Source organism: Ornithinimicrobium ciconiae, assembly GCF_007197575.1.
GTDB lineage: Bacteria > Actinomycetota > Actinomycetes > Actinomycetales > Dermatophilaceae > Ornithinicoccus > Ornithinicoccus ciconiae.
The window spans coordinates 340834-456176 of record NZ_CP041616.1 but is presented as its reverse complement, the minus strand read 5'-3'; the positions used below and the strand labels follow the sequence as shown (position 1 = coordinate 456176).

At 70.1% G+C, this 115343-nt stretch carries 94 protein-coding genes and 1 tRNA gene (2 of these 95 only partly in view); 38 read left to right on the top strand and 57 right to left on the bottom strand.

The features are described 5' to 3' along the window. Positions 1 to 840, bottom strand: the 5' portion of a protein-coding gene (locus FNH13_RS02035; protein WP_143781917.1) for an ABC transporter ATP-binding protein. Its footprint begins 45 nt before the window's first position; 840 of the gene's 885 nt are visible here — the first part of the coding sequence; its start codon is at positions 838 to 840; its stop codon lies beyond the left edge, outside the window. Positions 841 to 1087: 247 nt separating this feature from the next. Here FNH13_RS02035 and FNH13_RS02030 point away from each other — a divergent pair, with 247 nt between their 5' ends. Further along, on the top strand, positions 1088 to 1492 hold the full coding sequence (locus FNH13_RS02030) for a pyridoxamine 5'-phosphate oxidase family protein (RefSeq protein WP_143781916.1): 405 nt from the start codon (positions 1088 to 1090) through the stop codon (positions 1490 to 1492). Positions 1493 to 1566: 74 nt separating this feature from the next. Here FNH13_RS02030 and FNH13_RS02025 read toward each other — a convergent pair whose 3' ends face one another. From FNH13_RS02025 to serS, 3 genes are all read right to left on the bottom strand, one after another. After that, positions 1567 to 2205 (bottom strand): response regulator, encoded by a 639-nt coding sequence (locus FNH13_RS02025; RefSeq protein ID WP_143784893.1) that lies wholly within the window; start codon positions 2203 to 2205, stop codon positions 1567 to 1569. Positions 2206 to 2246: 41 nt separating this feature from the next. Next, positions 2247 to 3629: a sensor histidine kinase gene (locus FNH13_RS02020; protein WP_143781915.1), complete on the bottom strand. Its 1383-nt coding sequence runs from the start codon at positions 3627 to 3629 to the stop codon at positions 2247 to 2249. A 178-nt stretch (positions 3630 to 3807) separates the two neighbouring features. Continuing rightward, positions 3808 to 5076 (bottom strand): serine--tRNA ligase, encoded by a 1269-nt coding sequence (serS, locus tag FNH13_RS02015; protein ID WP_143781914.1) that lies wholly within the window; start codon positions 5074 to 5076, stop codon positions 3808 to 3810. A 53-nt stretch (positions 5077 to 5129) separates the two neighbouring features. On the opposite strand from serS, the gene FNH13_RS02010 reads away from it, so the two are divergent. Next, on the top strand, positions 5130 to 6377 hold the full coding sequence (locus FNH13_RS02010) for a diacylglycerol/lipid kinase family protein (protein WP_228266534.1): 1248 nt from the start codon (positions 5130 to 5132) through the stop codon (positions 6375 to 6377). 70 nt (positions 6378 to 6447) lie between these two features. Here FNH13_RS02010 and FNH13_RS02005 read toward each other — a convergent pair whose 3' ends face one another. Both FNH13_RS02005 and FNH13_RS02000 read right to left on the bottom strand, forming a co-directional pair. Continuing rightward, complete coding sequence (locus FNH13_RS02005; protein ID WP_143781913.1) at positions 6448 to 6954, bottom strand: DUF4446 family protein; 507 nt, start codon at positions 6952 to 6954, stop codon at positions 6448 to 6450. A gap of 433 nt (positions 6955 to 7387) precedes the next feature. After that, the gene (locus tag FNH13_RS02000; RefSeq protein WP_143781912.1) at positions 7388 to 7663 is read right to left on the bottom strand and encodes a metal-sensitive transcriptional regulator; all 276 of its coding nucleotides are present in this window, start codon (positions 7661 to 7663) and stop codon (positions 7388 to 7390) included. Between the two features lie 108 nt (positions 7664 to 7771). On the opposite strand from FNH13_RS02000, the gene FNH13_RS01995 reads away from it, so the two are divergent. After that, positions 7772 to 7954 (top strand): hypothetical protein, encoded by a 183-nt coding sequence (locus FNH13_RS01995; protein ID WP_143781911.1) that lies wholly within the window; start codon positions 7772 to 7774, stop codon positions 7952 to 7954. 22 nt (positions 7955 to 7976) lie between these two features. Beyond that, the gene (locus FNH13_RS01990) at positions 7977 to 9425 is read left to right on the top strand and encodes an MBL fold metallo-hydrolase (RefSeq protein ID WP_143781910.1); all 1449 of its coding nucleotides are present in this window, start codon (positions 7977 to 7979) and stop codon (positions 9423 to 9425) included. 185 nt (positions 9426 to 9610) lie between these two features. On the opposite strand, the gene FNH13_RS01985 is transcribed toward FNH13_RS01990, so the two are convergent. Further along, positions 9611 to 11083, bottom strand: a complete 1473-nt coding sequence (locus FNH13_RS01985) for an HNH endonuclease signature motif containing protein (RefSeq protein WP_143781909.1) — start codon at positions 11081 to 11083, stop codon at positions 9611 to 9613. A gap of 172 nt (positions 11084 to 11255) precedes the next feature. Between FNH13_RS01985 and FNH13_RS01980 the strand changes: the two genes are divergently transcribed. Continuing rightward, the gene (locus FNH13_RS01980) at positions 11256 to 13412 is read left to right on the top strand and encodes a hypothetical protein (protein WP_143781908.1); all 2157 of its coding nucleotides are present in this window, start codon (positions 11256 to 11258) and stop codon (positions 13410 to 13412) included. Here FNH13_RS01980 and FNH13_RS01975 read toward each other — a convergent pair. Continuing rightward, entirely contained in the window at positions 13409 to 14179 is a 771-nt protein-coding gene (locus FNH13_RS01975; RefSeq protein ID WP_143781907.1) for a glycosyltransferase, read from the bottom strand. The genes FNH13_RS01980 and FNH13_RS01975 overlap by 4 nt on opposite strands. Positions 14180 to 14181: 2 nt before the next feature. Further along, complete coding sequence (locus tag FNH13_RS01970; protein ID WP_143781906.1) at positions 14182 to 15051, bottom strand: DUF5926 family protein; 870 nt, start codon at positions 15049 to 15051, stop codon at positions 14182 to 14184. A gap of 32 nt (positions 15052 to 15083) precedes the next feature. Between FNH13_RS01970 and FNH13_RS01965 the strand changes: the two genes are divergently transcribed. Further along, entirely contained in the window at positions 15084 to 16175 is a 1092-nt protein-coding gene (locus FNH13_RS01965) for an enoyl-CoA hydratase/isomerase family protein (RefSeq protein WP_143781905.1), read from the top strand. A gap of 85 nt (positions 16176 to 16260) precedes the next feature. Further along, positions 16261 to 16425 carry a hypothetical protein gene (locus FNH13_RS18915; protein WP_165699977.1) on the top strand — a complete coding sequence of 55 codons (165 nt, stop codon included), beginning with the start codon at positions 16261 to 16263 and terminating at the stop codon, positions 16423 to 16425. 62 nt (positions 16426 to 16487) lie between these two features. On the opposite strand, the gene FNH13_RS01960 is transcribed toward FNH13_RS18915, so the two are convergent. Next, a complete protein-coding gene (locus tag FNH13_RS01960; protein ID WP_143781904.1) occupies positions 16488 to 17987 on the bottom strand; it encodes a UDP-N-acetylmuramoyl-L-alanyl-D-glutamate--2,6-diaminopimelate ligase in 1500 nt (499 codons plus the stop codon). A gap of 182 nt (positions 17988 to 18169) precedes the next feature. Between FNH13_RS01960 and FNH13_RS01955 the strand changes: the two genes are divergently transcribed. From FNH13_RS01955 to FNH13_RS01945, 3 genes are all read left to right on the top strand, one after another. Beyond that, entirely contained in the window at positions 18170 to 18406 is a 237-nt protein-coding gene (locus FNH13_RS01955; protein WP_407669937.1) for a heavy-metal-associated domain-containing protein, read from the top strand. Between the two features lie 102 nt (positions 18407 to 18508). After that, complete coding sequence (locus FNH13_RS01950; RefSeq protein WP_143781902.1) at positions 18509 to 20461, top strand: heavy metal translocating P-type ATPase; 1953 nt, start codon at positions 18509 to 18511, stop codon at positions 20459 to 20461. Positions 20462 to 20681: 220 nt separating this feature from the next. Next, on the top strand, positions 20682 to 21254 hold the full coding sequence (locus tag FNH13_RS01945; RefSeq protein ID WP_143781901.1) for a DUF4262 domain-containing protein: 573 nt from the start codon (positions 20682 to 20684) through the stop codon (positions 21252 to 21254). 3 nt (positions 21255 to 21257) lie between these two features. On the opposite strand, the gene FNH13_RS01940 is transcribed toward FNH13_RS01945, so the two are convergent. The 5 genes from FNH13_RS01940 to FNH13_RS01920 all read right to left on the bottom strand — a co-directional run bounded on the left by FNH13_RS01940 (position 21258) and on the right by FNH13_RS01920 (position 24484). Then, positions 21258 to 22016, bottom strand: a complete 759-nt coding sequence (locus FNH13_RS01940) for an HAAS signaling domain-containing protein (protein ID WP_143781900.1) — start codon at positions 22014 to 22016, stop codon at positions 21258 to 21260. Next, on the bottom strand, positions 22013 to 22291 hold the full coding sequence (locus FNH13_RS01935) for a PadR family transcriptional regulator (protein ID WP_321169240.1): 279 nt from the start codon (positions 22289 to 22291) through the stop codon (positions 22013 to 22015). The genes FNH13_RS01940 and FNH13_RS01935 overlap by 4 nt, the downstream gene beginning before the upstream one ends. Before the next feature lie 140 nt (positions 22292 to 22431). Further along, positions 22432 to 22815 (bottom strand): VOC family protein, encoded by a 384-nt coding sequence (locus FNH13_RS01930; RefSeq protein ID WP_143781898.1) that lies wholly within the window; start codon positions 22813 to 22815, stop codon positions 22432 to 22434. Positions 22816 to 22950: 135 nt separating this feature from the next. Continuing rightward, positions 22951 to 24144 carry a hypothetical protein gene (locus FNH13_RS01925; protein ID WP_143781897.1) on the bottom strand — a complete coding sequence of 398 codons (1194 nt, stop codon included), beginning with the start codon at positions 24142 to 24144 and terminating at the stop codon, positions 22951 to 22953. Positions 24145 to 24301: 157 nt separating this feature from the next. Further along, positions 24302 to 24484, bottom strand: a complete 183-nt coding sequence (locus tag FNH13_RS01920; RefSeq protein ID WP_143781896.1) for a hypothetical protein — start codon at positions 24482 to 24484, stop codon at positions 24302 to 24304. A gap of 147 nt (positions 24485 to 24631) precedes the next feature. Here FNH13_RS01920 and FNH13_RS01915 point away from each other — a divergent pair, with 147 nt between their 5' ends. Beyond that, positions 24632 to 25255, top strand: coding sequence for a hypothetical protein (locus FNH13_RS01915; RefSeq protein ID WP_143781895.1), 624 nt, complete (start codon positions 24632 to 24634; stop codon positions 25253 to 25255). Positions 25256 to 25508: 253 nt separating this feature from the next. Here the strand turns inward: FNH13_RS01915 and FNH13_RS01910 are convergent, their stop codons facing one another. The 3 genes from FNH13_RS01910 to FNH13_RS01900 all read right to left on the bottom strand — a co-directional run bounded on the left by FNH13_RS01910 (position 25509) and on the right by FNH13_RS01900 (position 31485). Further along, positions 25509 to 27209, bottom strand: a complete 1701-nt coding sequence (locus FNH13_RS01910; RefSeq protein ID WP_143781894.1) for an outer membrane protein assembly factor BamB family protein — start codon at positions 27207 to 27209, stop codon at positions 25509 to 25511. A 108-nt stretch (positions 27210 to 27317) separates the two neighbouring features. Beyond that, complete coding sequence (locus FNH13_RS01905; protein WP_143781893.1) at positions 27318 to 27674, bottom strand: hypothetical protein; 357 nt, start codon at positions 27672 to 27674, stop codon at positions 27318 to 27320. A 37-nt stretch (positions 27675 to 27711) separates the two neighbouring features. Continuing rightward, positions 27712 to 31485 carry an nSTAND1 domain-containing NTPase gene (locus tag FNH13_RS01900; protein WP_165699976.1) on the bottom strand — a complete coding sequence of 1258 codons (3774 nt, stop codon included), beginning with the start codon at positions 31483 to 31485 and terminating at the stop codon, positions 27712 to 27714. A gap of 146 nt (positions 31486 to 31631) precedes the next feature. Here FNH13_RS01900 and FNH13_RS01895 point away from each other — a divergent pair, with 146 nt between their 5' ends. Then, positions 31632 to 32063, top strand: coding sequence for a hypothetical protein (locus FNH13_RS01895; RefSeq protein WP_143781891.1), 432 nt, complete (start codon positions 31632 to 31634; stop codon positions 32061 to 32063). Positions 32064 to 32067: 4 nt separating this feature from the next. Here the strand turns inward: FNH13_RS01895 and FNH13_RS01890 are convergent, their stop codons facing one another. Then, on the bottom strand, positions 32068 to 32619 hold the full coding sequence (locus FNH13_RS01890; RefSeq protein ID WP_143781890.1) for a hypothetical protein: 552 nt from the start codon (positions 32617 to 32619) through the stop codon (positions 32068 to 32070). A gap of 110 nt (positions 32620 to 32729) precedes the next feature. Here FNH13_RS01890 and FNH13_RS01885 point away from each other — a divergent pair, with 110 nt between their 5' ends. After that, positions 32730 to 33524, top strand: coding sequence for an enoyl-CoA hydratase (locus FNH13_RS01885; RefSeq protein WP_143781889.1), 795 nt, complete (start codon positions 32730 to 32732; stop codon positions 33522 to 33524). 95 nt (positions 33525 to 33619) lie between these two features. Here FNH13_RS01885 and FNH13_RS01880 read toward each other — a convergent pair whose 3' ends face one another. The 4 genes from FNH13_RS01880 to FNH13_RS01865 all read right to left on the bottom strand — a co-directional run bounded on the left by FNH13_RS01880 (position 33620) and on the right by FNH13_RS01865 (position 36032). Next, positions 33620 to 34075, bottom strand: coding sequence for a MarR family winged helix-turn-helix transcriptional regulator (locus FNH13_RS01880; RefSeq protein WP_143781888.1), 456 nt, complete (start codon positions 34073 to 34075; stop codon positions 33620 to 33622). A 170-nt stretch (positions 34076 to 34245) separates the two neighbouring features. Beyond that, entirely contained in the window at positions 34246 to 34659 is a 414-nt protein-coding gene (locus FNH13_RS01875; RefSeq protein ID WP_143781887.1) for a YccF domain-containing protein, read from the bottom strand. A gap of 45 nt (positions 34660 to 34704) precedes the next feature. Beyond that, entirely contained in the window at positions 34705 to 35277 is a 573-nt protein-coding gene (locus FNH13_RS01870; protein WP_143781886.1) for a cob(I)yrinic acid a,c-diamide adenosyltransferase, read from the bottom strand. A gap of 2 nt (positions 35278 to 35279) precedes the next feature. After that, complete coding sequence (locus tag FNH13_RS01865; protein WP_143781885.1) at positions 35280 to 36032, bottom strand: FAD-binding oxidoreductase; 753 nt, start codon at positions 36030 to 36032, stop codon at positions 35280 to 35282. A 148-nt stretch (positions 36033 to 36180) separates the two neighbouring features. Between FNH13_RS01865 and FNH13_RS01860 the strand changes: the two genes are divergently transcribed. Further along, positions 36181 to 36465 carry a hypothetical protein gene (locus tag FNH13_RS01860; protein WP_143781884.1) on the top strand — a complete coding sequence of 95 codons (285 nt, stop codon included), beginning with the start codon at positions 36181 to 36183 and terminating at the stop codon, positions 36463 to 36465. Positions 36466 to 36508: 43 nt separating this feature from the next. Here the strand turns inward: FNH13_RS01860 and FNH13_RS01855 are convergent, their stop codons facing one another. Further along, entirely contained in the window at positions 36509 to 37297 is a 789-nt protein-coding gene (locus FNH13_RS01855) for a DinB family protein (RefSeq protein ID WP_143781883.1), read from the bottom strand. A gap of 167 nt (positions 37298 to 37464) precedes the next feature. Here FNH13_RS01855 and FNH13_RS01850 point away from each other — a divergent pair, with 167 nt between their 5' ends. The 4 genes from FNH13_RS01850 (at position 37465) to FNH13_RS19910 (ending at position 40368) form a co-directional block, all read left to right on the top strand. Beyond that, positions 37465 to 38058, top strand: a complete 594-nt coding sequence (locus tag FNH13_RS01850) for a UDP-N-acetylmuramate dehydrogenase (RefSeq protein ID WP_143781882.1) — start codon at positions 37465 to 37467, stop codon at positions 38056 to 38058. 261 nt (positions 38059 to 38319) lie between these two features. Continuing rightward, positions 38320 to 39606 carry a cell wall-binding repeat-containing protein gene (locus FNH13_RS01845; RefSeq protein ID WP_143781881.1) on the top strand — a complete coding sequence of 429 codons (1287 nt, stop codon included), beginning with the start codon at positions 38320 to 38322 and terminating at the stop codon, positions 39604 to 39606. 117 nt (positions 39607 to 39723) lie between these two features. Next, on the top strand, positions 39724 to 40182 hold the full coding sequence (locus tag FNH13_RS01840) for a GNAT family N-acetyltransferase (RefSeq protein WP_143781880.1): 459 nt from the start codon (positions 39724 to 39726) through the stop codon (positions 40180 to 40182). Further along, the gene (locus FNH13_RS19910) at positions 40183 to 40368 is read left to right on the top strand and encodes an ArsR/SmtB family transcription factor (protein ID WP_143781879.1); all 186 of its coding nucleotides are present in this window, start codon (positions 40183 to 40185) and stop codon (positions 40366 to 40368) included. It abuts the gene before it with no gap. 204 nt (positions 40369 to 40572) lie between these two features. Here the strand turns inward: FNH13_RS19910 and FNH13_RS01830 are convergent, their stop codons facing one another. The 6 genes from FNH13_RS01830 to FNH13_RS01805 form a co-directional block, all read right to left on the bottom strand. Beyond that, complete coding sequence (locus FNH13_RS01830; RefSeq protein ID WP_143781878.1) at positions 40573 to 41784, bottom strand: ATP-binding protein; 1212 nt, start codon at positions 41782 to 41784, stop codon at positions 40573 to 40575. Positions 41785 to 41909: 125 nt separating this feature from the next. Further along, positions 41910 to 42410, bottom strand: a complete 501-nt coding sequence (locus tag FNH13_RS01825) for an alpha/beta hydrolase-fold protein (RefSeq protein ID WP_143781877.1) — start codon at positions 42408 to 42410, stop codon at positions 41910 to 41912. Positions 42411 to 42437: 27 nt separating this feature from the next. Then, entirely contained in the window at positions 42438 to 42686 is a 249-nt protein-coding gene (locus tag FNH13_RS01820) for a putative acetyltransferase (RefSeq protein ID WP_143781876.1), read from the bottom strand. Between the two features lie 51 nt (positions 42687 to 42737). Continuing rightward, positions 42738 to 43067 carry a rhodanese-like domain-containing protein gene (locus FNH13_RS01815; protein WP_143781875.1) on the bottom strand — a complete coding sequence of 110 codons (330 nt, stop codon included), beginning with the start codon at positions 43065 to 43067 and terminating at the stop codon, positions 42738 to 42740. Between the two features lie 27 nt (positions 43068 to 43094). Further along, positions 43095 to 43955, bottom strand: a complete 861-nt coding sequence (locus tag FNH13_RS01810) for an Fpg/Nei family DNA glycosylase (RefSeq protein ID WP_143781874.1) — start codon at positions 43953 to 43955, stop codon at positions 43095 to 43097. Further along, a complete protein-coding gene (locus FNH13_RS01805; RefSeq protein WP_143781873.1) occupies positions 43948 to 45069 on the bottom strand; it encodes an App1 family protein in 1122 nt (373 codons plus the stop codon). The genes FNH13_RS01810 and FNH13_RS01805 overlap by 8 nt, the downstream gene beginning before the upstream one ends. An 86-nt stretch (positions 45070 to 45155) precedes the next feature. On the opposite strand from FNH13_RS01805, the gene FNH13_RS01800 reads away from it, so the two are divergent. After that, a complete protein-coding gene (locus FNH13_RS01800) occupies positions 45156 to 46250 on the top strand; it encodes an FAD-dependent oxidoreductase (RefSeq protein WP_143781872.1) in 1095 nt (364 codons plus the stop codon). Between the two features lie 123 nt (positions 46251 to 46373). Here the strand turns inward: FNH13_RS01800 and FNH13_RS01795 are convergent, their stop codons facing one another. The 8 genes from FNH13_RS01795 to FNH13_RS01760 form a co-directional block, all read right to left on the bottom strand. Then, a complete protein-coding gene (locus tag FNH13_RS01795) occupies positions 46374 to 47216 on the bottom strand; it encodes a dimethylarginine dimethylaminohydrolase family protein (RefSeq protein ID WP_143781871.1) in 843 nt (280 codons plus the stop codon). 3 nt (positions 47217 to 47219) lie between these two features. Next, on the bottom strand, positions 47220 to 49013 hold the full coding sequence (locus tag FNH13_RS01790; RefSeq protein ID WP_143781870.1) for a peptidoglycan-binding domain-containing protein: 1794 nt from the start codon (positions 49011 to 49013) through the stop codon (positions 47220 to 47222). A gap of 275 nt (positions 49014 to 49288) precedes the next feature. Further along, positions 49289 to 49945 carry a hypothetical protein gene (locus FNH13_RS01785; RefSeq protein ID WP_143781869.1) on the bottom strand — a complete coding sequence of 219 codons (657 nt, stop codon included), beginning with the start codon at positions 49943 to 49945 and terminating at the stop codon, positions 49289 to 49291. A 146-nt stretch (positions 49946 to 50091) separates the two neighbouring features. Beyond that, positions 50092 to 51483 carry a sugar nucleotide-binding protein gene (locus tag FNH13_RS01780; protein ID WP_143781868.1) on the bottom strand — a complete coding sequence of 464 codons (1392 nt, stop codon included), beginning with the start codon at positions 51481 to 51483 and terminating at the stop codon, positions 50092 to 50094. Next, complete coding sequence (rfbB, locus tag FNH13_RS01775; RefSeq protein ID WP_143781867.1) at positions 51480 to 52490, bottom strand: dTDP-glucose 4,6-dehydratase; 1011 nt, start codon at positions 52488 to 52490, stop codon at positions 51480 to 51482. The genes FNH13_RS01780 and rfbB overlap by 4 nt, the downstream gene beginning before the upstream one ends. Positions 52491 to 52591: 101 nt before the next feature. Continuing rightward, positions 52592 to 54862, bottom strand: coding sequence for an ATP-binding cassette domain-containing protein (locus FNH13_RS01770; RefSeq protein ID WP_165699975.1), 2271 nt, complete (start codon positions 54860 to 54862; stop codon positions 52592 to 52594). 91 nt (positions 54863 to 54953) lie between these two features. After that, positions 54954 to 56780, bottom strand: coding sequence for a serine/threonine-protein kinase (locus FNH13_RS01765; RefSeq protein ID WP_143781865.1), 1827 nt, complete (start codon positions 56778 to 56780; stop codon positions 54954 to 54956). A gap of 52 nt (positions 56781 to 56832) precedes the next feature. Further along, positions 56833 to 57294 carry a hypothetical protein gene (locus FNH13_RS01760; protein ID WP_143781864.1) on the bottom strand — a complete coding sequence of 154 codons (462 nt, stop codon included), beginning with the start codon at positions 57292 to 57294 and terminating at the stop codon, positions 56833 to 56835. Positions 57295 to 57531: 237 nt separating this feature from the next. Here FNH13_RS01760 and rfbA point away from each other — a divergent pair, with 237 nt between their 5' ends. Together rfbA and FNH13_RS01750 are read left to right on the top strand one after the other, a co-directional pair. Further along, positions 57532 to 58395 carry a glucose-1-phosphate thymidylyltransferase RfbA gene (gene rfbA / locus FNH13_RS01755; RefSeq protein ID WP_143781863.1) on the top strand — a complete coding sequence of 288 codons (864 nt, stop codon included), beginning with the start codon at positions 57532 to 57534 and terminating at the stop codon, positions 58393 to 58395. A 90-nt stretch (positions 58396 to 58485) separates the two neighbouring features. Then, positions 58486 to 59907, top strand: coding sequence for a polysaccharide biosynthesis tyrosine autokinase (locus tag FNH13_RS01750; protein WP_143781862.1), 1422 nt, complete (start codon positions 58486 to 58488; stop codon positions 59905 to 59907). 78 nt (positions 59908 to 59985) lie between these two features. Here FNH13_RS01750 and FNH13_RS01745 read toward each other — a convergent pair whose 3' ends face one another. Both FNH13_RS01745 and FNH13_RS01740 read right to left on the bottom strand, forming a co-directional pair. Beyond that, positions 59986 to 60348 carry a hypothetical protein gene (locus FNH13_RS01745; RefSeq protein WP_143781861.1) on the bottom strand — a complete coding sequence of 121 codons (363 nt, stop codon included), beginning with the start codon at positions 60346 to 60348 and terminating at the stop codon, positions 59986 to 59988. After that, positions 60345 to 61214 (bottom strand): nucleotidyltransferase family protein, encoded by an 870-nt coding sequence (locus FNH13_RS01740; protein WP_143781860.1) that lies wholly within the window; start codon positions 61212 to 61214, stop codon positions 60345 to 60347. The genes FNH13_RS01745 and FNH13_RS01740 overlap by 4 nt, the downstream gene beginning before the upstream one ends. A 117-nt stretch (positions 61215 to 61331) precedes the next feature. Between FNH13_RS01740 and FNH13_RS01735 the strand changes: the two genes are divergently transcribed. Genes FNH13_RS01735 through FNH13_RS01720 form a run of 4 tightly spaced genes read left to right on the top strand, consistent with a single transcriptional unit; the run spans position 61332 to position 65566 of the window. Then, positions 61332 to 62429, top strand: a complete 1098-nt coding sequence (locus FNH13_RS01735) for a sensor histidine kinase (protein ID WP_228266532.1) — start codon at positions 61332 to 61334, stop codon at positions 62427 to 62429. Next, positions 62422 to 63039, top strand: coding sequence for a response regulator transcription factor (locus FNH13_RS01730; protein ID WP_143781858.1), 618 nt, complete (start codon positions 62422 to 62424; stop codon positions 63037 to 63039). The genes FNH13_RS01735 and FNH13_RS01730 overlap by 8 nt, the downstream gene beginning before the upstream one ends. Before the next feature lie 43 nt (positions 63040 to 63082). Beyond that, the gene (gene nadE, locus FNH13_RS01725; RefSeq protein WP_143781857.1) at positions 63083 to 63904 is read left to right on the top strand and encodes an ammonia-dependent NAD(+) synthetase; all 822 of its coding nucleotides are present in this window, start codon (positions 63083 to 63085) and stop codon (positions 63902 to 63904) included. Between the two features lie 3 nt (positions 63905 to 63907). Continuing rightward, positions 63908 to 65566, top strand: a complete 1659-nt coding sequence (locus FNH13_RS01720) for a hypothetical protein (protein WP_143781856.1) — start codon at positions 63908 to 63910, stop codon at positions 65564 to 65566. Positions 65567 to 65740: 174 nt separating this feature from the next. Here the strand turns inward: FNH13_RS01720 and FNH13_RS01715 are convergent, their stop codons facing one another. Continuing rightward, positions 65741 to 65926 carry a hypothetical protein gene (locus FNH13_RS01715; protein ID WP_143781855.1) on the bottom strand — a complete coding sequence of 62 codons (186 nt, stop codon included), beginning with the start codon at positions 65924 to 65926 and terminating at the stop codon, positions 65741 to 65743. Then, a complete protein-coding gene (locus FNH13_RS01710) occupies positions 65923 to 67110 on the bottom strand; it encodes a glycosyltransferase family 4 protein (RefSeq protein ID WP_143781854.1) in 1188 nt (395 codons plus the stop codon). Before FNH13_RS01710 ends, FNH13_RS01715 begins: the two co-directional genes overlap by 4 nt. Positions 67111 to 67192: 82 nt before the next feature. Here FNH13_RS01710 and FNH13_RS01705 point away from each other — a divergent pair, with 82 nt between their 5' ends. After that, positions 67193 to 67942, top strand: coding sequence for a class I SAM-dependent methyltransferase (locus tag FNH13_RS01705; RefSeq protein ID WP_202878844.1), 750 nt, complete (start codon positions 67193 to 67195; stop codon positions 67940 to 67942). Then, positions 67939 to 72258, top strand: a complete 4320-nt coding sequence (locus FNH13_RS01700) for an alpha-(1->3)-arabinofuranosyltransferase domain-containing protein (RefSeq protein WP_143781853.1) — start codon at positions 67939 to 67941, stop codon at positions 72256 to 72258. Before FNH13_RS01705 ends, FNH13_RS01700 begins: the two co-directional genes overlap by 4 nt. Here FNH13_RS01700 and FNH13_RS01695 read toward each other — a convergent pair. Then, on the bottom strand, positions 72221 to 73429 hold the full coding sequence (locus FNH13_RS01695; RefSeq protein WP_143781852.1) for an acyltransferase family protein: 1209 nt from the start codon (positions 73427 to 73429) through the stop codon (positions 72221 to 72223). The two genes, FNH13_RS01700 and FNH13_RS01695, sit on opposite strands and share 38 nt — an antisense overlap. Before the next feature lie 93 nt (positions 73430 to 73522). On the opposite strand from FNH13_RS01695, the gene FNH13_RS01690 reads away from it, so the two are divergent. Next, on the top strand, positions 73523 to 74635 hold the full coding sequence (locus FNH13_RS01690) for a DUF3068 domain-containing protein (RefSeq protein WP_143781851.1): 1113 nt from the start codon (positions 73523 to 73525) through the stop codon (positions 74633 to 74635). On the opposite strand, the gene FNH13_RS01685 is transcribed toward FNH13_RS01690, so the two are convergent. Continuing rightward, a complete protein-coding gene (locus FNH13_RS01685; RefSeq protein ID WP_143781850.1) occupies positions 74598 to 76196 on the bottom strand; it encodes an ATP-dependent DNA ligase in 1599 nt (532 codons plus the stop codon). The genes FNH13_RS01690 and FNH13_RS01685 overlap by 38 nt on opposite strands. Before the next feature lie 32 nt (positions 76197 to 76228). Next, positions 76229 to 78034, bottom strand: coding sequence for a cell wall-binding repeat-containing protein (locus FNH13_RS01680; protein WP_165699974.1), 1806 nt, complete (start codon positions 78032 to 78034; stop codon positions 76229 to 76231). 267 nt (positions 78035 to 78301) lie between these two features. On the opposite strand from FNH13_RS01680, the gene FNH13_RS01675 reads away from it, so the two are divergent. Further along, positions 78302 to 79468, top strand: coding sequence for a dipeptidase (locus FNH13_RS01675; RefSeq protein ID WP_228266531.1), 1167 nt, complete (start codon positions 78302 to 78304; stop codon positions 79466 to 79468). Positions 79469 to 79565: 97 nt separating this feature from the next. Here the strand turns inward: FNH13_RS01675 and FNH13_RS01670 are convergent, their stop codons facing one another. The 4 genes from FNH13_RS01670 to FNH13_RS01655 form a co-directional block, all read right to left on the bottom strand. Continuing rightward, positions 79566 to 82313: a cell wall-binding repeat-containing protein gene (locus FNH13_RS01670; protein ID WP_143781847.1), complete on the bottom strand. Its 2748-nt coding sequence runs from the start codon at positions 82311 to 82313 to the stop codon at positions 79566 to 79568. A 256-nt stretch (positions 82314 to 82569) separates the two neighbouring features. Next, complete coding sequence (locus tag FNH13_RS01665) at positions 82570 to 84144, bottom strand: DEAD/DEAH box helicase (protein ID WP_143781846.1); 1575 nt, start codon at positions 84142 to 84144, stop codon at positions 82570 to 82572. Between the two features lie 275 nt (positions 84145 to 84419). Then, positions 84420 to 89510 carry a cell wall-binding repeat-containing protein gene (locus tag FNH13_RS01660; protein WP_165699973.1) on the bottom strand — a complete coding sequence of 1697 codons (5091 nt, stop codon included), beginning with the start codon at positions 89508 to 89510 and terminating at the stop codon, positions 84420 to 84422. Between the two features lie 564 nt (positions 89511 to 90074). Continuing rightward, complete coding sequence (locus FNH13_RS01655) at positions 90075 to 91028, bottom strand: phosphotransferase (protein WP_202878843.1); 954 nt, start codon at positions 91026 to 91028, stop codon at positions 90075 to 90077. Between the two features lie 196 nt (positions 91029 to 91224). On the opposite strand from FNH13_RS01655, the gene FNH13_RS01650 reads away from it, so the two are divergent. Continuing rightward, the gene (locus tag FNH13_RS01650; RefSeq protein WP_143781844.1) at positions 91225 to 93285 is read left to right on the top strand and encodes a M3 family metallopeptidase; all 2061 of its coding nucleotides are present in this window, start codon (positions 91225 to 91227) and stop codon (positions 93283 to 93285) included. A gap of 26 nt (positions 93286 to 93311) precedes the next feature. Next, positions 93312 to 94136: a serine hydrolase gene (locus tag FNH13_RS01645; protein WP_143781843.1), complete on the top strand. Its 825-nt coding sequence runs from the start codon at positions 93312 to 93314 to the stop codon at positions 94134 to 94136. A 5-nt stretch (positions 94137 to 94141) separates the two neighbouring features. Here FNH13_RS01645 and FNH13_RS01640 read toward each other — a convergent pair whose 3' ends face one another. From FNH13_RS01640 to FNH13_RS01615, 6 genes are all read right to left on the bottom strand, one after another. Continuing rightward, positions 94142 to 95869, bottom strand: a complete 1728-nt coding sequence (locus FNH13_RS01640; protein WP_143781842.1) for a BCCT family transporter — start codon at positions 95867 to 95869, stop codon at positions 94142 to 94144. A gap of 131 nt (positions 95870 to 96000) precedes the next feature. Beyond that, positions 96001 to 100740, bottom strand: a complete 4740-nt coding sequence (locus FNH13_RS01635) for a hypothetical protein (protein ID WP_143781841.1) — start codon at positions 100738 to 100740, stop codon at positions 96001 to 96003. Between the two features lie 16 nt (positions 100741 to 100756). Further along, the gene (locus FNH13_RS18910; RefSeq protein WP_165699972.1) at positions 100757 to 104413 is read right to left on the bottom strand and encodes an apolipoprotein A1/A4/E family protein; all 3657 of its coding nucleotides are present in this window, start codon (positions 104411 to 104413) and stop codon (positions 100757 to 100759) included. Positions 104414 to 104962: 549 nt separating this feature from the next. Further along, positions 104963 to 105469 (bottom strand): low molecular weight protein-tyrosine-phosphatase, encoded by a 507-nt coding sequence (locus FNH13_RS01625; protein WP_143781839.1) that lies wholly within the window; start codon positions 105467 to 105469, stop codon positions 104963 to 104965. A gap of 37 nt (positions 105470 to 105506) precedes the next feature. After that, positions 105507 to 105803, bottom strand: coding sequence for a hypothetical protein (locus FNH13_RS01620; protein WP_143781838.1), 297 nt, complete (start codon positions 105801 to 105803; stop codon positions 105507 to 105509). A gap of 801 nt (positions 105804 to 106604) precedes the next feature. Then, the gene (locus FNH13_RS01615) at positions 106605 to 107060 is read right to left on the bottom strand and encodes a hypothetical protein (protein WP_143781837.1); all 456 of its coding nucleotides are present in this window, start codon (positions 107058 to 107060) and stop codon (positions 106605 to 106607) included. Between the two features lie 114 nt (positions 107061 to 107174). Here FNH13_RS01615 and FNH13_RS01610 point away from each other — a divergent pair, with 114 nt between their 5' ends. Beyond that, positions 107175 to 108092, top strand: coding sequence for an exodeoxyribonuclease III (locus tag FNH13_RS01610; RefSeq protein ID WP_143781836.1), 918 nt, complete (start codon positions 107175 to 107177; stop codon positions 108090 to 108092). Between the two features lie 21 nt (positions 108093 to 108113). On the opposite strand, the gene FNH13_RS01605 is transcribed toward FNH13_RS01610, so the two are convergent. Together FNH13_RS01605 and FNH13_RS01600 are read right to left on the bottom strand one after the other, a co-directional pair. Beyond that, positions 108114 to 108623: a MaoC family dehydratase gene (locus tag FNH13_RS01605; RefSeq protein ID WP_143781835.1), complete on the bottom strand. Its 510-nt coding sequence runs from the start codon at positions 108621 to 108623 to the stop codon at positions 108114 to 108116. An 86-nt stretch (positions 108624 to 108709) separates the two neighbouring features. Then, positions 108710 to 108793: transfer RNA gene (locus tag FNH13_RS01600), tRNA-Leu, on the bottom strand. A 414-nt stretch (positions 108794 to 109207) separates the two neighbouring features. Between FNH13_RS01600 and FNH13_RS01595 the strand changes: the two genes are divergently transcribed. The 6 genes in view from FNH13_RS01595 to pknB are tightly spaced (at most 5 nt apart) and all read left to right on the top strand, a layout consistent with a single transcriptional unit that may run on beyond the window. After that, positions 109208 to 110287 carry an FhaA domain-containing protein gene (locus FNH13_RS01595; RefSeq protein WP_143781834.1) on the top strand — a complete coding sequence of 360 codons (1080 nt, stop codon included), beginning with the start codon at positions 109208 to 109210 and terminating at the stop codon, positions 110285 to 110287. After that, positions 110284 to 110754 carry an FHA domain-containing protein FhaB/FipA gene (locus FNH13_RS01590; protein ID WP_143781833.1) on the top strand — a complete coding sequence of 157 codons (471 nt, stop codon included), beginning with the start codon at positions 110284 to 110286 and terminating at the stop codon, positions 110752 to 110754. The genes FNH13_RS01595 and FNH13_RS01590 overlap by 4 nt, the downstream gene beginning before the upstream one ends. Positions 110755 to 110759: 5 nt before the next feature. Further along, positions 110760 to 112322, top strand: coding sequence for a protein phosphatase 2C domain-containing protein (locus FNH13_RS01585; protein ID WP_143781832.1), 1563 nt, complete (start codon positions 110760 to 110762; stop codon positions 112320 to 112322). Beyond that, positions 112319 to 113704 carry an FtsW/RodA/SpoVE family cell cycle protein gene (locus FNH13_RS01580; RefSeq protein WP_143781831.1) on the top strand — a complete coding sequence of 462 codons (1386 nt, stop codon included), beginning with the start codon at positions 112319 to 112321 and terminating at the stop codon, positions 113702 to 113704. Before FNH13_RS01585 ends, FNH13_RS01580 begins: the two co-directional genes overlap by 4 nt. After that, positions 113701 to 115158, top strand: a complete 1458-nt coding sequence (locus tag FNH13_RS01575) for a peptidoglycan D,D-transpeptidase FtsI family protein (protein WP_143781830.1) — start codon at positions 113701 to 113703, stop codon at positions 115156 to 115158. Before FNH13_RS01580 ends, FNH13_RS01575 begins: the two co-directional genes overlap by 4 nt. Further along, positions 115155 to 115343, top strand: the 5' end (the start) of a protein-coding gene (gene pknB, locus FNH13_RS01570; RefSeq protein WP_143781829.1) for a Stk1 family PASTA domain-containing Ser/Thr kinase. It continues 1866 nt past the right edge of the window; the window shows 189 of its 2055 coding nt (coding positions 1-189); its start codon is at positions 115155 to 115157; the stop codon falls past the right edge of the window. Before FNH13_RS01575 ends, pknB begins: the two co-directional genes overlap by 4 nt.

Below are 115343 nucleotides of genomic sequence, written 5' to 3'. Positions count from 1 at the left end.
AATCTTGCTGAACTCGCGGACGCCACCACGAGAGACGGCCTCGGCGAGCAGGCGCTGGGCGACCTCCTCCGACTCGGGCTCCAGGGCGACGGTGCCACCCTCGACGTCCAGGACCGTGATGCCGGTGACGCCGCGCACCCAGCCTGCGTCACCGGTCAGGCTCAGGACATAGCGCAGCGGCGCACCGCCTCGCAGCTCCTCGGAGGTGCCGCTGGCCACGACCTTGCCCTTGTGAAGCACGACGATGCCGTCGCACAGCCGGTCGACGAGGTCGAGCTGGTGGCTGCTAAACAGCACCGGGACGCCGTTGGAGGTGTGCTCACGCAGCAGGTCGGCCATCTGCTCCACGGCAGCAGGGTCAAGGCCGGAGAACGGCTCGTCCAGGATCAGCGCGGTCGGGTCACCCAGGACGGCAGCGATGATCTGGGCGCGCTGCTGGTTGCCCAGCGAGAGCTTCTCGACCTTCTCCTTCAACCGGTCCCCCAACCCGAAACGTTCGAGCAAGTGCTGCGCACGTCCGCGGGCATCGTTCTGGCTCATCCCGTGCAGCCGCCCCAGATAGGCGAGCTGGTCCAGCACGCCCTGCTTGGGATAGAGGCCACGCTCCTCGGGCATATAGCCGAACCGGGTGCGGTCTGCGCGCGTGGCCGGGCGACCGTCCCAGGTCACCTCGCCGGCGGTCGGCGCCAGCACCCCCATGATCATCCGCATGGTCGTGGTCTTGCCGGCGCCGTTGCCCCCCACAAAACCGATCATCTTGCCGGCCGGCACCTCAAAGGTGACGTCGTCGACCGCGCGAACCTCGGCATACTGCCTGGTCAGTCCGTGCACTCCAAGCATCGGAACTCCCCTCGTCACGGACCCCGCAGAGCCCTGTCGTTGTTGTCCCTCAATCTGTCATCCGCGAGGGGCTCGGCACATCGGCGGTGTGGGGGATCTTCGCTCTCCGCCGCACGGGGGAGGCCGTGGCACGGGCGGTCACCGGATGTCACCCGTCCGGGTGGCCCCACCGTGAGTTTGAGCACGAATTCTGGAGTCCACAGGCTGCATTTACTACAATGGGTAGTAACTGGAAGGGGTGTTCGTCATGATCGACAACTCATGGCTGGACGAGACACAGTGCTGGGAGCTCCTGCGCAGCAAGGATCTCGGCCGACTGGGCTACCACCTCGTGGACGAGGTGCACATCGTGCCGGTGAACTATGTGGTGGACCGTCAGCGCGTGGTCTTTCGCACCACCCCCGGCAGCAAGCTGCTCGGTGTGGTGATGGACGACGACGTCGCCTTCGAGGTCGACGCGGCAGAGGCCGAGGACGGGGCCTGGTCGGTGCTCGCGCGCGGACGAGCCCGGATCCTGGAGGGCGACGAGCGGCGCGAAGCCGAGCAGTTGCCGCTGCAGCCGTGGAGCAGCGGCGAGAAGCTCACCATCGTCGCGATCGACGTGCAGACGCTGACGGGTCGGCGGATCGACCGGCGGGCCGCGACCGCCTAACCGGGAGGGCGCCTGACCGAGAGGGCGCCTGACCGAGAGGGCGCCTGACCAAGAAGGCGCCTGATCCCCGCCGCTTACGGCGTGGGGCTGACCACGCCCGCCTCATAGGCGAAGACCACGGCCTGGACCCGGTCCCGCAGGTGCAGTTTGGCCAGCACATTGGACACGTGCGTCTTGACCGTGGCGTCGCCGACGAACATCTCCGCGGCGATCTCGGCGTTGGACAGACCGCGGGCGACCTGCTGCAGGACCTCTTTCTCGCGGGCGGTGAGGCGATCCAGCGCGGCGGCGTGCCGAGTCGGGCCTGCGCTGCCGCCCTCGGTCATCCGGGAGATCACCCGGCTGGTGACCTCCGGAGCCAGCAGCGCGTGCCCGTGGGCGACCGCGCGCACGGCATCCACCAGGTCGTCGGGGTCGGCATTCTTGAGCAGGAACCCGCTGGCCCCGGCCGCGAGGGCGTCAAACAGATAGTCGTCCCGGTCGAAGGTGGTCAGGATGATGACCTTGGTCTGGTCTGACACGAGCCGGGTGGCCTCGATGCCGTCGAGGACCGGCATCTGCACATCCATCAGGACCACGTCCGGCGCCAGCGCGGGCATCGCGTCGACCGCCTCGCGTCCGTTGCGGGCCTGCCCCACCACCTCGATGTCGTCCTCGGTGGACAGAATCATCGCGAACCCCGAGACCAGCAGCGGCTGGTCGTCCACGAGCATCACGCGGATCGGTCGACCCTCCTGCGGCTCGGTCGCCCCGCTCACCGGGTGGCTCCGTTCGGCCCGGCCACCAGGGCCCCGGAGCGCTCCGGTGGGGTCAGCGGCAGGGTGACGCGAACGCGATATCCGCTGCCGTGGCGACGCCCCATCTCCACCTCTCCCTTGAGCAGCTCGGCCCGCTCCCGGATCCCCTGCTGCCCCAGCCCGGTGCCGGAGGTGCCGTGGATCGCCGTGCCATTGTCGACGACCTCGACCTCGAGCTGCGTCCCGACCCGCACGACGACCGAGGCGTTGGTCGCGGTGGAGTGCCGGCGCACGTTGGCCAGCGACTCCTGCGCAATCCGGTATGCCGTCAGCTGCAGGGCCGCGGGCACCTCCTGTGCGGCGCCGGGCCGGTCCTCGACCAGCGTGTAGGTCACCGTGCAGGTCAGCGTGGTGGCCTCTGCGGCGAGGTCCTCCAGGTCGGACAAGTCCGGTTGCGGCGCACGGTCCGGTGCCTCGCCCGCCTCCTCCAGGGCGCCGTCCGCGGCGAGCTCACCGCTGCGGAGGGTGCCGAGCAGGTCGCGCATCTGGCCGACCGCGTCGCGCGACGAACCCTCGATGGCGCCGAGCGCCTCGCGGGCGGCGTCGGGGTTCTTCTCCAGGACCCGCCGGGCCGCGGCGGCCTGCACCCCCATCACCGAGACGTGGTGGGCGACGACGTCGTGCAGCTCGCGCGCGATCCGCAGCCGCTCGGCGACCACGGCCTGGTCGCGCAGGCGAGCGGCCTGGGTGCGGATGGTCTCGGCATACTGCAGCTCACGCTGGGTGTGCAGGGCACCGCGCCAGGAGACCTGACCGATGAGGACCGCCCCACCAAAGAAGATCAGGTTGTTGAGCGTGACATAGCCGACCGCAGCGACCGGGCGATCGAAGATCCCCTCACTGTCCCCGGTGATGCCGAGACTGCGATAGATGTCGTCCAGTCCCGAGCTGACCGCAAAGATCCAGGCCAGCCACAGCGCCAGGGCCACCATGCAGGCGAGCAGGACGTAGCCCAGCGCTCGGCGGTCCCGCGCCCAGGAGACCCCGGAGAAGATGGCGAAGAAGTAGAGGATCTGCAGCACCAGGCTGCCAGCCACCATCGCCTCGAACGAGCCGCTGACATAGAGGTGGGCAGTCGCCAAGGACGCCACGAGCAGCGGATGGGAGCGGCGCCACACCAGGAGCAGGGCCGCCGAGGCGGCGACGCCGTGCTGGGTCAGGATCTCGGTGAGCGCGCTCCCGCCCTCAAACGCACCGAGGCTGCGCATCAGCTCCAGCGACAGCGCGGCCAGGAGATAGAAGCCGACGGCCAGCACGACATCGCGCCGGCGCTGCTCGAGCGTGAGGGCAGGGCGCGACCAGTGCTCGTCGGCACCCAGCAGGTGAGCGATGCGGTCCATCTCCCCAGGGTAGGGCGGCAGAGCCGAACGGCGCCTCAGTCCCGTGGACGAGCCGTGGCCTCCCCCTCACGGGGGAGACGCCGGGTCCCGCGGTCGGCGGCCGGCGGTCGGGTCCTGCGGCCGGCGGTCGGGTCCCGCAGTCGGCGGCCGGCCCCCGCCAGCGCCGCCGACGTGAGCCTCAGGCGCGCGGCGTGATCGTGTCGAAGCCGGTGTAGGGCCGCAGCACCTCGGGCACGGTGACCGACCCGTCGGCCTGCTGGTGGGTCTCCAGGATCGCCACCAGGAACCGGGTCGTGGCCAGGGTGCCGTTGAGGGTCGCCACCGTGCGCGTGCCGGACTCGCCACGCTCACGGGTGTTGAGCCGCCGCGCCTGATAGGTCGTGCAGTTGGAGGTCGACGTCAACTCCCGATAGCGCCCCTGGGTGGGCACCCAGGCCTCGCAGTCGAACTTGCGTGCTGCGGGTCCGCCCAGATCACCGGCCGCCACGTCGATGACGCGGTAGGCCAGGCCGAGGTCGTCGAGCATGCCGCGCTCCCAGGCCAGCAGGGCCTCGTGCTCGGCCTCCGCGTCCTCGGGACGGGCATAGATGAACATCTCGACCTTCTGGAACTGGTGCACCCGGATGATGCCCTGGGTGTCCTTGCCATAGCTGCCGGCCTCGCGGCGATAGCAGGTGCTCATGGCGGTGTAACGGCGCGGTCCGGCAGTGAGGTCGATGATCTCGTCGGCGTGGAATCCGGCGAGCGCGACCTCGGAGGTGCCGGTCAGATAGAGGTCGTCAGCCTCGAGCCGGTAGACCTCGTCGGCGTGCGCGTCGAGGAAGCCGGCGCCGCCCATCGTCTGCGGGGTCACCAGGGTAGGCACCTGCAGCTGGACGAAGCCGGCGTCGCGGGCCCGGTCCAGCGCCAGGTTCATCAGAGCCATCTCGAGCCGGGCTCCGGGGCCGGTCAGATAGTAGAACCGGGAACCGGAGACCTTGGCGCCGCGGGCCATGTCGATGGCGCCGAGGCTCTCGCCCAGCTCCAGGTGGTCCTTGGGCTCGAAGCCCTCTGCGGCGAAGTCACGCGGCTTGCCCACGGTCTCGAGCAGGGCGAAGTCGTCCTCGCCGCCACTCGGGACACCGTCGATGATGACGTTGCCGATGCTGCGCAGCAGTCGTTCGCGCTCCTCGGCCGCAACGTCCTTGGCGGCCTCGAGCTGCTTGACACGGGCGGAGGTCTCGCGGACCTCGGCCAGCAGGGCCTGCTTCTCCTCGCCCTGGGCCGCGGCGACCTTCTTGCCGAACGACTTCTGGGCAGCGCGCAGGGACTCGAACTCAGACAGGCTGGCCCGGTGCTGCCGGTCCGCGTCCAGGACGGCATCCACGATGCCGTCGTCCTCACCGCGGGCGCGCTGCGATGCCCGCACCCGCTCGGGGTCCTCACGAAGTTGCCGGATGTCAATCACGGTCCCAGGGTACGTGTCCCGGCGCAGCGCTACCGGCGGGTACCGTGGGGGGGGTGGACAACTGGTGGCTCTGGGCGCTGATCGCGCTCGGCATACTTGTCGTGGTCGCGGGGCTGTTGTGGATGGTGGCCCGAGCGCGCCGCCGGCGCGGAGCACGTGCGAGCAGCACCCCTGACTGCTCGACCCGACCCCGCCGTCCACACTCCGGTGTCCGCCCTACCAGCCGGACCACCTCCGCGGCGAGCGTTGGCTCCGCGGGTGGCGAGGACGCAGAGCCCGATGCCACCGACGGTCCAACGAGCCGGCCCGACACCCGGCCCCGGGCGGCCATCGTCGTCAACCCCACCAAGTTCGACAGTGTGTCCCGCGTGCGAGCCGACCTCGACGACGTCTGCCGCACCTACGGCTGGGGGGACCTGCTCTGGCTGGAGACCACCGAGGAGGACCCGGGATACGGGCAGACCATGGAGGCGCTCGCCGCGGGTGTCGACCTCGTGTGTGCCCTCGGCGGCGACGGGACGGTGCGCGTCGTCGGCTCGGCGATGGTGGGCAGCGACGTGCCAATGGGGCTGCTGAGCGGAGGCACCGGCAACCTCCTGGCCCGCAACCTGTCACTGCCGAGCAGCGCGAGCCAGGGCATGGTCGTCGCACTCACCGGGCGGGATGACCGGATCGACACAGCCACGCTCCGGCTGCGCCGACCTCCCGGCGAGGAGAACCAGGACGCCCCTCCACCAGTCGACGCCGACCAGGTCGAGGACCTGCCGCCCGCTCCCCCTGGCGAGGGCGCCGTCGAGGACCACGTCTTCCTGGTCATGGCCGGTCTGGGTTTCGACGCTGAGGTGATGGCCAACGCCCCCGAGGACCTCAAGAACAAGATGGGCTGGGTCGCCTATCTCGTCGCGGGTCTGCAGCGCCTGCGCGGCTCGCAGTTCAAGGTGCACGTCACCACCAGCGACGACGTCCGTCTGCACCGGCGGGTGCGCAGCGTCATGGTCGGCAATGTGGGCAAGTTGACCGGCGGGGTCAACCTCGTCCCCCAGGCCAAGGTCAACGACGGCATCCTCGACCTGGTGCTGCTCTCCCCCGAGGGTCTCGTCGGGTGGGCCGCGGTCGTCTCGCGCGTGCTCACCCGCAGCACCAGGGGTCACCAGCGGGTGGAGTACTTCGAGGTCCGCAGCGTGGAGGTCACTGCGGACGAGCCCATCGAGATCCAGCTCGATGGCGACACTCTCGGCAAGGCCATCTCAATGTCGGTCGCCGTCAATCCGGGAAGCCTCGTTCTGCGTCGTCCGGCCTGAGTCCACCGCCGGCGCCCATGGTGCGCAGCACGGGCAGCAGGACCGCCACGACCCCGCCGCCCGCAGGAGCTCAGGTGCTGGCGGGACGGGCGCTCGTGCCCGAGTCATCGCGTGCCGCCGCCAGGGCCTGCTGCTCCTCGGGGGTCAGCGTGGTGTCACTGCCGCCACCCACGATGCCCTTGGCATAGGTCCGTGACTCGCCCCGGGCGTGGATCGAGCTGATCACCATGCCGTCCCCGTTGTCGTCGATCACCGCTGCCGAGAAGGACATCCGGCCACCCATGTCACCAAAGGCGTCATAGCGCACCACGGCCACGTGCTGCAGGGTCTGCGCCAGGCTCCCGCGCAGCTGCGCGACGGACCTCTCCAGGGCGTCGACCCTAGTCCGTTCGGATCCCAGACGACGCGCCTGCGCGGCCAGCACACCAGCCACGTCCGCCTCACCGTCGCCCCACAGCACCTCAAAACGTCGCTGGATGAGTTGGTGCCGTCGGTGTGCGACCCACCCGAGAGCCACGGCCACCAGAGCGACCAGGAGGGCCGCCACGGCAATGACGGTCAAGACGGTGGTGTCCACCCCCCGAGCGTATGCCGACAAGCACCCCCACGCGTGCCTCGCCCCACCCTTCTCCCGGACCGCTGCGCTCTTCCCGGGTCGCGCTTCCCGGGTGGCTCTTCCCGGGTGGCTCTTCCCGGGTGGCTCTTCCCGGGTCGCTCTTCCCGGGTCGCCCTTCCCGGGTCGCCCTTCCCGGCGCACTTCCTCGTCGCGCGACCCGGTGGCCGGCCAGGTTGGTCAGCCCGGCGGCTCCGGGGAACGACGCCACGTGTCGGAACAGAGAACTGTGGGGTGCAGGGTCGGTCACCGGTGACCGCTCCGGCACCCCACATGGCGCGTCCCGCATGCCAGAACCTGGCGCGGCCTGCACTCCACCACCTGGCGCTTCCTGCACCCCAGAACCTGGCGCGGCCCTGCGCGTCACGGGCACGCAGGGACCCGTGTCGCGCCGGGGCTACGCCAGCGAGAGGAAAAGCTTCTCCAGCTCGTCCACGTCCGACTGACCGTCGGGAGCGGTCATGCACTCCTTCAGAGCGGAGGAAATCATCAGGAACCCGGCCCGGTCCAACGCCTTGGACACCGCGGCGAGCTGGTGCACCGAGTCCCGGCAGTGCGCGTCACTCTCGACTGCGTCGATGACGGCGGCCAACTGCCCCTGGGCACGGCGCAGCCGGTTGACGATCTTGCGCTTGGCCTCGGGGTCGTGGGCGATCTCAGCGGGCTGGCTCATCTGCGTGGTCCTTCCGGTCAACTTGACATCCATCATACCCCTGGGGGTATATTGCTTGCCAATCTCATACCCCCAGGGGTATCGTTCTCACACGAAGGAGCCCCATCCATGTGCCGAGCAGTGACCTGCAAGACCTGTGGCAAGACAACCTGGTCGGGCTGCGGCCAACACGTCGCGAGCGTGCGCCAGGGCGTGGCGGCCAGCCAGTGGTGCGACGGCCAGCACACTCAGGCCGAGTTGGCCGGAACCCGGTCCGGCAGCAGTTTCCTCGCCCGGCTGTTCGGCCGCTGACACGGACCCTGAAGGAGCCCCCATGCTGTTGGAACGCATCTATGACGAGGACCTCGCGCAGGCGAGCTACTTCATCGGCTGCCAGGCTGCGAACGAGGCGATCGTGGTCGACCCGAGACGGGATCTGCAGCCCTATCTGGATCTCGCCGCCAGGCACGGGATGCGCATCGTGGGTGTCACCGAGACGCACATCCACGCCGACTACCTGTCCGGCACCCGTGAGCTAGCAGCGGCGACCGGCGGGCAGATCTATGTCTCCGATGAGGGCGGTCCGGACTGGACCTATGGAGCAGACTTCGATGGGGCGGTCCGGATGAAGCACGGACACCGGATCACCCTGGGCAACATCATCCTCGAGGCGGTCCACACTCCGGGACACACCCCTGAGCACCTGGCCTTCCTCGTCACCGATGGCGCCCAGGCGAGTGAGCCCGGGTTCATGCTCACCGGTGACTTCGTCTTTGTCGGCGACCTCGGCCGCCCGGACCTGCTGGACGAGGCGGCGGGTTTCGTGGACACCCGCTTCGTCGGGGCCAAGGACCTGTTTGCCAGCCTCCGCGATCACTTCCTGACGCTGCCGGACTATGTGCAGGTGCTGCCTGCTCATGGGTCCGGGTCGGCCTGCGGCAAGGCACTGGGAGCGATCGCGGCGACCACGGTCGGCTATGAGCGCGCCTTCTCCTGGTGGGGGCCCTATCTGGCACGTGATGACGAGCAGGGCTTCATCGACGAGTTGCTCAGCGGGCAGCCTGATGCGCACGCCTACTTCGCCCGGATGAAGCAGCAGAACAAGCTCGGTCCCACGGTGCTGGGCGAGCTGCCGGAGCTGATCGAGCACACCTCGGACGAGGTCTCGGTCATGCTCGCCAACGACAGCGCGATCCTGGTCGACACCCGGCACCACGATCTGGTGCACGCCGGCACCGTCGAGGGGTCGCTCAATATCCCCGGGGTCGACAAGGCAGCCAGTTATGGCGCGTGGGTCTATGACCCGCTGACCGAGCACCGACCCCTCATCCTGCTCGCTAACTCACGGAAGACCGCTGAGCAGCTCCGCGACCACCTGGTGCGCGTGGGCATCGACACGGTCCGCGGATTCGTCACCTCACTGTCGGGCCTCGACCTGTCCACCCCGAGTGTGGTCCGGGTGGAGGACCTTGATGACCTGGACACCGCACTGCTGCTGGACGTCCGCAACCGCACCGAGTATGCCGAGGGGCACCTGCCCGGCGCCGTGCAACTCTCCGGCGGCCGCGTGATGTGGCACCTGGACCAGCTGCCCAGCGACGGGGGCACGATCGTGACCTACTGCCGCAGCGGTGTGCGGAACTCCGTCGCCGCCAGCGCGCTGCGCCGGGCCGGCTATGACGTGGCAGAGCTCGAGGGCAGCTATCTCGCCTGGGCCGAGGTGCCCGGCAACACGCCCGTGACCGGCGAGAGCGAACTGCTGGCCGTCGCCAGGGCGGGCTAGCAGCCAGGACGGGGCGAGCCCCACCACGAGCCCTGGCAGGGAACCCCCGACGAGCAGAGCCACGTGTCGGGCCCGGGTCAGCGTCGAGGCCGGCGTGGCCCAGGGCTGGCGCGAGTTGGTCTAGAAGTACTACCTCGGACATGCCTGTGTGCCCGGCCGTTGCGGCCGGGCACGGGGCAGGGTGGTCACACGTGCCAGGTCACGATGGATCCGGCGACGGTGGCCATCAGGTCCTTGTCATGCACGAGCGTGTGGTGTCGCGGACACAACAGCACCAGGAACACGATGTCGGTGCCACCCCCGCGACACCACCAGATGAGGTGATGCGCATCGCACCACGTGCCAGGCACGTCACAGCCGGGGAAGGTGCACTGACCGTCACGAACCATCAAGGCCTTGAACTGTCCCGGGGTCGCTAACCGCACCGTGCGCCCCAGATTCAACGGTTCACCGTGCTCGCCGAGCACGATCGGGGTCACATCTCCCAGACAGGCGAACTTGCCCACCTGCCCCGCGTCCAGGATCTGACCGGTGTTGACCACCCCGGCACCGAACGGCTTGCCGGTGGTCGGGTCAGCCTTGACCGTGACCATCACCGACGCCCGGGCCGACGACGGCGGGGCACCAGGATTGGACAAGCCACGGTTGAGCACCATCAACAGCGCGTCATACTTGCGCTGTCCTGGACTGCGCAGATCCGCGTTGCCCTCGGCGTCCGGGGCCGGTGCCGCCAACGGCCCGGTCAGCACCGCATCAAACAGCGGCGCGTCCGTGTCCGGGGCGTCCACCGTGAACCGGGTCATCCCACGGCCCAACGGGGACCGCTTCACGCACCGCAACCCCTGCGCGGTCTCCTTGGCCTCATCCGACGGCTTGTCATCCAGCAGGTCGATCACCAATTTTTTGCACACGATCTCCAGCTCAGGATCACTGATCCCCAGGTCAACCGCCGCCGCCGTGGCGATGCCGCCGTAGTCCAACGCCTGCTCCACCGTCAGCACCGGCACCAACCGGCGCATCGTGCGCGCCACCAACGCTGCACGGTGCAACCCCGTCGCCCCGTCGATCACGACCTGGGCGATGTCCTTGCCCCAGAACGTCTCCGCGGCCCGCGCCACGTCCTGGACGTGTCCGGCCTCGGGCCGGGACAGCCACGGGCACCGCTGCCGCAACCACGTCAGCAAGGTCAACCCCACCGCCGTGTGCAAACCCCGTGTCTGCGCCTGCACCGCCAAGGCCACGCACACCCCCGTCAGCTGGGACCGCACCCGCCCGACCGCCTCCAGCCCCTCCACGACCCCGGCATCAAAGACCCGCACCAGTTCGTCCGCGTCCAGCGACGCCCGGCCCAACCCCGCACCCGCGGTGTCCAAACCGGCTGCCAGCTCCACCGCCGGGTCCATCCAGGCCCCCGGGCCCTGCGCAGCCTCGGCCTCATCCTCAGCCTCAGCCACCTGCGCCACCAACGCCCAGAACTCACCCGAGTCCGGATCCGACGCGGCTCCCACGTCACTGCGCACCGCGGCCTGCCAGGCCCCGAGCGTCGACAACTGCTCGACCGACAGCTCCCTTGACTCCCCCACCCCCGTCAGCCCAGCCGACGCGTCAGCTCGGCAGGCGGTCTCCCTGACCCCTGCACCGGTGCTTGTCGTCGTCATACATATGATCTAATCACCCGCCACTGACAGTCACCTGACCAGGCATAACGCCGCGCGGACGGTTGTCGCGCCGGACGCGCACCGGCAGGGCCACGACCTTCCGGTGCCCACGGCGAGCCCTGATCCGCCCGTCGTGACGGCACCAGACACCCCGCCCCATTAGTGTCGGGCCATGACCGACTCAGCTGACCGCCGCTTCGCCTGGGCGGTGTTCGGCGTGGTCGTGGCGCTGCTGGTCGCAGCGATCATGGCGAGCACCCTCGGCGCCCGCGTCTCGGGCTCTGGTGGCGAAACCCTGGAGCAGGTCGGCCCCGAGGTCGTCGTGGTCGGCGCTCCGGGTCTCAGCTGGACCGACATCACGGAGCAGAGCACGCCAACCCTGTGGTCGCTGGTCGGCGAGGGCGCCTCGGCGGGCCTGATCGTCCGCGGAGCACACGAGCTCACCTGTCCGTCCGACGGATGGCTCACGCTGGGCGCGGGACAGCGGGCAGCCGCCAATGACGACGGTGTGCAGGACTGCGCGGCGGTCCCCGAGGTCGTGCCCGGGGACGCCAGTACACCCGCCCAGGTCGGGGACGTGACGGCGACGATCCCGGCGTGGGACGGCTGGGTGGAGGCTGCCGAGCGACGTCCGTTAGATGCCGAGCTCGGCACCCTGGGTGCGGCCCTCGAGGCAGACGGCCGCTGCGTGCGAGCAGGTGGCCCCCTCGCAGCCCTCGGCGCTGCCGGGCCCCAGGGGCAGGTGGGACAGTTCACCCAGGATGAGCTCACGGCATACGCCCCCGGTGTCTGCAACGTGACCCTGCTGGACGCCGGCGTGATCGCCGACCAGACCGATGCCGGCATCCTTGACGCGCGACTGGCGGTGCTGCTCGAGAGGTTGCCCGACGACGCGACCCTGGTGGTGGCGGGCCTGGCCGACCGGGACGACCGGGCCGGCGTGCGCGCCGTGACCGTGTGGCGGGACGAGATGGACTCCGGTGTGCTGCACTCAGCGACGACGCGCCAGGGCGGCCTGGTCCAGACCACCGACCTGACCGCGACGGTGCTGGCGCTGGCCGGGGTGGAGCCACCAGACGCGGTCAGCGGGCTCCCGGTGAGCGTGCAGCCAGACGATCGCACACCGGCTGAACGGGTCGGGGCGGGTCAGGACCTGGCCGGAGCCATCGACGGGGCCAAGGCGCTCGCCATCCCGGTGCTGGGTGTCGGATGCCTCCTCGCGCTGGCCTTGCTGACCGTCCTCACTCTGACCGGGCGTCGGGCAGGCGTGCGGATACTGGGGCTGGCCGCGATGGCCTTCCCGTCGTCGGCCTTCCTCGCCGGGCTCGTGCCCTGGTGGCGCGGACCGGCGCCCTGGCTCACGCTGAGCCTGGCGCTCCTGGTGCTGATGGCCGCCCACGTTGCCCTGGCGATGGCCGGCGGGTGGCGCCGGCACCCGGTCGGCCCTGCCGCTGTGGTTGCCGCCAGCACGGTCGTCGTGATCGGCGCCGACGTCATCCTCGGCGGACGGCTGGGACTCACCTCGATCCTAGGGGTGCAACCGATCACGGCGGGGCGGTTCTATGGCATGGGCAACGTCGGCTACGGCATCTTCGCGGTGTCCGGCCTGCTGCTTGCCGGCCTCCTGGCGGGGCTGCTGCGCTCAGGCACGGAAGCCCCCGGCGGGTCCCCCCACCCAGCCCGCGCCGGCTCTCGCCTCGGGCCGAACCATCTGTCGGGCGTGCTGGTCGTCGGAGTGCTCGGCGTGCTGCTCGTCCTCATCGACGGCTCGCCGTCCTGGGGGGCGGACTTCGGCGGGGTGCCGGCCCTCGTGGTCGCCCTCGGACTCCTCGGCCTCGCCGCCGCCGACATCCGGCTGACGCCGGTGCGTGCTGTGCTGATCGCGGCGGGCGCCCTCGTGGTGGCCGCTGTCCTGATGTATGCCGATTGGCTCCGCCCCGCGGACACCCGCACCCACCTGGGCAACTTTGCCCAGTCGGTGATCGACGGTGGTGCGCTCGACATCGTGCTCCGCAAGCTCGACCAGAGCCTGGGCATCCTGGTGCGCTATCCCGTCTCGTGGGTGGCGGTGGTCATCCTGGTGGTGATCATCTCGGCGGTGCTGGCGCCGACCTCCTGGCCTGGGCGACAACTCGAGCCCCTGTGGCGCATCCCGTTGCTGCGCTCCACCGTCCTGGCTGTGCTGACCTGCCTGGTGATCGGCTGGGCCCTGAATGACTCCGGCATCGCCGTCGTCGGCATCGGCCTCGCGGTGCTCATCGCGGCAGCCATCGCCATCGCGGCCGGGAACTGGGCCGGGACGCATCGGGCCGAGACCCGGTCTGGTTAACTCCGCTCGCGGACCTTGAGGGCACGCGCGACGTCGCGATACTGCCGCATCCGGTGCAGCTGAGCCTTCGGCCCACGTCCGGTGACCCGGTGGTGTAGCTCGACGGGGACCTCGACGACCCTGCCCCGATTGCGCAGCACGTCGACGGTGAGACCGACCTCCACTCCCCAGCCGGTGGCCAGGGGCAGCGCTGCGTCGAAGGCCTCGCGGGTGATGCAGCGCATGCCGCTGAGCGGCTGGTTCATCGTGCGGCCGGCGAGCTGGGTGATGCCCTCGCGGGCCATGCTGACCACGAACCCGAAGCCACCACCGGCGGTCCTCTGTGGGGGCAGCGTGGCGATCGCCATGTCGGCCTCGCCAGTGACGACCGGGACACAGAGGAGGTCGAGGTTGACGGCGCTCTCCTCGAGGTCGGCATCAACAAAGAGCAGGGCCCGCGGGGTGTCACTCTGAAAGGCACCACCCACCTCGGCCTCCAGGAGCGAGACGGCCGTTGCACCACTGGTCATTGCCTGGGCCTTGCCCATGTTGACCTGGTGCTTGACGGTCTGCACGCCCGCGAGGTTGGCGACGCGCAGGGTCCCGTCCGTGCTGCCGTCATCGACCACCACGACCAGGTCCACGACGCTGATCCTGGCCAGGGCCGCCAGCGTCGCGCCGAGGCGCTCCTCCTCGTCCTTGGCCGAGACGATGGCCGCCACACGCTCAGGCCCCCGACCGGACCCGCCAGGGTCCGGAGCCGTCGCGTCGTCGGTGCCTGACGGCATACTCACCGCAGGGTGACCTGTCGGCTCACCAGGCCGTCCCGCGCCCGGCGCTCCTCGGGGGTGAGGGACTCGTCCTTGGCCAGCGCTGCCGCATAGCGGTCGGCGAGCGCCTGGAGCGGCTCGGTGAGGTCGGCAGGGTCCGTCGCGGGGTCGACCTCGAGCACCGGGACCAGCAGTCCGGCGGCACGGAAGGCCCCCAGCAGGGACGTGCCCTCGCCCAGGGTGTGCTCACCGGCGGCCTGCAGGCGGGCCAGCGCCGTCGTAGCGGCGTCCTCGTCCTCGCCCAGGACCCAGCGGACATAGGTGCGGTCGCTCATCTTGCACCAGTAGGTCGACGGACGATCGGGGACCGGCACGGTCGGCACTGCGGCCTCGTTGGTCTGCTCGAGGGTGGCCAGCACCTCGGGCGTCGTGTCCTCCTCGGCGATCCAGAAGTTGAAGTCGTCCTGCACCTGCACGGCCAGCTCGGTGCCCTCGGCCAGCACGTCCTGCAGTCGGGGGGTCTCAGCGGTGGCGTTGGGGATCGCGGGCACCGGCTGACCTGCCTCGGTCGCCAGCGCGGTCTGTGCGGCCAGCACGATGTCGCGGCTCGCGTCACCGCTGTGGGTGCGCGACTGCATGGCGACGAGCACCTCACCATTGGCCCGGTGGATCGCCGGCATCGCACCCGGGAGGACGGAGACGAGCGTCACCTCCTGGGGGGTGCCGTCGAGCTCCATGGTGATCTGCGCCGTGGCCGCCGGGATGATCTCGCGCATCGCGACCCAGTCGGTCTCGTTGCCCAGCCCCTCGAACGGTCGGTTGACGAATGGTGCGCGGGCCGGGGCCTTGGTGCCCTCTGCCTGGCGCTTGCGTCGTGATGCCTTACCCATGGGCCGAAGTCTACGTGCGTAAGGTGCTGGCCATGACCGCCCCGACACCTGCCGAGCCAGCGTTCGCCCCTGCCCCCGGCCAGACTCCCGAGGTGGAGTATGCCGTGGCGCACCGGATCGGCCGGGTGCGGCTGAACCGTCCGCGGGCCATCAACGCCCTGACCACCGCCATGTGCACCTCGTTGTGGGCGCAGCTGCGGGCCTGGACCGAGGACGACGCGGTGGCGGCGGTCTTCATCGAGGGTGCGGGTGACAAGGGACTGTGCGCCGGTGGGGACGTGCGCGAGATGCGCGAGCTGATCCAGGCCGGCAAGCACGAGGAGGTGCTGGGCTTTTGGCACCAGGAGTATGTCGTCAACGGCCTGATCGCCGACTATCCCAAGCCGTATGTCGCGTGGATGGACGGGGTGGTGATGGGCGGTGGCGTGGGCATCTCCGCGCACGGCTCCAGGCGGCTGGTCACCGAGCGGTCGAAGATCGCGATGCCGGAGACGGTGATCGGGTTCTTCCCGGACATCGGGGGGCTCTACTACCTGGCGAAGGCGCCCGGTGAGCTCGGCACGCACGTGGCCCTGACCGGGCTGCCGGTCTCCGGTGCCGACGCGGTCGTCCTGGGGCTGGCCGATGAGGTGGTCTCCTCAGGCGCCAAGGAGCGGGTGCTCGCCGACCTCGCGGCAGAGTTCGGCGGAGCAGGGCCACGGCCCGCCACGTCCGAGGCCGACGCGGCGACCCCCTCCGGGGCCGCGGACACCGCACGGGTGTCAGATCTGGAGCAGCAGCGCGGGTGGATCGATGAGTGCTACGCCGGTGACGACGCGGCGATGATCTTGCAACGCCTGCAGTCCCACGGCGACCCCGCTGCCCGAGAGGCAGGCGAGGTGCTCGCGAGCCGTTCACCGCACTCGGTCGTGGTCACTCTCGAGGCGATCCGCCGCGCCCGCGAACTGTCCGTCCACCAGGTCCTGGACCAGGACGGGCGACTTGGTGGGCACTTCGTCTCCCACCCGGACTTCGCCGAGGGGGTGCGCGCCCTGCTGGTCGACAAGGACAACAATCCGCAGTGGGCGGACGCGTCCCTCGCCGCCGTCGACCGGGCTCGGGTGCTCGCTGCGTTCGAGAGCTGAGCCACGGGCGCCAGGAGTGCGTCCGAGGATCTCACCCTCACGGCTGCTGCCAGGGCACTAGTGGCAGCGCCCTGAATGGAGGAGCATGGGTGCCATGGTTGCGGCACTGATGCTGCTCCTCAGCGTTCTTGTCGTTGCGGAGATCATCGAACGGTTGGTCGCGCTGGTCACCAGCGACGGCCACGGCCGTCGCGCATCCTCAGGGCTCCCGCGGAGTCACCGGGGCGAGGTCCGCAACCCGCTGCGCTGAGCGCCCCCGTGAGGGGGATGCGCTCATCACCAGCCGGCCACGTTCACGAGTCTGTGGATCGATCAGGGAGATCCTGCAGGGTCGGCCGCCAGCGCCTCACGCCGCACCTGCAGCGCCCGGCGCGCCTCGGACATCTCGTCCCAGGGGATCGTCTCGGTGTCGCGCTCCAGCGTCTCCTCCGGGCCCTTGCCCGCCAGCAGCACCGTGTCAGCAGGTCCGGCGGCGCTCACGGCATACTCGATCGCCTCGCGCCGGTCACCGATCGAGACGAAGTTGTCCCGTCCCGCCTCTCGAGCACCGCGCTCCATCTCATCCAGGATGGCCTGCAGCGGGGTGTCCCGGTGGTCCTCCTCGGTGAAGATCACGACGTCGGCGCACTCAGTCGCGGTCTCCCCCAGCGGTGCCCGTTTGGACGGGTCACGCGGGCCACCGGCGGAGCCGAGCACCACCCACAGACGTCCCTGGGTCGTGACGCGCACGGTCGCGAGGGCCTTCTCCAAGCTGGGGGCGGTGTGCGCGAAGTCAACGATCACCCGCGGCTCACCCTCCCCGTGCTCGACCATCTCCATGCGGCCCGGCACGCCACCAAAGGTCGCCAGACCGTCGACCAGCGTGGGCACGTCGACACCCAGCGCGTGCACCCCGGCCAGGGCCGCGAGCGCGTTGGCGACGTTGAACCGGCCGATCATCGGCAGCACCGCCGTCCGACTCCCCTCCGGTGAGTGCAGGGTGAAGCGCAGGTCATCGGGACCCTCGACCACGTCGGTCGCCCTCCAGTCCGCGTCCGCCCCCTCGGCGGAGTATGTCGTGTGGCTGGCGGCCATCGGCAGCAGCTGCTCGGTCCACGGGTCGTCGGCGTTGAGCACGGCAAAAGGTGCACGCTGGACCAGCTTGGCCTTGTCGGCGAAGTAGCCCTCCATGGACCCGTGGAAGTCCAGGTGCTCGCCGGTCAGGTTGGTCCACGCCGCGACGTCGAAGTCCACCGCGCGGACCCGGTCCAGGGCGAGGGCGTGGCTGGAGGCCTCCACCACCACGGTCTCGGCCCCCGCGGCCACCTCGCCGGCCAGGATCTGCTGCACCTGGGGCGCCTCAGGGGTGGTGAAGTGCGTCGGCGGCTGGCGCAGCACGCCGTCCGGCAGCTCGTAGCCGACGGTGGAGAGCAGTCCCGTGCTCCGACCAGCCTCCCGCAGCAGGTGCCGGGCCAGGCACGAGGTGGTGGTCTTGCCGTCGGTGCCCGTCACCCCGAGGATCTGCAGCCCCCGGCTCGGGTGACCCGCCAACTCGGCCGCCGCGTCGGCCAGTGCGGCCCGGGCGGCCGGCACCACGACATAGGGCACCGGACAGTCGATGCCTTCAGGCAGTCCTTCACCCAGCACCGCGACGGCACCGCGCTCAACGGCCTGGCCGATGAAGGAGTGCCCGTCCACGCGCGCCCCCCGGATCGCGACGAACGCATCCCCGGGCCGGGCCCAGTCAGCCTGGTGGGTGACTCCGGTGACTTCTACCGAGGGGTCCGATGCGACAGGGAGGTCCAGTGCGGCCGCGAGGTCACCGAGTCTCATGAGCCACAGACTAAGCGGGGAGCTGGACGATCCGGCTCCCCCGCGCTGGATCGGCCACGGGAGAAGAACCTGTGACCTCATCGGCCGCTTGACCCAGGTCAAGGAGAGTCGTTGGCAAAACCCATACCTTGAGGTCATAGCCCCCGGGAAGGGGCTCCCACCACGACGCGAAAGGACCCATCGTGAGCACCACGACCAACACCATCAAGACCATCCTGCGGGCCGAGGGCTTCTCCTGCCCCTCCTGTGTCAACAAGATCGAGAAGCAGGTCGGCAAGCTCAAGGGCGTCGAGTCCGTGAAGGTGCACTTCGCCTCCGCCCGTGTCGAGGTCGTCCACGACCCGACACTGGCCACCACCGACGACCTGGTGGCGGCAGTCGCCAAGGCGGGCTACACCGCCAAGCCGGCCGCCTTCTGACCGTCCGCCCCCGGCCCGGGCCTCCCTTGGTGGGAGGACCCGGGCAGCCGAGCGATCGGCATACGACATCCCGCTGTGCACATGTGAGAGGAAGAGAACGAGATGAACAGGGTTCAGAACTGGCTCAGCGGCCGCTGGACTGTGCCGATCGTCTCGGGGCTGCTGATCCTGGCATCACTGGCCTCGAGCCAGTTGCTGGAGGCCCGCACCTGGGCCGACATCCTGATGGTCGCCGCCGCGGTCGTCGCCGGCACGCCCGTGGTCATCAAGGCCTGGAATGCGCTGACCGCCAAGGTGATCGGCATCGACCTGCTGGTCTCGATCGCCGCCATCGGTGCGGTGATCATCGGTGAGTACTGGGAGGCCGCTGCGGTGACCTTCCTGTTCGCCATCGGTCACGCCCTCGAGACCGCGACGCTCAACCGGACCCGCTCGGCCCTGGCCGAGCTCATCGCCGTGGCTCCCGACGTCGCCATCGTCCTGCGCGACGGCGAGCAGCTCGAGGTACCCGCACACGAGGTTGCTATGGGCGAGACCGTCCTGGTCAAGAACGGCTCGAAGGTGCCGGTCGATGGCATCGTCTCCGGTGGCACCGGAGCACTCGACGAGGCCTCGATCACCGGTGAGTCCATCCCGGTGGAGAAGACCGAGGGCGACCAGGTCTTCGCCGGCACCATCGCCACCGGCGGGTTCCTGCAGGTCACCGCGACGGGTGTGGGCGCTGACACGACCCTGGCCCGCATCATCCACCGCGTGGAGGAGGCCCAGGACGCCAAGGCGCGGACCGCGGCCTTCATGGACCGGTTCTCGGCCTGGTACACCCCCGCCATCATCGTGATGGCCATCGCCTTCGGCCTGATCACCCAGGACGTCGTCCTGGCTCTCACCCTGCTGGTCATCGGCTGCCCCGGCGCACTGGTCATCTCCATCCCCGTCTCGATCGTGGCCGGCATCGGTCGCGGCGCCAAGGACGGCATGCTGATCAAGGGTGGTGAGTTCCTCGAGACCTCCGCCAAGATCAACGCGGTCGCGCTCGACAAGACCGGCACCCTGACCGAGGGTCGCCCCACCCTGACCGACGTCGTCCCGCTGCAGCCGGACGTCGACAAGGACGACCTGCTCCTGCTGGCGGCACGCGCCGAGGCCGGCTCCGAGCACCCCCTCGCCAAGCCGATCATCGACGCAGCCACCGCGGCAGGTATGCCGGTCACCGGACTGCCCGAGCACACCGAACCAGTCCCCGGCAAGGGCATCGTGGCCACACTTGACGGCCACCAGATCGCGGTCGGCAACCAGGCCCTGATCCAGGCCCAGCCCGGTCACGACCCGGCCGACGCCGCTCGCGCGGCGGAGGTCGTCCAGGAGCTGGCGGCCGCCGGCCGCACCCCGATGGTGGTGGCCCGCGACGGTCGCGTCCTGGGTGTGGTCGCGGTTGCTGACCAGATCCGTGAGGATGCCCCAGAGATGATCCGGCGCCTGCACGACGCGGGTGTCACCAAGGTCGTCATGCTCACCGGCGACATCGAGCCGGTCGCGAAGGCTGTCGCTACCCAGGTGGGTGTCGACGAGGTCCGGGCCGGCCTGCTGCCGGAGGACAAGCTCGACGCGGTCGCCGAGCTGCAGCGCCAGGGTTACACCGTGGCGATGGTGGGAGACGGCGTGAATGACGCGCCGGCGCTGGCCACCGCCGACATCGGTGTGGCGATGGGTGTCGCGGGCACCGGAGTGGCGATCGAGACCGCCGACATCGCCCTGATGAAGGACGACCTGCTCAAGCTGCCCGAGGCGGTGTCACTGGCCAAGCGCACGGTGGCCAACATGCGGCAGAACATCGCGATCGCCCTGTCGACCGTGGCAGTGCTGCTCGCCGGAGTCCTCTTCGGCGGCGTGACCATGGCCATCGGGATGCTGGTCCACGAGATCTCGGTCCTGGTCGTCATCGTCAACGCGATGCGCCTGCTGCGCCGCAGGGAGCAGCAGCCCTCGCGGCCCACGGACCGCACCCCCGGTCCGTCGGTGAACGCTGACCCCGCCCGCGCCACGCAGGCCGCTTGACCGACTCCACCCCCGCCGCGCGGGGCCCGGGAAACCCCCAGGCCCCGCGCGGTCTGCTGTCCCGCGCGGGGCATCTGTCCCGCGCGGGTCTGCTGTCCCGCGCGGGTCTGCTGTCCGGGGCCGTGGACACCGTGCCTGTGGACAACCCCGGCGCGATGTCGTGCCGGAGGTCTAGCGTCCTCGCGAAAGGCGCACGCCGGGTGCGCATGGGGAGGAAACTATGGACATCTCAGCCGCGATGCGTGCGTTCGAGGACCGTCAGCGGAGCATGATCACCGACCACATCCGCAGCCACGGGGTGCATCTGGTCTATGTCGCACCCGCCGGCGAGTGCGACTGCTGCCGCGAGGTCGGCGAGGCAGCTCCCGATGCTGGCGACCAGGTCGCCGACCTGCTCGGCAGAGCCCAAGAGCTGCCGCCACGGCTGGATCAGCCGTTCTGCTACACGATCGGCCTGTTCGGCATCGGCCACCCCGAGCTGGTGGTGCTGGGCCTGCCCCAGGACGCGTCGATGACAGTGCTCAACGCCGCCGCCCACCAGGTCAGCGGCCATCGCCAGGACCTGGTGCCCGGTCAGGTGGTGCCCCAGCTGGAGCCGCACCTCCTGGTGGAGGAGATCCCCAACCCCGGGATGATCGTCTTCCAGGCCAACAACTACTACAAGCGGCCACTGCAGGCATCGGTCCCCGCCTACCAGCTCACCTGGTCCGACCCAGCCGGCCGCTTCCCCTGGGATGAGGGGCGTCAGGGCGGTCCGTGGATCCAGGCACGGCCTGGGGACTACCGGGCGTGACCGCTAGGCAGCGATGGTGGCCGAGCGCCTTCTGCCCGACATTGTCAGGCGGACGAGCAGCAAGATGCTGACACCCACGACCAGGACCAGGGCCACGAGCGACGTGATGACCAACCCTCGTTCACCGGCGAGGAGCCAGCCCAGGTCGGGGCTGAGTCCGATGACGAGCGCACAGGCGGGCAGGAGCAGCAGGTGCAGCACTTTCTGGCGGGCGGACCACAACCGGGAGTTGCCCACCAGAAGAGCCATGCCGATCCACAGCGGCAGAGCCATCACGATCCCGGCCGCCAGGAGCATCACGGTCGAGCCGGCCTCGTGGTCCACGGTGCGCACAGTCCCCCCGTCACTCGAGCTGACCTCCGTCACGACGTAGGCCCCTGCCCCTCCCACAAGGAGGAGGAGCAGCAGCAGAGCAAGCACCTGCAGGATGGCCACCGCGACCGGCACCCAGCGTCGGTCGCTGATCGGAAGCCGCCCGGGCGGGGTCTGAGTCATTGTTGGTGCGCCATACGGAGCAGGCTGCCGCCCCCCGCCCGGGCCGACCTCATAGGCCTCCCGGGCGACGGCCTCCGGCGGCCCCAGCTCGGCGAGCACCGCCGAGACATTCGCGTCAGTGGCTCCACGGCGCTCCACGAGCCCCGCCTCGATGTGCTCGCGCACTCCTGCCAGGACCTCTGCGCGGTCGCCCGGTGGGAGATGGTCGAGCATGCGCGCGAGATCATCCAGATACTGGGTGACGAGCAGGTGCTGGGTGGTGTTCATGGTGCTGCCCCTTCGCTGAGTGCGGCGTCTACCGCGTCACGGAACGGTTGCCAGGTGCGGGTGAAGTCCTCGAGCGCACGCGAGCCCGAGTCGGTGAGCGCGTAGTAACGGCGGGGCGGCCCGCTCGGGGACTCCTGCCAGGTGGTGTCGACCAGCCCGGCCTTGCGCAGCCGGGACAGGAGCGGATAGAGCGTGCCCTCACTGCCCATGAGCACCCCGTCACGCGTCAGGTGACGGGCGATCTCAAAGCCGTAGGTCGGCCCACCGCGGAGCATGGCCAGCACGCAGTACTCCAACGCACCTCGTCTGAGGTGCGTCAGGATCGCACTGTCGCCAGGTACCATGCATCACAAGGTAGCCTCTCGCCGACAGCACCGCAAGGGACCCGGCCATGGCACAACGTGTGGCCGATGAGTTACTCGGGACCGCCCCCGTGAAAGACGGCCTCGACGTTATTACCGTCCGGGTCACGCACGAAGGCGCCGAAGTATCCCTCGTGGTACTCCGGCCAGAGCCGCGGCGCGTGGAGCTCCACGGCGCCGAGGGCCAGCGCTGCCTCGTGGAAGGCCCGCACCTCGTCCTCGCTCCCGGCATGGAAGGCGATGTGGGTCTCGCGGTTGGGCCCCTCGGCCGCACCGCTGCCGATCCAGAACGCCGGGAAGTCCCGCCCGTAGCCCAGGGCCACCTCATGGTCGAGCAGGCGTCGCATCCCCAGGGTCGCCAGGACCCTGTCGTAGAAGTGTGCGCTGGCCGCCAGGTCCGCGCAGTTGATACCGAAGTGGTCGATGACAGGACGCACACTGGTCTCCTCGGGTCGGCGACCGGTCAGTCAACGGGCCGACCGGCATACGGGATCGTGGTGACCAACTCAAGCACGGCGCACCGACAGTGTCGACGCAACACCCCTCATCGCGCGGTATGCCGGCAACTCGCCTCAGCCGGCCAGCTCCAGCACGTCGGCGAGGCGACCGACCTGCCGCTTCACCTGACGGGCATGGACGCCCTGCCGCTTGTGGCCGGCCAGCTCGGCCATCCTGACCGGCGCCCGCGCAAGGAAGCGGGCATGCACGAGCGCCAACTCCTCGGCAGGCGTGTAACCACCTGAGTCCTCGGAGCCGCCCCACTCCACCAGGAGCGTGCCGAGCAGCGCGTCCTTGTCCGCGGCAAAGAGGTGCAGCTTGGCGGCGTCGTGCATCAGCGGACGCTCACCGGAGTGCTCCCAGTCGATGAGGACGACACCGTCGTCGGTGCCGAGCACGTTGGAGGCGACCAGGTCGCCGTGTGACCAGGAGACCCGCAGCAGCTTGTCCGCGGCGAGGAGGCCAGCCACCCAGTCACCGACGTCGACAGGGACCAGCTCCGCCTCCCGCACGCTCTGCCACTGCTCCCGGAACCCCGCGGGCCAGATCTCACTGGCCCGGGTGGTGTGCACGCCGTAGCCCTCGTGCACGCGGTCGAGCCCCTCGAGGATGAAGGACATCTTCTCGGCCATGCGCTGGGAGTTGGCCAGCGGCACCCCGTCGACCCAGTCCTCCACCAGGTAGCGCAGACCAGGTCCGACCTCGCCATGGCCTCGCATCACCGGGACCAGGCCGGGTGCATAGCGATTGACGACCTCGTGGGCGCGGACGGCGTTCGTGATCCCACAGGTGCCATTGGGTCGCACCGGCTGCACGGCCACCGTGCGTCGCTGCGTGCCGTAGGCAGCGCGCAGCTTGACCTGCTCACCCAGGTCGAACTTCGCGCGGACGATCACGTCGGCCGCCACACGTGCGGTGACGCGCCGCAAATCAGGCTGGGTGTGATCCCACTCGCCCCGCAGCGGCGCCGGCAGCATGGTGCGCAGGTCGTCGGGCGGGCCGGGCCGACGCACCGCCCGGTCGCGGACGAGGAACTCCCGAGGCTCCCGGGCCGTGGGCAGCGCCGGCTCCCGTCGCTCGATCTGACGGAGGACCTCCAACGCGACAGCGGCCCGGTCCACCTGACTGAGGTGGACCCGGTCGGCAGGCGTATGCCGTCCCTCACCCGGGCGGACCAAGGTCCGGACCCGCCGCACCAGCGGCGCGACCCCCCGTCTGGCCGTGCCGCTGACATCCGACCACAGGGACCGAGCCCCACGTGGCAGCATCTGACTCACCTGCACCTACTCATTGAACGAGCAACTTAACAACAGGCAGATGAGAGGTCGATGAGACACGCAGCCGCGACTGCAACCGTGTGCCGCAGGTGAGACCACACGCAGTCGGGGTGAAGGGTGACGCCGGTGAGACGCCCGCGATCAGTCGTTAGGTGCCGGCGGGGTCGTTCTCGTCCCGACCGAGCATCCCCACGCTGACCCAGCTGATCGCCACGATGATCGCGCCGATGACTGCATAGGTCGTGCGAGCACCATCCCCGATAACTGCGAAGAGTCCCCCGTAGATGATCGTGACGACGAGAGCGAGATAGGCAAGCTTCTGTCTGTCCATGCCCCCACTCTGGTCATATCGCGGGCCTCGCGTCAGTGACACACGCCGCAGAGTCCAAGACGACATATGTCACACGGTGGTCGATCTCGGCGCGTGAGCGCGACACATCCACGACATGGCTGGGATAGACACCATGCTGTGTCTCGCATGCGATGGATAACAGCTGTGGTCAGCGCCGGCCTCCTTCTCGCCGGGTGCGGTGGGGGCTCCGCGGCTCCGGGAGCCGAGCCGGCCGGGGGTCGACAGGACCTCTCGGCGGGTGGTTCCCATGACCGGGCGGCCCCGAAGGGACCGGGCGACAGCAGCCAGAGCACCGGCTCGGCGCAGAGCCAGGACGGCACGGCATCGGCTACGGGCGGCGGTGTGGCGACGGAGGGCACCGCCGACCCGGCCAACCCGTGGTCGGGCACCAGCGCTCCCGACGCCGCGTTTCTGATGCCCTCCACCAACGTGGCCTGCGGCATCGGTCCCGAGTGGGTGGCCTGTCAGATCGCCGACCGCGACTACACCCCCTCACACACCTTCCCCGGCTGCCGGGCCACCGAGGCGGACACACTCCTCCTGCGTGCGGGGCAGCAGGCCCAGTGGGTCTGCTCCGAGCACAGCATGTTCGGCGTCCGGCACGAGGTGCAGGGCGCGACCCTGTCCTACGGTTCGGTGATGATGCGGCACGGCTTCACCTGCCTCAGCGACACCGACGGTGTCCAGTGCTCCGAGGACTCGACCGGTTACAGCTTCCGCCTCGCACGCTCGTCCTACGACCTGTCCTGAGCACGGCGCCAAGCCCCACCCCGGAGCGCGCCCACCATGCCCCCCCACCGCGCCCGCCGAGCCTGCCCCCCCACCGCGCCCGTACGTGCAAACCCACTGGCAGTTCGACCATAGAAACTCGTTGGATCCGACATCCCTGCAGGTCAACGGCCCGCAGGGGCGACCAGCGCCACGAACTGCCAGCGATTGTGCAGACGCTTGAGGGTGGATCTCCCGAGCACGGCGCAGCCCGGCTCACCTCAGCCGGTGCGGGTCACTGCAGCAACGAGATCTCGCGACGGGCGGTGTCCTCCACCAGGAGCGCGTCCCCGGCCCGGCGCAGTGACTCGGTGCCCGACACCCGCATCGACCACAGCGCCGTCCCGTCCTCGACGTCCCAGGCCTGCAGCCTGCCCTCGTCATGTCCGTAGGCGACCCGCGTGCCGAGGTAGTCGGCGCTGCCCCTGAGTCGCTGGCTGCGTTCACCGCTGTCCAGGTCAAGGATGACCGAGCGGTCTCCCTCGTTGAGCACCAGACCACCGGCCACCGTGCCGGTCACCCAGCTGAACGTGTCGTCATACTCCTCGTCCCACATCGGGTCCCCGGTGCTCGGATCCAGACGCATCAGGTACTCATAGGTGCCGTCCTCAGTCGCCTCGGCCTTCAGGAGCACCTCACCACCACTGCCCTCGGCGGTGAAGACCTGCTCGGCGTCACCGGCCCAGAGGGTCTTGCCCGTGCGATCCAGCCCGTCCAGGTAGTAGCCGAAGCTGCTGGACTCCTGCCGCAGCACCACGTCGCCGATGACCCGGTAGGACACCTCTGGCTCCCACCCCTCGAACCACTCCGGCTCATAGCCGGAGGCGGCGTCCAGCCACCAGGGGCCATCCTCGGTGGTGATCTGCAGATAGCCGTCGACGACGCTGGCTCCACCCTCAGGATGCACCCCGGGGATCCCGGCAGACCAGACGTAGTCACCTGCCAGGTCCCCGGTGTCCAGGCGCCGGACCCCGTCCTCGTCCAGGACGATCAGGGGCGCACCCACGTCGGCGCTGCTGATGACAGCAACGTCGCTCAGCTCGACCTCCGACACGGGGGTGCCGTCTGCGGGGTCCAGCGCCGTGACGGTCACTGACGTCAGGCCCTCGTCAAACGTGATGACCGACACGACGACGTGTCCCTCGGCTGACAGTGGCAGGATGCTCACCGACGAGCTGCCGGGCTCGAACGCCAAGGCCTCCAGGTCCGCGGTCCACAGCTCTTTCCCGGTGGACCTGTCGATCATGACGATGTGACCGAGCGTCGGCGGGGCGTCCGGCTGCTGCGCCCTGCTGGCCCCTTCGCCCCGCTCGAACTCGGCGTCCCCGAACCCGTCGAACCACCCCTGATAGGACTCAGCATCATTGACCGCCGAGGCGTAGGTCGCCCCGCCCAGACCGAAGTAGTCCTCGTAGGACGGGTAGGCGTTGCCCCAGGAGTCCTGCTGGTATGCCTCCATCGCCTCCTGGTAGCGCGTGCCGTCGGCAAAGCCCGCGGCGTAGTGCTCCGGATAGCCGGGGTACCAGGACGAGGTCCCAGCCTCGTAGTAGGTCGAGGAGTCCAGGTCGGCCTTGACCAGGAGGCGGTCGTTGCCGACGGCATAGACGGCAGCCGACGGCGCGATCCACTCCTCCTCGCCGCGGGGGGCGTACTTATAGGTCCAGGCCTCCTCCGGGGCAGCCGTCAGGTCCGCGACCGGCACGTCTGACGCGGTCGCGCCGCCCGCCGGCTTCAGGAACAGCAACCACACACCCACGGCGATCACCGACAGCACCAGCAGGGCGAGCGCCAGCCCCAGCCACCGACGGCGTCGTGGCTGCCCCTGCGGACTCACCGGTGTCGCAGGTCCGTGTCCCTGACCGGACGGATCGGTCTCTGGGTCCCATGGCAGGTCGGGCTCCAGCGGAGCCGGGGTCCACGCGGAAGTGTCGGTCATCAAACTGCCCCTCTCGTCTCCCGGGAGACTGTAGGAAGGCTCTGTCGTGGCGGTGTCGCGGTTGCGTCGCGGTGCCCGCCCAGGCCCGGTGGACCGCTGCCCGCCCCATCACCAGCTCTCGGCGTCCCAGTCCACGGCATCCAGGATCGGCTCGTCCAGGTTGCGGCTGGCCCCACTGAGGGGGACGGTCGCGGAGCCGCAGAAGTCGTCGACCGCTGTGCGTATGCCGAGTTCGTTCCCCTGCGCGTGGGGGTCGAGTCCCGCTTCCACCAGCAACTCCGCCAAGAGGGCGGTGCGCTCGGTCAGGGACAGTTCACCGAAGGCGAAGCAGGTGGTCGACCCGGCAGCAAACGGGACCCCTCCACCACACCCCGACAGCACAGCGACCGTGAGCAGGCCGAACGCCCACGCGGGTCCGGAGCGCTGACGAGGGACCGGCAGGGTTCGGAAACAGATGAGACGCACACCGCGGTTCCTACCCTATCTCTGTCGCAACGCTGTCTCAGCGAGTCTGCCGGCCGCAGGGTGGCTCATAGTCGATGCCCGGAAGATGGGTCGTCCACTCCAGCTCCGTGGCCGGGGTGCCGGTCGTGGCACAGACGAACTCTGCCGCTGCCGGCGCATCCACCAACCACATGTAGGCACGCCCCTGCTGGCCTCCGGCGAGCAGGTGGCGACCGTCAACCCAGCCCACGGCGGTCAGAGAGGCCTGGGACGAACGCAGCACGAGCTCGGAGACATAGTCCTGCCCCTCCTGGCGCCAGACCCAGACCGTGCCGTCCAGGACGGCCGCGGCCACCCGTGAGCCGTCCGGGGAGAACGCCACGGAGTAGACCGTGGCGGCCGGGCCGGTCAGGGTGGGCCCGACCTTGACCGGCGCGGCCGGGTCGCTCACGTCATAGAGCTGCAGCTGGCTGTTGGCCCCACCCACGGCGAGCAGGTTGCCGCCTGCGGCGAAGTCCAGCGCAAAGATCGACAGCTCGACGTCGATCGTGCTGATCGGACCCCCAGCCAGGTCGGTGCCGTCCCACAGCTGGACACCGCCCAGGGTCCCACCCGTCGCGATGATGCCGCTCTCGCTCCCCGCCACTGTCAGCACCGGGTCGTCGGGGGTCTCTTGGGCCACCACCCGATCTGGGTCCTCGAGCGAGAGCACCGACAGCACGCCGTCGTTGCTGGCGGCAACGATGCGCCGGTCACCGTCGAAGAAGGCGGAGTGCTCGACATACTTCTCGCCGACCTGCACGTCCACGAGCAGTTGCGGGTCGGCCGGGTCGCTGACGTCCCAGGCGACCACGTGACCGGTCGAGGTGCCACTGGCCACGATATCCCCGGTGGAGCTGATGGTCGCGGCACCATCCATCACGCCAGCACTCGCCGGCGCCAGCAGCGGGGCGAGGAGCACAGGGGTGCGCGGTTGCGTGGTGTCCCACAGATAGAGGTGCCCGTCGGCTGTGCCGGAGGAGGTGATGGACCGGGAGCCGTCCGACGATGCTGCGGTGATGAAGACGGTGTCCCCAGACAGCGGCAGCACGCCCTCGGTGCGATGCCACAGGTAGGACGAGGTGTCGGTCGTCGTGATGATCATCCGCTCCTCGTCGACCTCCTCGACCGAGGTGACCGCAGCGCTCACCGGGAGCACCGACCGCACCGCTGCGGCTGCGCCACTGTCGGGAATGTCGTAGAGGCGCAGCGTGCTGTCCGAGCTGCCCGCGACGACGCTGCGACCGTCGGGCGTGAAGGACACAGAGTTGACCCAGCTGTCAAAATCCGGCAGCTCAGCGAGCGGCTCCAGGGCACCGTCCTCGGTGATGTCAAAGAGGCGCAGCGTCTTGTCGCTGCCGACCGCAGCCAGGTGCGTGCCGTCGGGGCTGAGGTCGATGTCGAACTGCCGCGTCGAGTCCTCCCCGACATGCACCTGTGCGGTCTCGGTCAGGCCGACGTCGGACACCGCCCACAGATAGAGATTCCCCCCCGTGGTCGCCGCCGCCAGCTGTCCTCCGTCAGCGTCCAGGTCCAGGCCCCGGATCGACCCGGAGACTCCCTCCACCGGGTCTGCTTCCACCCACTGACCGTCGGCATACGTCCAGGTCAGGATCTGTGCGTCGCCCTGCGCATCCTCGTCGCCGGCGGCCAGCAGCCGGCTGCCGTCCGGGGAGAAGGCGAGGTCGAAGACGGTCCGGTCGACGGCAAGCTCGGCGCTGAGCACCGGCGAGTCCGGGTCGGTGACGTCGAACAGCCGGACGTTGGGGGCCCCGCCGCCCACCGCGAGCAGGCGACCCTCGACCCCAAAGGCCACCGTCTGCACCGTCGTGCCGTCCTCGTCCAGGGTCACGGTGGCGGCGTCCTGCATCCGGTCCCCGTCAACCCGCACGAGGTCAACAGCACCATCGTTGCCGCCGAACGCGAGCAGGTCACCGGTCTCGTTCGCGGTGGCTGTCAGCGGGGCGCCGGGGTCCACCCGCCGGGTCATGACGGGCAGCGAGGTCGCGTCGATCAGGGCGGAGCGGGACTCACGGGTGTCGGAGATCTGATAGCCACCGAGCGCCACCTGGTTGGCCAGCGGGACGTTGTTCTCCTGGAGGGTGGCCGCCACCCGCGCCATCTGGCGAGACCTGGCCTCGTCCCGCTGGGTCGCGGCCGTGCTGCGGCTCTGCAGGGCAAACGCCCCGGCGAGCGCCGCGACCAGGGCCAGGCACACCGCGGCGGCCAGCAGCTGCTGCGTCCGACGGTGCTGACGACCCCGCTCCCGGCGTCGTTGCAGTGCCTGGGCCTCGCTCGCCTCGACGTAGGCCGTCTCGGCCTCGGTGAGCTGGCTGGCGTTCGTCAGCATCCAGGTCCGCACCGCCTCCAGCAGGCTGCCCCGCAGCAGGAGTTCTGGGTCCTGTCCGTGCTCGGCCCAGGTGTGCTCCTGGCGGGCGAGCATCTCCCGCAACAACAGGTCGGAGCGGTCGGCGTCGAGCCACTGCCCCAGCCGTGGCCAGGCCGCGATGAGCGCCTCATGGCTCAACGACACCTCGGTCTGGCTGGAGGTCAGCAGGCGGTGGTCGATGAGGTGGTCGAGCACCTGGCCGGCGCGGGGGTGGCTGCGGACCAGATCGGCCGTGATCTGACTGCGCCGGCTCGGGCCGGCGTCGGGGTGGAGGGCGATCAGGCGCAGGATGATGCTGCGGGCCACCTCCTGGCCCTCCTCGTCCAGCTCGGCAAAGGCCCGTTCGGCGCTGCGCCGCACTGCCCCGGCCACCCCGTCGACCGCCTTGTAGTCCCGGATCCTCAGTTGCCGCCGGTCACTGTCCTCCCAGGCTGCCTGCAGGGTGTGTGACAGGTGCGGCAGCACATGTGTGATGTCACTGGCCCGCACGTCGGACAGGATGACGTCCACCAGCCCCCACTCGAGCTTAAGGCCGACGACCTCGGCCGGGCCCTCGACCGCGGTGCGCAGTTCCTCCTCACTCATCGGCGGCACCAGGACCTGATGGTCCCGCAGACCGGTCACCAGACCCGGCTGTGCCGCCGCCTCGCCATAACGGTCGGCGCGCAGCCCGATCACCAGCACCCGGGTCCGTTCCGGAGTCGTCTGCTCTGCCCACCCGACCAGTCGCTTCACCGTGGCTGTCTGCTCGTCGTCGTCCGAGGTGAGGGTGAACAACTCCTCGAACTGGTCGACGACCAGCACTGCCCGAGGGCTGCTCTTCAGCCGATCGAGAGCCCTCTCGACGTTCGCCGCCGGCTCAACACCGGGAGTGATCAGCTCACACTGCCAGCCGTCCCGCGCCAGGGCCGGTCGCTGCAGGGCGGGGATCAGACCTGCCCGGAGCAGGGAGGACTTGCCGGTCCCCGAGGCACCGACCACGAGGACGATGCTGCCTCGGGTGGCGGCGCTCGTGACATGGTCGAGCAGCTGACGGGTCAGGTCGGCCCGGCCGAAGAAGAGGTCCTGATCCTCCACCCCGAAGCCGGCCAGTCCGCGATAGGGAGGACGCATCACCACTGTGCTGCGCCGTCCCTGATGCAGGTCGACCAGCCGCGCGCGCCAGTCCTCGACGTCCTGTGCGGTGCCTCCGCAGGTGGTCACGATCGCCTCGAGGACCTCCGGACGGTTGGCCGGTGGCAGGTGTCGTCCGCTGAAGTATCCTCCGAGCGTCCCGGACGGGATGCCGGTCCGGCGCGAGAGCTCTCGCACGGACAGGCCAGCCTGGAGTCGCAGTGTCGTGAGCGCCTCGCCAAACGCTCCGGATGGGTTGTGGGCGCTGTGCTCGGTCCCCGTTGCTGCCATGTAGCACAGTGTGCTGGGTGTACGGATCCGCATCTGTATGGGGGTGTGTACGGGCTTGTATTGACTTGGTGCAGGCACTGGTCAAGGGCAGGTAAAAGGTTGAGACTTCAGGCACAACTAGTCGATGCCAATCCCGGGGAGCGCACGTGACCGTTGAACCCTCCACTCCTGTGACCACCGCCGACCTCCTGCGCCACCATCTGCTGACCGACACCGCGTGTCGGCGCAAGTGGCAGAGCCGGGCCGCCCGCACTCGTCGTGGCACGATCAACCAGGCCGCCATCGCACAGGTCCTGGCCGAGTGGCTCTGGGACAACGGCGAGGAGCACGAGAACGATGTCCTCCTCCCCCGCCGGCTCAAGGACCGGGTCAGCCGGGCCCTGTCGCCCGCCGAGGGACCTTCGCCGCGCAGCCTCACCCTGTTCATCCTGGCCTTTGATATCCCCGCCGTCGTCGCCGACCAGCTCTGGGCGGCGCACCTCATGGGTGACGGCGAAGACCTTCCCGTGGTGGCTGCCGGGCGCCAGCCAGTCGCCGCGCCACGTCCAGCAATGGGCCGTGTGGTCCGGATGCCGTGAGTCGCTACTCCAGCTTGTCCGCGAGCACCGTCAGGCCCTGACGAGCCAGCGCCTCAGCGTTGCGAACTCGCTCCTGCATGCGACGAGCCTCCTCCACGGCCGCGACGGCGCGCTTCTCGGCCTCCTGGCAGGCCTGCACTCCGTGCTCACGCCCCCGGCGCTCTGCGGCCTGGTCGTCGTGGAAACCCGCCACCTCGCCGGCCGCGAGCTCGACGGCCCGGTCCAGCAGGAATCGGTAGGCGGCCCGGACCTTCTTCGGGTTCGTCTTCCGGTGCAGCCCGTCGACCTCCTCGTTCATCGCCTCGCGCATGAAGACCAGGGAGTCCGAGCGATAGGGGCGCGCTGACTCCTGCTCCACCGCACGCCTGAGGTCCTCCTGCGCCTCGGCGAGTTGCCGTTCGGCCTCCCGCACCGCAGAGGCGGCGGCCTCGAGATGGTCGGCGAACCGATTCTCTAGGGCATAGACCAGTTGCTCGCGCTCCCCCGGGCCGAGGCCCTCGCCAGGGTCGGAGCCTGGGGCTCCTGCCTCGCCTGATCTCTCGTCCTGCTGTGCCACTGCTGCACCTCATCTCACACGTTCTGGACCCCACCACTCTCTCATCTCACCCGGGACCACCCGCATGCTGCGTAGGCTAGACAGAACCGCCGCCACCGAAGGGATCAGCCATGACCACGACCGTCGCAGCAACCTCAGTCCTGACGGAGATCGATGACACGGCGCGCATCGCCACCATCACCCTCAACCGCCCAGAGAAGCGCAATGCGTTGTCCCTGGCCCTGATGACCGAGCTGATCGAGGTGCTGCGCGAGATCGGTGCGCGCAAGGACGTCTCGGTGGTCATCCTCGCCGGCGCCGGTCCCGCGTTCAGTGCGGGTCACGACCTCGCGGAGATGACCGGCCGCTCGGTCGAGGACTACCGGGAGATCTTCGACCGTTGCTGTGACCTGATGGAGATGGTGCAGTCCATCCCGCAGCCGGTGATCGCCAGGGTGCAGGGCATCGCCACTGCCGCGGGCTGCCAGCTCGCGGCGACCTGCGACCTGGTCGTGGCCGAGGAGGGTGCCCGGTTCGGGACGCCCGGGGTCAAGATCGGCCTGTTCTGCTCGACGCCGATGGTGGCCATCAGTCGCGTCATCGGCCAGAAGCGGGCCATGCAGATGCTGTTGACCGGTGTGCCGATCGATGCCCCCACGGCGGCCGACTGGGGCCTGGTCAACGAGGTCGTCCCGGTCGAGGAGCTCGAGGCCCGCACCCGCGAGCTAGCCCTGCAGATCGCGTCGGCGAGCTCGGTCGTCACGGGCATCGGCAAGGAGGCCTTCTATGCCCAGATCTCCCGGGACCAGGGCGCTGCCTACGACTACGCCAAGACCGTCATGACCATGAACGCCCTGGCTGCCGACGCCCAGGAGGGCATCTGCGCCTTCCTGGAGAAGCGTCAGCCGACCTGGTCGGACCGGTAGCCCCACCATTTTTGGTGAGGTTTCGTTGGCCACTTCACCATTTTTGGTGTGGTTTCGTTGGCCGCTTCCCCCGACCCTGTCCTGTAGGTCAGCCGTCAGGCACGAGCGACCGGTGCCGCGTGCAGCGCCTCGACGATGTGCGTGCCGAGCTCCCGCAGCTGGTCCATCTGCTGGTCGTCGAGGATTCGCGTCATGGTCGCAGCCACCGACACCCCGTGACGGAGCCCGACCCGGCGCTGGATCGCACGGCCCTGCTCTGTCAACACCAAGCAGGTCGCGCGACGGTCGTGGGGATCGGGTGTGCGCTGCAGGAGGCCACGGCGCTCAAGGCGGGCAACCAGCTTGGACAGGCCGCCCTGAGTCATGAGGATGCCCCGGTTGAGCTCGGCCATCGACATCCCCGTCGGCGCTTTCGACAGGGTGTACAGCACGTCATACTCCACCTGGGTCACCTCGATCCAGACCTCGTCGCTGGCGAATACCTCATTCAGGGCGACCTGCGCCCGGAACAGCGCCTCCCACGACTCGTTGGCGAGTTGCGTCCTGTTCATCCGTCGTCCTTCGTCGCGCGCCAAGGCGCCCGTGCAGTCCTCGTGCAGCGCCGGCGGCGCTCACCAAAGACAACCGCACTCGCACTCACTACATTCCGAGTCATGCACTGTCTGCGCGTGTCACCCGACCGGGCACCTGCCGGCCCGCGCCGAGCGTCCCGAGGGGACCGTCAGCGGCTGACGGGCACCGCGAACCGGTCAGCCCGCGCCTGCGACAGTGGCACCACCTGCTGCCCCAGCGGCAGCAACGCGAGGGGCACCATCTTCCAGCAGGCGATGCCGAACGGGATGCCGATGATCGTCAGGCACAGCAGCGCCCCGGCGATCAGGTGGCCGATGGCCAGCTCCCAGCCGAGCAGCACTATCCACAGGATGTTGCCGATGATCGACCAGACGCCAGCGTCCTGACGCCACAGAGTCGTGCGCCCGAACGGCCACAGCACAAAGTTGGCCAGCCGGAAGGAAGCGATCCCGAAGGGGATCGTGATGATGAGGATGCAGGCGACGACACCGGCCATGACATAGAGCAGGGCCAGCCACCACCCGGCCAGGATCAGCCACAGAAGGTTGCCGATGGTCCGCATGCGTGCAGACTACCCGCAGCACCATCGACGGCGGCCGCCCTGATCTCAGTCATGGCTCGGCGGCTCCTGGACCTCCCCTGCCGCCCGCCTTGCGAGCACGAAGAGCAGGTCACTGAGCCGGTTGAGATAGACGAGGACCTGGTCGGAGACGTCGGCCCCGGCCCGCGCCGCGGCGATGGTATGCCGTTCGGCCCGTCGCACGACGGTGCGCGCCACATCGAGGGCGACCGACGCGCGCGTGGCGCCCGGGACGATGAACACGGGTTGCAGCGGACGCTCTGCGACGAGGTCATCGATCGTCCGCTCCAGGGCGTCGATCATCCCCGGACTGACCTGGGACTGACCCGGCGTGCCCCGGTCCCGGGCGCGGGGGTTGGTCATCAGGTCGGCGCCCACGACGAAGAGCTCACGCTGCAGCCTCAGCACGAGCTCGGCAAGCGCGGCGTCACCCTCGTCGCCCAGCGCTTGACGGGCGCCCCCGAGGACCGCCACTGCCTCATCCGTGTCTCCACACGCTTCGACCAGTGCGTCATCCTTGCCCAGTCGGCCACCGAACAGCCTCCCGGTCGTGCCGTCGTCACCGGTCTTGGTGTAGATCGCGGACGCCTCGCCAGCCATCGCTACTCTCCTGACATCTCGGTGCCCCAGGGCTGGGGCTCGGCATAGAACTCCTCGGTGTGCAGCCGGCCGGGCCGGCAGCCGAGGTCACGGGCGACGCGGACACCCGCGGCGACAAAGCCTGGGGCTCCCGCGATAAAGATCTCGTGCTCGGACAGGTCGTCCACCAGCTCGGGCAGCACGGTGCCCACCCGCCCGAGCGGTGCCGGTCCGGCCGCGCCCGTGAGAGTGCGCAGATAGCGGAACCTGGGGTGCTCCCGCCCCCAGTCCCGGAACGTCTCCTGGTCGATCAGGTCCTGCTCCGTGCGCCCTGAGAAGAAGACGGTGAACGGGTCGGGCACGCCTCGTCGCACCGCGTCCTGGGCGAGCGCCCGGACGGGGGCCAGTCCGGACCCGCCGGCCAGGCAGAGCACGGGGCGCCCGGCCTCGGTATTGGCCACGAAGGTGCCATAGGGACCAGAGACCAGCACCCGGTCACCGGTGGACACCTCGTCCGCGAGCCAGACACTGGTTGCCCCGCCCTCGACTCTCGTGACCAGCAGGGTGAGACGACCGCCGGGCTCCGGCGCGCTGGCCAGGGAGTAGGACCTGACCGGGACCCGGTAGTCCTCGTCACAGACCAGGACGTACTGGCCCGGCAGGTACTCAAGGGTCGCGCCCAACGGCTCGAGAGTCAGCTCCGTGATGACTGGGGTGACTCGTTCCCGTGCCACCACGGCGTGGAGCAGCTCCTCCGGGACTGCGGCCAGGGGCATGGCGCTCCTTCTTGGCGGGTGAGCACGTCGGAATATTTTTTCACACTTACTGGCTGATAATATAGAGAGGGTCTGCAGCCCCCGCCCCGGATCGTCGGACGCGCACCCCCTCGGGGCGCTGACCGCGCTGGCGTGGAAGGACGAGACGATGTCACGCAACTGGACCGTCGAAGACCTGGGGAGTCACACCTATCTCGTGCACGGCACGGAGCACGGTGACCGCGTGGACGTTACGGTCGGCCTGGATCCAGCCTTCCTCGAGTCTCTCGGCCTGTCTGGCGTCGCGGACGAGCAGATCGTGAACGCCACGGTGTCCTTCCTGCTGGAGCACCAGCGACTCGATGAGCTCCCGGCCGAGGTCGAGATCGAGGTCGTTGCGGCAGCCTATGACGACTTCCCCGAGCGGCTCCGCGCCCACTTCTCACGCACCTGACGCGCTGGCCAGCACCCAGCCCCCGCCCCCTGTCCACGGTCACTCAGGGGCTATCTCCGGCGGACTCGAGAGCATCCAGGTCACGCACGGCATAGCGGTGGTGCTCCCACTCCTCCTCGAGGATCGTGTGCAGGCAGGAAAGGACCGTCTCCGGATGCTCTGGTGCCCACGGGTTGGTGCGCTCCTCCGCGAGTATGCCGGGACTCACCCGAGCGATGAACTCGCGCACCATCGTGGTCCGGTCCGCACGAGCCGTGAGCACCTCTTCGTAGGACGGCGTGCCGGTGGTGAAGACCGACATGTCCAGACCGTCCTCCTCGGCACCGGCATTGGCCAGAGCCAGCGGATGGTAGGGCCGCGCTGCACGCAGCACAGCCTTGCCCAGCCAGGTGTCAGTGGCCATCACCAGGTGACGCAGCGTCTCGGCGAGCGACCACTCACCGTCCACCGAGGCGTTGACGGTCCCCGCCGGCATACGGCTCGCTCGGTCGAGCGTGGCCGCCCAGGTGCTCTCGAGCGCGGACCAGGCCGCGGCCAACCCCTCAGGGTCGGCGGCTCGGCGCAGCTTCCGGCCCGGGAAGCGGCGGTCGAGCTCTGCCTCGATGAGTGGGATGACATCGACGCCGTTGACTCGAAAGAAGTCGCCCTCCGCCAACCACGGGGAGTCGATCTCGACATTCAGCACATCGCTGCCACGGACCACCAGGCCCGTCAGGTCGCTCGCGACCACCCGGGCGCCCGTGAGCCTGGTGCGCTCGAAGCGGGCCCCGGTGAGGTCGGCGCGGACGAACTCGGCGCCCTGCAGGTCATCGTCCCGACCGAAGGTTGGCATGTCTCTCCTGTGAGTGTCCGGTGGCGCGGCGCCTCGGCACTCGGGCCCGGCGAGGACGCGAGCACCATGACGTTTACCAATGCTGCCAGCCAGCACTGACAGTTGCGCACCGAACGCGAGGATGGTTGCGTAGCAGGGACAAGACCGCGACCTGGAGGTGACGCCCGGTGAGGACGCACGATCTCCCAGACCCTCCGCGACCGGTCCGCGTCGGGTCGCCTGAGCTGCCGGGGATCACCGTCGACGACTCGGCCTGCGACCCCAACGACCTCAGTCCGTGTGGCGCTGTGGCCGTCACGGTCACGGGCGACGTGGACTGGCAAACCCTGGTGACAGCGGCCGTCACTCAGGGGTGGCCCGGCCTGGAGACGCTGGCCGGGGTCACGGGTGACGTGGCTGATGTGGTCCGGGTCAATCCGAGCGAGCACGGACAGACCCTCTCCGACGTCGTCGCTGCGGTCCGCACCTGGGATCGGCACCACGACGCCCAGCGGACGTTCGCCTGGAGCGACTGCGACTTTCGGTCGGGCGGCTCGCGGTTCGTCGAGACGCTGCCGGATGGGAGCTATCGCTATCAGGTCCTCGACGTCTCTCTGCTGTTCAAGCAGGGCGAGCTCAGTGCACCGATCGCCACCGCGCACCTGGCGACACTGCTCGGCACCACGCGGGGAGCACGCGTGCCGCTCGTTGAGGTCCGCGATGCGCTGGTGGCAGGCGCCGCCGAAGAGGCACCCCGACGTCCGCTCTGCAACGGTGTGTGACAGCGCCTTTGGTTATCCACTCAGATGCGCTTTAGCCACACCAGAGCTCCACCCTGCACGTTGCTAAGAATCCTTTTTATGGTGCCGACATAGGGGCACTTCCGTCCGGACAGCGGCCTTGCCAAATGTTGCCATTTCGTGATGGTTTTTTATTCAACTGTGACCAATTCTCTGTAGACTCCGGGGTGCCTGCGCAGCAGGTAACAATCTGACACATTCCTCTCGGGGGTGTGCTGTGACGACTCCAGAAAAGGAATCCCTGTGCGAATTGCTCACCACTTCCGAGGATGGAAGGGCGGCGCGCTGGCCGCCGCCGCCTCGGCCGTCCTCGTCATCCCGATGTTGGCCTCAGCCCAGGCCGCCGACCCTGTGCAGGTGACCCCGGCGTCCCCAGAGTGGCAACTCATCTCCCGCAACACCATCGGCAGCCCGTCCGTGACCTTTGCCAGCGGTCCCGTCGCCGACAGTGAGCTGCAGGCCTTCGGCATCGGCAGCCTCCATCTCCAGGTGGGTGGTGGCGACGAGAAGGTCGCCTACGCCATGCCGCTGAGCGAGGCATCCCCCCTGTGGGGCAAGCCGGTGTCTGAGCTCGGTGACATCAGCTATCGCGTCTACGACGGCACGGAGGGTGTCGACGCCGCCCTGCCTGGGATCCAGATTGAAGTGGCCCGCAGCGGTCTGGAGGTCGGCGACTACGCGACGTTCGGTTTCCTGCCGGGCCAGTCTGACCCCGTGGACGGCGAGCGCAACCTGAAGCACTGGGAGGAGTATGACGCCAAGGCCGGCATGTGGTTCAGCACCAACGGGAACGAGTGCCGCAACTCTGATCCCTGCACGTGGGAGGGCTTGACCGCCGCCTACCCCGACGCCGAGGTGTGGTTCTCCGCAGGCATCAGCAAGGGCCGCGACACCGCATTCAGCGGCGCGGTGGACTACGTCGTCTTCGACGGCGTCCAGTACGACTTCGAGCCGGGTGGCCAGCAGGGACCGATGGGCCCCGAGGGACCGGAAGGACCCCAGGGACCCCAGGGCGAGACCGGGCTCACCGGACCTGCCGGTCCCAAGGGTGAGCAGGGCGAGACCGGGCTCACCGGACCTGCCGGCCCCAAGGGTGACCAGGGCGGCGAAGGACCCCAGGGCGAACCTGGCGAGCAGGGCGACGCAGGCCCGGCAGGCGCGACCGGTCCGGTTGGTCCGGCTGGCCCGCAGGGCCCGGCTGGGCAGGACGCCGACCTCATGCCGTCGGCCGACGGTCCGGACCGACTCTCCGGCAAGGACCGCTACGAAACGGCGATCGCGGTCGCCAAGTTCCGCTTCCCTGACGGCAGCCCTGCCGTCTACCTGGCGCGCAATGACGAATTCGCGGACTCGCTGGCGGCGAACACCCTGCTCGGCCCGATCCTGCTGGTCAGGTCCTGCGACCTGCCCGTCGTCGTCAAGCAGTACCTCGCGGAGACCACCCCTCAGCGGGTCACCGCACTCGGCGGCACGAATGCCGTCTGTGATGACGTCCTCGACGAGGCCAAGGCAGCAGCAGGCATCAACTGACCCCAGCCTTGTCACACGATCGGCCCGTCGCGCTCTCGCGGCGGGCCGATCGTGTCCACCCGTCGACGCCTTCATAAAAGGTGGAACCGTTGCCTGCGCCCGACTACCGTTTCAGAAATGACGTCTGCGACTTTCGTTCCCCACGACTTCGACCCTCCAACTTCCTTGGTCACCGACCGCTTTGTGCTCGAGCCACTGGGCCCGCAACATAACGAAGCTGATCGCGCCGCCTGGATGTCGAGCGTTGAGCACATCCGCGCGACACCGGGCTATCCCGATGGCAAGTGGCCACCCGCTGACGGCATGACACTCGAGCGCAACCTTGCCGACCTGGAACGGCACGCCGACCACTTCGCGGCACGAAAGGGCTTCACCTTCACCGTCCTTGATCCTGCTGACGGCGATGTCATCGGCTGCGTCTATCTCTATCCCGCGTCCACGCAGGAGTATGACGTGAGCGTCCAGTCCTGGGTCCGCGCCGACCACGCAGACCTCGATGAGCCCCTGGCCGACGCCCTCGTGGAGTGGATCTCTGCCGACTGGCCGTGGGCGCGCCCGGACCGTTACGGGCGGTGAGTGGCACAAGGCGTGCAACTCCTGGCCTGGCTGGCCCGCCAGACTGATCCTGTGCCGGTGCGAGAGATCGTGGACGCCTTCTCGTTGTCTCAGTCGCCGTTGAGCCACCACCTCGCTGCTCTCGCCCGGACCTGCTTCGTCACCGCGGAGAAGCGCGGTCCCACACCGAGCCCGCGCCGACCCTGAACGGCCCACCTGCTTGGACGGCGCCACCTTTGGAGTGCCACTGCCGCCCGTTCACGGTATCTGGCCACCCAGCCGGGGGAGGCGCCGAGTGCTGCCACGCGCAGAAGCGCGAATATTCGCTGCACCCGACGACCGTGACCTCCGAAACCGCACGTGTCACAAACTCTCCAGTAAGTCGCACATCGCTTCCCCGCTGACAATCACCTAGGCCTGGGCGCGGAGATACCTCCCGAAGTGCGGCACCGTGAAGGCGATCCGGCCACGCTCCCCGGAGTAGATCAGCCCCTTCTTGAGCAACGCGTCGCGCGCGGGTGAGAGGGACTGCGGTTTGCGGTCGAGGTGCGTCGCCACGTCGGCGGTCGCGACCGACTCGATCGCGTCGACAGAGTCCGGATCCTCGGTGGCCGCGCGCACACCGAGGTCAGCCATGGCGCGCAGGTACTCCCGCTCCCCCGGGGTGGCCCGCTCGTAGCGCGACCCGAAGAAGCCGACAGCCAACTCCTCCTCCGCCTCCGGAGCAGCGACCCGCACATCCTCGTCGGTGATCGGCGTGGTCGGTGCGTGGTCCCACACGGCCTTGCCGTAGGCCTGGATGAAGTAGGGATAGCCACCGGTCGCGGCATACAACGCCTCGAGGGCCTCCGGCGAGAAGTCGGCGTCCTCGTCCTGCGCCGGCATCCGCAGCGCCTTCTCAGCGTTCTCCCGGTCCAGGCGATCGATGCGGTTGTAGCGAAACAGCCGCTCGGAGTAGGACTTGCTCGCCGAGAGCACCGCGGGCAGGTGCGGCAGTCCGGCCCCGACGATGATCACCGGCAGCGCGGTCTGGGACAGCTCATGGCACGCCGCGCAGATTGCGGAGATGTCCTCGGCCCCCAGGTCCTGCATCTCGTCGATAAAGACCGCCACGCCCTTGCCCACATCCGCGGCCAACCCGCCCACATCGGTGAGCAGCTCCACCAGGTCGATCTCGATGTCACCGGAGTCTGCCCGCCCGGCGATGGCCGGCACGTCGATGCCTGGATTCCACCGGTCCCGCAGCTTGGCGCCCGGCTGGTCCTTCTGCGCAAACGCCTTGATCACCCCGAGCACGTGGTCCAGCTCGTCCCCGCGCGGGTGCCCCAGCTCGCGGACCGCCATGTGCAGGGCCGCGGCCAGCGGCCGGCGCAGCGCCTGGTCGGGTCGCGCCTCGAACTTGCCGGTGCCCCAGCGGGCCCGCACGGCCGTGGACCGCAGCGCGTTGAGCAGCACAGTCTTGCCGACCCCCCGCAGACCCGTGAGGATCATGGACCGTTCGGGTCGACCGCGCTGGATCCGCTCGAGCACCACCTGGAAGCGGTCGAGTTGCTCATCGCGGCCGGCGAGCTCGGGCGGGCGCTGACCGGCGCCGGGTGCATAAGGGTTCCTGATCGGGTCCACGATCGCAGCGTATCCGGAGATCTATCGGAAACCTGAGATTTTGACATACATCCCCATCGTGTGTCGATCACGCAGTATGCCGGACTCTCACCCTCACGCTAGACGGCCCGATATATCCCAATCAGTCACCTGCCAACCTGCCCCCTCAAGAACTCCAGCCCACGGGGCCAGTGCGCCTCCAGGTAGGCGCGATCGTGGCCTCCCTCATCAAAGATGGTGACCGCGTGGGGCAGCTGCTCGGCCAGTGCCCGGTTGGTCTCGGCGAAGGTGTCGCGGTCACCGCAGGACAACCACAGCGGCAGTTTCCGGAGTGCGTCCAGTCGACCAAAGAGGTCATGCTGCGCGAAGTCCTCGGCACCGTCAAAGGCTCCGACCGCAGCCTCGCTCTCGGAGAAAAACACTGCCGCGCTCACTGCGGAGACGCCTAGGACTTGCTCCGGCGGCAGCCGGGTGGCGAGCAGCAGGGCGCCATAGCCACCCATGGAGAAGCCGGTGAACCCGAGACGCTCGACCGGTGCCCCCGCGGCCGCCAGCACGGGCACCAGGTCCTCCAACACCATGGTGCCGGTGTCGGTGCCGTCCGCGCGGGCGTGCCAGTAGCCGTTGCCACCATCGACCGCGGCCACCACGAGGCCGGCGGCCGGGCCGGCCGACTACAGGGTGCTCGGCGGAGCGGGCGTGCGGCGCGGTCGTGGGGCGGGCGGCGGGGGCACCGGTTTGGCGAGCAGGACATCGGCCAGGGCAATCTGCTCTGGTCCACGTCGCGTCTCCACCACGACGTGCTCGTCGTCGCGCTCGAGGAGGTAGCCGAGGGCATCCGTGGCCCGGTCGCCGTTCTCGATGAGATAGCGCACGACAACGCGCGTGCCCAGCGGCAGAGCCATGAGTCTCGATGCCGTCATATTCACCACTCTCGCATCAGCGCTAGATAAGGCTAGAAGCGGGTATCGCCGTCAGATGACGGAGGGTTCGCTGCCGTCCTCGCTGCGCATCTGCTTGCCCGCGGCGGCCCAGGCACGCATCCCCCCGTCGACGTTGACCACGTCGAAGCCCTGGTGCACCAGCCACTGGACGACACGGTGGGACCGGCCCCCGCTGCGGCAGATGACCGGCACCGGCTCGTCGGTCTCGGGGAAGGCGTCCAGGTTGTCGGGCACGGTGCCCATCGGGACGTGGATGGCGTTCGGCGCGTGCCCGGCCTGCCACTCGTCGTCCTCGCGGATGTCCACGACGACGGCGTCGTCCGGCAGGTCGGAGACGGAGATCAGGGCTGCGTTACTCATGGCTCCATCGTCACACGCTGCGCTCAGTTATTTCAGCAGTCGGCTCATCCGACGGTCCGCCAGCGGCTTGCCACCGGTCTGACAGGTCGGGCAGTACTGCAGCGAGGTGTCGGCAAAACTCACCTCGCGGACCGTGTCACCACAGACCGGACACTCCTGTCCGGTGCGGCCGTGGACCGCCATGCCCTTGCGCTTGGCGTCCTTGAGCTCGGCGGCCGGCTTGCCGGAGCTGTGCGCGACGGCACCCTGCAGGATCTCGCGGAGCACGGCATACAGCGTGTCGACCTGCTCCTCGGTGAGCTTGTCGGCGATCGCGAAGGGGGAGAGGCGGGCCGCGTGCAGGATCTCGTCCGAGTAGGCGTTGCCGACCCCCGCGATCGTGCCCTGGCTGCGCAGCAGGCCCTTGATCTGGGTGCGCTTGCCCGCCAGGATCTGCCCGAACAGCTCACGGGTGAAGTCCTCACCCAGCGGGTCAGGTCCCAGGGTGGCGATGGCCGGCACCTCCTGCGGGTCGTCCACGACGTATGCCGCCAGGCCCTTCTTGGTGCCCGCCTCGGTGAGGTCGAAGCCCGAGTCGTCGTCGAGGCGCACACGCAGGGCGATCGGTGACTTGCCCGGCCGCACGCGGGTGGTCGGCATCTTCTCGGAGAAGCGCAGCCACCCGGCGCGGGCCAGATGGAAGACCAGGTGCGTCCCGTCCACGTCGAGGTCGATGAACTTGCCGTGCCGGGCGGTCCCGTCGATCGGTCGCCCGATGAGGGAGTCCGGTGGCGGGTTGAAGGTCTTGAGCACCGCGATGGAGCCCAACTCGACATCCGTCACGACCCGACCCACGACCCGACCGTCCAGGAAGTCGACCAGGGCCTGGACCTCGGGCAGCTCAGGCATGTCCCACCGCCGCAGGGTCCAACCTGCGCAGCACCTGCCGACTCTGCACCAGGATGCGGTGCAGCAGATAGCCGTCGGGGGCCCGCAGCATCGGCACCCCGGAATAGTCCTTGCCGAGCAGCTCGTCGTTGGCGATCGGCAGACCGTGACTCAGCACCTGCTCGGCAGTGGTGAGCTGGCGGATCAGGACGGCCTCGACCGCGTCCGGGTGCTGCTTGGCGAAGTCGCCATAGATCGTCGGGTCGTGCTGCCCGTCGTCGCCGACCAGGATCCAGCGCATCCCGGGCAGGTCGCGCAGCAGGCGGTGCAGCTCGTTGATCTTGTGCTGCTGACCGCTGCGGAACCATCCGGTGTTGGTGGCCCCCCAGTCGGTGAGCAGCAACGGTCCCTGCGGATAGTTGTGGCGCCGCAGGAACCGGGCGAGCGTCGGTGCGGTGTTCCACGCCCCGGTCGAGAGGTAGAAGACCGGGGTGCCCGGCTTCTCCGCGACGATCGAGCGCAGCAGCGGGGCCATCCCGGAGACGGCCTTGCGGGCGAGCTCGTCGAGGAAGAAGGTGTTCCACGCCGCGATCATCAGGCGGGGCAGGTGCGTCACCATCACGGTGTCATCGATGTCGCAGACCAGGCCGGTCCCGACCGACGGGTCCATGATCCACACCGGCACCTCCACGGTGTCGCCATTGGCGCTGCGCACGATCCCCTCGTGCCATCCGGGCTGCAGGCCGTGGCCGCGCACCTCGAGGTCGAGATAGCCGCCCCGGTCGACGGCGGTGTCGATCTCCACCTCGCCGAGCTGGACCGTGACCGGTGCGTTGAGCGCCGGGGCGGTCAGGAAGTTGCGCCAGCCGCGCACCGCCTTGGTCAGCGCCTCGGCCGCCTGCTCCACGGCGCTCCCGCCCGGGTCCGGGCTCTCCGGCAGGTCGTCCCAGGTGGACCCGGCCTCGCGCGGCACCGCCCGCTTGAGCAGCACCCGTGCCAGCAACCGGGCATGTTCCGGGGTGCCGTAGCCGGTGTAACCGGTCACCCGTTCCTGCCAGCCGCGCCGTCTCAGCACGCCCTCCACGCGCCGGAAGATCACATCCTCGAGAACAGCAGCAATGTGGGGTCTCGCCATGGCTCAACCCTAGTGCTGCCAGGCAGTTCGGGCGTCAGCGGCAGCTCGATCGCGGTCGCTCACGCCACCTCTGGCTGGCCGGTAGCGTGCCTCCTGTGCACACCGTCGACGTCCTGGTCATCGGCGCGGGTCAGGCAGGTCTCTCAGCGGCCTACCACCTGCAGCGTCGAGGCGTGCGCCCTGCACCGATTGAGCGTGGTGCTCCGAGCGCTCCGCTGACCTATCTGGTGCTGGACGGCGAGGAGGGACCCGGTGGAGCGTGGCGTCACCGCTGGCGTTCGCTGCGGATGGCCACCGTCAACGGCATCAGCGAGTTGCCAGGCACCCCCGTCCCCGAGGTGGATCCGACCGAGCCCAGCTCGGAGTTCATCACCCGTTACTTCGCGGACTACGAGGACGAGCTGGAGCTGGCGATCCGGCGGCCGGTGCAGGTCTCTGCGGTGTCCCGTGAGGATGACGATCCGCGTGGGCGGCTGCGCGTCGAGACCTCCGCGGGCACCCTCTCGGCCCGAGCTCTGATCAATGCGACCGGCACCTGGACCAAACCCTTCTGGCCGCTCTATCCCGGTCAGTCGTCCTTCACCGGGCGCCAGCTGCACGTGGCGGACTATGTCGCGGCCGAGGAGTTCCGCGGCCAGCACGTGGCCGTCGTGGGCGGTGGGATCTCCGCGGTGCAGCTGCTCGACGAGATCTCCCTGGTGACCTCCACCAGCTGGTTCACCCGACGCGAGCCGGTCTGGCGCGACACCCCGTTCGACGCACGGGCCGGGCATGACGCCGTCGCCATGGTCGAGGAACGGGTCGCCAGGGGGCTGCCACCCCTGAGCGTGGTCTCGGTGACCGGCCTGCTGTGGACACCCGCGCTGCTGGAGGCGCAGGCACGCGGCGCTCTCGACCGTCGCCCGATGTTCACCGAGATCCTGCCTGACGGGGTGCGGCTGGCCGACGGCTCAGTGCTGGAGGTGGACGTCATCCTGTGGGCCACCGGGTTCCGTGCCGCCCTCGATCACCTGGCGCCCCTGCGGCTGCGCGGCCACGGTGGGGGCATCACGATGGAAGGCACCAGGGTCGCCGACGAACCCCGCGTGCACCTGGTGGGTTATGGCCCCTCGTCCTCGACCATCGGTGCCAACCGTGCCGGCCGAGCCGCGGTGACCGAGCTCCTGCGACTGCTGGCCTGACTCTGGCATCACCCGGCTCACCCCTGCACGCCCGGGTCGCTCGGGGCACGCGCTCAGTCGCCCCCACGGGCCCGTCCTCAGTCGCCCCACGGGCCCGTCCTCAGTCGCCCCACGGGCCGGTCCTCAGTCCCAGGGGTGCAGTCGCACGGACAGGCAGGTGACACAGCCCTCGACCTTGACGAACTCGCTCACGTCGAGGCTGACGACCTCGAGTCCGCGACTGCGGAACAGCTGGGCCGAGCGCGGCGCCGCGTCGGACATCAGCACCGTCTGCTCGCCCAGCGCGATGACGTGAGCGCCCTCCGGCTCGGGCACCTCCAGGAAGTGTGGCCACTGGCTGACGTCGTCGACCAGTGGGGCATAGCCGACCACGGTGCCGTCGGGCAGTGCCGTGACCTGGCTCTTGAGGTGCAGCGTCTTGGCGATCGGCACCGCCGTCACCGTGCGTCCGGTGCCGGCGACGGCCCGATCGAGGGCCCGGGCTCCGGCCGAGGTGGTCCGTCCGCCGACTCCGACATAGAGGGTCTGACCGACCTTGAGGACATCCCCGCCGTCAAGGTGGGCGGGCTCCGTCGAAGCTTGCCCAGCACGGGACGCCTGACCCTCCGCCGACGTCGACTGCTCAGCGAGCGCGGGCTCCTCCGTGAGTTCCACGACGGTGAGGCCCAGGTCGTGTGCCGCAAGGCGCACACCGGTGACCTCGTCTGATCGCTCCGGGGCACCGGGTGCGGTGACCACCGCGAGGTCGCCGACCACCACGAGCGCGTCCTCCACGAAGACACTGTCCGGGTGCTCGGGAGAAGGGGGAACCTCGGTCAACGCATAGCCAGCCGTGGTCAGTGCCGCGCAGTAGGCCTCCCACTGCTGCAGCGCGCGCCCCGCGTCGACGGAGTCACTGCGCTCGACGTGAGTGACCAGGCCCTCGGCAAGCCGGGGACTCGGCCGTCGCACGAACGCGCGAGGCACGGGTCAGCGCTTGACCGCAGCGGGCAGGGTCTGCGACGTCGCGACCTGCGCGTCGCCAGCCTGCGTGTCGGGAGCCTGCGTGTCCGCAGCCTGGGCCTTGTCGGCCTGCGCGCGATCCTGCGCGTTGTTGGCCTGCGTGACGCGAGCCTGCGCGTGGTCGGTGTCTGCGTTGTCCTGTGCCGACTCTTCCTCGGCCGACTCGTCTGCCGAGGCCTCCTCCTGGGCAGCGGCCGCCTCGATGGCCTGCCAGGTGGCGCCGTCGACGATGCCGGTCTGCTCGAGCTCGGCAGCAGCCTGGGCCTCCATGACGCCCTGCTGGGTGACCGGTCCGAAGATCCCGTCGTCCTCGAGCTCGAGGAGCTGCTGGATCAGGGTCACCGGCAGGCCGGTGTCCTCGATCTGCACCTCGATGTCGCGATAGGCCAGGTAGGGGTAGGCGCGCTGTTCCAGCAGGTGCCACACCAGGGTGTCGGTCGCGGTCAGGTCGTCCAGCACCAGGGGCTCCTCCTCCGCGAACGCGGTGAGTGCCTCGGCGGTCTTCGGCCCGAAGATGCCGTCGTCCTCCACGCCGAGCGCCTTCTGCAGGGCTGCGACAGCCTCGCCGCGGTCACCCTCGGTGACCACCGTGCGCTTGAACGGGCTGAACTCGGTGACGCGATAGTCCGGGAGCTCCACCGCGAGCGCCTGCTCGGGCAGCTCGGGCAGCTCCTGGCCCAGGGCGGCGGCATAGGTGAGCTGGTCGAGGACGCCGGTCTGCGGGATGCCCTGCTCCGTCTGCCACGCGATCAGTGCCTCGCGGGTCTCGGTGTCCAGGACCCCGGTCTGCTCGACCTCGAGCAGGGGCTGGACCAGCTCGACCCCGGCGCCCTGACCACCAGGGCGCACCGTGGTGTAGCCGGTGTTGGTCGGCCAGACCTCCGCCGGGACACAGACCTCCGTGCGGCGGGCCTGCGGGACGGCGGCATAGGCACCGCCGATGACGGAGCAGGGACCCTGGTCGGCCTCCTCCTCGGTCAGCGCGACACCGGTCCACCACGAGGTGCGCATGAAGGCGCCGTCCCAGGTGAACGAGAGGTGGATGTGGTCGGTGTGGTCGCTCTTGCCGGCATAGCCCTGCCAGTAGCCGGTGCTCGCGTGCCAGGAGCGCTTGTTCCAGATGATCGACTGGATGCCCAGCCGTCGGGCGATCTCGCCGTCATCGTCAGTCAGCCAGGTGACGACGGCGTCACCGGTGCGCCGCTCCTGCGGGTCGTAGGCGCTGAGCTGCCAGTCGACCGCCCGCCCGTCGTAGTGCTCGGAACGCAGATCGATGCAGTTGCGGTGCAGGGTGTAGCCCTGGTTCTCGAAGGACTGGCTGAGCAGGTTGGCCACCGCGATGACCCCGGGCTTGGTGACCGGGTCGCAGATCACATTGCGCTGGAAGACGTTGCTGGCATCGATCTCCTCCGGCAGCTCGACCCCCTCGGGCAGGAACTCGTTCTCCGGGGGCTCGGGCACGGGATAGTTCGGGTCGTCCGGGAGGGTGATCAGGGGGGCGGGGCCGGTCGCGCGACCGCCATACTTCGTGCCCCCTCCGGACTTCGAGCCACCGGTCGCCGGCGGGGTCGTGTCCGAGTCGCCCGAGCCGTTGGACCCCGAGCCGTCGGAACCGCTGCCGTCGGCCGGCTGGGTCTCGTCGGCGGGTGCCGCGGGCTCCGTGGTGCCCCCGTCGCCGGTCCCCGCGTCAGTCTCGCCGTCCGTCGCCCAGGCAGGGAGTTGCACCAGTGAGATCGCCAGCGCTGCCCCCAGCACCGCCACCGCCCCGCGCTGGATCTCGCGGTGCCGACCCTGGCCTACCCGCCGTCTTCCGCCAGCATGCCTGGCGGTGCCCCCTGAACGTGCCACTGTCGTTTAGCTCCTACCTGATCTTCACGGGACGAGGAAAGTCTGCCTGTGACTCTATTGGTCCGCAGCGTCCCTGACTACACCTGCACGGAAATCTCTTGTGTCCAAGAGCCCAAAATTTGCCAAGTTTGCGTCAACTCTGGGACTCGTGTGACTCCTGAGGCTCATGTGGTTCTCGACCGCCCGGGTCACAGGTCGGAGATCTTGGACTCCTGAGCGTCGAGGACCTCGATGACCTCGTCGTCGCTGACACCCATGCCGGTGGCGATGGCGTAGTTGCCGCCGTTCTCGCGGCCGGCGACCGCCAGCTCCATGCTCTGGCCCATGACCTCCATCGTGATCTTGGTGCCCTGGGCGTCGCCGTCGATGTCCTCGAACTTCATCGTCATGGACATGCCCTCCTCCTCGATGGTGACCTCCTCGCAGGCGGAGTTGAGTCCCTCGACGGTGTCCAACGGGTTGTCGCCGTCCTTCATGGAGGCCACGACGACGGTGACCTCCGGGGCGCCGAACGGGCTGTCGCCCTCGGAGCCGGTGAAGTCCAGCGAGGAGGAGGCCTCAAAGTCGGCGTCCAGGGAGGAGAGCGCAGACAGAGCGTCCTGGCACTCCTGGTCGAGCTCCTCGGCTCCGGGGAAGCCAGCCAGCAGGTCACCGGCGGAGTCACCGCTGTCGTCGCCACCGTCGTGCTCGGTGATCGTGCCTGCGGTGAAACCGTCCAGCGGGAACTCGGACTCCGTGAGCAGCGCGTCCCGGGTCTGCTCCTGGGTCAGCGGCTCGGACCCGCCACAGGCGGACAGGCCCAGGGCGGTGGCGGCGGTCAGGGCAATCAGTGTGGTCGTGCGCATGTGCAGCATCCTCGTTTGTCGTGGTGCACCAGGTGGTGCTTCGTTGGGTCAGTGCGACGGGCGCAGTCTCGGATCGGTTCCCCCACCTGCCCCGTGAGTCAGGTCGCCCCCGCCGGGGTCAGTATGCCGTGGTCCCGGGGCGGCCTTCAAGGCGAGGTCGCCAGATAGTCCTTCAGCGCCGCCCACTGGTCGCGCGGGACAAAGCCGGTCGCCTCGATCCGGGCGAGGTCCAGGACGCCCCGCGCCGGCCGGGGCGCGACAGCCCCGCCGGTGCTCGCGGCATACTCCTGGGTCGTCACCGGACGCACCGCCGATCCGGCCCGGCCCTCGTGCGCGAACACCGCCGTGGCCACGTCCGCCCAGGAGCCCGGCTCGCCCCCGTTGGTCAGGTGGTAGGTGCCGTGCGGGGCGTTGGTGCGCAGCAGGTGCAGGGTCGCCCGTGCGAGCTCGTCGGCAAAGGTCAGCCGGCCGATCTGGTCCGAGACCACCGTCGGCTCGGCCCCCGAGCGGGCCAGCCGCTGCATGGTCCGCACGAAGTTGCTGCCGTCGCCGACCACCCAGGCGGTGCGCAGCAGATAGTGGCGTGGGAGCACTGAGACCACGAGGTCACCGGCCGCCTTGGACTGGCCATAGACGCTCAGCGGTGCCAGCGCCTCGTCCTCGGCAGCGGCCTCTGCCGTGCCGTCAAAGACATAGTCGCTGGAGTAGTGCACGAGACGCGCCCCGGCGCGTGCGACCACGGCCGCCAGCGCGGCCACCCCGGTGGCATTGGCCGCCCACGCCTCGCGACGTCCCTGCGGCGTCTCCGCCCGGTCGACGGCCGTGAAGGCCGCCGCGTTGATCACGGTGTCGACACCGGACAGGTCCAGCGCCGCGACCTCCGCCGGGTCAGTCAGGTCGAGGTCGGCACGAGAGAGCACCTGGGCCTCGGGCAGCTCGGCGGCCAGGGCCCGGCCCAGCTGCCCGGTGCCCAGGATGAGGGTCCGCGGAGGCCGGACGGGCACGACGTCGCTCAGTCGCGGGTGGACGCGGTCCTTGTCGGAGATGCGTGCCTCCTCCAGCGGGATCGGCCACGGGATCGCGACGCTCTCGTCGGCGAGGTTGAGCATCGTGTAGCTCGCGTCAGGGCTCCAGTGCGCGTTGACCAGGTAGGAGTAGACGGTGTCGGGCAGCAGCGTCTGATAGCTGTTGCCGATGCCGCGGGGGACGAAGACCGCGGTGTGCTCGTCGAGCTCCTCGGTGTGCACCGTCCCGAAGGTCGCCCCGGCACGCAGGTCCACCCAGGCGCCGAACACCTTCCCCTGCACGATCGAGACGAACTTGTCCCACGGCTCGGCGTGGATGCCGCGGGTCACCCCGGTCGGCCCGTTGTGCGCGACGCTGTGCTGCACCGGACCGAAGTCGGGCAGACCCACCTCGGTCATCTTGGCCCGCTGCCAGTTTTCCTTGAACCAGCCGCGGGCATCACCGTGGACCGCCAGGTCGACGACGAGCAGGCCGGGGATGGCCGTATGCCGCAGCGCAGGGGCCACGGTCACTGCCCCTTGGCCGCGTAGCCGGCCTCCGTGGCTGCCTTGGCCGGGGCCCACCAGGACTCGTGCTCGCGATACCAGTCGATGGTGGCGGCCAGGCCCGCCTCGAAGTCGGTGAAGCTCGGGCTCCAGCCCAGCTCGGTGCGCAGGCGGGTGGAGTCGATCGCATAGCGCAGGTCGTGGCCCGCGCGATCCGTGACGTGGTCGAAGTCGTCGCGGTCGCGGCCCATCAGCTCCAGGATCAGCTGCACCACCGCGAGGTTGGAGCGCTCCCCGTCGGCGCCGATGAGATAGGTCTGGCCGATCTCACCCCGGTCCAGGATGGTGCGCACCGCCGACGAGTGGTCCTCGGTGTGGATCCAGTCGCGCACGTTGGCGCCCGCGCCATAGAGGCGGGGTCGGGTCCCGGAGAGGATGTTGGTGACCTGCCGGGGGATGAACTTCTCGATGTGTTGCCAGGGTCCGTAGTTGTTGGAGCAGTTGCTCAGCGTCGCCCGCACCCCGAACGAGCGGACCCAGGCCCGGACCAGGTGGTCAGCCGCGGCCTTGGACGCCGAGTAGGGACTGGACGGCTGGTAGGGCGTGGTCTCGGTGAATCGTTGCGGGTCGTCCAGCTCCAGGTCGCCATAGACCTCGTCGGTGCTGACGTGGTGCAGCCGCACGTCGTGGGCACGGACGGCCTCGAGGAGCACGAAGGTGCCCACGATATTGCTCTGCACGAAGGGGCTGGGGTCACGCAACGAGTTGTCATTGTGCGACTCGGCGGCAAAGTGCACGACCGCGTCGCCCTCGCCGGTGAGGCCGGCGACCAGCGGGTCGACGACCGCGGCGTCGGCGACGTCACCCACCACCAGCTGGAAGCGATCAGCCGGCAGGCCTTCCACGGCAGCCGGACTGGCGGCATACGTCATCTTGTCCAGCACGGTCACCCGGGTCTCGGTGTGGGCCAGCAGGTGGTGCACAAAGTTTGAGCCGATGAATCCCGCGCCCCCGGTGACCAGCACATGCCGCATCGGTGCCTCCCTCGATCCGCTGGCTGCCGGGCCGGCAGCGCTGATGGGGTGCCAGCACGCTGGCACTCCTGCCCAACCCTAACGAGGGTCCGGCAGCGTCCTCACCGCCGGCGGGAGCGATAGCGCCGCCCCAGGCGCCGGTGCGCCAACCCGGCGAACCCGGCACCGAGCAGCGTCAGCACGGCGCTCGCGCGCAGCCAGGACCAGGCAGTGTGCTGCCACAACGGATCGTCGGCGTGCGGCACGAAGGCGTTGACGTCGGCGGTCGCGGCCACCGCGGCATAGCCCCAGCGGGACGGCGAGAGCCACGCCACTTGTTCCAGTCCCACCCGGCCCTCGATCGGGAACAGCCCGCCGCTGAGCACCAGCTGGACCATCACGAGCACCACCAGCAGCGGCATCATCTGCTCGGCCCGTCCCACCGAGGCGGAGACCCACAGCCCGAGGGCGACGCTGGCCAGCGAGCACAGCCACAGGGCCACCACCAGCTCCAGCGCGGGCCACCCCAGCAGCACCGCGTCCGCCGGGCCCGTGCGGAAGCTCAGGGTCACCGCCACCAGGACGAGGCACTGCACGAGGGTGAGTCCGCCCAGCACAGCTAGCTTGGACAGCAGGTATGCCGTGGGGGACAGTCCCACGGCACGCTCGCGCACATAGATGGCCCGCTCTCCGATGAGGTCACCGATCGCGGCCGCCAGGCCGATGAAGACCGCGCCGACGACGAGCACCATCAGGATCTGGGTGGGCTGACCGGTGGGTTCGGCTCCGGCGGCGGGCGGCCCCAGCCCCTGATCACCGGGGACGGCGAGAGCGAGCGCCGCGAGCGCAAAGGGCATGAGCGCCAGGAAAGCGAGCCGGGTCGGGTCAGCGAGCAGGACCCGCAGCTGGCGTCGCACCAGGGTCGACACCTGGTGCCACTGGCTCTGCTGGCGGCCCTGCGCGGGAGGCTCGATGTTCTGGTGGCCGCGACTGCGGGTCAGCGGGGTCTCCACGTGCCGCTGATGGGCTGCGGACTGACGGAACCGCGCAGCGACTCCCTCCGGATCGTCCTTGGACCGGTCCAGCACCTCCCGATAGCTCGCGGCGTCGAAGTGCTCCAACACCCCGCTGGGCTCGCCGAAGTAGGCGACCCGTCCACCCACGGCCAGCACCAGCACCCGGTCACACAGCTCCAGCCCCTCTGCCGAGTGGGTGATGACGACCACCGTCCGCCCTCCGTCGGCCAGCCGGCGGAGCAGCTCCATCACCTCGCCCACCAGTTGCAGGTCCAACCCCGAGGTGGGTTCGTCGAGCAGGATCAGCGAGGGTCCGGTGAGCAGCTCCAGTGCGACCGAGACCCGTTTGCGCTGCCCACCGGACAGTGCCTCGACCCGGGTGTCGGCGTGCTCGCTCAGCCCCAGCTCGGCCATCACCTCCTCCACGCGGGACGAGCGGTGCGCGGGGTTGAGGTCATCGGGAAACCTGAGCTCGGCGGCATACTCCAGCGCATGCCGGGTGGAGAGCTGGGGGTGGACCACGTCGTCCTGCGGCACGACGCCGATCCGCTGCCGGAGGCTGGCGAGGTGCTGATAGAGGTCGCGTCCGTCATACAGCACCTGGCCGGAGGTGGCCGGTTGGTCGCCGGAGAGGGCGTCCAGCAGGGTGGTCTTGCCGGCCCCGGAGCCGCCGATGACGGCCATCAGGCTCGAGCCGGGCAGGGCAAAGCTGACCTCCTGCAGCAGCGCCCGCCCGTCCGGCAGGGTGAAGGACAGGGCGTCGGCTGCGAACGGGATGTCGCCGTCGTCGTCGTCGCGCCGCAGGACCCCGTGGTGCAGCCGGAATCCGTGCCGGCCGACGGTGAGCAGGCTCCCGGGGGCCAGTCGGGTGCGGACCACACGCTGGCCGTCGACAAAGGTGCCGTGGCGGCTGCCCAGGTCCTCGACGAACACCCCGGCGGACTCCCGCACGACGCGCACGTGGCGGCGTGAGACGAGCAGGTCCTCCACCACGACATCGCAGTCCGGGTCGCGCCCGACGATCAGGGCGTCACCGGGTGCCGAGAGCGAGGGTCCGGTATGCCGGGGGGCCGGGCGGTCCTCGACCGTCGCCGGGGCGCTCGCCGGGGCGACGCCCACCATGGCTCCGCCGTCGCCGCCCAGGACCAGCGTGAAGGGTGGTCGGGCGCTGCCGGCACCGCCGAGCGGAGCAGCGTCCAGGACCGTGCCGTAGCGGCTGTCGAGGTCGGTGATCAGGCAGTCGGTTCCGGTGTGCCGGAGGGTGACGTGTCGGCGCGAGACGCGCGGACTCTCGAAGCGCACGTCGGCGAGCTCGTCCCGGCCGAGCAGCAGCTGTTGGCCAGGGGACAGCACCCAGCGGTCAGTACCGGTGCTCACCACCAGGTCGCCCAGGCCACTGGCAGGGGAGCCGCTCTCTCCGGCAGTCCTGTCAGCGGAACTTCCCGCGCCGGGCGTGGGCCGCATCCGGTCAGTCGTCCTCGGGCTCGGGCACCTCGCCCGGCAGGCCCAGGAGGTGGATGTCGCCGAGCACCAAATGAGGGTCTTGATCATCAAGAGCGGTGAACTCGATGCGCAGCCGCAGGACGTCGGTCACGTCGACCTTCATCGCGACGGGGTCACCGAGGACGACGCGCTCGCTCCACAGCTTGCGCTGGTCCGCGAAGACCTCGACCTGCACCTGCTCCGTGGCGCTTGTCGCATTGTCAGACCTGCCCACGGTCGCGACCAGTTGGCGATACCCGCGACTCAGGTTCCACTCGCGGAAACCGCTGGTCCCATAGGGCCACGAGCCGCCCACCAGCGACCGCGGATAACTCTCTCCGTCGAGTTCCGCGGTCTCGGAGCGGAACTCGTCACTCTCCACAGAGGACAGGGAGTCCATGTAGACCATCACCGGCCGCCGCGCGACGGTCAGTTCGACGGTGTCCGGCCAGGCCTCGCCCGCCGCGACGCTCTGCTCGAGCACGGTGTTGTCCACTGCCTTCTCATCGAGCTGCTCCACCACCTGGACCGTGACTCCGCGCAGGTCGGCGCGGGCCCCCGAGAGCGTGCTGCCCACCACGTCGGGCATCACCGCCGGCTCCTCGGTCGTGGTGGTCGTCTCGGACGGTTCCTCGGTCGTGGGCTCCTCCGTGGTGGGGTCCTGCGTGGTGGGCTCGGCGGTGGTCTCCTCCGCCGCCGCAGGGGTCGCCGCGGGGGCATCGGTCGCCGGTGCGGCGTCACCGTCGGCCTCGCTGCCATCCTCGGCATCTGCTGCCGCGTCCTCACCTCCAAGCAGGGTCTGCGACGCGAGATAGCCGCCACCGCCGAGCACCAGCGCAGCCACCGCCAGGCCGGCCACCAGTGCTCCGCGCCGGCGCCGCGGACGCTCCGGCTCCCGCGGCGGCGTCCAGGCCTCCTGACTGGGTGGCGGCGGTGACAGCTGGGTCGTGGGGCTGGGGATCGGCAGCGGCTCGGTGAGCCGGGCCGCGGCGGGGTGTCCGGCGAGAGAGACCCCCAGGTTGGTCAGATAGGGCGCGATCTGCGCCATCGTCGGGCGCTCGGCCGGGCCCTTGGCGAGCATGTCCCGGATGGCCGCCCACAACTGGTCGGGGATCCCGTCCGGGCGTGGGGCCGTGGCATCTCCGTGTCGACGGATGACCGCGAGCTGGCTGCCACCCTCAAAGGGGGTCACCCCGGCACACAGCTCATAGAGCACGATCCCCAAGGAGTAGACATCGGCGGCGCCGGTGGCCGGACGTCCCTCAGCGATCTCGGGAGCGACGTAGTTGGGCGTGCCCAGGGCCATCGTGGACCGGGTCGCGGCAGCGGCGTCCGCCAGCCGGGCGATGCCAAAGTCGGTGACGCGCGGCACGGTGGTCGTGCCGCTGCGGTCGAGCAGCACGTTCTCGGGCTTGACGTCCCGGTGCACGAGGCCAGCGGCATGGACCGCGGAGAGCCCGTTCGCGATGCCACCGGCCAGCTGCGCCGCCTGCGCGGGCGACAGGGTCCCCTCCTGCCGCAGCAGCGCCCGCAGGTCACCGCCGTCGACGAGGTCCATGACGATCGCGAGCGTCTCCCCCTCGATGACCAGGTCGTGCATCCGCACGACGTTGGGATGCTCGACCTGGGTGAGCGCGGAACGCTCCTGGACGAAGCGCTGCACCAGGGCTGGGTCCTCGGCGAACTCCGGTCGTAGCACCTTGAAGGCGAACGGGGCGCCCGCCTTGTCGCGACCCCGATAGACGGTGCCCATGGCGCCGGCGCCGAGCCGGTCGGTCAGGGTGTAGGTGCTCCCCAGTGGCTGTTCGTTCATGGTCGTTCCCTCTCGGGCTGGAGCGGCTGGACGGCGTGGTCAGGCGGTGTGCTCAGAAGGGGCGGGATCCACAGTGCTCGCCGGCGTAGTCATTGAGCCGGGTGTAGGAGCCGGAGTTGATCAGGCCTCCCGCCAGACCACCGACCAGGGCGCCGACGGGGTCGTTGACGGCCTCCTTGGCGGACTCGAGCATCTCCCGGTTGGTGTCCCGCACCCGCTCGGCGTCGGTGCGGATGTCGTCCGGGGCGACCTCGGCCAGCTCGTCGAACATCACCTGGAGGTCACCGAGGGCCGAAACCATCTGGGCGGTGCCGCCCAGCAGCCCGGCAGCGTCACCGCGCTCCGCGAGGGTGAGCGCGTTGCCCGTGGCGTCCTCGAAGCGCTCCCGGTGCAGGTCCATCACCTCGCAGAACGCCTCCGGAGTTCGCTCCGGTCCGCCGCACGCGCTCAGCGAGCTCGAGAGAGCGAGGGCCACGAGTAGCACCCCGGCCCCGGACCGTCTGAACCGCACCATCACCACGTCCTCCTCAACGGCCGCGTCGGCACCAAGGTGGGCGGCCCGGCCTGCGGGCGACGCCCCACCCAGGGCCTCGTCCCCGCAGGCTAGGAACGGGCCGTCGCGCCGCCGTCGCGGTTATGTCGCACCGTCGCCGTCCACCCCCCGGGCGGCCGGTGCCCGCCGGCCTTCGAACCACCGCCGGGCACCCTGGCTGGTGGCCGCCGTCAGAGTGTGCCCCTACGATGCGTGACCATGCGAGGAATCCTGTTGGCCGGGGGCACCGGGTCCCGTCTGCACCCGATCACCCTCGGGGTCAGCAAGCAGCTCGTCCCCGTCTACGACAAGCCGATGGTCTACTACCCGCTGTCCACGCTGATGCTGGCCGGCATCCGGGACATCCTGGTCGTCACCACCCCGCACGACGCCGCCGGTTTCGAGCGGCTGCTCGGGGACGGCTCGCGCCTGGGCATCTCCGTCACCTACGCGCAGCAGCCCAGCCCCGACGGGATCGCGCAGGCCTTCCTGATCGGTGCCGAGCACATCGGTCAGCAGACCAGCGCCCTGGTCCTGGGGGACAACATCTTCTACGGCTCCGGCCTGGGCACGCAGCTGCGGCGGTTCGACCAGCTCACCGGCGCGGCCGTCTTCGCCTACCGCGTGGCCGACCCCACGGCATACGGCGTGGTCGAGTTTGACGAGGACGGCAGGGCCCTGTCCCTGGAGGAGAAGCCCACGCATCCCCGGAGTCCGTATGCCGTCCCGGGGCTCTACTTCTATGACGAGACCGTGGTCGAGCGGGCCCGTGACCTGCGTCCCAGCGACCGCGGCGAGCTGGAGATCACCGACCTCAACCGCAGTTATCTCCGCGAGGGCAACCTGCAGGTCGAGGTGCTGCCGCGCGGCACCGCCTGGCTGGACACCGGCACCTTCGACGCACTGAACGACGCGGGCAACTATGTCCGCACCCTGGAGGGTCGCCAGGGACTCAAGGTCGGCTGCCCGGAGGAGGTCGCCTGGCGGATGGGCTTCCTCACGGACGACGAGCTGGCCGCACGGGCCGAGCCCCTGCTCAAGTCCGGCTACGGCAGCTATCTGCTGGCGCTGCTGGACGAATAGGCTCCACGGCGTGTCACGCGCTGTCCGTAGCCGCAGCGGCCTGCGGGTACGATAAGGTTCGCGACTTTGACTTAGTGGGGAGAACCACCGGTGCAGATCAACGAACTGCTCGCCATCCTGCGGACCAGGTGGCGCATCATCGTGGCCACCATCCTGGCCGTGGTCAGCGTGGCAGCGGTGATCACCCTGCAGACCCCACCGACCTATCAGGCCCACACCCGCGTCTACCTGTCGGCCCAGGGCGACCAGGGCTCGGTCAACATGTATCAGATGCCCACGGCGGAGCTGAGCACCATCCTCGAGGTCGCCCAGTCACCCGTGGTGCTCACCCCGGTGCAGGAGCAGCTGGGCCTGGAGCCCGGGCAGATCCTCAGCGTCAACGCTGCGGCCGAGACCGGCACCCCGCTGATCGACATCAACGTCTCGGCCCGCACCCCTGAGGCCGCGGCCGAGGTCGCTACCGCAGTGGCCAACAAGCTGGCCGAGGTCTCCCCGGACTTCTCCCAGATGCTGGCCGCCTCCGGCGGCGAGGTGCAGGCCCAGACGATCGTGGCGGCCAGCCCGCCCGGCTCACCGAGCAGCCCCAATGTCGCTCGCAACCTGGCTCTGGCCCTGCTGGCCGGGCTGTTCCTGGGGATCGGCTTTGCGCTGCTGCGCCACAACCTGGACACCCGGGTGCGCACCGCCCAGGACCTGGCCGACATGTCCGGCCACCCGGTGCTCGCGACGATCCCGCTGCGCAAGGGCGGTGACGAACACCAGGTCTTCATGGAGACCGACCCCTTCGGCTCGCACGCCGAGGCGATCCGCCGGCTGCGCACCAACCTGATGTTTGTCGACGTCACGACCCGCAAGCACTCGTTCCTGGTCACCTCACCGATGCCCAGCGAGGGCAAGACCACCACCGCCGTCAACCTGGCCCTGGCGATGGCTGATGCCGGCACCAAGGTCGTCCTGGTCGACGCGGACCTGCGCCACCCCTCGGTCGCCAAGACGATGGAGCTGGAGGGCGGCGTCGGGCTGACCACCGTGCTCCTGGGACGGGCCACGCTGGACGACATGCTGATCCGCTGGGGTCGCAGCGACCTCTATATCCTGCCGGCCGGTGAGATCCCGCCCAACCCCAGCGAGCTGCTCGGCTCGGAGGCGATGCACGACCTGTTCGTCGAGCTCCGCGAGCGGTTCGACTTCGTGCTCGTCGACACCCCACCAGTCCTGCCGGTGACGGATGCCACCGTGGTGGACAAGCTCACCGGTGGCTCGCTCATGGTCGTCGCGGCCAACCGCACCCGCAAGCGGCACGTGGCCGAGGCGCTGCGCACCTTTGAGATGTCCGGCGCCACCCTCGCCGGCACCGCGCTCAATATGGCGCCGGTCGACACCGCGTCCTACTACGGCTACTACCGCCAGGAGATGGACGCCAACGGTGGAGACACCGATGCCGACGAGCAGACCCTGCTGATGGAGGCCACCCGGCCCCGCTCGGCTGCCCGTTCGCGCGCCCGCCGCTGACCTCGCTCTGCCCGGCACCCGGCGGGTCACGACAGCGTCGGCAGACGCCGTCAGGTCAGCTGGTCGGACGCCGTCAGGTCAGCTGGTCGCCCGCACGACGAGGCCGGCCTCGCGCAACTCCTGCGCGAACTCGGTGATCGTCTCGGGGTCGATGTCCTCCGGCGGCACCCCCAACCTGCGGGCCACCTCCTCGACCACGTCCCCGGAAGCAGCGGTCAGCGCGCGGTAGAGCACGGCCGACACGCCCTCCAGGACGACCACGGGACCGTCGGGCAGCGGAGCCAGATAGACCACACCACCCGGAGCCTCCTCGTCCTCCTCGGGCGCGCCCTTCACGTCCACGACCGCGACGGCATAGGCACGCCACCACCGTGCAGCGACGGTGCCCTCAGCGCCAGGGTCCATCGCGGACTCGGCCGCCCGGCCCAACCCGGAGGTCACCGGGAGCGTCCCAGCCGGCGCAGGGCCGCGTCCTTGAGCTCGCCGGCTCCGCGCACGCCGCGGTGCACGAACTCACGGGAGATCTCCGCCCCGGTCGGGGCGCGCCCGAGCCGGTGCCCGAGGGCGTCGGTGTTGACCAACGGCAGGCGTCCCACCAGGGCCACCTTCTCCCGCAGGGTCCGGGCCGCGCGCACCCGGGCCAGCCACTCGGCACTGCGGCTGCTGTCCTCGAGGGTCGCCTTCCACATCCAGTACTCGCCCTCGCCGCGATGCTCCTCCAGCCTGCCCAGCGCCGCATCGAAGGCCACCTCGGCCCCGACCCGCGGCACCAGGTCCACGACCTCCTGCCAGGCTGGCTCATTCTCACGAAGGCTCTGGACGCGAGCGTCGTTGAGGACGGAGCGCCGGTTGCGCAGGTTGTTGAGGAGCAGCACCAGCCCCTGGCCGGAGGGAGAGGGGACGGGGCACGGCATACCCGCGATCTCGGCGGTGCGCCGGTCGGCCCAGAGCACCTCAAAGGTGCGGACCGGGTCGCGGTGCATCCCCGGGAAGTAGCGGTGCAGGTCGGCATAACCCCAGTGCGGGTGCGCCATCGTGGCGGCGTGCCCGAAGGGTGAGCCGGTGACGAAGTCGCTGTAGGACTCCCAGCCCAGCGCGGTCAGCTCGGCGATGAGGTGACCGACGGCTGCCGGGTCGACCAGGATGTCGGCATCGGTGCCCCCGCCGGGCGAGCGCAGCTCCTCATCGACGGCGACGCCCTTGATGTGCAACAGCCGGATCCCGATCCGGTCGGCGGCCTGCTGCACGGCGGCGTGCGCAAAGGCGGCACGGACGCGTCGGGGCACCAGGTCGGGGAGGACGGACACATTCCGATGCTAGTCGGGGCCCTGGCGGGCGTAGGTCCGGCGGTGGTGACAGGTGTCAGGTGGGGCCGGTGACGCCCGGACGTGGCACCGTCGAGGTCGATGCGGCAGGCTCGTGCCATGGCCCAGGCAGCGACCCCCTCCTCGACGGTCGACCCCTGGGAGCGGTTCGGCTGGCTGATGGGCGCGATCTGGCTGGTCTTCCTGGCCTTCCCGATCATCGCGCTGGCCACGGGCGAGGCTCCGACCGTATGGCGGGTGCTCGGGATCGTCGGGATCCTCACCTTCGCGGCGGTCTATCTGCGGTGCTTCATCGTCATCAGCGGGGTGGACACCTGGGACCAGGTGGTGCGCACCGGTCTGCGCCACCTGGCGGTCATGGCGCTGATCGCCCTGGCGCTGACCCCGCTGCTCGGCGTGGGCTCTCTGTCCCATCTGCCCTACATCGTGGCCCTGGCGATGTTCAGCCTGCCGTTGACCTGGGCCTTCGCGACAGCGGTGGGCGCGGTCCTGCTCTGCATCATCGTCCCGCTCGCGGTGGGGTCACTCACCGAGGACTGGTACTTCATCCTCATCGTCTCCCTGGTGGCACTGTCCACCGGACTGGTCCGCATCGTCGAGCAGCGGGGCCACGTCCACCGGGCGGCGCAGGCCGAGCTGGCCCTGGCCGCCGAGCGCGACCGGGTCGCGCGGGACGTCCACGACGTCCTCGGGCACAGCCTCACCGTGGTCACCGTCAAGGCCGAGCTCGCCGAGCGGCTCATCGAGACCGACCCCGTGCGCGCCCGGGAGGAACTGGCACAGATCCAGGCGTTGAGCCGGGTCGCGCTGGCCGAGATCCGGGCGACCGTCAGTGGCCTGCGGGTCGCGAGCCTGGCGGACGAGGTGGCAGCCGCCGACGCGGCACTGACCGACGCCGGGATCGAGGCCGACCTGCCAGAGGACCTCTCGGACGTCGACCCCCGGCACCGGGTGCTGACGGCATGGGTGCTGCGCGAGGCGGTCACCAATGTGGTGCGGCACAGCGGCGCCACCCGGTGCACCGTCGAGCTGGGCCCGGGGCGGTTGGTGGTGGCCGACGACGGGCGCGGTGCCGTCGGTCGCCGGGAGGGCAACGGCCTGCGCGGCATACGAGAGCGGGTTGCCGCCGCAGGAGGCACCATCACCCTGACCCCGGGACCGACCGGAGGCACCGTCCTGGAGGTATCCCTTGACTGACTCACCGATCCGCCTCCTGCTCGCCGACGACCAGGCGCTGGTCCGTGGTGCCCTCGCCGCGCTGCTCAACCTGGAGCAGGACCTCAGCGTCGTCGCCGAGGTCGGCCGTGGTGACGAGGTGCTCGAGGCCGCCCGCACCTCACAGGCGGACGTCTGCCTGCTCGACATCGAGATGCCCGGGATGGACGGCATCGAGGCGGCCGACCAGCTGCGCCAACACCTGCCGCAGGTTCGGGTCCTCATCGTGACGACCTTCGGACGTCCTGGCTACCTGCGCCGGGCGATGGACGTCGGCGCACGTGGTTTCGTGGTCAAGGACACTCCTGCCCGCGAGCTGGCCGAGGCGGTGCGCCGGGTCCACGCCGGGCTGCGCGTCGTCGACCCGGAGCTGGCCACCGAGTCGGTGCTCGGGGGCCCCAACCCGCTCACCGACCGCGAGCGCGAGGTCCTGCGCGAGGCGATCGCGGGAGGCACCGTCTCCTCGATCGCCGGGCGGGTCCACCTGTCGCAGGGCACGGTGCGCAACTACCTGTCCTCGGCGATCGGCAAGACCGGCACCGCGACCCGGGTGGAAGCGGCCCGGGTCGCCCAGGAGCGGGGGTGGCTCTAGCAGGCATCGCGCGACCGGCCACTGCCACGGGTAGATTCGCAGCATGACCAGGCAGCAGGAGATCATCGCAGAGCTCGGGGTGCGGGCGGAGTTCGATGCGGCGCAGGAGACCGAGCGGCGCATCACCTTCCTGGCGGACTATCTGCGCACCAGCGGCACCAAGGGTTATGTGCTGGGGATCAGCGGTGGTGTGGACTCCACGGTCTGCGGGCGTCTTGCGCAGCTGGCGTGCGAGCGGGTGCGCGCCGACGGGGGCGATGCCACCTTCCTCGCGATGCGGCTGCCCTACGGCGCCCAGGCCGATGAGGCCGACGCCGCGGCCGCGGTGCAGTTCGTGGGGGCCGACGAGACCGTGACGGTCAACATCAAGGAGTCCACCGACGCGATGTTCGCCGAGGTCGACGCGGCTGGCATCGACTTCACCACCATCAACCATGCCGACTTCGTCAAGGGCAACGTCAAGGCCCGGCAGCGCATGGTTGCGCAGTACCTCGCCGCCGGCGCCCGCTCGCTGCTCGTCCTCGGGACCGACCAGGCAGCTGAGGCGGTGGTCGGCTTCTACACCAAGTATGGCGACGGGGCCTGTGATCTCACCCCTCTGGCTGGGCTGACGAAGCGTCGGGTCCGTGCCGTCGCGGCCCACCTGGGCGCGCCTGAGCACCTGGTGGTCAAGGTGCCGACCGCCGACCTTGAGGACGGTCAGCCCCTGCAGCCGGACGAGGTGGCCCTCGGCGTGACCTATGAGGCGATCGACGACTACCTCGAGGGCAAGGACGTCTCCGACACTGATCGGGAGACGATTGAGGGCTGGCACGCCCGCACCGCCCACAAGCGTGCGATGCCCGTTGCTCCGGCCGACGTCTGAGCTGTGCCACGCCCACGCTGGGCGGTCGGGGCCGGGCTCTCCGTCACCGTCCTGGCCACAGCGCTGTTCCTGGGCGGATCAGTAGGTGTCCCACCCTGGGACGGGGTCTATCTGTTCCGTGACTTCGTGACGGTGCCGGACCCGGTGCTCGGGGCCAACACCCTCGGCGGTGACGGAGCGCCTCGGGCCGTGCCTCTGGATGCGGTGGTCGCCGCGCTCAGCGTCGTGCTGCCGGCCGGCCTGGTTGCCCGGGTGCTGCTGGTCGCCCCCCTGCTGCTCGTCGGCTCCGGCATGACGGTGCTGCTGCGGCGGTATGGTCCGGTCGCCACGAGTGTGGCAGCGGGCCTGGCCATCGCCAATCCCTATGTCGCAGAGCGCCTTCTGCTGGGGCAGGCACCCTCACTCCTGGGCTATGCCATGATCCCGTGGCTGGTGGGTGCGGCCCGGTCGGCGAAGTCACTGCCGGTCCGGGCGCTCCTCGTGCTCGCGGCCGCCGCCCCAGCCGCACTCACCCCGGTCGGAGCTGTCATGGCCGCCGTGACGGTGCTGGTCACTGCCCTTGCGGTGGGCCGCACCTCCCCGAAATTGCGCGACGGATCGACCAGGGCTCCCGCACAGCTGGGGGGACGAGCGCTGGAGGCCGCGGTGCTGCTGACGCCCGTCGCCCTGCTCTCCCTGCCCTGGGTGATCGCCGGGCTGCAGGATCCCAGCGCGGGGACCAGGCCGGAGGGCGCCGACGCTTTTGCGGTGCGCTCGGACGGACCGTTGGGGGTGATCGGCTCCGTCGCCACGCTGGGTGGGGTCTGGGCCGGTGGAGCCATGCCCTCCGCGCGCGACACCCTAGCGTTCGTGCTGCTGCAGCTCCTCCTGGTGCTCGGTGCGCTGCTCGCCCGGTCCACGGCCACCGCCTGGCCATTCCCGGCGCGCACCGTCCCCGTCCCGACCCGGCGCGCGCTGGATCTGGCAGTTGCGGCCTATCTGGGCACGGTGCTCAGCGTGCTGCTCCTGGCCGGCCCGTTGATGCCGCTGTGGCGGGCCGTCCAGCAGGTGCCCGGCGTCGCGCTGTTGCGCGACACCCACCGGTGGCTTGGCTGGGCCGCCTGTGGCGTGGCGGTGCTGTTCGCGATCGGACTGGCGGTCGCGGTCGACCGGATGAGGTGGAGCCGATGGGTCGCCGCCGGGCTGTCCCTGACCGCAGTGGCCCTCGCGGTGCTGACCGTGCCGGACGTCCCCAGCCGACTGGCCCGAGACCTGCATCCTGTGGCCCTGCCGGCCGAGTGGCACCAGGTCGTCGACCTCCTCAACGACGAGGCCGAGGGGCGCGTGCTGCTCCTGCCCTGGCAGCCCTTCCGTCAGGTCGACTGGGTGGGACCCACGCAGTTCCTCGACCCCTTCCCCCGCGCCCTGGAGGCGGAGGTGGTGCACGCCCGAGACCTTCTGGTCCGCCGGGGAGATCAGGAGTGGTTGGTCGGCGGGGAGGACCCCGAGATCGCCGCGGAACTCGCAGGCCCGGATGGCGTGCTCGACACAGACCTGCTGCGAGCGCAGGACATCAGCCACGTGCTGATCTGGCTCGGTTCACCCGGTGAACTGCCCAGCGGCGGCGGTGAGCTCCACCGCGCGCACAGCGGTGACGACTGGATGGTGCTCGAGATCCCCTGACCCCTCAACCCGGCGCAGTCCAGCGGCCTGAATTCCCCAGACGGCGTGGGAGACCTACGAAACCTCTCCGAGAAGGTGTGGGAGACCTACAAAGCCTCTCGGAAAAGGCGGAAGAGACCTACGAAACCCCTCCAAAAAGGCGGGGGAGACCTACCAAACCTCTCGGAAAATGGGTTACTCCCCGTAGCCGAGGAGCTCGCCGGCGGGGACCGGCTCGACCGGTCCGCTGTCCTTGGCGGTGCCGTCGTCGGGGCTGAAGCTGTTGACCACGGCAGCGGTGGCGGCGCCGGCGGCGCCCAGACCCACGACGAGAGCGAGGACCACGGGCACGACGCGGGCGGCGCTGGTGGACTGGCTCATGAGGACCTCCGGGTTGCTGATTTGATGGAAAGGTTAGCCGATGGGACGGGGTGTTCGTGATCGCCGAGGGCCGTCGGGTCGTGGCCCCAGGACGCGCGCAGGAGCAGGTGCTCCCAGGCACGCACGGTCTCGTCCCAGGTGAAGCGTGCGGCATGGGCGAGGGCGTTGTTGCCCAGGCGGATGAGGGTGTCCGGGTCGGTGAGCAGTCCATCGACCGCCGCCGTCATCTCCTCGAGGTCGTCGACCAGCAGCCCGGTCGTGCCGTCCTCGATCGACTCCGAGACCCCACCCGCTCCGCGGTAGCCGATCGCCGGCACCCCGTGGCTGGCGGCCTCCACCACCGACAGACCCCAGCCCTCCTTGACCGAGGGCACCAGCAGCAGGGAGGCAGCCGCCAGCTCGCGGTGCTTGGTCTCCTCGTCAACAAAACCCAGCAGGTCGACATACTTCTGCGCGCCGCAGGCGGCGACGTAGTCGCGCACCTCGTCGCGCCACCAGCCGTCGCCGACCACCCGCAGACGCAGACCCGGGTGCCGGTCACGCAGCCGACGGGTGAGGTCGATCGCGTGCTCGATCCGCTTGTGCTTCACGACCCGGCCCAGCACCACCAGGTGCGGTCCCTCGGTCTGCTCGGCGGTGACCTGCGGTGGCGGCTGCGTCCCGTTGTGGATGATCGCGACGTGGCGCGGCTCGACCCCCAGCTCGGCCAGCTCGTCGCGGGTGGAGCGGGAGACAGCGACATACTGCCGTCCGCGGTTGAGGCGCGGGGAGACCCGGGACTCGATGCCCCAGCCCAGCGCTGCCACAGGGGGGCTGAAGACGACCGGCCACTGCTCGCGGTGCACGTGGTGGACGAGCACGACGACAGGGGCTTGCGTGGCCCAGCCGGCGAAGAAGGGCAGGCCGTTCTGCACGTCGACCACCACGTCGAACCGTCCCTCGGTGGCCTCGAGCCGGCGGATCGCGCGCCGGGCCGCGGCATAGACGCCCGTGCGGGACCCGGCCCGCAGATAGCGCACCCCGTTGTGGTGCTCCTCCTTTGGCGCGTTGTCGTGCGCCGCGCACAGGAAGGTGAGGTCGTGCCCGGCAGCGGCCAGTCCCTCGGCGACCATCCGCGCATAGAGCTCAGCCCCGCCGCCCTCAGGGTGCGCGAGATCGCGCCAGTTGCACAGGGCGATCCGCATCGATCAGGACTCCGTCGTCGTGGGCCGGCAGCCGGGCGGCGCCGAATGGGTTACCGCATAGTAGCCGCATTATGGTTCTGGCGTGGAACACGCAGCGCTGCCCCCCGCCGGGACCCTCGCGCGCTCCGTGCACCTCTTTCGCGCCTTTCTGGTCGAGCAGAGTGACCCGGACCGGTTCTACAGCGTGCTGGCCGCCGACTCGACCCGGGAGGTCGCCCGCTTCGCTCCCCTGGCTGGTGCCGACGTGCTCGACGTCGGAGGCGGACCCGGCTACTTCGCCAACGCCTTCCTCGCCGCAGGGGCCCGCTATCTCGGCATCGAGCCCGATGCGGGCGAGCTGACCGCCCGCGGCCACGCCGCGGCCAACACCCTGCGTGCCTCCGGTCTGGCACTGCCCCTGGCCGACGCCAGCATCGACCTGTGCTACTCCTCCAACGTCCTAGAGCACGTGCCGGACCCTGAGCAGATGGCGCACGAGATGGTGCGCGTGACCCGGCCGGGCGGCACCGTCTATCTGTCGTGGACCCCGTGGCTGTCCCCGCACGGCGGCCACGAGACCGGGATGTGGCACTACCTGGGCGGACGCCGGGCGGCCGACCGCTATGCCCGGCGGCATGGTCACCGGCCCAAGAACGACTTCGGCACGTCGCTGTTTGTCTGCTCCGTGGGGCGGATGATGCGCTGGGCGCGGGCGGTCGAGGCTTCCGGCGAGGCGCGCATCGTGGCGGTCGAGCCGCGCTATCACCCCGCCTGGGCGCGATGGATGGTCCGCGTGCCGGGCCTGCGTGAGGTCGTGGCCTGGAACGCCGTGATCGTGCTGGAGCGGTTGTGAGCCGCACCCCTGAGCAGCTCACGGACCCGCCCCCCAGCAGACCGGACGCCGACGACAAGGGCGAGCGTGCGGCATACGCCCAGGGGTCCAGCCCCTGGCCCGCCCGCCTGTTGCTGGGCTGCCTGGCGCTGACCGCCCTGATGTTCCGGCAGGCGCCGGGACTGGTGGTGCCGGACACCAAGCTCGACCTGACCGCCGACCCGATCGGGTTCCTCGCCCGGTCGTTGCACCTGTGGGACCCGCACGGCTTCCTCGGCCAGCTGCAGAACCAGGCCTACGGCTATCTGCTGCCCGTCGGGCCCTTTCACGCCGTGCTGCTCGAGCTGGGTCTGCCGGCCTGGGTGGTCCAGCGCCTGTGGTGGTCAGTCGTGCTGTGCGTCGCCTTCCTCGGTGCCTGGCGGCTAGTCCGCGCCCTGGGCATGGGGTCACCGTGGGCCGCCTATGCCGCCGCCTTCGCCTATGCCCTGACCCCGCGAATGCTCAGCGAGGTGACCATCACCTCCGTCGAGGTGTGGCCGATGGCGATGGCCCCGTGGGTGCTGCTGCCGCTGGTCAGCCGGGCGCCGCTGACCTGGTGGGGCCGGATCTGGCGGTCGGCTCTCGCCGTGGCGCTGGTCGGCGGGGTCAACGCGGTCGCCACCGGCGCGGTGCTGGTGCTGCCGACCCTGTGGTTCCTGACCCGTCGCCTCAGCCGCGAGGTGCTGCTCGCCCTGCTGGCGTGGCTGGCTGCCGTCGTCGTGGCGATGGCGTGGTGGCTGGTGCCGCTGCTGGTGATGGGGGCGCACAGCCCACCCTTCCTGGACTGGATCGAGTCGGCCGGGACCACCACCCTCGTCGCGGGTCCGACCGAGGCGCTGCGCGGCACCACGCACTGGCTGTTTTATCTGGTCACCCATTCCGGACCGAGCTGGCCCGCCGGGAGGCAGTATGTCGACAGCTGGCTCCTGATCGCCGCCAGCCTGATCATCGCCGTGGTCGGTCTGGTGATGCTGACCGTGGCCCGGACGCCGCACCGGCTGTTCCTGGCCGTGGGTCTGGGCACCGGCCTGCTGCTGGTCGGCGCGGGACACACCGGGGTCCTCGCGGGGGTCCTGGCCGAGCCGGTCCAGTCCCTGCTCGACGGGCCCCTGGCCGCCTTCCGCAACACCCACAAGTTCGAGCTGGTCGTGCGGTTGCCGCTGGTGCTGCTGCTGGCCAGCGCCCTGACCCAGGCCACCCGCTGGGCCCGTCGCGCCCAGGTGCACCGCGCCCTGGTGCCCTTCGCCACCGCCTGCCTGGTGGTGGCGGTCGGGGCACCTGCCGTGGCTTCGACCCTGCCGCGGCCCGGCGGTTATGAGCAGATCGCGCCCCACTGGGTGGAGGCGGCCGACTGGCTGGACGCCCAGCCGGGGGACGGCACCGTCCTGGTGGTCCCCGCGGCCCCCTTTGCTGAGCACACCTGGGGAGTGACCCGGGACGAGCCGCTGCAGGCGCTGTTGGAGCGCCCGTTCGCGGTGCGGGACGCTGTCCCGCTGGGCGGGGCCGGCTCGACCCGGTGGCTGGACGAGATCCAGCGCCGCATCGGCGCCGGTGACGGGGGGCCGGACCTGGCGCAGGCCCTGGCCCGTGGCGGCATCGGGTGGGTGGTGGTCCGCAACGACCTGACCCTCGGCGCGCAGCAGACGCCACCGATCGCGCCGCACCAGGCACTGGTGGCGGCGGGGCTGGAGCGCGTGGGTGACTTCGGCCCGCCGGTCGGCCCACCCGGTGAGACCGACACCCACACGACCCGGCAGCGGACCATCGTGCCCACCCCCTCGGTGCAGGTGTATGCCGTGCCGGACCCGACGCCCGCCCGGCTCGTCCCGCTCGACCAGACCCAACTGCTCACCGGTGGACCGGAGGACGTGCCGGCGCTGGTGGCTGGCGCCCCGGCATACCTGCTGCAGGACGCGGCCAGCGCCCTGGGCGGTGACCTCGACGCCGCCCTGGGCGGTGCAGAGCTGGCAGGCACGGTCGTCAGCGACGGGTATCGGCGCCGGGCGGTCAACTTCGGGCAGGCCGCAGACAATGTCTCCGGCATGATGACGGCCGCGGAGGAGATGCCGGCCCGGGCGGTCAACGACTACCTGCTGCCCGGACTCGGTGACCCCGCGGTCCTGACCTGGCCGGAGCCGATCGCCTCGGTGACCGCCTCCTCCTCCCGCTCGGACGCGGACGTCTTTGGCACCACCGAGGCGGGCCACGACCCCTGGCGCGCGCTTGACGGCTCGGCGACGTCGGCGTGGGTCGGCGCCGGGACCAGTGCGGTGGGTCAGTGGTGGCAGCTGGAGTTCACGCAGCCCCAGGACCTGGGCAGCACCCTCACGATCCGGGTCGGCTCACCGGCCTACTACGCCTCGGTGCAGACCTGGCAGGTGGAGACCGACGCCGGCACCGAGACCACCACCATGACTCCCGGACGGTTGACGCACGAACTGGCCCTGCCAGAGGGGTCGACGGCCACCCTGCGGCTGACGGTGCTCGAGGCGTCCGCGGCCTCTGGCGGGTCGGCGGCGCTGGCCGAGGTGGACCTGCCGGGACTGACCCCCGTGGCTCCGAGCCTGCAGGTCCGTCCGGCCACCGGCGAGGTGGAGGTGATCTCGCTGCGGGCCCAGCAGCTGGGCCGGTCGGCCTGCCTGATGCTCGGTCAGCGACCGCTGTGCGCCGGAGCTCAGTCCGCGCCGCTGGAGGAGCCGGCCGGTCTGCGGCGCACCGTCGCCCTCGACACCGGAGCGGAGTATGCCGTGCACGGTCAGGTGCTGCCCGTGGACGGCACCGCGCTCGAGGAACTGCTGCGGGTGCCGGGACAGGTGCAGGTCACGGCCTCCTCCCGCGACGTCCTGGCGCCCTATGCCCGTCCGGAGTCCGTCCTGGACGGCGATGCGGGCACCGGCTGGGTGGCCGGAGCGCTGGACGGCTCACCGACCCTGACCCTGACGCTCCCCGAGCCTCGCCGGGTCGGCGGGCTGCGGGTGGTCAGTGACTACTTCCTGGCGGCCAGTCACCCCTCGGAGCTGCTCGTCAGTCTCGACGGTGGCGAGCCGATGGAGCGTGTCATCGGCGCGGAGAGCACGGTGACCTGGGAGGAGACCGAGGTGAGCACCGTGGAGATCACCTTCGGAGGCTCCTTCCCCGTGACGACCGTCGACCCGCTCGTGCCGGACTCGTTGCGGGTCCTGCCGGTCGGTGTCAGCGAGCTCACCCTGCTCGGCGCGGAGGACCTGGCGCTGCCCGACCCCGACCGCGATCTGCAGCTGGAGTGCGGCTCGGGCCCCGACGTCATCGTCGCGGACCAGACCATCCAGACCCGCGTCAGCGGCACGGTGCGGCAGGTGCTGGAGCGGTCCCGGCTGGACTGGGTGCCGTGCACCGACGACGACACCCTCGTCCTGGGCTCCGGTGCGCACGACGTGGTGGCCGAGGCGACCGAACAGTGGGTTCCGGTCGCCCTCATGCTGACGCGGGTCGACTCCGAGACGAGCAACTCGGCTGCCGGGTCTGTGCGGGGCATCCCCACGGCGGGCGCTGCGCGGGGCATCCCCACGGCGGGCGCTGCGCGGGGCATCCCCCTGGAGGTGACCCGGCCCGACCCGGCCGCCCTGGAGGTGTCCCTGCCCGAGCGACCGGCGGACTCGCTCGTCGTGATCGCCCAGAACGCCGGGGCGGGCTGGTCCGCGACGCTGGTGTCCGAGGACGGACAGCGCACGCCGTTGACGCCACTGGTCGTCGACGGCTGGCAGCAGGGCTTCGTCGTGCCCGCCGGTGCGGCGGGGACGGTCGAGGCGACGTTCGGTCCGGACGGCGCCTACCGCGCCGGCCTGGGTGCCGGTTTCCTCGCCCTGCTGGCCCTGCTCGGAGCCGGGGCGCTCTGGCATCCAGGGCGGCCCGTCCGACCGTTGCCGGCGGCCTCGCCCAACGTGCCCGAGGCGGTGGGCCTCGTGCTGCTGTTTGCGATCCTGTTCGCCGGGCTCTGGGGCCTGGGTCTGGCGCTGCTCGCCGCCGGGGTGCTGCGGCTGACGCCGCCGCGTGCCGCACCCGCCGTCGTGTCTGTCGTCGGACTGGTCGGCACAGGCCTGTTGACCTGGCTCGGCCCCACGCCGCACGGGAGCGCGCCGAGCGACGTGCTGCCGCAGGTGGTCGTCCTGCTGGCCATCCTGCTGGCACTGGCCGGTGCCGCACGCCACGTCAGTGCAAGGCCGCCGAACAGTGCCGGGCCGCCGGTCAGCGCGGGGCCGCCGGTCAGCGCGGGGCCGCCGGTCAGCGGCGCGGATAGACCCGACGCCCCCACTGCATGAGTGGCCTCTCGATGTAGCGATAGCTCACCCAGGCCACCGGGATGGTGATGAGCAGGGTGGGCAGCAGCAACCGCCAGAAGCCTCCGGTGAAGTTCTCGTGTCCGACGACCGGACCGACCAGCTCCAGGATCAGCAGGTGGTAGGCAAAGATCCCGTAGGAGATGTCACCCAGCCACCGGCCCACGCCACGGGACAGGACCCGGACTGCCGACGGGTCCTCGTGCCCGCGCAGAGCCGCGATGCACGGCAGCACCATGAGGAGCGCGAAGACCGCATAGATCAGGTTCTTGAACGCCGCCTCCGCGGGCACGGCCGCAGCCAACCCCCGCGAACCCGCGACCGGGGTCGCGGCGATCACCAGGACGGCGAGCGCACACAGCCAGAGGGTGACCGGCTGGCGGGCCCACCCGTCGAGCCAGGAGCTGGGGAGTATGCCGAGACACCGGGCCTGCTGCCAGGTCACCAGAGCCATCCCGACCGCGAACCAGCCGAGATAGGCGGGCAGCCACTGGGGGGCGGTGGCATGGTCCAGAACGGTGACGACATAGACCCACACCGGGCTGGCCAGGACCAGCAGCACCAGGACCAGCAGGCTGCGCCGGACGAAGGCCAACGGGTCCCGGGCGGTGCGCACCAGCAACCAGGCGAGCAACGGCAGCGCGACATAGAAGGCTGCCTCCACCGCCAGGCTCCACATCTGGGTGAGTCCGAGCACCCAGTTCTCGGGCCAGTAGATGTGGATCAGGGCGGCGTGCCGTAGGTAGAGGCTGGCCGGGGTGCCGTGGTCGAAGAAGACCCAGACCCCGGCCACGGCGAGCCACAGCACCGGCAGGACGCGCAGGGCACGGCGCCAGAGATAACCACGGATGTCGGGAGAGGGCGTCCCGGTCAGCCGCGCCGCGACATACGGGCGGTAGAGCAGGAACCCGGAGATGACGAAGAAGAGCGCCACCCCGGCATCGAAACGGGACAGGATCCCACCGAACGGCTCGGTGAAGCTGGTGGCGGTGTGCGCCGAGACGTGCGTGAGCACCACCATCAGCGCCCCGATCGCGCGCAACCCGTCCAGCGCGCCAAACCGGCGACGCAGCCCGAACGGATCCGCCGGGGTTGTGGCGTCACGGGCGTCGGGAGTGGCGTCGGGAAATCCACGACGGAGGGGCGCGGTCATCTCGCCAGAACTCTACGACACCCGGGCGAAGCTGGGCGGTTGCGTTACTCGCTGGTACGATCCGGCTGATCCTCATCGGCAAAGGAGCCACAGATGCGCCGCACCCTCGGCATGCTCAGTCTCGTAGTCGGGGCGTTCGCGCTGCTCCTGGGCATGCTGGCCAAGCCCGTCATCTACGAGTCGCTGGCCAAGATCGACCTCGACCAGGAGAGTGTCTCGGTCTCTCGCGGCGGCAACATGAGTGCCCTGCGCGTCTCCGGCGACGGCGTGGAGAAGCTGGAGGGAGTGACCCTCCTGTCGACCCGGACGGTGGTGGGCATCCCGGGTCTGGTGGACGGTGAGGACAACTCCGCGTTCTGGCAGACCACCGTGGAGTCCAAGGTCGAGGACGGGCCGGTGCTGACCTACTCCGACGAGGGAGTCTCCTTCGACCGGACCACGGGGCTGGCCAACAACTGCTGCGGCGACTACATCGCGGTGGGCGACCCGACCGACCCCGACGGGGTCGCTCCGCGAGAGAGCATCGAGCACGACGGTCTGTTCTTCAAGTTCCCGTTCGACACCCAGCAGGAGGACTACCCCTACTGGGACGGTGCGCTGGAACGGTCGGTCACCGCCGAGTTCCAGGGCGAGGAGCGGATCGAGGGAGTGGCCGCCTACAAGTTCGTGATGGTCCTGGGCCCGGAGGAGGTCTCCGAGAGCGAGGGTCTGCCGGGCGAGCTCTTTGGCACCGATCAGCCTGTCGACGCCGGCCGGATCTATCAGAACACCCGCTCGCTGTGGGTCGAGCCGAACACCGGGGTGATCCTCAAGGGGCTCGAGGAGCAGAACGTCCACTTCCAGCCACGCGATGCGAGCCTGCCGACGGTGCCGATCACGGTCGGCACGATCGGCTACACCGATGAGACGGTCGCCGAGAACGCTGACACCTATGGCAGCCAGGGCGCACTCCTGGGCTTCATCCGCGGACCACTGACCTGGGTGGGCATCCTGGTCGGCCTGGCGCTGATCGCGCTGGGAGCCTTCCTCACCCTGAGCGGCAACCGTCGACCCGCCGATGCCGAGGACCTCGCCACGGACGGCTACGCCCCGGAGGAGGGCCACGACGGCTCCGACGGGACGGACGGCTACGACGACCAGCAGTGGGACGAGACCGACGAGGACACCATCACGCGTCGTCTCTATCGCGAGCGCGACTCCCGATAAGCGGCACCGGGTCGATCTCGGAGACCGGCTTGTCATCGCGGTAGCGCAGGACCCGCGCGAACCTCAGGGCGACACCACCGGGATAGCGCGAGGAGCGCTGCACCCCGTCATAGGCGACCTCGACCACCTGCTCGGGCCGGACGTGCACGACGTGCCCGTCCCGGTGGGTCTCCAGGGCCAGGAAGCGCTCGGTCTGCCAGGCCAGCATCTCGTCCGTCATGCCCTTGAAGGTCTTGCCGAGCATCACCAGCTCGCCGCTCTGTGGATCACGCGCCCCCAGGTGGATGTTGGACAGCCAGCCCTGACGCCGTCCGCTGCCCCACTCGACGGCGAGCACCACCAGGTCCAGGGTGTGGCGCGGCTTGACCTTGACCCAGCCCGCGCCGCGTCGCCCCGCGGCATAGGGTGCGCCCAGGCTCTTGACCACGACGCCCTCGTGGCCGTCGGCGACCTGGTCGGCAAAGAACTGTTGCGCCGTCTCCGGCTCGCTGGTCACCGTGCGGGGCACCAGCAGGTGCGGCGCGAGGGACTCCAGGGCCGCCCAGCGCACCTGCCCGGGCTCGTCGACCAGATCACGCCCGTCCACGTGGAGCAGGTCGAAGAGGAAGGTGGTCAGCGGCGTCGTGCCCGACAGCGCGTCGGGATCGGCGCTGCTCGCGGTCCGGGCACCGGTCACCTGGAAGGGCTCCGGTCGCCCGTCTGGCCCCAGGGCGATCACCTCGCCGTCCAGGACCGCTCGCTCGGCGGGCAGAGCTGTAATTACTGCGACCACCTCGGGCAGCCGGTCGGTCACCTCGTCCAGGGTGCGGGTGAACAGTCGCACGTGTCCACCATCGAGGTGCGCCTGCAGCCGGATGCCGTCGATCTTGGTCTCCACCCCCACCGAGCCAGCCGGTCTGGGCGCAGCCGGGTCAGGGCCCGCTGCCTCGGCACCGGCCGCTACTGCTGCCACGGCGGCGGCCGGGTCGGGTGCGGCGCCAGCCAGCATCGGTCGCAACGGACGCCCGACCTCCAACCGGATCTGTGCCAGCGCCCTGGTGGACTCCTCACCACCTCCGGCTCCTAAGGCCAGGGCCGCCACGGGCCCGGCGAACCCGGCCAGCATCACGGCTCGGCGGACCTGCGACTCCGGGACCTGCGCGGCCTCAGCGATCGCCTTGAGCATGACGCCGTCGCCGGCACCCTGCCGCAGCTCACCGGTGATCAGCCCGACGAGCCACCGCTGCTCCTGCGCGGTCGCGCGGCCGAACAGGGCCGCGACAGCTGCGGCCCGGATCGCCCCGGAACCGGCGCCCCGGAGCGCGCCCAGCTCGCTGAGGGCGTGGTCGACCTCGAGGACCTCCAGCTGTGCCTGAGTCGCCGCACCGGGCAGGGACTGCAGCCCTCTCCAGCTCACTCCGACGGTCCGCTGTGGCAACCGGCCGGCCAGATAGTCGGCCACCACACCCACCTCGTCCGGCGAGGCCTCCTGCAGGGTCTGCGCGAGGGTTGCCACCTTGGCGGTGCGGGACCTGGTCCCCGCGACCGCTGCCGATGTCTCGATCACCCGGGTGAGCTGCATACGGTCAGCATGCACCCGAGGACCGACACAGGTCACTCCACCGGCATCTCTGCCGCGTCGACCGGAGGCGCGTAGTCGGCGCCGTCAAAGACCTGCGGCTCAGCTTCGACGGTGGCGTCGACGACATTGCCACGGGAGTAGACCAGGTCTCCCGGACCGGCCCACGGCACCAGGTCCTCCACCGTCACGAAGTGATAACCCCGCGCCCGCAGGTCCGAGACGATGCCCGGGACGGCTGCGACCGACTCGGGGATCGTGTCGTGCTGGAGGACGATCGCGCCGTTGTGGATGCTGTTGCGGACGTTGGCCCGGATCTGGGCCGTGTTGCGGTTCTCCCAGTCACGGGTGTCGATGCTCCACAGGATCAGCGGGACGCCCAGCTTGCGGGTGTTGCTGTTCCACGCCCCGTAGGGCGGGCGCAGCATGTCGGTCGGCTCGATGCCCAGACCGGTCAGCAGGTTGCGGGTCGAGGTGTACTGCGACTGCTGCTGGGTCAGCGTGAGCGTGTTCATCTCCGGGTGGTTCCAGGTGTGGTTCTCGACCTGGTAGCCGTGGTCGTAGGACCGTTTCACCGTGTTGGGCCGGGCGTCGGCCATCTGGCCGACCACGAAGAAGGTGGCCGGGACGTCGAGGTCGTCGAGGGTATTGACGAGCTGGGTGGTGTAGGCCGACGGGCCGTCATCGAAGGTCAGTGCCACGCATCTGACCTGGGCGCAGTTGGGACCAGGCGGAGGTGGTGGAGGTGGTGGCGGCGGGGGTGTCGCGGCCGCTGCCGCGTCCTCCAGCAACTGGTGACAGACCGCGCCCTGGCCGCCGAGGGCCACGACGACAGAGGGCTGCTTGTCCGCAAGATACTTCTGGATGACGTTGGGCACCTTGATGCACGGGCCGTTGACCAACAGCACCGGTCCGTCGGTGAGCACGCCGGAGACGACCGCGTCGGTCAGGTTGGCTCCGTCTCCGCGGGCGATATAGACCCGGTCGCTGCCGGCGGGGAAGGCGTTGTCGGCCACCTTGACCGACGTCGCGTAACGGTCCGTGCCGGCCAACCGGCTCGTCGCGCGTCCATCAGCCGCCTGGCCCAGCAGGTAGTTGCTGACCGAGGTCGTGCCGCCGAGTGCGACCACTCGGTCCGGGTCCAGCTCGGCGATGGCGGCACGCGTCACCTGCGGGAGGTGGGTGCCGTCGGGATTGGTCAGCAGGATCGGTCCGTCGGTCAGCATCCCGCCGACCATCGCGTCCGGGGAGCTGTTGCCCCGTGCGAGATAGACCGTCGTGGTGCCCTCGGCGAACTCATAGAGTCCGATCGCGGCCGCGGTGGCGGCCCGGTTCTCGCCGGTGAGCCGCTCGACTGGGCGCCCGTTGGCGGCCACCTCGAGCTGTGCCTGGCACACTGCAGCCTCGCCGCCCAGGGCCACGACCGTCTCGGGATCCAGCCGGGTGATCTCCGCGCGCACCACCGCGCGAGGGGCACCGCAGTCGCCGGGGACCAGCAGCACCGGACCGTCCGTGAGCACGCCAGCAGTGAGTGCATCGGCGAAGACGTCCGCGCGGGCCAGGTAGACGCGGTCCGCGTCACCCTGGTGCGGGAAGGTCCACTTCGAGATCGCGACCGAGGTGCCGTAGCGGTCCGTGCCGGCCAGTCTCGCCTTGCCGACGGCCGTCGTGTCCGACGTCAGCCCCGCCCCCGCGTCGGGCGACGAACCCGCGTCGGGCGACGAACCGGCGTCGGGTGACGAACCCGGGTCGGACGATGCATCGTCGGCGTGGGCCAGGACGTTGAGCGAGATGCCCAGGGAGCCGGCGGCGGTTTCTGAGCCGGAGGCCAGGGCGGACATGGTGATGTGCGATGCGTCTGCACCGGAACTGCTCGACGGGCTGCTGAGTGCACCCGCAGCCGGAGCCACTGTGAGCGCGGCCGTGACAAGGCCGACGAGTACTGCCCCCTTTACCTTCATATGGCACACCCTAGACCTGCAGCAGACCGGGGGGAATCCCCCTGCAGGACTATGTTCAGCACAGTCACCCGCGTCTGCGCGGGTCCTGACAGCTCCTGGCGGGCCTGGCCACGACGGTTGACCGCCGACAGTGATAAAACTCATCGGGTGAACTCCACCGAGCGACTTCGTGACCTGCTGCGCCAGCACCCCCTCGTCGATGGCCACAACGACCTGCCCTGGCGGGCCCGGGCTCTGGTCGACTACGACTGGGACGCCCTCGACATCGCGGGCAGCACGCCCAACCACACCGACCTGCCTCGGCTGGAGGCCGGTGGGGTCGGCGCCCAGTTCTGGTCGGTCTTCGTCCCCTCGACCCTGCAGCCCGACCAGGCGGTCATCCAGACCCTGGAGCAGATCGACGCGGTCTACGCCATGGTGGAGCGCTACTCTGACCGACTCGGACTGGCTACGACGGCGGACGAGGTGGACGCGGTCTTCGCCTCGGGTCGCATCGCGTCCCTGATGGGGGCCGAGGGCGGGCACTCCATCGGCTGCTCTCTCGGCGCACTGCGGATCCTGCACCGGTTGGGTGTCCGCTATCTGACGCTCACCCACAACGACAACGTGCCGTGGGCGGACTCGGCCACGGACGAGCCCGTGCTCGGTGGCCTGTCCGACTTCGGGCGAGAGGTGGTGCGGGAGATGAACCGCCTCGGGATGCTCGTCGACCTCTCGCACGTCTCGGCGGACACGATGCGCGACGCCCTGGCAGTGACCGAGTCGCCGGTGATCTTCTCGCACAGTTCGGCCCGGGCGATCTGTCCGACCCCACGCAATGTCCCGGACGACGTCCTGGAGACGCTGGCCCGCAACGGCGGCACCTGCATGGCGGTCTTCGCCCCGCAGTTCGTCTCCCCGCAGGTGTGGGACTGGAAGGTTGAGGCGGCCGCCGCCGCAGCACAGGAGGGGATCGCCTCGACCGACCTGGAGGCCTTCGAGCCCTGGGTCGAGCAGTATGCCGTCACGCACCCCCGCCCCCCGGCCACCCTGGAGCAGGTGGTCACCCATATCGAGCACCTGCGGGAGGTCGCGGGGATCGACCACATCGGGCTCGGCGGCGACTATGACGGTGTCGCCAGCCTGCCGGTTGGCCTCGAGGACGTGTCCGGCTATCCGCGACTGCTCGCCGCCCTCGCCGACCGCGGCTGGTCCGACGCTGACCTCGTGAAGCTCGCCGGCGCCAACGTGCTGCGCACCCTGCGGGACGCCGAGGCCGTCGCTCGAGACCTGCAGACCCAGCGGGGTCCCAGCAGAGCACGCTTCTCCAGCTGACGCCCCGACGCGGAAGGTGGCGCAACGCCCTTGGGGCCGCACCGGACGGTGCGGCCCCAAGGGGTTTTCATGGTCAGTCTGAACTACTCAGGTCAGGTCAGTTCCAACCGTCGGCCCAGCACAGTCCCACAACGCGGCACTCGGGGGCGGTCAGGCCCTCGTTGGCGCCGAGGTAGTCCACCAGGTTGGCCAGGTCCTCCGGACCACCCTGCAGGTTGGTGCCGTCGGTGAAGGCGGTGAAGTTGTCGCCGCCCTCCTGCAGGAAGGACAGGGTCGAGACGCGGTAGGTCTCGCCATCCTCCAGCGGGACACCGCTGAGCGTCATGTTGCTGACCCGCTCACCCGCGGGAGCAGCGGCGTCCCAGGTGTAGCTGAAGCCCTCGGAGACGCCCAGAGCCAGGACCGGGCGGCTGCTGCCGGCCGGCTGAGTCTGCTGCTCCAGGACCGCGTCGATCTGGGCGCCGGTCAGGTCGATGCTGACCAGCAGGTTGCCGAACGGCGCGACGCCATAGGCCTCGGCGTAGGTGACCTCACCCGGCGCCTCGTCGCCAGTCGGCGCCACGGTCAGCTCGGCACGGACACCACCGACGTTCATGAAGGAGATCTGCGCGCCTCCGTCCTCGGGAGCCTGCGTGCCGAACAGGATCGCGTCGGCGACCAGGTTGGCCATCGGGGTCACCTCGGCGCGAGAGGTGCTGGAGTCGCCGGTGATGTCCTCCGCGACGGTGCCGACGACCTGACCGGCCATCTCGTTAGCCAGCGCGCCCCACTTGTCGAGCACAGCCGTCTCAGCCGGATCAGGCGTCAGCTCAGCCCGGATTACCAGGTGGTTGGCCGCGGCCAGGCCCTCCCGGATCACGTCACCGGTCGTCCGGTCGATCGGCAGGTCAGCCGCGGTCACAACCCCGCCATACTGCGCGGCGGAGGTCATCAGGCGCGGGTTGCCGGCCGGGTCCTCCATTGTGCAGACGTAGGGCTGGTGGGTGTGCCCGGTAACGACAGCGTCGATCGCCGGGTCCAGACCGTTCTGGATGTCCACGATCGGGCCGGAGATGCCCTCACAACCGTTGTAGGTGCCGGTCGGGTAGCCACCCTCGTGGAGCAGCACCACGATGCTCTCGACGCCCTGCGCCTGCAGCGCCGCCGCGGCCGCGTTGGCGGTCTCCACCTCGTCGAGGAAGTTGACGGTGGTGATCCCACCCGGGCTCACCAGCGACGGGGTCGCCTCCAGGGTCATCCCGATGAAGCCGACCTTGACGCCATCGATCTCCTTGACGTCAGTGCCCGGCAGCAGGGTGCCTGAGCCGTCCTTCTTGACGACGTTGGCCGCGAGCCACTGGAAGTCCGCGCCGGCATAGGGCTCGTCGTCGAAGTAGCAGCCGTCCACGGGGTGGCAGCCGCCGTCCTGCATGCGCAGCAGCTCCTCGGTGCCCTCGTCGAACTCGTGGTTGCCCACGGAGGAGAGGTCCAGGTTGAGGACGTTGAGGCTCTCCACGGAGGGCTCATCGTGGAACATGCCCGACAGGAAGGTCGAGCCACCGATCAGGTCGCCGGCCGCGACGGTCAGCGTCTGGTCGTCCTTGGAGCCGACCCGCAGCTCGCTCAGCTTGGTCGAGAGGTACTCGACACCACCGACGACGTGCTGCTCGGGGTCCTGCTGCTCGGTGAGCGTCTGGCCCGACTCAGCCTCGAGGTGGCCGTGGTAGTCGTTGAAGGACAGCAGCTGCAGGTGGACGCTGGTGACCCAGTCCGGCAGGCTGGCGTTGAGCGTGTCCAGCACGGCGTCCGCGACGGCCACGGTGCCGCCGAGCACCGCCACGCCCTGCGGCGACAGCGTGTCGAGCGCCGCGTACGTGGAGTTGGGGAGCTTGTCCGGGCGCGTGAGGAGCAGCGGGGCACCCTCGTAGCCGGCCAGGCTGGAGCCGGTCAGGGCGTCCGGGTAGTCCGCACCGGTGGCCACGAAGGCGCGGTCGGCGTCCTTCTCGTAGCGCTCGCCGAGCAGCTCAGCGGTCTCGTAGCGGTCCAGACCACCGACGCGGCGGGTGTCGGGCACGATCGCGGCGACGGCGGCCTCGACCTCCTCGTCGACCGCGCCGGTCCCACCGACGATGACCACGGACGAGGGAGCGATGTCCTGCAGCGCCTCGCGGGTGGTCTTGGGCAGGTGGTCGGTGCGGGTCAGCAGGATCGGGGCGTTGGCCCGCGTGGCGACCGCGCCACCGGTGAGGGCGTCCGGGTAGTTCTCGCCGGAGGCGAGGAAGACGACCGGCGTCCCCGTCGGCCAGCGCTCGGCGACCGCGGCGGCCGTCCCGTAACGGTCGTTGCCGCGCAGCCGCTCCACGTCGTCGGCGTAGGCACCGAGCTGCCCGAAGACGTTGCCATTGATGACCTCGCCACCGCCGACCACGATGATCTTGGACGGGGAGAGGCTCTCCAGAGCGGCCCTGGTGGCGTTGGGGATGCGCTGGTGGGTGACCAGCAGCACGGGAGCGGCGTTGCCGCCGTCCTGGCCCTCAGCCCACAGGTTGTCGCCCAGGGGAGCCGGGCCGGGCGCCGCGTCCCTGTTGTCCCGGGCGGCGAGGGCGTCCGGGAAGGAGGTGCCAGTCGCGACGTAGACCACGTCGGCCCCATCGGGGTACTCAGCCGCGATCGCGGCCGCCGTCGCGTAGCGGTCCGGGCCGCTGATGCGCTCAGCGGTCGCCGCCTGCGGGGCGACCGGGGACGCGGCGTCCTCGGGGTCGGCGTTTGCGACGGTGCTGGTCATGGCTGCGCCACTGGCCACCAACGCCGCCGCAGCGAGCGCGGCGGTCGAACCGCGGCGCCACCTGCTCTGGGTCTGGGACATCAATTCGCTCCTTCGGGATGGACGCCGGATGGCGCTCACGGGGAGGCATCGCGACCGCACTGGGCGGGCCGTGCCTGCCGCCGACCGTAATAGCAATTAATGACTTTGGCTTGACCGACACGTGAACAATGACCTCTGGCCCTGCAGTATGGCGCAGGGCGGCGGTCATTCCTAGGGTTTGCCGCGATCGATTTCCCAGGGGTCACCGCCGACCCGCCCCGGAGGACGGGTCAGCAGGCAACGTCAGAGCGGAGCGTCAGCGGCTGCGACCGGCACTGGTGCCCGCCGAGAAGGCGGCTGCGCCGCCGGAGCTGCTGGAGTAACGCACGGCGGAGCCGGACCGCTGGCCACCGGAGCGACCAGAGCCTGAGCCCTGACCCCCCGCACGACCCGAGCCCTGACCACCGGAGCGACCGCCGCCGGAGCGACCCGAGCCCTGACCGCCACCGCGGCCTCGGCCCTGACCGGCGCGGGAACCGCCACCCTGACCCCGGGTGCCCCGCGAGTCACCGCCACTGCGACCGCTCGAGCGGCTGCCGCCGTTCTGTCCGGCACCGTTACGGCTGCCGTTCTGCCCACCGCCCTGCTGCCCACCGGCGGGAACCGCGTGGACGAAAGCGCCGGCATACTCCCGCTCGCCGGGGGCGAGCTCCTGCAGCAGCGGGTGCGTGGTGTCGACGCGGGTGGTGGTCGGCTTGATGCCGGCCTTGCGGGTCAGGTCACGCACGTCGCGCACCTGGTCGTCGGTCATCAGGGTGATCACGGTGCCGGAGTTGCCGGCGCGGGCGGTGCGGCCCGAGCGGTGCAGATAGGCCTTGTGCTCGACCGGCGGGTCGGCGTGGATGACCAGTGCGACGTCGTCGACGTGGATCCCCCGCGCCGCGATATCGGTGGCGACCAGGGTCGCGGCCGCGCCGCTGTGGAAGGCGTCCATCGTGCGGGTGCGGGCGTTCTGGCTCAGGTTGCCGTGCAGCTCCACCGCCGGGACGCCGGACGCGTTGAGCTGGCGGGCCAGCTTCTTGGCGCGGTGCTTGGTGCGGGTGAAGACGACCGTGCGGCCCGGGGCGGCCGTCAGGTCCAGCAGCACCGGCAGGTGCGAGTCGTGCGCGACGTGGAGCACGTGGTGGCTCATGGCGTCGACCGGCGACTGCTCGGAGTCCGCCTCGTGGGTGACCGGGTTGGACAGGAAGCGCTTGACGATGACGTTGACGCCGGCATCCAGCGTCGCGGAGAACAGCATCCGCTGGCCCTCGCGGGGCGTCTTGTCCATGATGCGCTTGACGCCGGGCAGGAAGCCCAGGTCGGCCATGTGGTCCGCCTCGTCGAGGACGGTGATCTCGATGTGGTCGAGGATGACGTGACCCTGACCCATCAGGTCCTCCAGGCGCCCGGGGCAGGCGACTACGATGTCGACGCCGGCGGCGAGCGCGCGGACCTGGGGGTTCTGGCCGACGCCACCGAAGATGGTCATCGTGCGCAGGCCCGCGATCTGCGCCAGCGGCGCCAGGGCGGTCTCGAGCTGCCCGACGAGCTCGCGGGTCGGCGCCAGGATCAGGGCCCGGGGACGCTTGGGGGTGCGGCGACGCCCCGAGCCCATGAGGCGGGTGACCATGGGGAGGAGGAAGGCATAGCTCTTGCCCGAGCCGGTGCGGCCACGGCCGAGCACGTCACGGCCGGCGAGGCTGTCGGGCAGCGTCGCTGCCTGGATCGGGGTGGGGGTGGTGATCCCCTGCTGAGCGAGGTGGTCGCACAGCGGGGCGGGCACGCCAAGGCGTGCAAAGTCCTGGGACACAGGGAGACTCCGAGTCTTCACAGTTGGTGTCTCACCCATCGCGCGCCACGGCACTGCGACATTGCAGGGTGTGAGGGCGCAGCGGCACTGAAATCGCCAACTCTGAAAGGCTCGCGTGCACTGCAGGCAGCCCGCGGCAAGACGGATCGGGCTGCTGCTACCCAGTGTACGGCAGTCACCGCCCTGTCGTGACCACCACGCCGCGCGGGGGCCGCCTGGATGACACTGCGCTGCTCGTCGTGGACTCTGGACACGAAGCGGCCCCCACCGGTGGTTTCCGGTGGGGGCCGTTCGTGTGGGGGTTTACCGCCTCGTTAGTCGGTCGAGGTGGTGTCGAGCAGTGCCTGCAGGTCGGCCTCGACGTCGGTGTTCACCGCGACGGTGCCACCGAAGATCGTGATGCCCTGCGGGCTCAGGCGCAGGATCTCCTCAGAGATCGCTGCGGGCAGGTGGTCCTGGCGGGTCAGCAGCAGTGGTGCGCTCTGGGACCCGGTCAGGGACGAGCCGGACAGCGCGTCGGGGAAGTTGGTCCCCGAGGCGATGTACAGCATGTCCGCGTCAGCGCCGTAACCAGCCGTCAACGCCACTGCCGTCTCGTAACGGTTCGCGCCAGCGACCCGCTCGGTCGGTGCCAGCTCGTTGAGCTGGGCCAGCACGTCATCACTGACCGCGCCGGTGCCACCGATGACCACGATGTTGGCCACACCGAGCTCGGTGATGACCTCGGCGGTAGCCGCGGGCAGGCTACCCGAACGGGTCAGCACCACCGGGGAACCTTCCGAGCCCGCGAGCGAGGCCGCGGTCAACGCGTCGGCCAGGGCCAGACCGGAGTCCATGTCTCCCTGACCGGTGGCGACGTAGACCGTCTCCACCGACCCGTACTCGGCCGCGATCAACGCCGCGGTCTCGTACCGGTCAGCACCGGCGATACGGCGCACGTCCGCGGACTCACCCAGGGTTGCCTCGACCCCGCTCGAGACCGAGCCGGTGCCACCGATGATGATGATCTCAGCCGGGTCCAGCGCAGCCAGGGCGCCGGCCGTGGCCTGCGGGATCTGGTTGTTCTTCACCAGCAGGATCGGGGCCGGGTCACCCTCGGGAGTGACATCGGGGATGAACTCCAACGCGCCCTTGGCACCAGCAGCACCAGCAGCCAACGCGTCAGCACCATCAGCAGCCTCGGTCCCGTTGGCGATGTAGACAGTGTCCACACCCTCGGGGAACTCAGCAGCGATCTCGCCCGCCGTGGCATACCGGTTCTCACCACTGATGCGCTGCACCACGGCCGGCTCGACCGGGGCATCGGTGACGGTCAACGTCACCGGCACATTCACCACCGGGTTCACCGGGTCGTTGGACTCCACACACAGCGCGGCCGTGTACTCACCCACGGCCAGACCCGCAGAGTCCAGACCCACCGTGACCTCCTGCGAACCACCCGGAGCAACCGTGCCCGCGACCGGGTCCACACTCAACCACGCCGCGTCACTGACCTCACACGCCGGAACCGGCGGGGGAGCATCAGCAGCCTCGTAAGAAACCGTGTCAACGCCGATGAAGTCGCTGGCCGTGCCGAAGAGACCGCCGTCCGGCACATGGTGGCGGAACGCGATCCGACCGGTGGTCGGGGCGTCCAGACCCTCGATGGTCGCGGTGTACTCGGTCCACTCGGCCGGGTAGCCGTAGGGGGCGAGATCCTCGTTGACCGTGAGCAGCACCGTGTCGAAGTCACCCGCACTGTCGTAGCCGGTGCCCACGTTCGTGGAGTCACCACTGGTCGACAGACGGACCTCCATGCGGTCGGCGTAGCCCTCGCCGGTGCTGCGCGAGTAGAAGGACAGCTCGGACCCGTTGACCAGGTCCACCTCCGGGGTCATCAGCCAGGTGCTGATGTCGCCCTGCTCGGCAGTGCCGTTGTAGTTGGCCGCGGCGTAGGAGTCCTCCGGACCCTCGTGCGCGGGGAACACCAAGACACCGTTGCCCTGGAACCAGCTGGTCGGGCCCACCGGCTCACTGGTGTTGGTGATCGCCCAGCCGGCGGCCGGGAGACCCTCAACGTCCTCGAAGCCCTCGGTCAGCGAGGCCACGTGAGGCACCGCCGCCGGCTCCACGACTGCCGGGGCGGACGGACCGCCCGCGGCCTCGGTCGCGGCGTGGGCACGGCTCGTGCCCTGCGGCAGCTCGGGACGCTCAACCTCACCGGTGGCAGCCTCGACCTCGGTGATCTCGAAGTCCAGGTCCGCCGTGCCGTCGTTGCCGATCGTCACCGTGTGCTCGGTCGTGGTGTCCGGGGCCTGTGACCCCTCGACCGAGGACGGGTCCACCGTGATAACCGGAGCCACGGCAGCCTCGGCCACGGTCAGGGTGACCGGAACCGTGACAACCGGGTTGGCCGGGTCGTTGCTCTCCACACACAGCTGCGTGGAGTAGTCACCCTCGGCCAGACCGGCCGAGTCGAACGAGGCGGTGACCTCGGTGGAGCCATCCGGTGCCGTCGTGCCCGAGCTCGGGTCGACGCTCAGCCAGTCGGCGCCACAGGAAACGGTCCCGCTGCTGCCCTCGATCGTGTATGCCAGGTCACTGAACGACCCGACCAGGTCCACGATCGGAGTCCAGTCACCGGTGCCCGGACCGAAGAGGAAGTTCGGGTCGATGAGCATGCCGGGGCTGCCAGACGGCGCGCCCTGGTACCAGTTCCACCGGTCATTCAGGTTGGGAACCGGGTCGGGGACCGTCGGCCACACCGACAGCCAGTAGGTCCCGGCGCTCAGGTCCACAGCGCCGCCAGCGGCCACCAGGTCGAGGGTGATCTCGTTGGTCTCGATGGTGACCTCAGCGTTGCCGGGAGCCGCGGTGTGCGACCAGACGAGCTCTCCCGGGGCACCGCTGTCGTCGGCGAAGATCTCCCAGTCGATGGCCGTCGCACGGGTGGCGACGTCATCGGCGTTCCAGAAGCCTGGGGTGAACAGCGAGGTGAGGCTCGAGTCTGCGGCGAGCGTGAAGTCATCCGCGGAGTAGACACCGCCCCCGTTGTTGGGGAAGTAGTCGCTGACGATGCCGCTCGTGCCGTTGACGGTCTGCTCTGCGAGCACACCATCGCCACCGCCGCCGGTCTCGTCCACGAACTCCCACGTCAGGTCCGCATCACCGGTGTTGCTGATGGTGAGGGGCTGGGTGGTCACCGTGTCGGTGGGCTGGGTCGCCTCCAGAGCGTCCGGGTCCACCTCGATGGTCGGGTCGTCGACCGGCACCTCGGTGCTCGTGGTCTTGACTGCCACCGGGAAGTGCGGGTCGGCGATGTCGACGCCGTCCGCGTGCTGGTCGGAGGTCTCGAGGGTCACCCGAGCGTGCTCCCAGGCACCGACGGTGCTGCCTGAGACGTTGGCGGTGACCGTGATCTCCTGGTCGGCGCCGGGCTCGAGCGTGAAGGTCTCGGGGGTCACGGTGACCGTGACGCCCGCGGGAGCGTCCACCACAGCGGAGTAGCTGGCCGAACCCTGGGCGATCGAGGTGACCGTCCGGGTCCAGGTGCACTCACCCTCGCAGCCGTGCTCGACGAAGGCCGGCAGGTTGAGCGTTGCCGGATCGCCACCGAGCGCCGGGTTGCCGGCGACGAAGTTCTCACTCGTCTCGTTCAGCGCGAGGCCCGCGCGACCAGCCTGGTCGATGTTGATGCGACCGGAGCCGATGTCGAACGCGGTGGCCGGCGTGGAGCCGTCCTCCTTGAGGAGTCCTTCGTAGTCAGCCGTGCTGGCCATCACCGAACGGATCTCGGTCGGCGTCAGGTCGGGGTAGACCTCACGCATGAGGACAGCCATGCCCGCAGCGTGCGGCGAGGCCATCGACGTGCCACTGATCACGCCATACTGCAGCGGGTCACCACCGGACTCGGAGTAGGCCGCCAGGATGTTGACACCGGGAGCAGCCAGCGTGGGCACCAGCATGTCGAACTGGCTCGGGCCGCGGGAGCTGAAGCCGGCCACCAGGTCGGTCCAGGTGTCGTCCTCAACGAGCACCACGTCGGTGCCGATCGACACCTCGACCGGGTCGTTCGCCGCGGCGTAGGCCTGCAGGGCCTCGCCGGACTCGAGGGTGATCATCACGGACGGGATGGTCGTGGTGGTCAGGCCACCGGGCGCGGTCGGCGGGCCGCTCACGTTGTTGTACATCACAACAGCGATCGCGCCGGCGTTCGCAGCGTTGTCGACCTTCACCTGGAAGTTGCACGCACCACGCTGGATCAGGGCGATGTCGCCCGTCATGGAGCCGGTCGGGAAGGTCGCACAGCCGTTGCCGTTGCCCGGGGCGGCTGCCGCAGCATCCACCAGGTCGCCGGTGTAGACCGACGTGATGGCGGGTCCGTCGCCCGGGAAGCCCGGGACGTCGACGAGCTCGGCGGGGGCACCGTCGTCGGTGACCGAGACGGGGTTGCCGAAGACCCGGTTGTGGGTCGTCGCGGCCACGGAGAGGTTCCACGGACCGGACTTGGCAACGGTGCTCGCACCGGGACCGTCGTTGCCTGCCGAGGCGGAGACGCTGATGCCAGCGTCGTGCGCCTCCAGGAAGGCCAGGTCGACCATGTCCATCCACGGGTTGTCAGAGCCCGAGATGGAGTAGTTGATGACGTCGACGCCATCGGCGATGGCCTGGTCGACAGCCTGCACCGTCGCGGAGCTGGGGCAACCGGGGTTGCAGACCTTGTAGGAGATCACGTTGGCGTGCGGGGCGACGCCGGAGATCTCACGCTCGAAGTCCGCGGTGCCCAGGGTGAATTCGGCAGTGTGGGCGTTGCCGGCCATGGTGCTGCCGGTGTGGCTGCCGTGGCCGTCGGTGTCACGAGCCGTCGGGCCGTTGAAGGAGTAGGCCCCGATCAGCTTGTCGTTGCACTCGAAGGAGGCCTCGGTGTTGCAAGCGCCCAGGTAGACGCCCGCGCCGTTGGGGTTGACATGCGTGTAGCCGTCGCCACCGGTCGCTGCGAAGGACGGGTGGTCGGGGTTGACACCGCTGTCGATCATCGCGGCGATGACGCCCTCGCCCTTGGTGGCGATCTCGGGGGCGTTCTCCCCGCCCCAGGCGGCCGCGGTCTTGATGACCTCGTGGCTCACGTCGGTTTCCATCTCACGGATGGTGTCCGGGAAAACAGCGACGACCCCGTCGATGTCCCACAGCTGCGCGGCCTCGTCGGCGTCTGCCTCGATGGCGATCGCGTTGAGAACGTTCTCGTAGGTGATGGTCGCGTCCACGGTGCGACCCAGGGTTGCGGAAATCTCCTGCTCAAGCTCGGTGTGGCCCGCTGCCAGTTGCGCGGCGTAGCGGGACGCCTCGCTGGTTGCGCTGCTACCAAACTTGGCGGCGACCGAGGGCGCTTCCAGCTGCACGACCCACAGGCCGGTCTCGCTGTCCACCCCCTGCAGAGCTTCACGGTCCTGCAGGGCGTTGCTGGTTGTGCCCGTCGCGGAGGAGGCTTCTGCCTCCTGCGTCAGCGACGGTGTCGACTCAGAATCTGGCGCTGACGGCGCGGCAAGGGCGCTGGGCGCCCCCGACACGAGCAGTGCCAAGGCCGCCGCTACCGCGGTTGGCCCACTGCGTAACCTCATGGGTTCTCCTCATTGAGTGTTGGTGCCCTCTTCTCCCGAGCGCACGAGCCCCGAGCCCCTCGCGCCCACCCCAGCACTACCCACGACCCGCCCCGGCATGGGGGCCGGGAAACACGACGAGCCGAAGAACAGCACAGGAAGACCCACCCGTGACACCAACGCAGCGGGCGGGTCCGCCCCGAGCCTAGGCTTCCCCTGACGTAAGGGCAATGGCTTGACCGTGGCATTCGAGTAAAGACTTGGTCAAGTGTTGGGCTAGACATTTCCAGGTATGCCCCGCCGCCAGGGCCGCGGATCGGCCAGAGCCGCACCGATCCCACAGGCACCGACCGGACAGGCACCGACCGGACAGGCACCGATCCGGGCGCGCTGTCAGAAGACCAGGGTCGGAGAGGCCCGCCAGGCATCTACGAACGGCTTGAGTCCGTCAGCCAGCACCGGCAGCTGCGGCGCGAGAGCCAGCGACGCCACGAGCTGCACGCTGCGGGCGCCATCCATCACGCGCTGCAGCTCAGGATCAGTGGTCCGCAGGCCCAAGGGACCAGCAGCCGCGTTGTAGGCGGCACCGGCCTCCAGGCCGTGGCCCGCCAGGTCCCACTCGACCGGCCCCAGGCAGACATCCTCAAAGTCTGCGAACACCAGGCCCGAGCTCGCCCTGATGACGTTGTTGGACGGGGCGTCGCCCTGGATCGGCTGCACGTCAGCCTCCGGGAAACGAGCCCGGAAGGCCGCGACGCTCGAGAGCACCGGCGTGAGCATCTGCCACTCCGCATGGACCCGATCGAGGTCGTCGTTGGTGACGTGCACAGACCCTTCCAGTGCCTCCAACAACGCCGGAACGCCCTCGTTGAACGGCGCCAGGAAGGGCAGCAGTCCGGGGTAGCCGGCGAGCGCGGCGTGGAGGGCGGCGCAGACCGCATGGTGCGCGCCGGCATACGGAAAGTGGTCGTCCGCGACGTCCACGAGCTCCCAGAAGGTCATCGAGAAGTCGTCCTCACGGACCGGCTCGAGGGGGACCAACGGGGACGGTCGGACGGTCGGCACCCCCTCACGGTGCAGCCAGTCGGTCACATCGAGCTCTCGCTGCTGCCGCCGGGTCACTGCCTCCGGCGTCGTCCCCGGTGCCATGACGAGAGGGATCCTGGCGACGACGGGTGAGGGATAGAGGTGGATGACGAGCGAGAAGACATCGTGCAGCACGCGGGTCTCCTCGACCTTTAGACCCAGGTCGGTGGCCGCGTTGAAGGCGGCCTCGGTGGCCACCGTGGTGCGGGCGGCCAGTTCTTCTGGACTCAGCACGACATCGGGCATACCCCATCGTGTCATCAGACACCTGAGCGCGCCATCGGCCACTCATCAGACACCTCAGCGCGCCATCGGCCCACCGAGCGGCGTGACCGGCCCTCGGATCGAGCCGCGTGCACTGCCGGGCGTGACGAAATCCGGGCGGGTGTCCGCACCTGACCGGACCTTGACCGTCCGCTGACCTGTTCACTAACAAGTTGATGATGCAATAGATGGCATGACAAACCCGCTCCTCGCGCCTTCCACCCTGCCCTTCGCGCTACCGGACTACACGGTCCTCACGGACGAGCATGTGCGTGAGGCCATCGGCATCGGGATGACGGAGGAACTGGCAGAGCTCGAGGCGATCGCGGAGAACCCGGAGCCAGCCAGTGTCGAGAATGTGCTGCACGCGTGGGAGCGCAGCGGCGCAGTGCTGGAGCGCACCATCGCGGCCTTCTGGGTCGCGCGGGCGGCCGACACGACTCCCGCGCGCGATGCCCTCATGGCCGAGATATCACCCAGTCTGGCGGCGCACACGGACGCGATCCTGCTGCACCGTGGGCTCTTTGACCGGCTCACCGAGCTCGCCTCGCGCGCCGACCGCGGGGAGATCACCTTCGACGAGCAGGACGCCTACAACCTGCGGAAGCGGCTGACGGACTACGAACGCGGTGGCATCACCCTGCCTGAGCCGGACCAACAACGCCTGCGTGAGCTCAACAGCGAGCTTGCCTCTCTGGCCGTCGAGTTCGAGCAGCGGCTCAGCACGGGACGCAACGCAGCAGTGGTGCCGGTCACCGACGAGGACGAGTTGGCCGGGCTGTCCCAGGACGAGAAGGCGACGCTGCGCCAGGCAGCACAGGACCGTGGTCAGGACGGCTGGTTGGTGCCGCTGGTGAACACCTCCGGGCAGCCTCTGCTCGCGGTGCTGGAGCACCGAGGGCTGCGCGAGCGGATCTATCAGGCCTCGGTGACCCGCGGCCAGGGCGGGAAGCACGACACGCGCGAGATCCTCGTCCGGATCGCTCGGCTGCGCGACGAGCGGGCCAGGCTGCTCGGCTACCGGCACCACGCGGCATACGCCCACGAGATCACCTGTGCTCGCACCACGAGTGCTGTCAACGACCTGCTGGCCCGGCTCGCTCCCGGGGTCGTCGCGATCGCCGGGCAGGAGGCGGAGGTGCTGGCCGCTCGGCTGGCGACGCTGGAGCCCGACGCGGTCCTCGAGCCGTGGGACTGGCAGTTCCTGGCCGCCCGCGAGGCGGCGGAGTCGAGCTTCGACACCGACCAGCTCAAGCCCTATCTCGAGTTTGAGCGGGTGCTGCAAGAGGGGGTGTTCGCGGCGGCGACCGCGCTCTACGGCATCACCTTCCTGGAGCGTCCTGACCTGGTCGGCTACACCGATCAGGCCCGCGTCTTCGAGGTGCGGGAAGAGGACGGGTCGGTGCTCGGCGCCGTGGTGATCGACCCCTACACCCGACCCTCCAAAAAGGGCGGCGCGTGGATGACTTCCCTGGTCAAGCAGTCCGAGCTGACCGGTGACCTGCCCGTGGTGACCAACACCTGCAACGTGCCTCCTCCCGCGCCCGGATCGCCCAGCCTGATGACGTGGACCTCGGTGATCACCCTGTTCCACGAGTTCGGTCACGACCTGCACGGGCTGCTGTCCCAGGTGCGCTATCCCTCCCGGTCGGGCACCGCCGTGCCGCGCGACTTCGTCGAGTTCCCCAGCCAAGTCAACGAGATCTGGGCCTGGGAGCCGGAGCTGATCAACCGGTTCGCGCGCCACCACGAGACCGGTGAGCCAGTGCCGGCGGAGTGGGTCGAGTCGCTCGTGGCCTCCCGGCAGGAGAGCGGCTACCACACGCTCGAGTTGCTCAAGGCGATGCTGCTAGACCAGGCCTGGCACCAGACTCCCGCCGAGGAGCTGCCCACCGACGCCGCTGGTGTCGAGTCCTTCGAGGCGGCTGCCCTGGAGCGAGCCGGGGTTGGCTTCCCGCTGATCCCCCCGCGCTATCGCTCGACCTACTTTGCTCACATCTTCTCCGGCGGCTACTCCGCGGGCTACTACTCCTATCTGTGGTCCGAGGTGATGGACGCCGACACCGTCGCCTGGTTCCGGGACAACGGGGGTATGTCGCGCACGGCCGGAGCCCTGTTCCGCGAGCGACTGCTCGGCCCGGCGGGGTCGCGCGAGGCGATGGAGACCTACCGCCGCTTCCGCGGGGGCGACCCGGACGTGGGTCACCTGCTGGCTCGCCTCGGCCTGAAGTCAGAGCAGACAGTCACCGCCTGACCCTGTCTCGGCCCTACGATCAGGGCGTGCCAGTCGCCCCAGCACCGCCGGTCATCCCGGACCACGGGCCCGTCCGGTGGTCGATCTCGCTGCGGGACACGGCCACCTGCGAGGTGCTGCACGAGCATGACCCGCATCAGATGCTGACCACGGCCAGTGTCGCCAAAGTGTTTGCCCTGGTCGAGCTCGCAGCGCGGGCGAGCACCGGTGAGCTTGACCTGCGCGAGGTGGTGGCTCGCCCACCCAGCCGGAGAGTCGCGGACTCTGGGCTGTGGCAGCACCTCATGGCTGACCGCCTGACCCTGAGCGACATCGCTGTCCTCGTGGCTGCCACGAGCGACAACTGGGCCACCAACGTCCTGATCGACCGGCTGACGCTTGAGGCGGTGCAGGACCAGGCGCGCGACCTGGCCCCCGGTGGCTCCACCCTGCACGACTATGTCCGCAACGTCCGGACGGGAGACCACCCAGCGACCTTGAGCGAGGGCTGTGCCGACGACTGGAGCCGACTGCTCTCGGACCTGGCCCAGGGCCGTTGCGTTGATGGGCAGACCTCTCGGCAGGTCCGCGACTGGCTGGCACTGAACACCGATCTGTCCATGCTGGCCTCGGCTTTCCAGCTCGACCCGCTGGCGCACACCACACCTGACCTGGGGCTGCTCCTGTGGAACAAGACCGGAACAGACACCGGGGTCCGCGCGGACGTCGGCGTGGTCAGCACCGGCGCGCGGTCGTTCTCCTATGCCTGCCTGGCCAACTGGGCTGACGACGGCTCCCACGAGCCCCGCCGGACGGTGCAGGCCACGATGCGGGCCGTGGGAGAGTGGGCCCTTCGTGAGCTCAGGTCATGACCACCTCAGCTCGGGCCCTGTGCTCCGGAGCGGGGATCAGTCTGCTGGTGGGGGGTGCCGCTACGGTCCGCGTGAGCACCGACTGCGTCCTCGTCTGCAGCCAGGGGACCGGTCGCCGCAAGAGCGTCTTCCGATCCGCTGCTGGCGAGGGCGGCCGCTGCCGGGTCACCGGGCTGGCGTCTGCCACGTGCCCGCTTGCTTTCCATGCGGAAGCCCATCAACAGCATGAACAGCATGGCGAAGACCAGGACAAAGACCGGCAGGCCCATCACGGTGATCACCTGTTGCAAGGTCTGCAGCCCTTCCTCCCCGCCGAGCACGATGAGAGAGGCCGCCAGGAAGCCCTCGGAGATGCCCCAGAAGACCCGTTGCCGCACTGGTCCGGACTCAGCATCACCCGCACACAACATGTCCACGACCAGTGAAGCGGAGTCTGAGGATGTCGCGAAGAAGAGCGCGACGATGACGACGGCGACCCCGGAGAGCAGAGTGGCGAGCGGATAGTTCTCGAGGAAATCGTAGATCGCCGTCGGGACACTCTCGCCGACCGCCGCGGAGATCGGGCCACCCTCGCCCCCGATGCCGTCCAGCTCCATGGCCGACCACCCAAAGGTCACGAACCACACCAGGGTGAACACCGAGGGGGCCACCAGCACGCCGCCCACGAACTGCTTGATGGTCCGGCCGCGGGAGATGCGTGCCAGGAAGACACCCATGAACGGTGACCACGTCACGGTCCAGGCCCAGTAGAAGACGGTCCAGCCGCCCTGCCAGCCCCAACCCTCTTCCTTGCCGAACTGGGCCATGGCGTCGTTCCAGAAGGCCAACCGAATGACGTCCTGGAAGTACACACCGGTGCTCTCGATGAGCTGGCGCAGCAGGAAGACCGTGTCCCCGGCGAACAGGACGAACAGCATCAGGGCGACCGCACCCAGGATGTTGATGTTGGACAGGCGCTTCACACCCTTGTCCAGGCCGGCCACGATCGAGGCGGTCGCGACGAGCGTCAGGACGGTGATGATCACCACGCGCAGCATCGTGTTGTTCGACACGCCGGTCAGGTGGTTCAGGCCAGCGGCGATCTGCGAGGTGCCCAGGCCGAGGGAGACCGCCAGGCCGAACAGCGTGCCGAGCACAGCGAAGATGTCGACCGTCTTGCCGATCGGGCCGTGGATTCGCTCCTTGAGGATGGGATAGAAGACCGAGGAGAAGCGCATCGGCAGGTCATAGCGGTAGATGAAGAATCCGAACGCCAGACCGGGCAACGTGAAGATCGCCCAGGTGTGAATACTCAGGTGGTACAACGAGATGCTCATCGCATCGCGGGCGGCATCGATGCTGTAGGGGTCGACCCCGGCGAAAGGGGGATTCGAGAAGTGTGAGATCGGCTCGGCGACCCCCCAGAACATCAGGACGGTGCCGATGCCACCGGCGAAGAGCATCGCGAACCAGGACAGGTTGGAGTAGGCCGGCTCGTCGTCGTCCTTGCCGAGCTTGAGGTTGCCGTACTTGCTGAACGCCACCCAGATCAGGAAGAGCACCCAGATGGTCACCCCAAGGATGAAGAACCATCCGAGGCTGCTCACGATCCAATCTCGTCCGTCGGCGAAGACCCTGCCGATCGGGCCGGGCATGGCCAGCAGCAGGATCAGGAAGACGATCATCAGCCCCGCGGACACGAAGAAGATCGTGGGGTCAGTTTTCAGTCCGAGCCGCCGCGCGAGTCGATCCATCTGAGCACCTCCATGCACTGTCAATCGATGGCTGGCGACACGCCCGTGGCGACGCCACGTGTTGAGCCCGTCGCTCAATCACCCGACAGCATCGTCGACAACTCGGTCGTTGTCCACACGTGCCGTGAGGTCTACAGCGGGAAGTGGTCGGCGTAGACCAGGCGCTGCGCGGTGCCCGGCACCCCCTCCTTCGCGCCGTCCTCCGGGTCGGCGTCGAAGTACTCGTACTCCTCGACCAGCACCCGGAACCGCTCGCTGGAGCCGGGCGTGGCCAGGTCCACCGGCTCCGGCAGCTCCAGCTCGTGCGACCACGTCGCGCGGGCGCCGGTCATCCCGGCCAGCGGCAGGCGCACCCGGGGCAGGCTCGTCCAGTCCAGGTCCCCGCCACCCTCCGGTGGCGCCTGCTGCACCGTCGCGAAGACCTCCCGGGCCACGCGCAGCACGGCGTCGGCCTGCGGCACCGGCCCCTCGCCGGAGGGCGGTCCGCCCACCATCCGGGGCCGGGGCAGCCGCGCCAGCCCGATCGGGCCGGTGACCGTCATCCGCACCGTCTCCTCGGTCCGCCGGTTGGCCGTCGCGGTCCGCTCCGGCAGCGGCTGCACCCAGTCGGTCAGGACCACCGGCGACAGGTCGCACGCGGGCAGCGAGTCGGGCTGGTAGCGAGCGACGACGAGCCGCACGAACGGCCACAGCGAGTCGCCCGGGTCCAGCGCCACGTCGACGAACCACTGCTTGCGGCCGGGATGGTATTCCGGCTGGTAGCCCAGCACGGTCACCGTCGGGTTGCCCCTGGCGTCGACGAGCTTGGTCGCGCGGGCCAGGGTCACCGGTCGGCCCGGTCGTGGGTCGACGACCCCGCCGGCCGCGGCGCCGAGGAGGAGCTCGGCCGGGGTGACCAGCGGGAGCAGGGTCGTGCTGGGCGGGGTCCCCGTGACCTGCACCGGGTCCCTGGCCCAGCGCGAGGACAGCGTGGGCGGGACCGCCTCGGTGCCGAGCACCACGGCCAGCAGCTCACCGTCCCCGGAGGAGAACCACGGCCGCTGCAGCCACACCCGCGCCCCGGACCGGCGGGTGCGGCGCAGCGCGAAGGGCTGGTCCGGCTCGGTCTCCTGGTCCCACAACAGCAGGGGTATGACGTCACTCACCTCGGGCGCGGCCGGCCGCGCCGAGCTCACGACGGTCAGGTCGCGAGACTCCCCGAGCAGGGTCGGCTCATCGGCCGCGGGCAGCTCGGCGGGGTCGAAGAACTCGGCGTAGCGGGTGACGCCGCGCGCGGCGTAGCTCACCCGGCGGTGGTGGGTGTCCGGGAAGTTCTGGATCGCCTTGTGCGAGACCACCGGCGGGTTGCCGTCGGCACCGGGCAGGACCGCGTCGACCAGGTAGAGCAGTCCGAAGCGCTCGTCGGGCTGGACCGGAGAGGACAGGACCACGTCCTGGCGGTCCACCCGCACCGGCCCGTCGGTGGCCAGGTCGTCGACCCACTCCGACCAGGTGGCCTCGAGCGCGATGCGCTCGGTGCTCGGTCCGTGCACGTCGACCACCCCGACGAGCCCGGCGACGGTCAGCCCCGGAGGGCGGTGCAGCACCCGCAGGGCGGGCAGCTCGGGCGGGTGCACCGGGCGCCGGACCGCGTGCACGAGACGCAGGTCGTGGGAGGGCGTCAGCCACCAGAACCAGCCATTGCCGGCGGCCCGCGCCAGGACGGCCCGTGCCGCGGCGGCAGCAGGGTCGCCGTCGTCGCCCGAGGCCGAGGCCACGTGCGAGCGCCACGGCCCGAGGACCTGCAGCGCCTCCTCGTCCATCGAGGAGGACATTGCCACCCGCACCTGCTCCCCGGCGGGGAGCGCGACCTCCACGACGTTGCCGACCCGTCGCGCACCCAGCTCCTCCCCGGCGACCAGCACCAGACGCAACGGCTCCACCCGGGGCCAGCTCCCGGCATACTCCAGCAGTGCCGTCTGCAGGACCCGCGGCTCGGCGAGGGTGTGCGGCGCACCGGCGTCGTAGAAGACCAGCGACGCGCCGTGGGCGAGCACGTCCGGCAGGTAGGGCAGCACCAGCTGGTCGGTGTCGTGGACGACGTACTGCCCCTCGCCCAGCGGGGTGTCGCGCGTGGCGGTGATGTCGGCGAGGGTCACCGCCGCGTCGGGATCGGCGCCGAGGCGGGTGTGCAGCGCGATCCCCGGCTGGGGCAGGACGGCGTCAGGGTCGTCGAGGTCCTGGATGAACTCATCGAGGAGAGTCCCCCGCTCCTTGTAGGCCGTGGCGAGGAGTTGGTCGTGCAGGGTCGGGTCCGACGAGCCGATGGCGGCGTCGAACATGCCGTGCTGCTCGGCCTCGAGCTGGGTGCCCTTCGGCGGCACCACATGCCGCTCGGTCGGCGTGTCGTCCCGGATCACCAGGCGCTGGAGTGACTCGCCGGTGGTCAGCGGCGACCTGGCCACAAGCGCCGGCGGCGGCACCGGGTGCCAGCGCAGGAACGGGCGGGGCGTGGTCACCACCGGGACCTCCGGCGGCTCCGGCTCGATGACCGGCCCGCCACCGGGAGGGCGGAGGACGGGCGGCACCTCCCGCCGCCTCCGGATCGGGTCGACGGTGTCGTCCAGGCGGGCGAACGCCTCGGGCGTGATGCTCAGCTGGGGCCGCGCCCGCCAGGTCTCGGCACGGCGGACGACCTCGGCCAGGGCGAGCTCGGCGCCGCGGCGCAGGGCCACCCCCGGGGCGGTGCGCTCCCGCTCGACCGCGGCGGTCAGCCGGGACCGCAGCAACCGGTCGACCTGCCGGTCACCGGTCACCGCCTCCGGCGGCAGCGTCACGCCGGGCGCGGTCTCCACGAAGGCCTCGCGGTAGGCCGCTTCCAGCTCCTCGGCGACCTCGGCCCCCTCCCGGGCACCGACCTCGATCAGCCTGCGCAGGATCGGCTCGCTCTCCGGGGCAGGTTCCCGGGCGATCAGCCGCTCCCGGACCGGGCCGAGGAGGCCCGCCCGCTCCTGCTCGGCATAGGTGGTGCGCAGCAGGTCCAGGCGGTCGCGGGCAGCGGCGACCGCCCCGCGGCCGACGGTCCGGGCCGCGGGCCGGGGCACCGAGTTGCCGGCGAGGTCCACCCCGCGCACCCGGAAGGAGTAGCGCCGGCCGTAGCGCAGCCACGGCAGGGTCCCCGGGGCGACCGTGGTGCGGATCAGGACGTGACTGGCCGGGTCACCGGGTGGCTCGTCCAGGACCAGCTCCTCGCCGGCCGGCCCGTTGGTGCCGTCACCGTGGACGATGAGCTTGCCGGGCCGGGACGCGGACAGGCTCCACCCGTCCCAACCGACGAAGACCTCGTGCAGGTGATAGGCCGTGTCCTCGCCGGGGGCCCGTGTCAGCCCGGTGAGCTGCAGGAAGCCGGTGTCCGGCTCGGCCTTCAGCACGCTCCGGCCGCCCGCCTCCACGTCGACGAGCCGCTCGTGCACGGAGTGCCAGGCCTGGCTGTCGTCGTCCCAGACCTCGAGCCGGATCCCGCGCACCACGTCGTCGTAGGCGAGGTCCTGGCCGGCCACGCCCGGCCCGTCCTCGACGTCGGCGAAGGTCTCGGCCCGCTGGACCTGTGCGAGCACCTGCTCGTCGCGCGCGACCCGGGCGATCGAGAAGCCGGTCGAGCGCAGCGAGGCCGGGGCCGCGGTGACCGGGTCGCCGTTGAGCTCGGTGGCCAGCGACCGTGGCAGGTCGCGCAGGTGCTGCTCCAGCTTGAGCCCGGAGGCGTCCGGGTCGAGGTCCAGCACCGTGTAGACGCGGGGTTGTCCGAGCGGGAGTGCCCCGCCGGACCAGGCGCCGGAGGAGACCGCACGCCAGTGGCCCCTGCCGTCCGACTCGCACCAGGTGCGGGGCGGCGCGAGCCGGACGAGGTCCTTGGCCGCGCTGCCCGGTTCGAGCCGGGCGCTGACCCACGTGGCCTTGGCCAGCAGGTCGAGGTGCTTGGGGTCCTCGACGGCGACGTCGACCACCAGGCCGACGGTGCGCAGCAGCACCGGGGTGCTGCCCAGTGATGCGGCACGCTCGTGGAAGTCCTGTTCCGGGACCTCCACCGCCGGCGTGGTCGCACCCTCGACGGGCCGCTCCTCGTAGGGGATCTCCTCGCGCTGGTAGAAGCGGCGCGCGGCGTGGACGTCGACGAGGGTCTGCAGGGCCGGCGGGAGCTCCTCGTGGGGCTCGTTGAGCAGGGCGTCGAGCCGCCTGGTGGTCGTCGCGTCCCCGCTGCCCTCGTCCTGCAGCAAGATCTCGACGGCGGAGGTCCCGGGGTTGGGCTGGGAGGGATAGCCGCGGCGCTTGTCCAGGCCCAGCGTCGCCTGCGCCTCGGCCAGCTTGCGGGCCAGGTTCTGGGCCTCCCGCTGGGGGAACCCGTCGACCGCGATGCCGCGTAGTGTCCCGAGTGACTCCTGGAACTGCTCGAGCTGGTCGAAGACCGCCTCGACGACGGGGTTGCCGTGCACGCTCGGCGGGGTCAGCGGCGAGTGGTTGATGGAGCCGATGTGGGTAGCCACCGCGTGGCCCTCCACCGCGTGCGCGGGATAGCTCGTCCACGGCTGGCCCGTGACCTTGGGCGTGGCGAACCCGGCGACCGGCATCGTGCCGGGGAAGACGGCGGTGAAGTGGTCCTGGTCGGGGGTGGAGACCAACCGCACCGGTATGCCGTCCGGTTCCGTGTCGGTGACCAGCACCAGTCGGCCCTCGAGCAGGGTCTTGACCCAGCGCTCGGCGTCCGGGAAGTCGGCGAGCGTCGCGTCCGGCTGCTCGGGGGTGAGTCGGTGGGTGAAGAACACCGAGCAGTGGAACGGCGCGTCCTTCGCGAGGGAGTAGGGGAGGGCGGTGGCCAGGAAGCGGGTGGCGGTCATGTCGGGCTCCGGCTGCTCAGGCGCCCGGCGCGAAGGCCGAGCAGTAGGTGGACCAGGCATCGCTGTGGCCGGCGGAGTCCGGCGGCATGATCTCCTTGAACACCGGGTCGCCCTTGGACCCGGCCAGCTGGCGCTCCACGGAGATCTCGACGGAGGCGGAGAAGAACAGCACCTCCACCTCGACGACGATCGACGCGCGGCCGATCATCTTGCCGGTCGGGAAGTCGTAGGTGAGCGACAGCTCGAGGGTGATCGACGCCGAGATCAGCCCCAGCACGTCGACCTCGCCGCGGATGCGGAAGTAGCCGGTCAGCGACCCCGCCTCGCCCTCCAGCCGCAGGTAGACGCCGACGGTGATCGACACCGAGCCGGAGGCCACGCCGAGGTTGACGGACAGGGCGGCTGCGGCCTCCAGCCCCATCTCCAGGGAGACCATGCCCATCGGTGAGAGGCGGATCGCGACCCAGCCCCCGCCGCCGATGCACATGACGGTGAGGCGGAACGGGCTCTCCTTGGAGCAGAAGTTGAACCCGACGGTGACGGCGTCACCCAGGAACGGCACGCGGGCGTCGGCGCCGAGGGAGATGTTCTCCAGGCTGAACACGCCGACGGAGACGTTGGGCAGCTCCAGGTCGAACCCGGCGGTGACCCCGGAAGGTGACACGTCGACATACGGCGGGTCGGCGAAGCCGTCGAACGGGATCATCCGGCGCAGCGTCTCGATGAACCCCAGTGCCCCGAGGAACTCCATGCCGCCGAAGACGACGTCGACCTCGGGCTTGGTGTTGGAGCCGACCCGGAACCCGATGCGGGAGAAGTTCATCGCCATGAGCGGCTCGCCTGGGAGCAACACGAGGGCGAAGTCGCGCAGCTCGGCGCTCACGTCGGCGCTGGGCGCCCCCTGGGCGCTGGCGCGCACCTCGACGGCGAGGGCGAAGCCACGCTGGTCCTTGGCGTGAAAGACGGCGTCCGGCGGCTCGCCGGGCCAGCTGCCGATCGGCGGACGCCACTCGAACCGGGCGGAGACGCCGGTCGCCGGCGTGAGGACACCCTCGACGAAGGCGTCGATGGCGTCGAGCACGTCCTCCATCACCGACAGGGCGGTGGTGAGCGCCTCCAGCGGTTTGCTGAGCGCGGAGCGGATCGCCGCGGGCACCCGCGGGTGGGTGATGACCGGGCGCAGGTCCTCCAGCGACCCGGCGAGATCGGCGGCGGCATCGGCGGCGCGGTCGGCGGCCGTGGGGTCCTCGAGCAGGTCCGCGAGCGCGTCGCCCAGGGCGGCGAGCTGGGTGAGCAGGTTGCCGGCGACGGCCTCCAGCTCGGCCTGGGCGTCCTCGATCGCGCTGATCGCCCCCTGGTGCATGTCCTGGGCGGCCTCGAGGTCGGCGGCCAGCCGCTGCCGGGCCTCCTCGATCGCCTGGGTCAGCCGCTGGACCTGGGTGGCGATCGTGCTGACCGTGTCGAGGGCGTCGGTGACGAAGGAGGGCGCGTCGTCGAGGGTGAGCTCCTCGCCGGTGATCGCCTCGATCAGGTCGACGAGGTCGAACAGGCCGAACAGCTTGGGCAAGGCGCCCTGCAGGAAGGTGGCCGGGTCGAACGTCCCGTCCGCCAGCCCGCCGGGCGTGCTGCCGTCGTCGCCGACCGCTCCGAGCGACCGGGACAGCGCCCGCACGGCCAGGTTGGGCGCGACGAAGCCGCCGGCGCGGTCCGAGCCGGAGGTGAAGTCGAGGGAGACCGGTGGGCTGCTGAGGGTGAGGAACAGGGCGGAGGGGTTGGCCGGTCCGAAGCCGGGCTGGTCGGTCTCCTCCGCGTCGGGGTCGGCGGCCAGGTAGGCGGTGCTGAACTCCAGGTCGACCCCGGGCGCCAGACCGGCCAGGTGCCGCAGCGACGGCACCACCGCGTTGCTGCGCTGCAGGTAGGGCCGGGAGGTGAACGCCTCGGTGTCCAGGTGCCCGTCCCAGGTGAGGTGGTTGACCTCGAGCTGGGTGTCGCCGTGGGCAGCGGACGCGGCGAAGCTGACCTGCTGCCCCCGGGCCTCGATCCGCCGGTGCGGGTCGTAGAGGGCCGAGATCTCCTGCCCGATCTGCAGGGGCGACTTCCCGTCGCCCAGCCGGTCGATGATCGCCACGTCGGGCACGAAGAGCAGCGGCGAGGAGAGGCTGACCGACTCGCCCGTCTGGTCGGTGCCCGCGATGTCCCACGCGAACGGGACGCCACCGCGCAGCGGGAAGAACGCCTCCAGGGGCGTGCTGGGGGTGATCGGGTCCAGGTCGGGGGTGACCAGCGGGTCGAGGGTGACGCGGGACAGCGGGGTGTCCCGCTCGGTCCAGGCGCGCGTGGTGTCCTTGAGCACGATGAAGTTCCGCTGGCGCAGGTAGGCCGTGCGGGTCGCCTCGTGGACCTTTCGCTCGGTCAGCTTGACCCACTCGCAGCGGTGCCCGAACGGGTAGAGGAAGCCGGGGTAGGTCAGGCGCACGTAGGAGTCGCGGCCCTGCTGCGCGACGTGGCGGTAGGTAGTGATCGGGGTGACCTGCCCCGACCAGCCGGAGGGCACGCCATACTCCGAGGTGTCCCACGACCCGCGCCAGTCGACCCACGCCCCGAGGGCGGAGAGATAGAGCTTGCGGACCCGGAACGGGACGGGGGTCACGCCCTCGTGCGTCGATGCGCTCTGCCGGACCAGGCTGCGCCGGTCGATCGGGTTGGTCGACATCGGCTCGTGCACGTCGGTGTCGCTGCCGGCGTCGACCGGCTCCAGGTCACGGGACCAGACCGCGCGAACGATGCGCTGCACCCCACCCTCGGTGTGGCCGACGACCTTGCCGTCCTCGTTCACCACCCGGGTGGTGAGCCGGGTGTGCCACAGCTGCGCGCGCTGGCTCGTCGCCGCTGCCTCGGCGTCGACACCGGGCTCGTCCTCCGGCCCGTTGCCGGGCACGGTCGGTGGCAGCACCGGCTCGACGTCGTGCAGGAACGCCCCGTGCTCGGCACTGGGCGAGACGATCAGCCGGTAGGGCACCTCCAACGCGGTCTCGTCGCCGGCCGGCACCCGCGGGTGGGGCTTGCGGCCCGGCCGTGGTCGGAACGGGTCGATCGGGTGGGGCAGCGGCACCAGCTCCCGGGCGCCCACCCGGGTCAGCCCTCGCAGCAGCCTGGCCCGCTCGGCGCCTACGACGGCGCGGTGCACCGGCACCGCGCCGTGCCGGACGACCAGCTCGAGGCCCCGGCCGCCCACGGGACGGGTCACGGGACCGATCACCGGCCCGATCACTGGCCCGATCACCCACGGGGGCAGGACCAGACCGGGACCGGAGCCCGGGGACTCGTCCTCGGGATAGCTGGGCGGACCGGGGGTGGCCAGCGGCACGACCTTGAGGGTGAGCCGTGGGATCGCCGCGAGCAGTCCCTCGAGGCTCCAGTCAAGGCTGAGGCCCGCGGGCAGCTCGTAGACCAGGCGGGAGGGACGGGCCGCGCGGTGGCCCGCGAGGCCGGACGGCTCGGGCGATACCTCAGACTCGGGGAACGCCTCCTCACCGAGGTGCTGGAAGGAGAGGTTGACGATCAGGAGTCCGTCCTCGCCGTCGGAGACGAGCACCGGCCCGTGGGCGGACTCCTCGACGACCCGACCGACCGCCCTGACCTCCAGGTCCAGCAGGTCGAGCGGTCGCAGCATCCTGGCGGTGACGATATGGCGACGGCGAGGTGGGGGCATGCCGTATCTCCCCTCGGACGAGGCGATGCCCCCTCACGGGTCACCAGACCTCTCGGACGAGGCTAGTGGCGCTGCCGGCGTCGCGAAATGGGTAGTTCTGCCCACACGCGACCGGCCCCTCTTCTCCAGCACGGCCGTCAGCCGCGCAGCACCAGCCAGGTCAGCAGACCGCTGCTCACGACGACGAGCACTGCGAGCGCGCCGTGGAGGACCGGGGAGCGGGACAGCACGCCGACGAACTCGCGCAGCACCGCGGAGGGAAGTAGTAGCGGGCGGTGGGCGCCCCCATGACCTGGGCGTCCAGACCCAGCTCCCGGGCGATGATGGCCGCCCGGAAGGCGTGGTAGGCGTTGGTCGCCACGACCAGGGAGGTGCCCCGGCCCTCCGCCACCAGCAGGTCCGCCGTCGCGATGCACCACGACGACCCCGGTGTAGAGCAGGTAGCCGACGAGCGCCAGATTGGCCACGTTGAGGTCAGCCGGGGACGGACCATGTCGTCCGGCCCACCGGTTAACGCACCGCGCGCTGGCCCGCCACGACCTCCTGGACCGTCCCGTCCTGGATCGCCGCGACCAACCCGTCGACGGCGTCCTCGATCTGGTAGTACATCCGCTCGTAGGCCTCCCGCGGCAGGCCCCAGGGGTCGGGGATGTCCCGGACCCCCTCGCCGACGTCGCTGGCGAACGCACCGAGCCGGACCACCTTGGCCTCGTCCTCGGGTCGCTGCGCGAGCGCGAGGATGTCCGCCTCGTTCGAGCTGTCCAACGCCAGGATCAGGTCGGCCTCAGCAAAGTGGTCCGCGGCGAACTGCGCCGCACGGCTGGTGAACGAGTAGCCCCGACTCTCACCCTCCGCGACCGAGTGCTCGTGCGGGGGACGGCCGATGTGGTAGTCCGCGGTCCCGGCCGAGGACACCGTGACGTTGTCCAGGCCGGCCCGCTCGAGGCGGTGGACCAGCACCGACTCAGCGGCGGGAGAGCGGCAGATGTTGCCCAGGCAGACGGTCATGATGTGCATGCCCTTGAGTCTCTCAGGTCCGCCAACGCCTGAGTCGTCAGCCCGCTTGACGGGAATCCCCCTGTGGTCCGTGCCAACCGCCCTTGCGCAGGGCCGCTTCCACCTGGTCGAGCAACGGTTCCGGATCGAGCCCGAGACTCGCTGCGGGTATCTCCAGGGCCGTCTCGCCCCCGATCGCGTGCGCGTTGCGCCGGACCGCGTCGTCCATCGTCGCCAACGCCTCGTAGTGCTGGACCCCGTTGACCTCGACGATCGTGCCGTACCGCGTGAAGCGGGCGTCGAGATAGATTCGCCCTCGGTGCGCACCACCCCCTGGCGGTCCGGCTCCGGCCATCCACGTGCTCGGCCGAGCTCCTGCACGGACATGGCGAGCAGGGCCATCGCAGCCCGGTCCGTCCGCGCCCAGCCCGCAGCCCTGAGCGCGGCCACCTCACTGGGAGTGCGGGGGATCCCCGCCTCGACCACCGGACCGCGCTCCCGAAAAACGTGCACGCGGACCCCTGGAACCCGGTGGTAGCGAGCCCCCTGGGGGACGCTCACGTGGACCTGGTCGTCGTCCCACTTCGTCAGACCCCACGCTTGGAGCGAGGACACCCCGTCGAGGCACGCTCCACCACCCACGTCCCAGATCGCCCGGCGCTGCACCGCGCCCAGGTTGATCGGGGTCGGCCCACTCACGCTGATGGTCTTGCGTCCGACCTGGTGCCAGCGCCCTGCCTCGATCTCCGCACGCACCTCGTCGTAGGTCACGCCCAGGTCAACGATCTGCCGGAGCGTGGCCACCCCGTCCTGAGCGTCCCCCAACTCGACCTGGACACGCCGACGTCGCTCCCGCCCTCGCTCGCTGCGGCCCTGCAGATGCTCACCAAAGGGCGCGACGGGCTTCTCAGACATGGGCGTCAGAGTGCCCGAGTTCGCGGTCCGCTGCTGCCGCCCTGTGGAAAAGCGTGTTCGTGCCCCGTCCACGCATGCTCGCGCTCTGATGACCCGGCCAGCCGCAGCACAACTGTCATGCGATCTCGGTGTTGCAAGACTTGGACCGGAGCCCGATTCCTGCAACACCGGGAACGCATGACACCCGGTTGGACAGATGAGCTACCTCACCTACCACTGGTCGGGGGTGAGGGCTACGCGGTCAGGAGCGGCTGACGGTCACCGTCTCGAGGAGGTCGTCGCGAAAGGTCAGCGTGACGGTGCCGCCCTCGGCCTCGTAGCGAAGGTGGCTCGCCTCCTTCGCAGCGTCGCGCTCCGTGGCCCCCGCCGGCTCGCCCAGGAGTGCCATGACGTCACCGCGGGTTGCGGTGGACAGGTCGAGCCCGGTGATGAGGTCCCGCGGCGTGGGATAGGGGTAGTAGTCACCATGCCGCCGGGCGTTGGTGCGGACGCTGTCGAGCTCGCCGTCCCGGAAGCGCAGCAGCACGCCGTCCACGATGTTGGCGATCTCGATCCACACCGTGCCGTCGTCCCCCGTGACGGGCAGGTCCTCGATGAACTGCGGGTTCCGGGTCAGGATCGCGAACACTTTGCGATCACGCGTTGCTGCCCCGAGGGCCGCCAGGTGGGTGGTGATGACACCAGTGATCTCCGACACCGCACCATCGTCCCACCCCCACATGAACCCACTCACCGCTGTTCGCGGTGACGCCGGCCGGGGGCACCCAGGCCCCGTCACGGCACGGGTGAGCGCACGACATACCCTCGCGGGGTGCTCCGTATCGCCACTGTCAACGTCAACGGCATCCGTGCCGCCCACCGCCGAGGGTTCGGCGACTGGTTGGCGACGCGCGACTGCGACGTCGTCGCCCTGCAGGAGGTGCGGATACCGCTGGACAAGCTTCCCGAGGGGGCGTTCGGGGACTACCACGTGGTCTATGAGCCGGGGCAGTTCGCGGGACGCAACGGGGTGGCGGTGTTGACCCGAGCGCCGCCCGTGGCAGTCCGCACGTGGGACGCCGAGGTGCTCGTGCGCGCGGTCGGCGAGGACCACCTGCACACCGAGCCTGCACCGGACCGGGTGCCGCTGGCGCGCGGGCTGGGCAGGCACGCCCACGAGGGGCGCTACGTCGAGGTCGATCTCGCCGAGGTACCGCTCACGGTCGCCAGCCTCTACCTGCCGAAGGGTGGCCTGCCGGCGCACCTGCAGAAGCCAGGTCGCATGCGCGAGGCACCCGACGGCGGAGTGCGTTATGAGCGCAAGATGCGCTTCATGGCTGCCTTCGCGCGGCAGCTCGCGCGCACCCGCAGGGCGGCGCTGGCCGGGGGGCGCGAGTTCCTGCTGATGGGTGACCTCAACGTCGCGCACACCGAGCTCGACGTGGCCCGATGGCGGCAGAGCAAGCAGTCCGAGGGCTTCCTGCCCGAGGAGCGCGAGTGGCTCGGTGCGCAACTGTCTGCGCGGACCCTGGTCGACGTGGTGCGGCGCCTGCACCCGGAGGCCGAGGGGCCTTACTCCTGGTGGTCCTGGCTGGGGCAGGCGTATGCCCGTGACGCCGGTTGGCGCATCGACTACCACCTGGCCACGCCTGCCCTGGCGAAGACCGCGGTGTCAGCGGTGGTCGACCGCGAGCACCACGGCGTGCGACTTTCGGACCACTCGCCAGTGGTGGTCGACTACGACTTCTGAGCCAGGCTCCCGACCTCGGTCTCAGTCGTTCGGTCGCACCGCCACCAGGTTCATCACGCTTTGGGACAGCACGACCTCGCCGTCCTGGTTGAGCAGCTCACACCTGCTGACGACCAGGCCGCGGTCCGGCTTGGACCTGGACAGCCTCGTCTCCAGGGTCTCGACCCGCAGGCGCAGCTCGTCGCCGGGCCGCACGGGCTTGGTCCACCGGACCTCGTCGACCCCCGGGGACGCCAGTGACCCGCACTGGGTCAGGTAGTGATCGGCATACAGCCGCATAAAGACCCCGATCGTCTGGATCCCGCTCGCGATCAGCCCGGAGAACGGACCCGTCGCGGCCCACTCCGGATCCGTGTGGATGCGCTGCGGGTCATAGGTGCGCGCGAAGTCGACGATCTCCTGCTCGCTGAGGGTGATGCTGCCGTACTCACGCACGTCCCCCACCGTGTAGTCCTCGAACCAGCGGTCCGTGCCCGGCACGGCAAAGTCCGCACGCAGTGACGTCGTGGTGCTCCAGGGATCTGTCGTCATGGGCCCATCGTCGCTGACCCGCGGCGGGAAATGCGAAAGTCCCGGTCACTGTGAACTGACCGGGACTTTCGTCGACTACTTCACCGTGCGCGAGGGGGGAGTTGAACCCCCACGCCCTTTCGGGCACACGGACCTGAACCGTGCGCGTCTGCCTATTCCGCCACTCGCGCGAGTGCCGAGCAAGATTAGCACGCACCCACCACAGATTCCGCATCGGCGCCTGTGCACGAACCGTGCTGCACAGCTGGGGCCTGGGCACCAGACGCGCAACGCGGTTTCCGCACGGTGCGGGACACGCGCGCTTGCCAGGCCCGCTGAACGGTGCGGGACACGCACGCGGGACAGACCTGCTGACACGGGCTTCAACGCGGCGACGCGGAGGCTCAGCACGGAGGCTCAGCACGGAGGGATCAGCACGTGCTGAGCAGCGACCGGAACTGCTGCGCACCATGGAGCGTTTCCCACCAGCAACATCGCCACCGGCGCGGATGGGCGGTAGAACCGGGTCACAACAGTACGATCGAAGTGGCCACCGGCCCATCTGGCGCTGCGCACAGGCGGGCACCGACAGCGAAGGGAGTGTCATGGGGATCATCGACCGCGTCGAGCGTGGGCTCGAGCGAGCCGTGAAGGCACCGTTCGCCAAGGTCTTCAAGGCCGAGGTCCAGCCCGTCGAGATCGCCTCGGCGATGCGCGGCGCGATGGACGAGCGGGCAGCCGTCCTCGGGCCGGGCCGGACCATGGTTCCCAATGTGTTCACGATCGAGCTGGCCGGCTCTGACTACGAGCGCCTCTCCTCCTATGACACGACGCTGACCGACGAGCTCGTCGCCGCCGCCGAGGATCACGCCGACGCCCAGCGTTACACCCCGGCCGGCACTGTCGAGGTGCGCCTGATCTCCGACGACGAGCTGGAGACGGGCATCTTCCGGGTCCGCCCCGCGAGCAAGAACACCCGCCGTCAGGGCCAGCGTGCCGGCCAGCGGCCCCCGCAACCGCAGGCCCGTCCCGCCGACCGAGACCGTATGCCGCAACGCCAGGTCCGTCCCGCAGCTCGCCCCGGCGAGGACCCCAACGCGGCCTTCCGTCCGCCTGCTCAGCAACGCCCCGGAGGCATGGGCCAGCAGGGCCGGCAGGGACCAGCTGGACAGGCTGGACAGGCCCGACAGGCCGGCCCCGGTCAGCGCCCCGGCCCACCCCGTCAGGCACCACCGGGCGTCGGCGCTGCCGCGGCCGTCGCCGCACGGGGGAGCCAGCCGGCAACCGGCGCCCCGGCATACCCCCCGCCCGGTGGCGGGAACGGACCGCGCACCCGCGAGTTCCCTGCCTCACCCAGCCGGCCCCAGCGACAGGTCAGCGGCCGGGGACCCCGTCCGTGGATCGACGTCAACGGACGGGCCCACACCCTGATCGCGGCCGTGACCGTGCTCGGCCGAGACGCCTCGGCCGACCTGGTGCTGGACGACCCGGGCGTCTCGCGACGGCACGCTGAGATCCGGATCACCCACGACGGGCCGCACCAGCAGGTCATCATCCGCGATCTCGGCTCCACCAATGGCTCCTATGTCAACGGCGACCAGGTCGGCACCGAGCAACTGACCGAGGGCGACCGCGTCACGATGGGCAGCACGACGCTGATCTTCCACGCGGACGGCGGCCGATGAGCGAGCTGACCCTCAACATCATCCGCCTCGGGATCCTGGCGCTGCTGTGGGCGTTCGTCTTCAGCATCGTGGGCGCTCTGCGGGGCGACCTCTATGGCACGCGGGTGCTGACCCGCAGTGGCGGCGGCCGCGCAGAGCGCAGCACCGGACGACAGCCGCGGGCCGTTCGCCGCGGACCCCAGACCCTCGCCGTCGTGGCCGGCAGCCTGCGCGGCACGACGGTGCCCCTCAACGAGGGTGGCCTGCTCGTGGGTCGCAACCCCGAGTGCTCCCTGGTGCTGACCGACGACTACGCCTCCGGCCGTCACCTGCGGATCTATCTGGGCCCTGACGCGCAGTGGTATGCCGACGATCTGGGCTCCACGAACGGCACCTTCATCAACAACCAGAGGATCGGGACCGGCCACCGGCTCGAGGTGGGCACCCAGATCCGGATCGGCCAGACGATCCTCGAGCTGCAGCGGTAACCCCGATGGTCGCGTTGCGCTATGCCGCCCGCTCCCACCTGGGGCTGGGGACGAAGAGCCGGAATGAGGACTCGGCCTATGCCGGGCCCGAGCTGCTGGTCCTGTGTGACGGCATGGGCGGACACGCCGCGGGTGACGTCGCCAGCTCCCTGGTGGTCGGCGAGCTCGTGCACCTCGACGGCGAGAGCCATGGTGCGGACGACATGTCCAGCATCCTCGAGCAGGCGATGATCGACGCCAACGACCGGTTGGGCGAGGTCGCGGAGAAGTCTGAGAGCACCGAGGGCATGGGGACTACGTGCATCGCGATGATGCGCTCGGGCACCAAGCTGGCGGTCGCCAACATCGGTGACTCCCGGGCCTATCTGCGGCGCGGGGTGCGGGTCACCCAGATCACCAAGGACCACTCGTTCGTCCAGCAGTTGCTCGACGAGGGCCGGATCTCTGAGGAAGAGGCCCTGCACCACCCGCAGCGCTCCCTGGTCACCCGCGTCTTCACCGGCCGTCCGGACGACCGTCCGGACCTGTCGATGCGCGAGCTGCGACCGGGCGACCGGCTGCTGCTGTGCTCTGACGGTCTGACCGACTATGTCGCCGAGAGCACCGTGGCCGAGCTGCTGCGCAGCGAGGAGCCCCCGGGCAAGGTCGCCGACCAGCTCATCGCGATCGCGCTGCGCGCCTCCACCCGCGACAACGTCACGGTCATCGTCGCGGACGTCACGGACGCCGGAGCCGGTGGCACCACCGAGCCCCAGGTCGTCGGCGCTGCCAGCGAGCGCCGTGGCACCGAGATGCTCTCGCCGCAGACACCGGCCGAGAAGGCAGCCGCCCTGTCGCGCACCGTGCACGGCACGGACCCGGCTCCTGAACTGGCCGAGGAGACGAGCCGCGGCGGGTTGGCCACCTGGTTGCGGCGCAGCCTGGTCGGTCTGGCGATCCTGGCCGTGGTCGCGGTGGGCGGATGGCTGACCTACGACTGGTCTCAGCGTCAGTACTTCGTCGGTGAGGCCAATGGCAACGTCACGATCTTTCGGGGTGTGAGCCAGAACCTCGGCCCGTTGGTCCTGTCCACGCCCGAGGAGGAGACGGACGTCGCGCTGGAGACGCTGCCCAGCCACTATCGCAACCGGGTCATCAACACCCTGACCGCCGACGACCGCGCCGACGCCGACCGCATCGTCGACGAGCTGCGCGGACTGGCCCTGCCCCGGTGCGAGGACGTCATCGTGCTGCCGCAACCCGGTGACGGGTCCAGCTCCACCGCGGGTCCCGACGACGCCACGAGCACCACCGGGCCCGACGGGGCGGTGAGCACCATAGGTCCCGACGGTGCCAGCCAGACGGCGGGGCCGGACGACGCCCTGCGCACCATGGGCCCCGACGGCGCCAGCACCACGGCCGGACCCGATGACGCCTCGGCCACCTCGCTCGGCCCGGACGGTGCCGCCGCGACCGGAGGACTCGAGGCCTCAGCCCGGGCCGGCGTCGACGCCACCGCCCCCACCGGAGCCGCGACCGACGGCCCCTCCGGACCGACGATCACCCCCGCCGTGGACTGTGTGCCGTGACCACCATCACCACCTTCCGGCCCCGCACGGGGCGGATGACCGAGCTCGTGCTGCTGTTGTTCGCGATCGTGATCGTGCTGCTCGCCTATATCAATGTGGGACTGGCTGTCCAGGGTGAGATCCCGCCCAACCTGGCACTGACCGGCGGTCTCCTCCTGGGCTTCACCCTGGCGCTGCATCTCGTGGTGCGCTGGCGGGCAAAGTATGCCGACCCGCTCCTGCTGCCCATCGCCACCCTGCTCAACGGCCTGGGTCTGGTGATGATCCTGCGACTGGACTATGCCGCCGGACGGGATGTCGGCAGCCTGGTGGCCAGCCGGCAGGTGTTGTGGAGCGGTCTGGGCATCACGCTGGCTGCCGTGGTCCTGTTCCTGCTGCGCGACCACCGCTTCCTGCGCCGTTACACCTACATCGCAATGGTCGTCGGGTTCGTCCTGCTGCTGATGCCGATGCTCCCGATCATCGGGCACGAGGAGAACGGCTCACGACTGTGGATCAAGCTGGCCGGCTTCACCTTCCAGCCCGGTGAGATCGCCAAGATCGCCCTGACCATCTTCTTCGCCGGCTATCTGGTGTCGACCCGGGACGCCCTCTCCCTGGTGGGGCGGCGCTTCCTCGGGCTGCAGCTGCCCCGGGGTCGGGACCTGGGACCGTTGCTGGCGGCCTGGGGCCTGTCCGTGCTGATCCTGGTCGCCCAGCGCGACCTGGGGTCCTCGCTGCTCTTCTTCGGCCTGTTCGTGGCAATGTTGTATGTCGCGACCGAGCGGGTCAGCTGGATCATCATCGGTCTGTCCCTCTTCGCCGCGGGCGCCTTCGTTGCCTGGCGGCTCTTCCCCCACGTGCAGACCCGGGTGAGTCTGTGGCTCGACCCGTTCGGGCCCGACGCGACCTCCGACCAGGTCGCCAAGGGACTGATGGGCATGGGCCACGGCGGGCTGTTCGGCACCGGGCTGGGCGAGGGTTTCCCGCACCTGACCTACTTCGCCAACAGCGACTACATCTTCGCCAGCTTTGCCGAGGAGCTCGGGCTGATCGGCGTCTTCGCGATGCTCATGCTCTATGCCCTGCTCGTCGAGCGCGGTCTGCGGACCGCCATCGGTGCCCGTGAGGGCTTTGGCAAGCTGCTCGCGGCCGGCCTCGCCTTCTCGATCGGACTGCAGATCTTCGTGGTCGTCGGCGGTCTGACCCGGGTGATCCCGCTGACCGGTCTGACCACCCCGTTCCTGTCCTCCGGAGGATCCTCGCTCATCGCCAACTGGATCATCATCGCGCTGCTGATGCGGATCAGCGACCACGCCCGCAGGCCCGTCGCCGAGCGGGTCACCGACGACGACCTCGCGCCGGTTGGTGCGACTGCCCTGCCGAGCGGAGGAGCCCGGTGAACGCCCCGATCCGGCGCCTGGCCGTGGTCGTCTCGGCGATGTTTGCCGCCCTGCTCATCGCCACGACCTACATCCAGTTCTTCCAGGCCGACGACCTGCGCGAGCGACCGGGCAACCGGCGCACCCTGCTGGCCGAGTACGGCCGCGAGCGCGGGGCGATCCTGGTCGAGGGCACCCCGATCGCGGAGTCGGTCGAGACCGACAACGACCTGCGGTGGATGCGGACCTATGGGCAGGGGCGTCTCTACGCCCACCTGACCGGCTACTACTCCTTCATCTATGGCCCGGGCGTCGGTCTGGAGCGTGCCGCGAACTCCCTGCTGGCCGGCTCCGACGACTCCCTGTTCTATCGCCGCCTGCCCGATCTGATCCTGGGCCGGGACCCCACTGGGGCGACGCTGGAACTGACCATCGACCCTGACATCCAGCGGGCCGCGGCGGAGGCCCTCGGTGACCGGCGCGGCGCGGTCGTCGCGCTGGACCCACGCACGGGTGCCATCCTGGCGATGGTCAGCCACCCCACCTTCGACCCCAACGCGGTCAGCTCGCACAACCTCAGCTCGGTCCAGCAGGCCTATGAGGAGCTCAACGCTGACAGCGCTCGTCCCCTCATCAACCGTGCGATCGGCGGCGACCTCTACCCACCAGGGTCGGTCTACAAGCTGGTCGTGGCGGCCGCGGCCCTGGAGTCCAACGACTTCCAGCCCGACACCGAGCTGCCCTCCCCGCTGCGTTACACGCTGCCGGGCACGGAGACCTCGATCCCCAACTTCGGGGGGTCCTCCTGCAGCGGCGGCGAGACCACCAGCCTGGCCGACTCCATCCGGGTCTCCTGCAACACCTCCCTGGCCTGGCTGGCCAACGAGCTCGGGGCCGATGTCCTCAACGCCCAGTCCGAGGCGTTCGGGTTTGGGCAGCCCCTGCAGATCCCGATGAATGTGACCCCCAGCCGCTATCCCGCCGATGCCAACGACGCCCAGGTGGGACTCACCGGCATCGGGCAGTATGACGTGCGCGTCACCCCCCTGCAGGTCGCCATGATCTCGGCAGGCATCGCCAACGACGGCCACGTGATGACCCCCTATCTGATTGACACCGTGCGCGACAAGGACCTGGACCCCATCGACACCACCCGCGAGCGGGAGTTCAACACCGCGATCAGTGAGTCCACCGCCCAGGAGCTCACCGACATGATGGTCTCCGTCGTGGAGTCAGGGTCGGGCTCGCGCGCGGCGATCCCTGGCGTGCCGGTCGCCGGCAAGACCGGCACCGCCGAGTACGGCACCAGTGGCGCAGCGCACGCCTGGTTCACCGGGTTCGCCCCGGCGGACGAGCCGACCATCGCGGTCGGCATCATCGTGGAGAGCGCCACCGACGACTGGACCGGGGAGACCGGCGGCGTGATCGCCGCGCCGATCGCCCGAGCGGTCCTTGAGGCAGGAGTGAATCGATGAGCGAGGAACCGCTGATCCTCGGTGGCCGCTATGAGGTCGGCGAGCTGATCGGACGCGGCGGCATGGCCGAGGTGCACCAGGGTCACGACCTGCGCCTGGGGCGGGCCGTGGCGATCAAGATCCTTCGCACCGACCTCGCGCGCGACACCTCCTTCCTGGCCAGGTTCCGCCGCGAGGCCCAGGCC

Excerpts from the sequence above, each read along its gene's own strand:
- FNH13_RS01710 (WP_143781854.1), bottom strand. The coding sequence starts at position 67,110 with ATGCGGATCGCCCTGTGCAACTGGCGCGATCTCGCGCACCCTGAGGGC.
- FNH13_RS01855 (WP_143781883.1), bottom strand. The coding sequence starts at position 37,297 with ATGCCAACCTTCGGTCGGGACGATGACCTGCAGGGCGCCGAGTTCGTC.
- FNH13_RS01995 (WP_143781911.1), top strand. The coding sequence starts at position 7,772 with ATGTGCCGAGCAGTGACCTGCAAGACCTGTGGCAAGACAACCTGGTCG.
- FNH13_RS02020 (WP_143781915.1), bottom strand. The coding sequence starts at position 3,629 with ATGGACCGCATCGCTCACCTGCTGGGTGCCGACGAGCACTGGTCGCGC.
- FNH13_RS01690 (WP_143781851.1), top strand. The coding sequence starts at position 73,523 with ATGCGCCGCACCCTCGGCATGCTCAGTCTCGTAGTCGGGGCGTTCGCG.
- FNH13_RS01640 (WP_143781842.1), bottom strand. The coding sequence starts at position 95,869 with ATGGATCGACTCGCGCGGCGGCTCGGACTGAAAACTGACCCCACGATC.
- FNH13_RS01820 (WP_143781876.1), bottom strand. The coding sequence starts at position 42,686 with ATGACGGCATCGAGACTCATGGCTCTGCCGCTGGGCACGCGCGTTGTC.
- FNH13_RS01935 (WP_321169240.1), bottom strand. The coding sequence starts at position 22,291 with ATGCTCCGCGGTGGGCCGACCTACGGCTTTGAGATCGCCCGTCACCTG.
- FNH13_RS01685 (WP_143781850.1), bottom strand. The coding sequence starts at position 76,196 with ATGCAGCTCACCCGGGTGATCGAGACATCGGCAGCGGTCGCGGGGACC.
- FNH13_RS01900 (WP_165699976.1), bottom strand. The coding sequence starts at position 31,485 with ATGGCAGCAACGGGGACCGAGCACAGCGCCCACAACCCATCCGGAGCG.
- FNH13_RS01765 (WP_143781865.1), bottom strand. The coding sequence starts at position 56,780 with ATGAACGAACAGCCACTGGGGAGCACCTACACCCTGACCGACCGGCTC.
- FNH13_RS01980 (WP_143781908.1), top strand. The coding sequence starts at position 11,256 with ATGACCGACTCAGCTGACCGCCGCTTCGCCTGGGCGGTGTTCGGCGTG.
- FNH13_RS01805 (WP_143781873.1), bottom strand. The coding sequence starts at position 45,069 with ATGGCGAGACCCCACATTGCTGCTGTTCTCGAGGATGTGATCTTCCGG.
- FNH13_RS01590 (WP_143781833.1), top strand. The coding sequence starts at position 110,284 with ATGAGCGAGCTGACCCTCAACATCATCCGCCTCGGGATCCTGGCGCTG.
- FNH13_RS02025 (WP_143784893.1), bottom strand. The coding sequence starts at position 2,205 with ATGCTCGTGGACGACCAGCCGCTGCTGGTCTCGGGGTTCGCGATGATT.
- FNH13_RS01595 (WP_143781834.1), top strand. The coding sequence starts at position 109,208 with ATGGGGATCATCGACCGCGTCGAGCGTGGGCTCGAGCGAGCCGTGAAG.
- FNH13_RS01950 (WP_143781902.1), top strand. The coding sequence starts at position 18,509 with ATGAACAGGGTTCAGAACTGGCTCAGCGGCCGCTGGACTGTGCCGATC.
- FNH13_RS01665 (WP_143781846.1), bottom strand. The coding sequence starts at position 84,144 with ATGGGTGAGACACCAACTGTGAAGACTCGGAGTCTCCCTGTGTCCCAG.
- FNH13_RS01880 (WP_143781888.1), bottom strand. The coding sequence starts at position 34,075 with ATGAACAGGACGCAACTCGCCAACGAGTCGTGGGAGGCGCTGTTCCGG.
- FNH13_RS01785 (WP_143781869.1), bottom strand. The coding sequence starts at position 49,945 with ATGCGCACGACCACACTGATTGCCCTGACCGCCGCCACCGCCCTGGGC.
- nadE (WP_143781857.1), top strand. The coding sequence starts at position 63,083 with ATGACCAGGCAGCAGGAGATCATCGCAGAGCTCGGGGTGCGGGCGGAG.
- FNH13_RS01655 (WP_202878843.1), bottom strand. The coding sequence starts at position 91,028 with ATGACACGATGGGGTATGCCCGATGTCGTGCTGAGTCCAGAAGAACTG.
- FNH13_RS01625 (WP_143781839.1), bottom strand. The coding sequence starts at position 105,469 with ATGCACATCATGACCGTCTGCCTGGGCAACATCTGCCGCTCTCCCGCC.
- FNH13_RS01940 (WP_143781900.1), bottom strand. The coding sequence starts at position 22,016 with ATGAACACCACCCAGCACCTGCTCGTCACCCAGTATCTGGATGATCTC.
- FNH13_RS18910 (WP_165699972.1), bottom strand. The coding sequence starts at position 104,413 with ATGCTGCGACCGCTCGACCTGCTGGACCTGGAGGTCAGGGCGGTCGGT.
- FNH13_RS01970 (WP_143781906.1), bottom strand. The coding sequence starts at position 15,051 with ATGGGTAAGGCATCACGACGCAAGCGCCAGGCAGAGGGCACCAAGGCC.
- FNH13_RS01715 (WP_143781855.1), bottom strand. The coding sequence starts at position 65,926 with ATGAGCCAGTCCACCAGCGCCGCCCGCGTCGTGCCCGTGGTCCTCGCT.
- FNH13_RS01620 (WP_143781838.1), bottom strand. The coding sequence starts at position 105,803 with ATGGCCGGAGCCGGACCGCCAGGGGGTGGTGCGCACCGAGGGCGAATC.
- FNH13_RS01585 (WP_143781832.1), top strand. The coding sequence starts at position 110,760 with ATGGTCGCGTTGCGCTATGCCGCCCGCTCCCACCTGGGGCTGGGGACG.
- FNH13_RS01650 (WP_143781844.1), top strand. The coding sequence starts at position 91,225 with ATGACAAACCCGCTCCTCGCGCCTTCCACCCTGCCCTTCGCGCTACCG.
- FNH13_RS01760 (WP_143781864.1), bottom strand. The coding sequence starts at position 57,294 with ATGGTGCGGTTCAGACGGTCCGGGGCCGGGGTGCTACTCGTGGCCCTC.
- FNH13_RS01920 (WP_143781896.1), bottom strand. The coding sequence starts at position 24,484 with ATGGACAGACAGAAGCTTGCCTATCTCGCTCTCGTCGTCACGATCATC.
- FNH13_RS01695 (WP_143781852.1), bottom strand. The coding sequence starts at position 73,429 with ATGACCGCGCCCCTCCGTCGTGGATTTCCCGACGCCACTCCCGACGCC.
- FNH13_RS01985 (WP_143781909.1), bottom strand. The coding sequence starts at position 11,083 with ATGACGACGACAAGCACCGGTGCAGGGGTCAGGGAGACCGCCTGCCGA.
- FNH13_RS01670 (WP_143781847.1), bottom strand. The coding sequence starts at position 82,313 with ATGTCCCAGACCCAGAGCAGGTGGCGCCGCGGTTCGACCGCCGCGCTC.
- FNH13_RS01870 (WP_143781886.1), bottom strand. The coding sequence starts at position 35,277 with ATGGCTGGCGAGGCGTCCGCGATCTACACCAAGACCGGTGACGACGGC.
- FNH13_RS01735 (WP_228266532.1), top strand. The coding sequence starts at position 61,332 with ATGGCCCAGGCAGCGACCCCCTCCTCGACGGTCGACCCCTGGGAGCGG.
- FNH13_RS01605 (WP_143781835.1), bottom strand. The coding sequence starts at position 108,623 with ATGACGACAGATCCCTGGAGCACCACGACGTCACTGCGTGCGGACTTT.
- rfbB (WP_143781867.1), bottom strand. The coding sequence starts at position 52,490 with ATGCGGCATGTGCTGGTCACCGGGGGCGCGGGATTCATCGGCTCAAAC.
- FNH13_RS01945 (WP_143781901.1), top strand. The coding sequence starts at position 20,682 with ATGGACATCTCAGCCGCGATGCGTGCGTTCGAGGACCGTCAGCGGAGC.
- rfbA (WP_143781863.1), top strand. The coding sequence starts at position 57,532 with ATGCGAGGAATCCTGTTGGCCGGGGGCACCGGGTCCCGTCTGCACCCG.
- FNH13_RS01860 (WP_143781884.1), top strand. The coding sequence starts at position 36,181 with ATGTCACGCAACTGGACCGTCGAAGACCTGGGGAGTCACACCTATCTC.
- FNH13_RS01810 (WP_143781874.1), bottom strand. The coding sequence starts at position 43,955 with ATGCCTGAGCTGCCCGAGGTCCAGGCCCTGGTCGACTTCCTGGACGGT.
- FNH13_RS01915 (WP_143781895.1), top strand. The coding sequence starts at position 24,632 with ATGCGATGGATAACAGCTGTGGTCAGCGCCGGCCTCCTTCTCGCCGGG.
- FNH13_RS01975 (WP_143781907.1), bottom strand. The coding sequence starts at position 14,179 with ATGCCGTCAGGCACCGACGACGCGACGGCTCCGGACCCTGGCGGGTCC.
- FNH13_RS01990 (WP_143781910.1), top strand. The coding sequence starts at position 7,977 with ATGCTGTTGGAACGCATCTATGACGAGGACCTCGCGCAGGCGAGCTAC.
- FNH13_RS01910 (WP_143781894.1), bottom strand. The coding sequence starts at position 27,209 with ATGACCGACACTTCCGCGTGGACCCCGGCTCCGCTGGAGCCCGACCTG.
- FNH13_RS01840 (WP_143781880.1), top strand. The coding sequence starts at position 39,724 with ATGACGTCTGCGACTTTCGTTCCCCACGACTTCGACCCTCCAACTTCC.
- FNH13_RS02030 (WP_143781916.1), top strand. The coding sequence starts at position 1,088 with ATGATCGACAACTCATGGCTGGACGAGACACAGTGCTGGGAGCTCCTG.
- FNH13_RS18915 (WP_165699977.1), top strand. The coding sequence starts at position 16,261 with ATGGGTGCCATGGTTGCGGCACTGATGCTGCTCCTCAGCGTTCTTGTC.
- FNH13_RS01680 (WP_165699974.1), bottom strand. The coding sequence starts at position 78,034 with ATGTCCGCCCTGGCCTCCGGCTCAGAAACCGCCGCCGGCTCCCTGGGC.
- FNH13_RS01925 (WP_143781897.1), bottom strand. The coding sequence starts at position 24,144 with ATGCTGCCACGTGGGGCTCGGTCCCTGTGGTCGGATGTCAGCGGCACG.
- FNH13_RS01960 (WP_143781904.1), bottom strand. The coding sequence starts at position 17,987 with ATGAGACTCGGTGACCTCGCGGCCGCACTGGACCTCCCTGTCGCATCG.
- FNH13_RS01965 (WP_143781905.1), top strand. The coding sequence starts at position 15,084 with ATGACCGCCCCGACACCTGCCGAGCCAGCGTTCGCCCCTGCCCCCGGC.
- FNH13_RS01815 (WP_143781875.1), bottom strand. The coding sequence starts at position 43,067 with ATGAGTAACGCAGCCCTGATCTCCGTCTCCGACCTGCCGGACGACGCC.
- FNH13_RS01875 (WP_143781887.1), bottom strand. The coding sequence starts at position 34,659 with ATGCGGACCATCGGCAACCTTCTGTGGCTGATCCTGGCCGGGTGGTGG.
- FNH13_RS01865 (WP_143781885.1), bottom strand. The coding sequence starts at position 36,032 with ATGCCCCTGGCCGCAGTCCCGGAGGAGCTGCTCCACGCCGTGGTGGCA.
- FNH13_RS01635 (WP_143781841.1), bottom strand. The coding sequence starts at position 100,740 with ATGACCGCCACCCGCTTCCTGGCCACCGCCCTCCCCTACTCCCTCGCG.
- FNH13_RS01885 (WP_143781889.1), top strand. The coding sequence starts at position 32,730 with ATGACCACGACCGTCGCAGCAACCTCAGTCCTGACGGAGATCGATGAC.
- FNH13_RS02000 (WP_143781912.1), bottom strand. The coding sequence starts at position 7,663 with ATGAGCCAGCCCGCTGAGATCGCCCACGACCCCGAGGCCAAGCGCAAG.